This window comes from Streptomyces sp. WMMB 714 (genome assembly GCF_900090125.1).
Taxonomy (GTDB): domain Bacteria; phylum Actinomycetota; class Actinomycetes; order Streptomycetales; family Streptomycetaceae; genus Streptomyces; species Streptomyces daqingensis.
In genome coordinates, this window is sequence record NZ_FMHJ01000003.1 from 400,377 (window position 1) to 515,719 (window position 115,343).

A 115,343-nucleotide genomic window follows, 5' to 3' on the forward strand; every position below is an offset into this window, starting at 1 on the left:
CCTCACGGCACACGAAGCCCGTCAGCGGCTGGAGCACGAACGCAACTCGCGGCTGACGCAGCTCAACGCGATCGAAGAAGCCGAGCACGGCACCTCGGACCATTTCGTGACGGCGCAGAAGGACTCCGTCCGGCGCGTCCTGGAAGAGATCGACGCTGCGTTCGCCCGTATCGCCGACGGCAGCTACGGCACCTGCACGGACTGCGCCAGGCCGATTCCGCCGGAACGTCTGGAGATCCTTCCGCACGCGCGCTGCTGCGTGGCCTGCCAGCGCCGCACCGCCTGACAGAAGGCACGTCCGCGTGTCCGTGTCCCGCTCCGCCGAGGGGTGAAGTACGTGAACGACCAGGTCGTCCGCAACGACGATGCCGGCCTGTCCGGAGGGGACCTCGCCGCGCTCCGCGAAAACCTGGAGGACCAGCGCCGCTTCCGCCGGGAGCAGCTCCAGCAGATCGCCGAGGCGGCCAAGTCCCGGCACGAAGGGGAGCACCGTCCCGGGCGGAACGAGCGCCAGCACCCGCGCGGCCGGCAGGACCGTCACGGGCAGCGGGACCACGAGGGCGGCGCCCGCGAGGACGGCGACCGTGAAGCGCATTCGGCGTCCGTGACCGAGGTCAGCGTCAAACTGGCCGCTTCCGCACGGATGGTGCTCGCCGACGTGGAGGCGGCGCTGGAACGGATGGCCCACGGCCAGTACGGCTCGTGCCACCGCTGCACCGGCCCCATATCCCTGGACCGTCTGACGATCGTGCCGCAGGCCCGCTACTGCGCCCGCTGCCACCGAGTCAGGGAGACCAGGCCATGACAGCGCTCCGCCCCTCACCCGGAAGCTCCGCACGCCACAGGAACTTCCCGTCCCGCCAACTCGCGGGCCTCGCCATCGACTTGGGCCATGCCCGTACGCGTGCCTGGGCACCCGGCCGGGGGCTGGTCCTCGACACGCGGACAGTGACCTTCCCCGGCCCCGGCTCGCGTGGCGGCCCCAGCGTGTCCTACCCGCTGCAGCGCGGCGCCTTCGTCGACCCCGAGGGCGCGGCCCGGATGCTGGACCGGCTGCTGGGGCGCCGCGTCCCCCTCCTCTCCGGCCTCGTGATCGCCCTGACGACGCCCGTCCTGGGCGGGATCGCCTACCGGGAGGCGGCGCGCACGGCGCTGCAAGTGCTGCGTCCCCGTACCGTCCTGACCATTCCGACGGCCAGGGCCATCGCACTCGGTGTGGACGCCGAGCCGTCCCGTCCCCTGCTCATCGTGGACGTCGGCGCCCGTCTCACCGAGGTGTTCCTGCTCGCGGACGGCGCGGTCGCCGACGCGCACCGCACCCCCCTGGGCACCGACGACCTCGGCCACGTTCCACACCGCGAGCTGACCGACTTCGTCGTGGCCGTGGTGGGCGACATGCTGCGGCGGGACCCCTCGTCGCAGACACTCGACGCGCTGCACGACGGTGTGCTGGTGGCGGGCGGAGGCGCCCTGCGCCCCGAGATCGTCCGCGACCTGTGCAGGCAGCTGCGCGTGCCCGTACGGCCCGCCCCCGCGCCGCACACCGCCGCGGTGCGCGGCGCGGCGAAGTATCTGCAGACGGTGCGCGCGCAGCCGCCGGAGGCAGAGGCACCGCCAGGCTGAGGCCGCTGGAGGCGGCCGCCGGGCCGCCTCCGGTGGAGCGTCCGGACCCCGGTGCCCGGCTCCGGACGCCCGAACCCCGCTGCTCGAACCCCGTCCGGTGCCCGCGAACCGGGCGGGTCCGCCGTGCTGCTCCCGCCGTATCACCGGCCCCCGGAGTTCGGTCCACTTCCCGAAGACCCGAAACGGAGAGACCTCATGAGGGACGAGATCCCGCTTGCCCAGCCACCGCCCGAACCGCGCCCCGACAAGCTGTGGCGCTGGCGCGTCAACCCCCTGCGCCGTCCCCTCGACGTGCTGCAGGCATGGATCGGCGTGATCGTCGCGGCGTCCGTGCTCGCCGCGGCCCCCGCCGCCATGACGCTGGTGGGCCACGCCGTGAACCGCTCACTGCGCACGGCCGCCGACGAGCAGGTGCACTCGCGCCACCGCGCCACGGCCGAGGTCCTGCACGACGTGCCGCAGCATCCCGAACCGGGTTCGGACGAGGCCGATCACGCCCGCTATCCGGCCGACGTCCGCTACACCGACGCGACCGGCCGGACGCGCACCGCCAGGACCGACGTACCGCCCGGCCTGCCCGCCGGAGGCACCGTCCAGGTCTGGGTCGACGGCAAGGGAGCCGTCACCGACCCGCCCATGTCCGCCGGTGAGATCCGCGGCCTGACCACCGGGTGGATCGCGGCCACGGGCGCGGCCGTGACGGTCACCGGGATCACCGTCTACGCCGCGGCCGGGTACGCCCTGGAACGGCGGAACCTCGCGGAATGGGAAAGGGAATGGGCCGAGACCGCGCCACGCTGGACCAGATCCACGTGACCGTCCCGGCCCCTGTCCCCAGCCGGCTTCACGCCCGGCCTCACACGCGACGCCAGCGGGCCAGCGCGAACGAGAACAGCCCGTAGAGGGCCACGCCCACGGCGACCGCCACGAGCAGCCACGGGCCCGCGGGGGTGTCCGCGAAGGACCTCAACGCGCCGTCCATTCCCTTGGCTTCGTCCGCGTCGGACGACCACGCCGCCTCCATCGCGAAGATCCCGAGGGCTACGAGGACGGCACCGCGCGACACACCGCCCGTCACGCCCAGCACGTCGATCCACTTGCGGCTGCGGCGCGGGACGGACGACATCCTCAACTGGTCGTGGAACTTCCGCCGCGACGCCTGCACGGCACCCCAGCCACCCGCCGCGACGACGGCCAGCCCGACGGCGCCCACGAGGAACTGCCCGGCGGGCACCGCAAGAGCGCGCGCGGTGATGTCCGCGGACTTCGCGTCGCTGGAGCCGCTGCCCTGCGCCCCGGTCGCGTAGGAGATCACCGAGTAGGCGAGCACCGCGTACAGCACGCAGAAGCCCGCGGCCAGCAGCCGCTTGCTCGTCTTGTGCCCGCCCTTCTCCGCCGCGCCGAACAGCGCCTCGGACAACCGCCACACCGCCAGCCCCGCCAGGCCGATCCCCACTGCCCACACGAGAAGCTGCCCGAAGGGCTGCGCCGCCAGCTGCCGCAGGGCGCCGCTCTGATCGGCCTGCTCACCGCCGTCGCTGCCACCGAAGGCGATACGGAGAGCCAGCAGCCCGACGAGGATGAACAGCACGCCCTGCGCGACCATGCCCACTCGCGCGACGGACTCGACGACCGTGCTGCGCGCTGCCCGGCGGGCGTTCCTCCGCCCTCTGCCTCTCCAGATGGCCAGTGATGCGTTCACGGATACCGCCTCCCCTTGATCGCGCCGAAGCCGCACCCCGGCGCACCTTGCAGGTCAGCGGTTGCCCCGGAACGGACGAGGGAAACGAAAGAGCCGGACTACCGGCCGGCGGTGGCACCCGGGACGAGACGCGCGAACGACGCGGCGGGGAAGGTCAGATGCGCCTGCCGGGGTCGTTCGGGTCCCGCACGGCCACGGCGCCCACAACGTCGCCGGCCGTCCTCGTCATCGCGCCTCGTGCTCACCCTCGTGGCTCACCCTCGTGCTCGTGCTCGAAATCGTCCAGGACGTTCGCCAGGCTCCGTCGAGCCCCCTCGGTGTGCGCCGAATCGGGAGCCGCCAGGGTGATCAGGGCTTTCCACAGCGTCCAGCCGCGTCCTCGTGCCCAGGTGGCTCCGTCGACGCCGAGCACGTCGCGGAACGCCCGGCGGCTCTCCCCGTGCAGCAGCGTCCAGGCGATGGTCGTGTCGCAGGACGGGTCTCCGACGCCCGAGCAGCCGAAGTCGAGGACGGCGGAGAGCCGCCCGTCCCGTACGAGGAGGTTCCCCACCGCGACGTCGCCGTGGAACCAGACGGGCCGGCCGAGCCATGTGGCCTCGAGTGCCTCCTCCCAGACGGCGGTTGCCGTCTCCACCGGGATACGGTCGCGCAGTGCGGCGAGCGCCCGCCGCGTCTCCTCGTCGTACGTCCTCAGGGACGCCCCCCGAAAGGCGCTGTGCTCCCCGGCCAGTGGTCCGTCCGCCGTGTCGGCACGCTGCAGGGAGGAGAGGAAGCGGGCCAGGTCGGTGGCGAACCCGGTGAGGTCTTCGATGTGTCCGTTCGCCGCGGTGTCGCCCTCCAGCCACCGCATCACCGACCAGTTGAAGGGGTACCCCGCGCCGGGCCGTCCCTGGGCCACCGGAACGGGTACGGGAAGCGGCAGTTGCGGCGCGAGCACCGGCAGCCACCGCTGCTCCTTCTCCACTTGGGCGGCATAGCCGACGGCGCTCGGCAGCCTGACCGCCAAGCTGTCGCCGAGATGGAACGTGCGGTTGTCGTGTCCGTCGAACTGGACTGCCCGGACCGGCAGTCGGGCCCACTGCGGGAACTGCTCCGCCACCAGGCGCCGTACGAGCCCGGCGTCGATCGCCGGAACGGCAGGTTCTCCGGGCGGAGCATCTTGGCCTGAGCGACGCACGTCGTTGTCCATCCCGAAAGAATCGCCGCCGTACAGGCCGCGGACAATCCGATTTCCGACGCGCGCTCACGGGAGCCCGGCGCGGCCCCGACCCGGCCTCGACGGCCCGCCTCGCATCAGCGTCAGATCCTCACCCCACGAGGCGAGCACCGGCTCGTGGCCGGCGGCGCGAGCACGGGGCTCCAGCTCGACGAACAACTGCCGTGCGCTGCACGCGACTTCACCGGAAAGCATCCCGCCGAGCAGCCCCAGGAGGTGATCGTGGCGTCCCTGCGGCCAGTCGAGCGGGTGACGGCGCAGCTCCCAGCCGAGGTACTTGTTGTACGGCCGCACTCGCCCCTCCAGCGCGAACACGTAGCCCAGGTAGAAGGGAACGCTCTCGGCAGCGTCCAGCCGTGCGGCGAGCGCGTCGCCGTCGCGGTCGTTCTTCAGGCAGCGGTAGAGACTGTTGAGGAAGGCGTCGAGGAGGACGGGGGCGCTTTCGGCCGCCTCCTCCTCCGTCAACCGGCCCTTCCGGCGCAGGAGTCGGCCGACCAGCCCGTCGCGGGAGTCCTTCAGCAGCTCGGCGTGGACGAACGCGTAGCGGTTCCATTCGGTACCGGAACCCGGCAGGGCATGTGTCCGGAACTCCCGCAGCGGCATCACCGTCACGTCCAGACGGGCGTCACGCCGCCGCAGTGGTGCGTACGCCTCCTCCGCTGCATCCTCGACGACCACCAGGACGTCGTAGTCCGAGAGTTCGGTGGCCATGCCCTCACGCGCCCGGGAACCGCTGAGCACGGCCCCGAGCACGCCGTCCTCCCGTTCCAGCCGGGCGCGCAGTTCCCCGAATTCGTCCTCCGGCGTCATCGTCGGCCCGCCTCCGTCAGAAGTAGCCCGTCCCGCCGTCGAGGAGTTCTCTGACGGCGTCCGCGTGACCGGCGTGCCGGGCGGTCTCCTCGATCATGTGCAGCAGCATCCAGCGCAGGTTCACCTGGGAGGCGTTGAACTCCGGGTGCCTGCCCGTCTCGTCGAGGGAGAGGCCGGAGACGATCTCGTCCGAGACCGCGCACTGCCGCTCGTACTCCCGCAGAAGCTGCGCGAGCGGTGTCCCGTCCACCATCATGTCGGCGTCCTCGGGCCCGTCGTCGAAGTGCGGTCCCTCGGCGGGCCGCCCGAGGAGCAGCACCTCGAACCAGCAGTGCTCGACCCAGCGCATGTGGGACACGAGCCCGGCCATCGTCATGTTCGGGGACGACGGCAGCACAGCGCGGTGAGCCGCGGCCTCCTCCAGCCCCTCGCACTTCCAGTGGATGACCGCACGCTGCATGTCGAGCCAGCCCAGCAGCTGCGTCCGCTCGTCTGCCGTACCTGGAGGCCGTACGCGGGGAGGGGTCATGGCCGGGACGCTAGCCCAGCCGTCTGCACCACTGCACCGCAATTTCCGTGCGTTCCCCGTGCGCCCCACGGCCCCGAGCCTCCGACCCGGCGGCCCGGCGGTCCGGCACGCCACATGGTGCATGCCGCTTGCTTGCCGCTCGCCGCAGCAGCACCCCCACTCGGACAGACGGTCACCGCCACGTTGACATGCAAGTATTTGCTTGCATTATTGAGGGGTGAGTACCGACAGCGGCGAGATGGACAAGGTCTTCAAAGCGCTGGCCGACCGGACCCGGCGACTCCTGCTGGACCGGTTGCACGAGAACAACGGCCGGACGCTGAACGAGTTGTGCGAGCACCAGGAGATGTCACGCCAGGCCACGACGCAGCATCTGGCGGTGCTCGAGGCAGCGAACCTGGTCAGCACGGTGAGGCGCGGCCGGGAGAAGCTCCACTACCTCAATCCCGTCCCCCTCCACCGCGTCCAGGAGCGGTGGATCGACAAGTTCGAGCATCCCCGCCTCCGTGCGCTCAGCCACCTGAAACAACGAGCGGAGAACGCCATGACCGACAAACCTTCCTTCGTGTACGTCATCTACATCGAGAGCACCCCGCAGAAGGTGTGGGACGCCCTCACCGACGCCGAGGCCACCGCCGCCTACTGGGGACACAGCAACGTCTCCGACTGGCGTCCCGGGTCCTCCTGGGAGCACCGCCGCACGGACGGGTCCTCGATCGCCGACGTCGTCGGCACCGTCGTGGAGAGCGACCCGCCGAACCGCCTGGTCACCACCTGGGCCGAACCCGGGGCCGGATCCACCGCGGAATCGTCCCGCGTCACCTTCGACATCCGGCCGTACGAGCAGATCGTCAGGCTCACCGTCACGCACGAGGACCTCCGGAACGACGCCGAGCGGGCCGAGGCCGCGCAGGGCTGGGCCGCGGTGCTGTCCAACCTGAAGACGTACCTGGAAACGGGCAGCCCCCTGTCACGCGAGCCGTGGAAGGTCCCGAGCCGGTGAGGACGGAGCCGTGCAGGGCGATCCCCTGCCCGCGGTCTTGCCTTGGAGCGGACTCCAGTTCCTAACGTGTGCCCTGTCCGGACCACCCGCCGCCCCGGGCCGACCGCCGGCGGGGCCCGGCCGACGGGAGAGGACTCCATGCGCTACACACTGTTCGGCAGGACCGGCCTCCGCGTGAGCGAACTGGGCCTGGGTGCCATGACGTTCGGGGACGGCTCGGGCGGCAACGCCGACAAGAGCACGAGCGGCCGGATGCTCGACGCCTACGCCGACGCCGGCGGCAACTTCGTCGACACCGCGAACAACTACGCGGGCGGCGTCTCCGAGACCGTCCTCGGAGAGCTGCTCGAAGGCCGGCGCGACGACTTCGTCCTCGCCACGAAGTACACGTGCGCGCCCCGTCCGGGTGACGTCAACAGGTACGGGAACCACCGCAAGAACCTCGTCCAGTCCGTCGAGGCGAGCCTCGCCCGGCTGCGCACCGACCGCGTGGACGTGCTGTGGGTGCACGCGCGGGACAACTTCACCCCGGTCGAGGAGGTCATGCGGGCTCTCGACGATCTGGTGCGCTCCGGAAAGGTCCTCTACACCGGGGTGTCCGACTGGCCGGCCTGGGAGATCGCGCAGGCCTCCACCCTCGCAGAGCTGCGGGGCTGGACGTCCTTCGCCGGCTCGCAGTTCCGGTACAGCCTCCTGGAACGCACACCGGAGCGTGAACTGCTGCCGCAGGCCCGCGCGTTCGACCAGGCCGTGCTGGCGTGGAGCCCGCTCGCCGGAGGCAGGCTCACAGGGAAGTACCGCCACGGCGGCACCGGCAGGCTGACGGACGAGCAGGCTGCCGACGGTGCCGGCTCACGCGAGGAGGAGATCGTCACCGCCGTCCTGGAGACCGCCGGGCAAGGGGGCTGGAGCCCTTCGCAGGTGGCGCTGGCGTGGCTGCGGCAGCGCCCGGGGAACGTCGTGCCCATCATCGGCGCCACCCGGGAGGAGCAGCTCGCCGACAACCTCGGTTGCCTCGACGTGACCCTCGACGCCGACGCCCTCGCGCGTCTCGACGAGGTCAGCGCGGTGCCGCTCGGCTTCCCGCACGACTTCCTGACGGATGACGGGGTCAAGGCCGTCGTCTACGGAGAGGAGTGGCGCTCCGTCGAGGACCGGCGCTCGGCCTCGCGGCGCACCACGGACGGACCCGGCTGAGGCGCAGCGCAGGCCCCCGTCCGCCTCAGCCCTCAGCAACCTCAGCCCTCGAAGGGATGGAAGTCCTCGTACTCCCCCAGCGCCTCGTCGCGCTCCGCCTCGCGGTCGCGGCGGCGCTGGGCGGCAGGCCGCGGCGCCTCCATGCGGTGGTCCTCACCGCGGCGGCCCAGCATCTCCGCCCCCGCGGCCATGGTGGGCTCCCAGTCGAAGACGACCGCGTCGTCCTCGCCGCCGATGGCGACCCCGTCGCCCTCACGCGCCCCGGCCTTCATCAACTCGTCCTCGACGCCCAGGCGGTTGAGCCTGTCGGCCAGGTAACCCACTGCCTCGTCGTTGTTGAAGTCGGTCTGCCGCACCCAGCGTTCGGGCTTCTCGCCCCGTACGCGGTAGAGGCCGTCGGCCTCCCGTGTGACGGTGAAGCCTGCGTCGTCCACGGCCCTGGGACGGATCACGACACGCGTCGACTCCGTCTCGGGACGGGCCGCACGCGCCTCGCTCACCGACTTGGCGAGGGCGTAGGACAGCTCCTTGAGACCCTGCCGTGAGACGGCCGAGACCTCGAAGACCGGGAATCCGCGGGCCTCCAGATCCGGCCGGATGATGTCGGCGAGGTCCTGGCCGTCGGGGATGTCGACCTTGTTGAGGACGACGACGCGGGGACGGTCGTCCAGACCGCCGTACTGCGTCAGCTCCGACTCGATCGTGTCCAGGTCGCTCACCGGGTCGCGCTGCGACTCGAGCGTCGCGCAGTCCAGCACGTGCACGAGGACGGAGCAGCGCTCCACGTGCCGCAAGAAATCCAGCCCCAGGCCCTTGCCCTGGCTCGCGCCGGGGATCAGCCCCGGGACGTCCGCGATGGTGTAGACGGTCGAACCGGCCGTCACCACACCCAGGTTGGGGACGAGCGTGGTGAACGGATAGTCGGCGATCTTCGGCTTCGCGGCGGAGAGCACCGAGATGAGCGACGACTTCCCCGCCGAGGGGTAGCCGACGAGGGCGACGTCCGCGACGGTCTTCAGCTCCAGCACGATGTCGCGCGCCTCACCCGGCTCGCCCAGCAGCGCGAACCCGGGGGCCTTGCGCCGCGGAGAGGCGAGCGCCGCGTTGCCCAGGCCGCCGCGACCGCCCTGCCCGGCCACGAAGACGGTGCCCTTGCCGACCATGTCGGCCAGCACCTCGCCGTCGCGGCCGAGGACGACCGTTCCGTCCGGCACGGGCAGGACGAGGTCCTTGCCGTCGGCTCCGGACCGGTGCCCGCCCTCGCCGGGCCTGCCGTTGGTGGCCTTGCGGTGCGGGCTGTGGTGGTAGTCGAGCAGCGTCGTCACGTCCGGGTCGACGACGAGGACGACGTCTCCGCCGCGTCCACCGTTCCCCCCGTCGGGGCCGCCCAGCGGCTTGAACTTCTCCCGGTGCACGGAGGCACAGCCGTGGCCCCCGTTACCCGCGGCGACGTACAGCTCGACGCGGTCCACGAAGGTGGTCATGCGAGGTGCCTCCAGGCGGCGTGACGATGGAAATGCTTCTGCTTCGCTGCGTGCGCCCGCAGGGGGCGCCTACGCAGCGAGGGCGGACCCGTCCCGTACGTACGCCCGATGCGTACGCGAGGGAGCGGCGGTCCGCCCTCGATGACTATGCGCGATGTGACGCGGTGGACGGCGCCCTGCCGGGCCGATCACTCAACCGTGTTCAGCGACCCGGCGCAGCGCCTCCCGGCGGTGGTTACTCGCCCGCCGGGACGATGTTCACGACGCGACGGCCGCGGCGGGTGCCGAACTGCACCGCACCGGCGTCGAGAGCGAACAGCGTGTCGTCGCCGCCACGGCCGACGCCCGCGCCCGGGTGGAAGTGGGTGCCGCGCTGACGGACCAGGATCTCACCGGCGTTGACGAGCTGACCGCCGAAGCGCTTCACGCCGAGGTACTGGGCATTGGAGTCGCGACCGTTCCGGGTGGACGATGCGCCCTTCTTGTGTGCCATCTCTGCTCAGTCCTTACTTCTTCTTCGCCGGGGTCGGAATGTCGGTGATCTTCAGCGCGGTGTGCAGCTGACGGTGGCCGATCCGCTTCTTGTAGCCGGTCTTGTTCTTGTACTTCTGGATGCGGATCTTGTCGCCCTTGTGGTGGTCGACGACCTCGGCCGCGACCTTCACGCCGTCCAGCACCCACGGGTCGCTCGTGACCGTGTCGCCGTCCACAACGAGCAGGGTCGAGAGCTCGACGCTGTCGCCGGCCTTGCTCTCGCTGATGCGGTCTACCTCGATGACGTCGCCCACAGCCACACGCTGCTGACGGCCGCCGGTGCGCACGATTGCGTACACGCGGAACTCTCTCTCGCTCGCTACGGGACTCCTGACGCCAGCCGCCCGGCGCGGTACGGACACGGGCACAGGCCCGGCATCCGAACCCACGATCTGATCCGAATGGATTGAGCGGCCTCTCCCGGGCGCCAGCCGCGGGAGGGAGTTGCTCAGGAGCGCGGCGCATCCCGATGACACGCCGGCGGTCAAGATTACGGGGCGCCGCACACGCTGGTCAAACCAGGTCCGGGGGCGGCCGGGCCCGTGACGACCGGCCGGTGCACCCGGGGGGCCGGCCTCCGCCACAGGACGGACGGCGAAGTCCCCGGCCCTTCGAAGGGCCGGGGACTCCCCGGTACTACTCCGCTCCGCGGCCGCGCCGGTCTGCCGGGTCAGCCTTCGGACGCGGCTTCGCCCTGCCCCTGCGTGGCGGACGGCCCCTGTGCGGCGGACTGCCCCTCCGTGCCGGACGGCTCCCCGGCGGACGCCGAGACGGAGGAGGGCGCGTCCTGCTCGGCAGCGGCCGTCCTCTTCGCAGCGGACGACTTCCGCGTCGAAGCGGCCTTCTTCGCCGTCTTCTTCGCGGCCGTCTTCTTCGCCGGGGCCTTCTTCGCGGCCGCCTTCTTCACCGGCGCGTCCGCGCCGTCGGGAGTCTGCGTGCCGCCGGAAGCGCCCTCGTCCTCCGCGGACTCCGGGGAACCCGCCGGGGCCGACACGCTCCGCGTGGCACGGCGCCGCGGACGCACCGGGGCGGGCTCCGAGACGACCTTCGCCACCGACTCGTCCACAGGCTGCGTGCCGGACGCGGCCTCCGACGCGCGGAGCACGATGGCTCCCGCCTCGTCGGACACCGGCGGTGAACCCGCCGGGGCCGAGGCCTTGCGGCTGGCCCTGCGGCGCGAACGGACCGGAGCGGGCTCCGAGACGACCTTCGCCGTCTGCTCAGTCTCGGCAGACGCGGCAGTCGCGGATGCGTCCGCCACAGCTGCGGCCTGCGCACCGGAATCCGGCTGCGCGGACTGCTCATCGGCCTTCGCGGCGACGACGGTCACGGTGCCCTCGTCCGAGGCAGGCGGCGAACCCGCCGGAGCGGACGCCTTGCGGCTCGCCCGGCGACGCGTACGCGCGGCGGGGGCTGCGGTCCCGGAAGCGGCTTCGCCGGTGGACGCCGGCGAAGCCTCCGCGTCGGAGCGGGCCGTGGTCTTCAGGCCGCCCGCGCCGGTCCCCTCAGCGGCGGCGTCCCCGCCACCAGCTCCGGAACCGGTCCGCGAGCGGCCTCGGCCGTTTCCCGGGTCGGCGGCCCCCTTCGGGGTGCTCTCGTCCGACGACGGTGACTGCTCCGCCGCGTCTCCCGCGCGACTGCCCTCGGGCTGCTTCCGGTCGGGCTCTCTCTTGTCGGCGGCCGCCGCCTCGCCGGCCTTCGCCTGCGCGGCCTCCTGCTTGGCGGCGCTGTCCTGCGGTGCTCCCTGCGGGGCACTCGCCTTGCGGCTGCCCCGGCGCCGGGACCGTCCGCCCCGGCCTCCGGCGGACGCCTCGGCCTCGCTGACGGAGCTGTACAGATCGTCGTCGGGCGTGAACTCCACCGGCGCCGACGCCGCTGCCTTCTGCTCCTTCGCCGCCGCACGGCCGCCGCCCTGCGACGTGTCGCCGCCCTGCTCGGGCTCGTTCAGCGGTACGGGGTGCGGCTGCGCCGGAGCCTGGGACTGCTGGCCGCCGTTCCCCTTTCCGCCCTTCTTCTTGCCCTTCTTGCCGCCCTGCGCGGAAGGCTGCTCCATGTGCACGAGCACGCCGCGCCCGTTGCAGTGCACGCACTGCTCGGAGAAGGACTCCAGCAGCCCCTGCCCGACCCGCTTGCGCGTCATCTGCACCAGACCGAGCGACGTCACCTCGGCGACCTGATGCTTCGTACGGTCTCTCCCGAGGCACTCCAGCAGGCGCCGCAGCACCAGGTCCCGGTTGGACTCCAGCACCATGTCGATGAAGTCGATCACGATGATGCCGCCGAGGTCCCTCAGCCGGAGCTGGCGCACGATCTCCTCGGCCGCCTCCAGGTTGTTCCTGGTGACCGTCTCCTCCAGGTTGCCGCCCTGGCCGGTGAACTTGCCGGTGTTGACGTCGACGACGATCATCGCCTCGGTCCGGTCGATGACGAGCGAACCGCCGCTCGGCAGCCACACCTTGCGGTCCAGCGCCTTCATCAGCTGCTCGTCGATGCGGTACGTGGCGAAGACGTCGACGTCCGAGGACCACTTCTTCAGCCGCTCCGACAGGTCCGGCGCGACATGCGAGACGTAGCCGTGGATCGTCTCCCACGCCTCGTCGCCGCTGACGATGACCTTCGAGAAGTCCTCGTTGAAGATGTCGCGCACGACCCGCACGGTCATGTCCGGCTCGCCGTACAGCAGCGTCGGGGCGTTGCCCTTCTGCGCCTTGCGCTGGATGTCCTCCCACTGCGCCTGCAGGCGCTCGACGTCGCGGCGCAGCTCGTCCTCGCTGGCGCCCTCGGCGGCCGTGCGCACGATGACGCCGGCGTCCTCCGGGACGACCTTCTTCAGGATCTGCTTCAGCCGCGACCGCTCGGTGTCGGGCAGCTTGCGGCTGATACCCGTCATCGACCCCTCGGGGACGTACACCAGGTAGCGGCCGGGCAGCGAGACCTGGCTGGTCAGGCGGGCGCCCTTGTGGCCCATCGGGTCCTTGGTGACCTGCACCAGCACCGACTGGCCGGACTTGAGGGCGGTCTCGATCCGGCGCGGGCCGTTGGCCATGCCCAGCGCCTCGAAGTTGACCTCACCGGCGTAGAGGACGGCGTTGCGGCCCTTGCCGATGTCGACGAAGGCGGCCTCCATGGACGGCAGGACGTTCTGCACCTTGCCCAGGTAGACGTTGCCGACGTACGACGTCGCCTGCTCCTTGTTCACGAAGTGCTCGACCAGCACGTCGTCCTCGAGGACGGCGATCTGCGTACGCTCGCCGCTCTGCCGGACGATCATCTCCCGCTTGACGGCCTCACGCCGCGCCAGGAACTCGGCCTCGGTGATGATCGGCACCCGGCGACGGCCCTGCTCGCGGCCCTCCCGGCGGCGCTGCTTCTTGGCCTCGAGGCGCGTCGATCCCTTGATCGCCTGCACCTCGTCGACGGGCTCGTCCTTCTTGCGGCGGGGCTCGCGGATCTTGACGACCGTGCGCTCCGGGTCGTCTCCGCCGGCGTCGCTCGCGGACTCGCCCGAGTCGCCACCGCGGCGGCGGCGACGGCGGCGACGGCGGGAGCTGCTGGTGGAACCCGCGCCGGAACCGCCCTCGTCCTCGTCGCCGTCCTCGGCGGAGCCGGCCGAGCCCTCGGCCTCGTCTCCCTCGCCGTCGGTGCCGTCGTCGGCGGAGCGCCCGCCGCGGGAGCGGCCCTGGCCGCCCCGGCCCTCCTCGCCCTCCTCGGGCGATTCGTCCTGGCCGGCGTCGCCGCTGTCACCGCGGCGACGGCGGCGGCCGCCCCTGCGGCGACGGCGCGCGGGACGCTCGTCCTGCCCCTCGGCGAGCTCGTCGTCTCCGTCCTGGGACTCCTCGCCGGCCTCGGCGGAGTCCTCTTCCTGCTCGGCCCTGTCGCGACGGCCGTCGCCCTTGCCCTCCTGGCCGCTGCCGGAGGAGTCCCCACGGCGGCGGCGGGACCGGCGGCGCGGACCCTCGGCCTGCGGGGTCTCCTCCTCTTCCGCGGTCTCGTCGAACTCGTCCTCGTCCTCGTCCTCGGCGGCGCCCGCCGCGGCCTCCGCGGCCGCGGTCTGCGGGGTCTGGAACGCGGGCTCGGTGAAGACCGGCGCCTGGAAGACGGCGACCGGCGCCACGGCCGGCTTGCCGGCCCGCGCGGGCTCGTCGGCGTTCCCGTACCGGGAGTCGTCGTGGACGGCGGGCGGCGCGGTGAAGGAGGCGCTCTTGCGAGTCGCGCGGCGCCGGGTACGGCCGCCGTTCTCCTCTCCGGCGCTCTCGCCCCCGGACTTCTCCGCGGAGGCGGCGCCGCCCTCGGGGGACGCCGCACCTCCCACGGGTGCGGCGGCCGTCGCGTCGTCCGTGGCCTTCGAGGACGCGCGCGTCCTGCGGGCCCGCCGGGGTGCTTCGCCGGAGTCCGCGGACTTCCCGGCCGCGCTGTCGCTCCCCTGCTCGCCGGACGCGCTTCCGCCGTCCGTGCTCGCGCCGTCCGTGCTCGCGCCGTCCGTGCTCTCGGGCTCGCTCGCGGACGGCGAGCTCGTCTTCCTGGTGGTCCGCCGCCTCGTACGGGAAGCAGATCCGGCGCCCGCCTCGGTGGCGGTGCTCTCGTCCGTCTCGCCCTCGGCGCGGGCCGGCTCCGCGGCTGCCGTTTCGTCCGCCGCGGCGGTCTCCGCCGCCACGGGCGCGCCCGCGGGCGCGCTGGCCCGGCGGGTGCGGCGGCGCGGAGCGGCCGGTGCCGCAGGCTCCGCGGCGGTCCCCGATCCGGCGTCCGCGGCAGCGTCCGCCTCGGCCGGCCGCGCCGCCTGAGGTGCGACGACCTGCTCCGCGGCTGCCGTTTCGTCCACGCTCGGTGTTCCCGCGGGGGCGCTGGCCCTGCGGGTGGCACGGCGCCTGCGCGGGGCGGGCGGCGCGCTCTCCACGCGGCTCTCGTTGCCGGCGGCGGCGCTCGCCGCGGCCGGGGCGTCGGCCACGGCGTCCGCGGCACCTGCCGGGGCCGTCGTCCCTGCCGTGGTGGTCACCTCGGGAGCGGCCGACGGCTCAGGGGGGCCCGCGGGGCGGGTCGCCGCGCGGCGGCGCCGCGGCGGAAGGGTGTCGCTGGGCGATGCGGAGCCCTGCCCGGGAGTCTGCGCTGCGGCGTCTCCCGTCCCAGGAGTCCGAAGCGGTTCCGCCGGCTGCGGGGACTGCCCCGCGTTCTCCTCGGCTGCGCTTTCGTTGTTCGGTTCGAGCATGCGGGCGGTTCTCCCGTCACGCTCCCGGGCGCCGCGCCTCTTCTTGTCCGGTCACGGCCCACACCACCGGGCGGGGCCGCGCTCCGGGGCGCGGGCGCCACACGGGAGCTGTTGTCTCAACGCCGGTCCCGGGCCCTGCCTGCGGCCCGGCTCCGGCGAAAGTCTGCTGGTCGGTGCGCCTGCCTGCCGTCACGCGGACCCGGGTGGCTCCCTGGTGCCTGCGTCAGCGGTGGCGCTTTCAACGGTGATCCTCCAGGCCCCTGGCCTACGCGCTGCCGCCCGGCGCCGTCGCAACGAGGGGTGCGTCGCGGTCGGGCGCCAACGGGTCGGTCACCGTGCCGGTCTCCTCATCGAGCGGCCCCTGCGCCAGCCTGGTCACCGCTGCCGGGACCGGCGGCGCCAGGTCGGCCGTAGCTCGGAGGCCGGACAGGACGTCGTCGGGTCGTACAGCAGGTGTCAGGTGCCGTACCACCAAGCGCAGTATCGCACAGGGTTCGCCGCGCGGACCATCGGCCCCTTCGCCGACCGGTGCTTCCGCTGAGGTCAGCGAGGTGACGGCGGCCCGGGCGTCGAAGGTGCGGATGCCCTTCTTCGTACGCCGCTCGACCTCGACCGACTCCGCCGCGAGGAACTTCCCGACGGCGTCGGACGCCTCTCCGGGCTCCACTCCGGGGAGCCGGAGCTCCCATTCGGAAGCCTCCAGGCGGTCGGTGAAGTCGGAGGTGCGCACCTCCACGGCGTCGACGATGTCGAGACCGGTCGGCATGCACGTGTCCAGCATGGAGCGCAGCTCCTGCGGCTCACGGCGCTCGGTGAGGGCGATCTCCAGATATTCGGCCTCGCTGCCCGTGCCGGTGGGTGCGGCATTGGCGTAGGAGACCTTCGGGTGCGGTGTGAACCCGGCGGAGTACGCCATGGGCACGTCCGCTCGGCGCAGCGCACGCTCGAACGCGCGCTGGAAGTCTCTATGGCTGGTGAACCGGAGGCGGCCGCGCTTGGTGTAACGCAGGCGCACGCGCTGCACGGCGAGTGCGGGCGGCGGGCCTTCGGGCTGTCGCTTGCCCAGTGGTTCTCTCCTCGGTACCTGGTGCGGGGCGGCAGCGCGTGGGAGACGGCCGCCCTTCGCATGTACGGATGTCAAGCGTCTTCAAAGGGTGCGGAAGTCCGCATCGTCACGCTGTCGGGCCGGTGTCTTCGGCGCCGACGCACGCCCGTGCGGTGATCCTGCGCCCCAGGGTACGCGCCCGTTGCCGGGCAGGGGCTGCCGCTCCGGCCCGGACGGCGCACCGAACAGGGCCCTGCGCAGTTCGGCCCGGGTCTGCCGTACGGAGTCCCGCGCGGCGGCGAACGCCGCCCGCACACTGCGGCCGGCTTCGCGCAAGGTCCGCGCGACCGGCCGCCACACGTGGTCGCGGAGGCCGCGCCCGAGGGGGCGGACGGCGTTCCGCCACACCCACACGACCGGGTCCACGACGAGGAAGCGGAGCACCGCGCCGATGAACCGGAACACCGCCCGCGAGATCCGTCCTGCCACGCGCCACGCATGGCCGAGGGCGTCCGCGACCTCTCTCGCGGCGACGGCGGCCGCCCGGCCCACCGGCGCGAGGATCCAGCGGTACACGAAGCCGCAGGGCGCGAGGACCGCGTACCGCCAGAGCCACGCCAGCGCGGCCCCCACCGCGCGGACGGCCGCGACCACGCCGTGCCCCAACGGGGTCAGCACCCAGCGGTACAGGAAGACCGCCGGGACGACGACGAGCAGCCCCACCAGCCATACGGCCGCCGCCCAGAGCGCCTTGCCGGGTACGAGCAGCGCGTACCGGCCCAGCCACGCGAGCCCCCAGCCCGCGCCCCGCAGAGCGGCGAGCATCCCGTGCCCGACGGGTGTCAGCACCTGCCGGTAGAGCCAGGTGGCCGGGATGACGAGAAGCGTCCGTCCGAGCCAGGCCAGCGCGGCGCCGATCGCCCGCGCCGCGGCCGCGATCCCGCTGCCCGCGAGCGCCGCGAGCCACGCGGCGCCGCGGCCGACGGGGGCGAGGACGTAGTGCCACAGCGCTGTCCACGGCCAGACGAAGACCGCGTGGAGCACCGGCGCGAGGACGGCGTCCCACACCCGGCCCGTCGCGCGGGCGAACGGCACCCACAGGGTGCGCTTCAACGCCCGCCCGCACACCGCCAGGGCGTCCCACAGCATCCGTACGGGGAGGACGAGCAGCAGCGTCACGATCCGCACCGGGACGCGGACGACGACCGCCACGCAGCCCTCCGGCGACGGGGGGCCGGAAGCGGCGGGACCGGCGGCAGGAGCGCCGCCGGAGGCGGGGCCGAGAGCGGGGCCCCCGGCGGCAGGGTCCTTGGCCAGGGAGACCGGCAGGCGTTCCGGGGCGTCGCTCATGCCTGGCAGGACGCGCGGCCGCCTCCCGCCGGTTCGCCGGGTTGAGCCCGAACTCTCCTCCGTGGCCCTTTCGTTGCCTACTTGACCGTCAGCGGCAGCAGCTTCTTGCCCGTCGGCCCGATCTGGATCTCGGTGTCCATCTGCGGGCACACGCCGCAGTCGAAGCACGGCGTCCAGCGGCAGTCCTCGACCTCGGTCTCGTCGAGGGCGTCCTGCCAGTCCTCCCAGAGCCAGTCCTTGTCGAGGCCGGAGTCGAGGTGGTCCCAGGGCAGGACCTCCTCGTACGTGCGCTCCCGCGTCGTGTACCAGTCGACGTCCACGCCGTACGCCGGGAGGGCGTGTGCGGCGCTGTCCATCCACAGCTGGTAGCTGAAGTACTCGCGCCAGCCGTCGAACCGTCCGCCCCGCTCGAAGACCTCACGGATGACGGCACCGACGCGGCGGTCTCCGCGGGAGAGCAGGCCCTCGACGATGCCGGGCTTGCCGTCGTGGTACCGGAAGCCGATGGAGCGGCCGTACTTCTTGTCGCCGCGGATCTTCTCGCGCAGCTTGCCGAGCCGTTCGTCCGTCTCCTCAGCGGAGAGCTGCGGAGCCCACTGGAAGGGCGTGTGCGGCTTGGGGACGAAGCCGCCGATGGAGACGGTGCAGCGGATGTCGTTGGACTTCGCGACCTCGCGGCCCTTGGCGATGACGTTGACGGCCATGTCGCCGATCTGCAGCACGTCCTCGTCGGTTTCGGTGGGGAGCCCGCACATGAAGTACAGCTTCACCTGCCGCCAGCCGTTGCCGTAGGCCGTGGCGACGGTCCGGATCAGGTCCTCCTCCGAGACCATCTTGTTGATGACCTTGCGGATGCGTTCGCTGCCGCCCTCGGGGGCGAAGGTGAGGCCGGAGCGGCGGCCGTTGCGGGTCAGCTCGTTGGCCAGGTCGATGTTGAAGGCGTCCACACGGGTCGAGGGCAGGGAGAGGCCGATCTTGTCCTCTTCGTACCGGTCCGCGAGGCCCTTGGCCACGTCGCCGATCTCGCTGTGGTCGGCCGAGGAGAGCGAGAGCAGGCCGACTTCTTCGAAGCCGGTGCTCTTCAGGCCCTTCTCCACCATGTCGCCGATCCCGGTGATGGAGCGCTCACGGACCGGACGGGTGATCATCCCCGCCTGGCAGAACCGGCAGCCGCGCGTGCAGCCGCGGAAGATCTCCACGGACATGCGCTCGTGGACCGTCTCGGCCAGGGGCACCAACGGCTGCTTCGGGTACGGCCATTCGTCCAGGTCCATCACGGTGCGCTTGGCGACGCGCCACGGGACGCCCGTCCGGTTCGGGACGACGCGGGCGATGCGCCCGTCGGGCAGGTACTCCACGTCGTAGAACTTGGGGACGTAGACCTCTCCGGTCTTCGCAAGCCGCAGCAGCAGTTCGTCCCGCCCTCCGGGGCGGCCCTCCTGCTTCCAGGCGCGGATGATGTCGCTGACCTCCAGCACGGCCTGCTCGCCGTCGCCCACGACCGCGCAGTCGATGAAGTCCGCGATGGGCTCGGGGTTGAAGGCCGCGTGACCGCCCGCCATGACGATCGGGTGCTCGTCACCGCGGTCCGCGGTCTCCAGCGGGATGCCGGACAGTTCCAGGGCCGTCAGCAGGTTGGTGTACCCGAGCTCGGTGGCGAAGGACACGCCCAGCACGTCGAACTCGCCGACCGGGCGGTGCGCGTCGACCGTGAACTGCGGGACCTCGTGCTCCCGCATCAGCTTCTCCAGGTCGGGCCACACGCTGTAGGTGCGCTCCGCCAGTACGCCCTCGCGCTCGTTGAGCACCTCGTAGAGGATCATGACGCCCTGGTTGGGCAGCCCCACCTCGTAGGCGTCGGGGTACATCAGCGCCCAGCGGACGTCGCAGCTGTCCCAGTCCTTGACGGTGGAGTTCAGCTCACCGCCGACGTACTGGATGGGCTTCTGGACATGGGGAAGGAGGGCCTCCAGGCGCGGGAAGACCGACTCGACTGGCATGGGGGTTCCTCGACTCAGGGCGCGTTCGCGGTGCAGGTGACCATTCAGCGTAACGCGGACGGGGAAGCGGGACCGCGCCCGTCTCAGGCCCGCCCCTTCGGACGGGCCGTCTGCTCCTCCTGGACGCGGCGGGCCCTCTCCAGGAATTCGCTGATGAGCGCGAGTTGGTCCCGGCCGATCACGGACGTCGTCGCGGCGGGGCTGAGCCGTGCCGCGACGGTCAGCTCCCCGGCGGACACCGGCTCCCCGGCGGCAGCGCCACGTCGACACCACCGGGAAGGACCGCGGGAAGGACCGCGGGAGCGACCGCGGGAACTGCGGTCGCCGCTACGCCGAGACGGGACGCTGCACTCTGATCGACTGCAGCAGCCCCAGCGCGATCCACACCGCGAACATCGACGTACCGCCGTAGGAGACGAACGGCAGCGGCAGCCCCGCGACCGGCATGATGCCCAGCGTCATCCCGATGTTCTCGAACGACTGGAACGCGAACCAGGCGATCACGCCCGCGGCGACGATCGTGCTGTACAGCTCCGTCGACTCCCGCGCGATGCGGCAGGCCCGCCAGATCAGCACGCCCAGCAGGAAGATGATCAACGCGCCGCCCAGGAAGCCCAGTTCCTCCCCCGCGACGGTGAAGACGAAGTCGGTCTGCTGCTCGGGGACGAACTGGCCGGTGGTCTGCGAGCCCTTGAAGAGGCCCTTGCCGGTGAGTCCGCCGGAACCGACGGCGATACGCGCCTGGTTGGTGTTGTACCCGACGCCCGCCGGGTCGAGCGCGGGGTTGGCGAAGGCGGCGAAGCGGTTGATCTGGTACTGGTCGAGCAGCCCGAGCGCCCACACCAGTACGGCCCCGCCCGCGCCCGCCACGCACAGTCCGACGATCCAGCGGTTGGACGCCCCGGACGCGAGCAGCACGCCGAGCACGATCATCACCAGCACCATCACCGAACCGAGGTCCGGCATCAGCACGATGATCAGGATCGGTGCGGCCGCCAGACCCAGCGCCTGGAGCACGGTGCGGTGGTCGGGATGCTCCCTGTCCCCCGCGTCCACCTTCGCGGCCAGGAGCATCGCCATGCCCAGGACCATCGTGATCTTGATGAACTCCGCGGGCTGCAGCGAGAACCCGCCGCCCAGGTGGAGCCACGCGCGCTGTCCGTTGATCGTCGCGCCCAGCGGGGTGAGCACCAGCAGGGCCAGCAGGACCGAGGCCCCGTAGAGGAACGGCACGGCCCCTCGCAGGCGCCGGTGCCCGACCCACACCGTCAGCGCCATCAGCAGCACACCGACGACAAGGCTGAGGACGTGCCGGGTCAGGAAGTAGTACGGGTCCCCGTGGTTGAGGTCGGTGCGGTTGCGGGTGGCGGACCACACCAGCAGCGAACCCACGACGGACAGCGCCACCCCGGACAGCACCATCACCCAGTCCAGCCGCCAGACCGCGGAGTCGCGGGCAGTCAGCTTGACCCATGCCGAACGCTTCTGCGGGCCGTATCCCCCGAGGGAGTACGAGTGCGTGCTCATCCAGCGGCTCCCGCGTCCGGTGCGCCGGCGACGGCCCGCTTCGCACGCTCCTTGAACTCGTCGTCGTGCCGGGCCTCGATGTTGCCGTGCTCGTCGACCTTCGGAAGGTCCTTCTCCGGGTGGGGCAGCAGCGCGCTGTCCTCGTCGATCTCACCCTTCGAGTCGACGCCGTAGATCGCGTTGTAGATATTGCGCACAGCCGGGCCGGAGGCCCCGGAGCCCGTACCACCCTGGGAGATCGTCATCACGATCGTGTAGTCCTTGGTGTACGTCGAGAACCAGGACGTCGTCTGCTTGCCGGCGACCTCGGCCGTACCCGTCTTGGCGTGCATCTTGATCTTGTCCTGGGGCCATCCGGCGTCCCCGAACCGCCAGGCCGCCGTGCCGCGTTCGGCGACGCCGGCGAGTGCCGCGTCCATCTTCTTCAGCGTCTTCTTGCTGACCGGCAGCTTGCCGTGCGACTTCGGCTCGATCTCCTTTATGGCCTTGCCGTCCGGGCTCATCGTGGCCTTGCCGAGCGTCGGGTCGAGCAGCGTGCCGCCGTTGGCGATCGCGGCGTAGATGGTCGCCATCTGGATCGGTGTGACGAGGGTGTCGCCCTGCCCGATCGAGTAGTTGACGCTGTCACCGGCGCGCATCTTCATGCCGGAGACGCAGTTCTCCTTGGCGATCTTGTCGGCGTAGGACTTGGGGTTCTTGGCCTGCTTGCACCAGGCGTCCTTGTTCGCCTCCCAGTAGTCCTTCTTCCACTGCCGGTCGGGAACACGGCCGGTGACCTCGTTGGGGAGGTCGACGCCGGTCTCCTTGCCGAGGCCGAACTCGTGCGCGATCTTGTAGAACCAGTCCTTGGTGTCCTTCTTCGGCTTGTTCCCGCCGTCCTTCAGCCACTGCTTGTAGGCCAGGTCGTAGAAGACGGTGTCGCAGGAGACCTCGAGCGCCCGCCCCAGGTTGATCGTGCCGTGGCTCTCGGACTCGTAGTTCTTGAAGACCTGGCCGCCGACGCTGTACGAGGACGAGCAGTCGTAGTTGCCGTCGAACTTGTTGCCCGCCTTCACCGCGGCGGCCGTGGAGATCACCTTGAAGACCGAACCGGGAGCCGACAGGCCCTGGATGGAGCGGTTCAGCAGCGGATAGTTGGACTTCTTCCCGGTGAGCTTCTTGTACTGGCCGCCGGAGATCCCGCCGACCCACGCGTTGGGGTCGTAGTCGGGGTTGGACGCCATCGCGACCACGCGGCCGGTCTTGTTCTCCATGACGACGGCAGCGCCCGCGTCGGCCTTGTAGTTCTTGTTGGTGTTGTCGTCGTGCTGCTTGCGGGCGTTCTTCATCGCCGTCAGCAGCTCCTGCTCGGTGACCGCCTGCACCCGGGAGTCGATGCTCGTCACCAGGCTCGAACCGGGCTTCGCCTTGTCGCTCTTGGCACGCCCCATGACGCGTCCGAGGTTGTCCACCTCGTAGCGCGTCACACCGGAACTGCCGCGCAGCATGCTGTCGTAGGTGCGCTCCAGGCCGGAGCGGCCGATCTCGTCGGAGGAGAGGAAAGGCGAGTCGGTGTCCTTCGCCTTCTCGATCTCCTCGTCGGTGACCGGCGAGAGGTAGCCGAGCACCTGCGACGTGCCGGCCCCGTAAGGAGCGGGATACCGGCGGACGGCGGTGGGTTCGGCGGTGATGCCCGGGAAGTCCTCCGCACGCTCGCGGATCTGGAGGGCCTGCTGCGTGGTCGCTTCGTCCGTGACCGGGATGGGCTGGTAGGGCGAACCGTTCCAGCACGGCTGCGGCGTCTTCGCGTCACACAGCCGCACCTTCTCCTGCACCGTCTTCGGGTTCATGTCGAGGACGCCGGCGAGCCGGGTGAGCACGGCCTTGCCGCCGTCGTCCATCTTCATCAGCTCGGTGCGGGACGCGGAGACCACCAGACGCGTCTCGTTGTCGGCGATGGGCACGCCCCTGGCGTCCAGGATCGAACCGCGTGTGGCGGGCTGCACGACCTGCTGGACGTGGTTGCCCGCCGCCTCCTTCTGGTACTCCTCACCGTTGCGGACCTGGAGGTACCACAGGCGTCCGCCGAGAGTGAGCAGCAGCGACATGACGAGGATCTGGATGGCGACGAGCCGGATGTTCACGCGGTGAGTGCGCCCGGTCTCCGGAAGGTTGCTCACAGCCGTTTGACCCCCTTGATCTTTCCGCCCTTGCCCTTCCGCCCCGGCCGGTCCAGCAGACTGCCCCGCTGGATCCCCATCCGGACCGCCTTGCCGTTGCGCGCGTTGCGTACCGTGCCGCCGTTGCGGCCCTTGCCGAAGAGGCTGCTGCTGCCGCCGATCTGCAGTCCGGTGCCCGAACTGAGCCAGCCGTAGGCCGCCTTGTCCCCTCTGCCCATGCTTCCCACGCCCGACGCGTCGGACGTGATCGGTGCCCGCTCGGTGCGCCTGGCCAGCCACATGAGGGCCGGGACGACGAACGGCGCGAGCAGCAGGTCGTAGAGAGTGGCGGTCAGCAGCAGCGGGAGGAGCCCGACCCGGCCGGCCGCGGTGTCACCGACGAGCGTGCCGACGCCCGCGTACAGCAGCGTGGAACTGACCGCGGCGCTGGCGACGACGAGCATCGGCACCGTCGCCGAGCGGTGCTGCCCGTTGTCGGGCTTGGTCAGGCCCGCGGCGTAGCCGATGACGCACAGCACCAGCGCGTAGCGCCCCACGGCGTGCTCGGCGGGAGGCGCGAGGTCGGCGAGGAGCCCGCCCGCGAAGCCCGTGAGCGCACCCGCCGTGTGGCCGTAGACCATCGCGAGCCCCAGCACGACCAGCAGCAGCAGATCCGGTACGGCGCCGGGCAGTTGCAGCCTCGCGAGCACACTCACCTGGACGATCAGTGCGCCGACGACGAGGACGGCCGAGAGCAGAATCCGGTTGAGGTGCATCGGTCAGCTCCTGGATGCCGAGGCGCTGGGGCTCGGGGTCTTGGTGACGGTCACCGTGGGGGCGGGCTTGGGCTTGGCGGGCTTGTTGGCGTCCAGCACCTCGTCACGCGGGTCCTCGCGCGGAGGCTTGACGACCACACCGACGATGTCGAGCTTGCTGAAGCCGACGAACGGACGGACGCTGACGCTCCGGGTGAGGTCACCGCCGGTCCGGTCCACCTTGGTGACCTTGCCCACCGGCACGCCGGGGACGAACGGCTTGTTGTTGCGGGAGCCGAAAGTCACTATCCGGTCGCCCTTCTTCACCTCCGACTTGCCGTTGAGGAGCTGCACGGTCATCTGGTCGCCCCCGCGGCCGGTCGCGAAGCCCAGCTCGCTGCTCTTCTCCATCCGCGTACCGACGGAGAAATCCGGGTCGTTGGCGAGAAGCACGGTCGCCGTGGACGGGCCCACCGTGGTCACGCGCCCCACGAGGCCGTCGCCGTTGATGACCGTCATGTCGCGGACGAGCCCGTCGGCGCGGCCGGCGTCGATCGTGACGGTCCACGAGAAGCCCTGCGCGGCGCCGATGCCGATGACCTGGGCGCCCTTGATGCCGTAGCCGCCGGCGCCGGCCGTCTTCAGCAGCCTGTCGAGCTCCTTGGAACGCGCACGGTGCCGGTCGTCCGAACCCAGCTCCTGCTTCAGCCGCGCGTTCTCCGCCTCGAGACGGCTTATACGGTCGTGCCGCACACCCGAGTCGCGGACCGCGGCGATGGAGTTGCCCACGGGGTCGACGGCCGCCGACACCCCGTTCTCCACAGGCCCGAACGCTGAGGCGGCGACTCGCCGCGCGCTGTCCATCGGAGACTGCTCGCCCTTCCTGATGTCCACCGTGATCAGCGCGAACGCGATGGCGATCAGAAGGACGAGCAGCAGCCGGCTCTCTCGGGTGTCCCTCACGTGCGGCGGCCGTGCCTTTCCCTCAGTCAGTCGGACCGGTTCTCGTACCGGAGCCGTCGAACCCCGGCCCCGGTACGTTCAACGATCCGCTGTGCGGACTGGTGGTGCTTCATGCGGAGGACCGCACGGCAGACCGTTGTGTTCAGCTCATCGCCGCGGCTGGGAGTCGAGCACCTGCTGCAGCGCCTCGAACTCCTCGACGCACTTGCCGGACCCCAGAGCGACGGAGTCCAGCGGGTCCTCGGCGATGTGGATCGGCATGCCCGTCTCGCTGCGGAGCCGTTCGTCCAGACCGCGCAGCAGCGCACCGCCGCCGGTGAGCACGATCCCGCGGTCCATGACGTCTCCGGACAGCTCCGGCGGGCACTTGTCGAGCGTGGTCTTCACCGCGTCGACGATGGCGTTGACCGGCTCCTCCATGGCCTTGCGCACCTCCGCGGCCGAGATGACGACCGTCTTGGGGAGGCCGCTGACCAGGTCGCGCCCGCGGATCTCGGTGTGCTCGTCCTTCTCCAGCGAGTGCGCGGAACCGATGGTGATCTTGATGCTCTCGGCGGTGCGCTCGCCGAGCAGGAGGCTGTACTCCTTCTTGATGTGCTGGATGATCGCGTTGTCCAGCTCGTCGCCCGCGACGCGGATCGACTGGGCCGTGACGATGCCCCCGAGCGAGATCACGGCCACCTCGGTGGTGCCGCCACCGATGTCGACGACCATGTTGCCGGTGGCCTCGTGCACGGGGAGCCCGGAGCCGATCGCCGCGGCCATCGGCTCCTCGATGATGTGCACCTGCCGGGCGCCCGCCTGCGTGGACGCCTCGATCACGGCACGGCGCTCGACCCCGGTGATACCGGAGGGCACGCAGATGACCACGCGCGGGCGCGCGAGATAACGCCGCTTGTGGATCTTGAGAATGAAGTAGCGGAGCATCCGCTCCGTGATCTCGAAGTCGGCGATGACGCCGTCCTTCAGAGGACGCACAGCCACGATGTTGCCGGGGGTGCGGCCGATCATCTTCTTCGCCTCGGCGCCGACCGCCAGGATGCCCCCGGTGTTGGTGTTGATGGCGACGACCGACGGCTCGTTGAGGACGATCCCGCGACCCCTGACGTACACCAGCGTGTTGGCGGTCCCGAGGTCGACAGCCATATCACGGCCGATGAACGACATGTTGTTCGCCATAGGATGCGTCTGGCCTTCCAACTGGAGCGATGTATGTGGGAGGACGGCAGGAGAGGGTGTCCGCGCTAACGCTGTGGAGACGCGAGGTTCCATCGTAGACGCGGTCACTCGAACACGTAGCAAGGGTGTCCCGCCATTGTCGGCGCAACAGCCGTCGTCCCTGTAATCAGTGACGTCGTGTCGGGGTGATGCGTTCCCAGCAACACCGTCGCATATGCCGAAGGGCGACCGGAAATTGTCGGTCGCCCCAGGTCATCAGGGCATTGACGACTGATGATGCGTCAGCAGAGGTTAGCTAAAGTCCGGGAAAAAAATCTTCAACTCGCGCTCGGCGGACTCTTCGGAGTCGGAGGCGTGAATCAGATTTTCCCGCACGATCGTGCCGAAGTCGCCCCGAATGGAGCCCGGTGCTGCGGCAATCGGGTCCGTCGGCCCCGCCAGCGCCCTCACGCCCTCGATGACTCGCTCCCCCTCGACCACGAGGACGACCGAGGGACCGGACTGCATGAACTCCACGAGCGGCTCGTAGAAGGGCTTGCCGACGTGCTCCGCGTAGTGCTGCTCCAGGGTCTCCTTCTCCAGAGTGCGCAGTTCCAGCGCCGCGACCTTCCAGCCGGACTTGCTCTCGATACGGCCGAGAAGTTCACCGATGAGGCCACGGCGTACGGCGTCGGGCTTGAAAAGGACGAGTGTGCGCTGGCTCATGGCGGGGGCTCCTTGAGAAAGCGGTACTGCGGAGATGCGGTACAGCGGTTTGCGGGTGAGCAGAGGTTACACGGACGGCGACGGCGCCCGTCACGCAGTGTCAGGTTCGGTGCCGAGACCGGCGCGGGCGGCCTTCGCCTCGTCCACCTTTCTTCCGAAATGCACGGACGCCCACCACAGTCCGGCGAAGCAGGCGCCGAGGAAGAACATCGTCGGAACGACGAATCCCGAGATCACGAGAGCCAGTTGCAGCGCCCAGCCGAGCTGGACACCACCCTTTCGGGTCAGCATTCCGCACAGCAGCAGGCACAGCAGCATCGCTGCGCCCGAAACCGACCAGACAGTCGCAGCGGACAGATCGCTCGTACGCATCGCGACGAGACCGGCGAAGCCGATCACGAAGAACTCGCCCAGCAGCGTGCTCGCGCAGAGTGTGCGCACTAGCGGTCCCTCCCCAGCAGGAGCCGGGCCTCGCCGGCGGTGATGACCGACCCCGTGACCAGCACGCCCGCCCCGGCGTACTCGCCCTCGCCCTCCGCGAGGGTGATCGCCTCCTCCAGCGCGCTGTCGAGGCGCGGCTCGACCTGCACGCGGTCCTCGCCGAAGACCTCGACGGCGACGGCTGCCAGCGCGTCGACGTCCATGGCCCGATGGGTGGAGTTGCGGGTCACGACGACCTCGGCGAAGACCGGCTCGAAGGCCTCCAGCACGCCCTTCACGTCCTTGTCGTTGCTCGGCCCCACGACACCCACGAGGTGGCTGAAACTGAACGCCTCACCGACGGCCTCGGCGGCTGCCCGCGCCCCGGCCGGGTTGTGGGCGGCGTCGAGGACGATGGTGGGGCTCGTCCGTACGACCTCGAGGCGGCCGGGCGAGGAGACGGAGGCGAACGCCTGGCGGACGATGTCCGCGTCGAGCGTGCGGCCCCCGCCCTCCTTGGCGCCGACGCCGAAGAACGCCTCCACCGCGGCCAGCGCGACGGCCGCGTTGTGCGCCATGTGCGCGCCGTGCATCGGCAGGAAGAGCTCCGGATACTCGCCGCCCAGACCGCGCAGCGTGATCAGCTGCCCGCCGACGGCCACCTCACGCGAGACCACGCCGAACTCGAGACCCTCGCGGGCCACCGTGGCATCCACCTCGACGGCGCGCTTCAGCACCACCGACGCCGCCTCGACGGGCTGCTGGGCCAGCACCACCGTCGCGCCCTGCTTGACGATCCCGGACTTCTCCCCCGCGATCTTCTCCGGGGTGTCGCCGAGACGGGCCACGTGGTCGAGGGAGATGGGCGTGATGACGGAGACGCCGGCGTCGATGACGTTCGTGGCGTCCCAGGTGCCGCCCATGCCCACCTCGACGACCGCGACGTCCACAGGGGCGTCGGCGAAGGCCGCGTAGGCCATGCCGGTCAGGACCTCGAAGAAGGACAGGCGGTACGACTGCTGCGTGTCGACCATGTCGACGAACGGCTTGACGTCCTGGTACGTCTCGACGAAGCGCTCGGCGGGGAGGGGCGCCCCGTCCACGCTGATGCGCTCGGTGATCGACTGGACGTGCGGCGAGGTGTAGCGGCCCGTACGCAGGTCGAAGGCGCTCAGCAGGGCCTCGATCATCCGCGCGGTGCTGGTCTTGCCGTTGGTGCCGGTGATGTGGATGGACGGATAGGTGCGCTGCGGCTCGCCCAGGACGTCCATCAGCGCCGCGATGCGCTCCACCGACGGATCGAGCTTGGTCTCCGGCCAGCGAGTGGCCAGTTCGGCCTCGACCTCGCGCAGCGCCCGGTCCGTCTCGGGGTCCTCGGGGCGCCCGGGAACGACGTCGGCCTGCGGCGGGCCCGCCTGCGCGCGGAGGGTGCGGCTGCCCGCCTCGATGACGGCGAGATCCGGGTCCCGGTCCGTTTCCGCGCCGACGATCTCTTCGAACTCGGAGGGCTCGGACGGGTCGGCCGGCTCGGACGGGTCGGAGGGATCGGACGGCTCGGTCCCCGGGAGTCCGGGGAAGCCGGGGAAGCCGGGGATGCCGGGAGCCTCCCGGTCGTGGTCGTCGCCGGGGCCGTTCTCGGGGGGCTGGGGCTGGTCACTCACGCGGCCAGTCTACGTAGGGGCCGCGGGCGCCCCGAACCGCGGCCGGTGCCGTCCCGCCGCCCGGAGCGGAGGGGACGGCACCGTGGCTGCGCCGGAGAAGACGGCCGGGGAGCGAGTGCGCCCGCCGCGCCCCCGACCGCGGGCGTCAGGACGCCGGGAGCTGCTCCAGCTGCCGCTGGAGGCGGGCGATGTCGGACTCGGCCGTGCTGCGGCGCTCGCGGATCTTGGCGACCACCTGCTCCGGAGCCTTCGCGAGGAAGCCCTCGTTCTCCAGCTTGGCCGTCGTCTGACGCAGCTCCTTCTCGGCGGCGCCGAGGTCCTTCGTCAGCCGCTTGCGTTCCGCTTCGACGTCGATGACGCCCGAGAGGTCCAGCTCCACCGTGGCGCCCGCGACCGGCAGCGAAGCGGTGGCGTGGAAGCCCTCGCCGGGCGGCTGCAGCCGCAGCAGCTGCCGGATCGCGGCCTCGTGCGGCCCCAGGGCCGTGCCGTCCAGCGACAGCCGGGCCGGGACCCGCTGACCCGGCTGGAGGCCCTGGTCGGCGCGGAAGCGCCGGACCTCCGTGACCGTCTGCTGGAGCGTGGCGATCTCGCGCTCGGCCTCCGCGTCGCGGAAGCCCGAGTCGGACGGCCAGGACGCGACGACGACGGACTCCCCGCCCGTCAGCGTCGTCCACAGCGACTCGGTGACGAACGGGACCACCGGGTGCAGCAGGCGCAGCATGACGTCCAGGACCTCGCCCAGGACGCGGCGCGAGACCTCTGCGGGACGCCCGCCGGCGGCGAAGGTCGTCTTGGACAGCTCGACGTACCAGTCGAAGACCTCGTCCCACGCGAAGTGGTAGAGGGTGTCGGAGAGTTTGGCGAACTGGTAGTCGTCGTAGTATCCGTCGGCCTCGGTGACGACCGAGTTGAGGCGGGAGAGGATCCAGCGGTCGGTGGCCGACATCTCCGAGGCGTCCGGCAGCGGACCCTCCACCGTGGCGCCGTTCATCAGCGCGAAGCGGGTGGCGTTCCAGATCTTGTTGGCGAAGTTGCGGGACGCCTTGACCCAGTCCTCGCCGATCGGCACGTCCGTACCGGGGTTGGCGCCGTTGGCGAGGGTGAAGCGGAGGGCGTCCGAGCCGTACTCCTCCATCCAGTCCAGCGGGTCCACGACGTTGCCGAAGGACTTCGACATCTTCTTGCCGTGGGCGTCGCGCACCAGACCGGTGAGCGCGATGGTGTGGAACGGGGCGACCCCGTCCATCGCGTAGAGGCCGAACATCATCATCCGGGCGACCCAGAAGAAGATGATGTCGTGGCCCGTCAGCAGCACGTCCGTCGGGTAGAACTTCGCCAGGTCCTGGGTCTGTTCGGGCCAGCCGAGCGTGGAGAAGGGCCACAGGCCCGAGGAGAACCACGTGTCCAGGACGTCCGGGTCCTGCGTCCAGCCCTCCCCCGCCGGGGGCTGCTCGTCGGGGCCGAGGCAGCGGACCTCGCCGTCCGGGCCGTACCAGACCGGGATGCGGTGGCCCCACCACAGCTGCCGGGAGATGCACCAGTCGTGCATGTTGTCGACCCAGTCGAAGTAGCGGGCCGACATCTCCGCGGGGTGGATCTTGACGCGTCCGTCCCGGACCGCGTCGCCGGCGGCCTGCGCCAGCGGACCGACCTTGACCCACCACTGCATGGACAGGCGCGGCTCGACGGTGGTGCTGCACCGGGAGCAGTGGCCGACGCTGTGCGTGTACGGGCGCTTCTCCGCCGTGATGCGGCCCTGCTCCCGGAGGGCGGCGACGATCGACGAGCGCGCCTCGAAGCGGTCCAGGCCCTGGAAGGGGCCGTGGGCGGTGATCACTCCGCGCTCGTCCATGACGGTCAGCGAGGGAAGGTCGTGCCGCTGCCCGATCGCGAAGTCGTTCGGGTCGTGCGCCGGGGTGACCTTGACGGCGCCGGAGCCGAACTCCGGGTCGACGTGCTCGTCGGCGACGACGGGGATGGCGCGGTCCGTGAGCGGGAGCTTGACCGTCCTGCCGAGCAGGTGTGCGTACCGCTCGTCGTCCGGGTGCACGGCGACGGCGGTGTCGCCGAGCATCGTCTCGGCGCGGGTGGTCGCCACGACCACGGAGTCCTCGCCCTCGCCGTACCGGATCGAGACCAACTCGCCGTCGTCGTCCTGGTGTTCCACCTCGATGTCGGAGATGGCCGTGAGGCACCGGGGACACCAGTTGATGATGCGCTCGGCGCGGTAGATCAGCCCGTCCTCGTACATCTGCTTGAAGACGGTCTGGACCGCGCGGGAGAGGCCCTCGTCCATCGTGAAGCGCTCGCGCGTCCAGTCGACGCCGTCGCCGAGGCGGCGCATCTGGCCGAGGATCTTGCCGCCGTACTCCTCTTTCCACTGCCAGACGCGCTCGACGAACGCCTCACGCCCCAAGTCCTGCCGGGACTTGCCCTCTTCGCCGAGCTGCTGCTCGACCTTGTTCTGCGTGGCGATGCCCGCGTGGTCCATGCCGGGCAGCCACAGCGACTCGTAGCCCTGCATGCGCTTCCTGCGCGTGAGGGCGTCCATCAGCGTGTGCTGGAAGGCGTGGCCGAGGTGGAGGGAGCCCGTGACGTTCGGAGGCGGGATGACGATCGTGTAGGGCTGCTTGTCGCTCTTCGGGTCCGCCTCGAAGTAACCGCGCGCTACCCAGCGCTCGTACAGCTCCCCTTCCACCTCGGCCGGTGCGTACTGCGTCGGCAGGTCTGCTGGGGCTGCTGCGTTGGGCCCGCGGGAGTCCGGGCGCTGCTGAGGGTTCTCGGTCACGACGGCAGTCTACGGGCGCCAATGTCCCAGTCTCGAATCGGTTTGGGGACCGGTGGGAGCACTGTCGGCGGCGTCCGCGAGGATGTAGTCAGCGCCGCGTAAGTGCGTCCACGGCAAAGAACATCGGTGCGACGCACATCACAACGGAGGGGATGCGCCGCATGAGTTTCAACCAGCCCGGCCCTTACGGGCAGCAGCCGCCACCGCCCGGCCCGTACGGCCAGCCGCCGCAGGGCCCGAACCCGTACGCCCAGGGCGGTCCGGCCGCGCCGGGGCAGCCCGGTCCCGGCTACCCGCAGCAACCGCCGGGACAGCAGGGGCCCTACGGTCAGCCCGGGCCCTACGGCCAGCCCGGCGCTTACGGCCAGCAGGGCATCCCGGGGATGCCCATGCCCCCGGAGGGCGGCAGCAAGACGGGCAGGACGGTGGCCATCGTGGTCGGCTCCCTCGTCGTCGTGGGCGCGATCGTCGGAGGTTTCCTGCTGTTCGGGACGGGCGGCAGCTCGGTCGGCGGCGACGGGAAGAAGTACAAGCTGACGTCGCCGGAGACGGTGGCCTCCGAGTACCAGAAGCACACGCTGGCGAGCGGCACGAACGACCTCAGCGCCTCGGACCTCTCCGAGTTCGAGAAGGCCGGCGTGGACAAGCCGCAGAGCGCCTACGGCTCGTACAAGGCCGGCAGCGGCACGGCGGTGAAGCAGCTCAACTTCCGCGGCGTGTGGGGCGATGTAGAGGATCCCGAGGCGACCGTCGACACGGCCTTCGCGATGATGGCCGAGGAGACCGAGAGGAACACGGAGACCTCCGGCAACAAGGCCGAACTGGAGGGCGAGCCCGAGACGCTGGAGCCCGCCGGCCTCGAAGACGCCGTCATGAAGTGCCAGATGGTGAAGGTCTCGCTCGGCTCCGGCGCCTCCAGCCCGAGTGGCGCGTCCGACCTCGAGGCCCCGCTGTGCATGTGGGGCGACCACAGCACGGTGGCGATGGTGTCCGCACAGGACTCGTCGGCGGTGCTGACGGGCAGGGGCATGACGTTGGAAGAGGCCGCGGAGCTGGCCACGAAGCTGCGCGACGACGCGCGAGTCGAGATCAAGTAGCCCGCAGGTCAGGTGGAACGGGGCGCCCGGCAAGACTCCGCCGGGCGCCCTTCGCAGGAACGATGGAGGCCCCCCACGATGAGTGACAGCCGGACCGGCGCGAACGGCGAGCCGGTCGACCCCGCACAGCCGGACCAGCCCGCGGCCCGACCGGCGGAGCCCCAAGGGCAGCCGGGCGCACCGGATCCAGCTGAGAAGCGCGGCAACGGCCGGATCATGGCCATCGCCGCGGGTGCCCTGGTACTGGTGGGCGCCGCGATCGGCGGTGTCGTCCTGTTCGGCCCCGGCGCCGACACCAAGTACGAGCTGACGACGCCCGAGACGCTCGCCGGGGAGTACGAGCGCGACGGCGAGGGCCAGAAGGGCGACGGCCGGGCCTTCGGCGAGAAGAAGGTCCCGGGGATGGAGAGCAGCGCGGACGTCAGCGCCGAGTACAAGGCGGGCACGACGAAGAAGCTCCAGCTCGGCGGAGCGTACGGCTCGGTCCGGAACCCGGAGAAGGCCGTCGACTGGGTCTTCGAGCAGTCCGGCAAGTCACTGAAGACCGAGACCGGCGCCAAGACCAAGGGCAAGCTCGAGACGTTCAGCCCCGCCGGTTTCGACGGTGACGTGCTCAAGTGCCGCGAGTACAGGATCTCCAGCATGAGCCTGGCCATGTGCGGCTGGGCCGACGCGAGCACCGTGGGCACGGTGACGTCGATGAACCTGACGAGCGACGGCACTTCGACCCTCCCGGTGAACCTGGAGAAGTCCGCGGAGCTGGTCGCGAAGGTGCGCAAGGAGGCGCTCGTCGAGAAGAAGTGAGCGGCTGTCGCGACCGGGCGGGGCCCGTGATCGCGCCGATACGGAAGCGAGGAGGGGTGACCGGCAGTCTGCCGGTCACCCCTCCTCGCTGTAGCGGACGCGCCGCAGACGGATCAGGCGCTCTTCTCGTGCCGCTCCTGGTCGTTGTTGCGGGCACGCGGCACCAGAGTCGGGTTCACGTTCGAGTGGACGACCTCTTCGGTGATCACCACGCGCTCCACGTCCTTGCGCGAGGGCACCTCGTACATCACCGACATCAGCACCTCTTCCATGATGGCGCGGAGACCGCGCGCACCCGTGCCCCGCAGGATCGCCTGGTCGGCGATGGCTTCCAGAGCGGGACGGTCGAACTCGAGCTCTACGCCGTCGAGTTCGAAGAGGCGCTGGTACTGCTTGACGAGCGCGTTGCGCGGCTCCATCAGGATCTGGAGGAGCGCCTCGCGGTCGAGGTTGTGGACGCTCGTCATCACCGGGAGCCGGCCGATGAACTCCGGGATCATCCCGAACTTCACCAGGTCCTCCGGCATGACGTCCTCGAACTGGTTGCTGTTCTCGAGCTCGCGCTTGGAGCGGATCGTGGCGCCGAAGCCGATGCCCTTCGCTCCCGCGCGGGACTCGATGATCTTCTCCAGGCCGGCGAAGGCGCCGCCGACGATGAACAGCACGTTCGTCGTGTCGATCTGGATGAACTCCTGGTGGGGGTGCTTCCGTCCGCCCTGCGGCGGGACCGAGGCGGTGGTGCCCTCCAGGATCTTCAGCAGGGCCTGCTGGACGCCCTCACCGGAGACGTCACGGGTGATCGACGGGTTCTCGCTCTTGCGGGCGACCTTGTCGATCTCGTCGATGTAGATGATCCCGGTCTCGGCCTTCTTGACGTCGTAGTCCGCCGCCTGGATCAGTTTGAGCAGGATGTTCTCGACGTCCTCACCGACGTACCCCGCCTCCGTCAGCGCCGTCGCGTCCGCGATGGCGAAGGGGACGTTGAGCATGCGGGCGAGCGTCTGCGCGAGCAGCGTCTTCCCGGAGCCGGTCGGGCCGAGGAGCAGGATGTTGGACTTCGCCAGCTCGATGCCGTCGTCCCGGCCCTGGGGGCCGCCGTTCTCGCCCGCCTGGACGCGCTTGTAGTGGTTGTACACCGCCACCGAGAGGGCCTTCTTGGCGGCCTCCTGGCCGACCACGTACCCCTCGAGGAACTCCGAGATCTCACGCGGCTTGGGAAGCTCGTCCCAGCGCACCTCGGAGGACTCGGCGAGCTCCTCCTCGATGATCTCGTTGCACAGGTCGATGCACTCGTCGCAGATGTACACGCCTGGGCCTGCGATCAGCTTCTTGACTTGCTTCTGGCTCTTTCCGCAGAACGAGCACTTGAGCAGATCGCCGCCATCACCGATGCGTGCCACGAGGTGCTTCCCCTTCGCCTGGGACCGGACCGTCAGCTATGACGGCCCGTGGTACGTGCTCTACGACGGTACCTTGCCGGGCCGCCGAATTGGGCCCCCCTCGGACCGACGGGTGGACGCGGCCCGAGGGGGTGGGTGACGCGGGGACGGGTCAGACGCCCATCCCGACCGAGGACTTGCGGGTGGAGACGATCTGGTCGATCAGGCCGTACTCCAGCGACTCCTCAGCGGTGAGGATCTTGTCCCGCTCGATGTCGTCGCGGATCTTCTCGATCTCCTTGGTGGAGTGCTTCGCCAGCATCTCCTCCAGCTGCACGCGCATCCGCTGGATCTCGTTCGCCGCGATCTCCAGGTCGGAGACCTGGCCCCGGCCCGTCTCGCTGTAGGGCTGGTGGATCAGGATGCGGGCGTTGGGCAGCGCCATCCGCTTGCCGGGCGTACCGGCGGCGAGCAGCACGGCGGCGGCGGAGGCCGCCTGGCCCATGCAGACCGTCTGGATGTCGGGCTTCACGAACTGCATCGTGTCGTAGATCGCGGTCAGCGCCGTGAAGGAGCCGCCCGGGGAGTTGATGTAGAGCGAGATGTCCCGGTCGGGGTCCATCGACTCCAGGCACAGCAGCTGCGCCATGATGTCGTTCGCCGAGGCGTCGTCGATCTGGACGCCCAGGAAGATGACCCGCTCCTCGAAGAGCTTCGCGTACGGGTCGTACTCGCGCACGCCCTGCGACGTGCGCTCCACGAAGCGGGGGACGATGTAGCGGGAATCGGGGGCGGGGCCCGTGTAGCGGCCTTCGGAGGCGTACGCGCTCTCCGCGCCCGTGCGGCCGCTGCGTCCGGGCAGCAGGGGCCGTCCGTGAAGATTGGTCATCGAAGCCTCCTGGTGATGGGCTGACTGCGGTAGTGCTGTTGAGCCTGCGGTCGTGCGGCGCGGCTCACGCGCCCGTACCGCCGCCGCCCGGAAGCTGGGCCGCCCTGCCGTACACCTCGTCGATCAGGCCGTACTCCTTGGCCTCCTCGGCGGAGAACCAGCGGTCGCGGTCGGCGTCCCTGGTCCACTGCTCGATCGTCTGGCCGGTGTGCTGTGCTGACAGCTCCGCCATCTTCTTCTTCGTACGCAGAAGCTGCTCGGCGTGGATCTTGATGTCCGACGCGGAACCGGCCAGCCCGGCAGAGGGCTGGTGGATGAGGATGTCCGCGTTCGGCAGCGCGAAACGCTTGCCCGGGGTGCCGGCGCTCAGCAGGAACTGGCCCATCGAGGCGGCGAGGCCCATGGCGATGGTGACCACGTCGTTCTTGATGTACTGCATGGTGTCGTAGATCGCCATGCCCGCCTGGATCGATCCGCCGGGGCTGTTGATGTAGAGGAAGATGTCCTTGTCCGGGTCGGCGGCAAGGAGCAGCAACTGAGCGGTGATCTGGTTGGCGATCTCGTCGTCCACGGGCTGCCCGAGGAAGATGATCCGCTCGTTGAGCAGCCGGTTGTAGACCTGGTCGCCGAGGCCACCACCAAGGTGCTCAGCGGCGGCGGAAGGCATCGGAAGCGTCACGTGTCCACCTGCTCGTGTCCGGACGGCCGCACGGGGCGTGCCGTCACTGGTCTTCGTGTACTTGGGACCCTAACGCGCACCACCGGCAGCGCCATCCCGCAGCTGGAGCTGTTCGCTGTGAGCGCAGGTCCGTGGGGCTGCGGAGCGCGGGTGAAGCGCGGTTGAGGCACTTCTGAGGGGCCGCCCCCGTTGCCGTGGGACGGCCCCTCAGATGTGCTGTGCGGCAGGATCAGCCCTCGGACTTCTCCGGCTTCTCCGAGCTCTCCCCGGAGGCCTCGGCGGCCTCGTCCGACGCACCTTCCGACGCCTCGGCGGGGGCGTCCGCGGAGCCCTCGGCGTCCACCGTCTCGGCCGTCTCGTCCTCGTCGTCGAGGTCGACGGTCTCGCCGTTGGTGTCCTTGACCGTGACGGCCTCGACCACGTGGGCCAGCGCCTTGCCCCGGGCGACCTCGCCGACGAGCATCGGCACCTGACCGCCCTCGACGACCGCCTGGGCGAACTGGTCGGGGCTCATGCCGGAGGACTGGGCACGGCGCATCAGATGCTCCGTCAGCTCCTCCTGGCTGACGTTGAGCTTCTCGGTGCTGACGAGCTCGTCGAGGACGAACTGCGTGCGGATGCCCTTCTCCGCCTGCTCCTTGAGCTCGGCGTCGAAGTCCTCCTCCGTCTTGTCCTGCATCTGCAGGTACGTCGCCAGGTCGAGGCCCATCTGACCGAGCTGGTGGTTGATCAGGTTGTGCTTGCGGGTGCTGACTTCCTCCTCGAGGAGCTTGTCCGGCACCGGCACGTCGCAGAGGGCGAGGAGAGCGTCGAGCACCTTCTCCTGCGCCTCGGTGGCCTGCTCGTACTTCTTCTGCTGGCCGAGGCGCTTGCGGCTGTCCTCGCGCAGCTCGCCGATGGTGTCGAACTCGCTGGCCATCTGGGCGAAGTCGTCGTCCAGCTCGGGGAGTTCGCGGGCGGAGACGCTCTCGACCTTCACCGAGACCTCGGCCTCGCGGCCGGCGGCGGAGCCGCCCTTGAGCTCGGAGGTGAAGGTGGCGGTGCCGCCGGCCTCCAGGCCCGTGACGGCGTCGTCGATGCCCTCGAGCAGCTCGCCGGAGCCGATCGTGTAGTCGACGCCCTGTGCCACGCCGTCCTCGAGGACCTCGCCGTCGACCTTGGCCTCCAGGTCGACCTTGACGACGTCGCCCTCGGCGGCGGCACGCTCGACGACGGTGGTGGAGGCGAAGCGCTCACGGAGCTGCTCGACGGCCTTGTCCACCTCCTCGTCGGTGACCTCGACCGCGTCGACCTCGACCTCGATGCCCGAGTAGTCCGGGATCTCGATCTCGGGACGGATGTCGACCTCGGCCGTGAAGGCCAGCAGTTCGTTGTCCTTCAGGTCGGTGATGTCGACCTCGGGCTGGCCGAGCGGGTTCAGCTCCCCCTCTTCGACAGCCGACTGGTAGAGCTTCGGAAGCGCGTCGTTGACGGCCTCCTCCAGCACAGCGCCGCGGCCGAAGCGCTGGTCGATCACCCGGGCCGGGATCTTGCCCTTGCGGAAACCGGGCACGGTCACCTGCTGGTTGATCTTCTTGTACGCCGCGTCGAGGCTGTCCTTGAGCTCCTCGAAGGGCACCTCGACTGTGAGCCGAACCCGGGTGGGGTTCAGGGTCTCCACGGCGCTCTTCACGGTCGGTCTCCTTGGGGCTGACTGCTGGGATTGACGATCTACTGGGGCGCCCCGTATACGACTCGGGATCCGGACAGGACACAGGCACGCGCGGGATTCATAGTACGTGGTCGGGGTGGCCGGATTCGAACCGACGACCTTCCGCTCCCAAAGCGGACGCGCTACCAAGCTGCGCCACACCCCGCCGGTGCGACACGTAGGGTACATCGACTTCTCCGCCGCCCCGGCCAGTTCTCGTGCGGGGCGACCGTCACCGGAGCGCCGGAGCCGTCGGTGACGGTCGGGTGCGCCCCGTTCCCCTCTCCGGCAGGCCAGGGGTGCTCCGTGCCGTCAGCTGCCTGTCGTCTCCTCGTCTTCAGCCCGTTCCGCGACGTCCGGCTTCTTACGCGTGAGCCAGGTGTAGAGGACGGCGGCCGAGAGCATGAGCACGGCAGCCTGAACGGGGCCCCAGACGCCGAACACCAGGAACCCGAGCGGGAACGAGCAGAGGAGCACCAGCCGGGCCGCCAGGGGCTCCGGAGGTTCCGGCGACCGCTTCGCGCGGTCTCTCGCGCCGGACGCACGCGCATGCGTCCCACCGGGCGGTGCGGGAGGCCCGCCGAAGGCGCGCCGCAGCGCGGGGGCGAGGACGAGCTTCAGGGCCCGGTACCGCGGATCCCGCCAGAATGCCTTTCTCGGGGATTCGAGGAGCGCCGAATCCAGCCGGGAGAAGACAGGCTCTCCCCAATCGCCGTCCGGCATGGCACGGGGGTAGTGGACAACGGCTTTGAACCCCGATCTGGCACCGTCGTTCTTGACGAAACGCATCGCGGACATCCATGCCTCGGCAGCGGTCTCCATCAGGCTGTCGTCCTGCGTCTTGCGGAGCGCCGCCCGGTACCCCTCCACCATGTCGCTGCGGCGCAGACGCGGGTCCGTCCGGTACGGCGGGAGGGTGGGAGGGGTCCAGTCCTCTCCGGCGGCGCGCAGCGTTCCCGCCCGGTCCTGCAATCTTCTGTGCGCCTCCAGGCGAAGGGCCTCGTACTCCTCTTCGTGCATGGGGACCAGCAGAATCAGCCGTTCCGGCGCCACCACGGATGCGGCCTCCACCAGTTCCCACAGCGTTCCCTCTCCCGTACCGAGGGAGAGCACGACCAGCCTCGCCTTCGACATGAGCTCCCGAACCGTGTCCTGCCAGCCCTCGAGGGGCAGGTAGAAGCGCTCGGCGCCCACGCGGGGGAGGCTCACCGTCGGATCGCCCACGGCGATGAGCCGCCCGTACGGTTTCAGCACCTCGGCCAGCCGCTCCTCCTCACTGGCCCCGGATATCGCGAAGTGAAGAAGCAGCGGCGATCCGATGCGCGGATATGCGCGGTCGAGCAGGGAGTCGTCCTTGAACCAGCGCAGATAGAGGATGAAGGAATCCCTCTCCAGCTCTCCGTGATCGGTGACGATCCGGACGAGATGACGACGCCCCCTTCTCACCACGTTGAGACCGAAGGCGTAGACCGGGCCGGACGCACCCACCGCCAGCGGGACCAGCTCGACGTACGGGGGCGGGTCCGTGAAGAAGACCCGCACCGTCAGGAAGGCGGACACCGTGACGCTCGCGACGCACACGAGAGTTCCGGCAGCGATGAGAAGGAGCCCTTTCCCACGGGATTGAGCGACCTCTGAACCCGCCGCCGGCTCTTGAAGCGCCCATTCACGCGCCCCCCGGTGCGGAAGGTGCTGCTCTCTCTGCGTATGGATCGAGAAGTACAGCGCACCGAACGCCGAAGCCGAGACGAACAGGCCGAGGACCTCGAGGCCGGGACTGGAGGATTTCCCGGCGACGGAGATCGTCTCGCCCCATAAGTGCCAGTCCCGCGAGGCGAGCACGGCCATGAGACCGAGCATGACCGCCCCCGTGAGCACCTTGAAGCCTCCGGAGAGCACTCCGGCGTCACCGACCTCGGTGCGCTCCTTCTCCGTCGCCGGCAGCGGGGTCATGAAGGAGGGGGCAGGGCCTCCGCGCCGCATCCGCCTTCCGGCGCCGATCCTGAAGCCGCCACCGATCAGAAGGTCCAGCGCCGCCAGGTTCCACAGGCCGGCGCCGATTCCGATCATGATGAAGCCGACGATGTCCATGCTGGCCGTCCCCCTCAGTCGCATCCGCCGCACATCAGCCGTGACCAGGAGCGGGCGGCCCCGGCTTCCCCACAGCGCCCCGACGATGCCCGCGAACTCACCGCCCTCAGAAGGGCCGTGCTCCGCGTCTCGGCCGCCGAGCATCCCGGGGCTCCCCGCGCGGCTTCCCTCTCGGCCACTGTCGCGCCCAGCGTAACGAGCCGATCACCTACCGTCTTCGGGTTCGTCCGACGAAGGTGCTCCGCAGCGGCCGCCGCCGGTCGATGTCCTGTCGATGCCCCGGCGAGCAGACGGACGGGACTGCGATGATCCCGGCATGAATGACATGAGCGAGTCACTGTGGAACGACGCCGTCTCCCCTGCCTCGTACGCCGACACGTCCGGTGCTTACCAGACCGCTGTTTTCGAGCAGTACAAGCTCTGCGTCGAGATGGCGGACCGGGTGAGCGCCCGCCGGAACCTGGCGAACACCTTCTTCCTGTCGCTGAACAGCGCGGTCGTCGCCGTCGTGGCAGCCGTTCTCCAAGAACCTCGTGGACAGGTGTCGATCTGGCTGCTGCTGCCGGGACTGGTGATCCTCGTGTCCATGTGCGGGGCCTGGTACGTGCTGGTCCGCTCGTACCGCCAGCTGAACGGCGCCAAGTTCGCCGTGATCGGCGCCATGGAAGAGCGGCTGCCGGCCTTCGCCTACTCCCGCGCCGAGTGGAAAGCGCTCGGGGAGGGCAAGGACTGGAAGCGCTATCTGCCTCTCACCCACGCCGAGCAGTGGGTTCCCGTGGTGTTCGCGCTCGCCTACTTCGCGGGCTTCATCGCGCTGGTGTCCTGACGCCGCACGCACGGGAGTCCGCGGGCCCCGAGCGCACCCGGCGGCCCCCGGACGGCTCGGAGCCCGTGCACGCTCCGGACGCCCTCCGCTCCCCTTCGGGCAGGTCACAGCGCGCCTCAACTGCGTGAGCAGCAGGTCAGAATAGTGCGCTGGATGAACATGCATTACGATGCAGTCCGTGCCGCTCCGACGGATGCCCCGGGTTCGCCCGGGCCGCCCCGGCTCGCCCCTTCCAGGGCGTATGATCACCGGGCCTCCGCGAAGAGAGGCGCTCGCGGGCGTAGCTCAATGGTAGAGCCCTGGTCTTCCAAACCAGCTACGCGGGTTCGATTCCCGTCGCCCGCTCCACACATGCCGAACGGCCCGGTCCCCGAGTGGGGCCGGGCCGTTCGGCGTCTTCGGGAATGCCGCGCACGGAGCCGCACGCGGCACGGGCGACCGCTAGAAGTTGATCTGGTTGATCATGTCCGCCACCGAGTTCATGAACCGGTTGATGGACGGGGCCATGCCGGTAGAAGCCAGGAAGAAGCCGAAGAGCACCGCGACGACGGCGGGCCCCGCCTTCATCGAGCCACCCCTGATCATCACCACCAGGATGACTGCCAACAGCAGCACCACAGACAGTGAAATGGCCACAACTGATCACACCCTTGCGGTCGGAAAGCTTCACCGGCCAAGGGGCACATCGCCACCACCGCCCCCGCCGCTCACCATCGTGCCACCAAGTCACCAGCGGGTGGAGCCGAGTGACGAATCATCGGCCAACGCCCTTGCCGGGTCACTGCGTTCCTCCCCCGTGCACACATCGCCTACACGCGGACGGAACGCCCACGCTCACAGCGCCCGGCGCGGCGGTCCGCATTACGCACGGTAATTCCGGACGCCACGGGCTGATCAATGCGGTGCGCAGGGAAAATGCAACATGTGCAAGGGAAGTGGGCTTCGGCGGTACGTCGGGGGATGAATTCGGCGAGCGCGTACGACGTTGTGGAGTCGATCACAGAACAGCCTTCACAGGGGTTCCACATGCGTGGTGAACAAGCCCCGCACGGCACCAGAACAAGCCCCCGAGAGGTCCCGCAGAGCCTCCTCAGAGGGGGTACATATCGGGCATAGCGCCTCAAAAGAGCACCCCTGAGCGGGGGTTGGCGATGATCGTCCCTGCTCGGCGGCGTGTGTCGAAAACGCTTCCGGGTAGGCGTGTTGGAAACCCGACAAGAATTTACGGCTCATAGGTTTGAGCACTAAGGTGCGGCAGATGTTGCACGCTGGTTATGAGCGGGCACCGCTCCCCCCGGTCCGCCAGGAGTCCCCCTCCGCGGCGCGTGATGCGTCCGCGGAGCCGCCGGCCAAGGTCAGGAAACAACCCGCCGAGCAGCGGGACCCGTTTCTCGACAATGCCAAGTACCTCACGATCGTGCTCGTCGCCATCGGGCACGTCTGGGACCCGCTGCGCGACGACAGCCGTGCCGCCAGCGCGCTCTACTTCGTCCTCTACGCCTTCCACATGCCGGCGTTCATCATCATCTCCGGCTATCTCTCGCGGAGCTTCGAGGGCAAGCCGCGCCAGATCAAGCGGCTCATCACGGGTGTGCTGGTGCCGTACGTGGTCTTCCAGACCGTCTACACGTTCTTCATGCGGTGGGCGAGCGACAATCCCGACCGCGAATTCCACTACCAGGAACCGGGCTTCGCGCTGTGGTTCCTGGTCGCGCTGTTCCTGTGGCGGCTGACGACGCCGCTGTGGAAGAGCATGCGGTGGCCCGTGCCGGTGGCGCTGGCGATCGCTGTCGCGGCGGGCGTGACACCGAGCATCAGCAACGACCTCAACCTCATGCGGGTCGCGGCCTTCCTCCCGTTCTTCGTCCTCGGCCTGCAACTGAAGCCCGAGCACTTCCAGATCGTCACGCGCCGCAGGTTCCGGATGCTGGCGCTGCCGGTCTTCGCCGCAGCGGTGCTGTTCGCGTACTGGGCGGTGCCGAGGATGTCCAAGGGCTGGTTCCTGCACGACAAGGCCTCCCAGGACCTGGGCGCGCCCGCGTGGGTCGGCGGTGTGATGACCCTGGCGACGTTCGGCTGCGGACTGGTGCTCACCGCCGCCTTCCTCGCCCTGGTCCCCCGCCGCCACATGTGGTTCACCGCGCTGGGCGCCGGGACGCTCTACGCCTACTTGCTGCACGTCTACCCGATCAAGATCTCGCGAGAGTTCGAGTGGTACGACATGGAGTGGGTCGACCATCCGCTCAGCCGGGTGGGCATCACGCTGCTGGCGGCGGTCATGATGACCGTCCTGTGCACGTCGCCGTTCCGGCGGGTCTTCCGCTTCGTGATGGAACCGAAGATGGAGTGGTTCTTCAAGCAGGACGCCGGTGCGCAGGCGCGTGCGCGCGAGAACGGGAACGGGAAGTCGACGGGTGCGGCGCCGCAACACGCCACGCCCGCTGCCCCGGACCCGGGCCGCAGCACCAACGGTGAGGGGACAAGGGGAGCGGGCGGCCTGCCCTCCGAGGAGTACGCCGCTTCCTCGTCGTACTCCTACTCGGGCTACTCCTCGTCCGGTGCCTCCTCGTCCGGACCGGCGTACCGCTCGTCCGGCAGGGACGACCGGGGCAGGCACTCCCGGTAGGCCGGACCTCGCGGCCGGAGGCCGCGCAGTGCGCAACAGCTCCATGGGAACGGGGCGGCCGGACAGGTCGCCCCGTTCCCATGTGCGTCCGCGGCCCGGCGCGGCGGGGTCCTCTCCGCTGGCGGCCGCCTCCGTACGCAGAGCGCCCGCGAGCGCCGTCGCCGTACGGCAGAGGCGGCGGCGCCGCGGAGAGGCGCGGGAACGGCGCTGTGAGGACGTCACAGGGCACGCGGTGAGGCGCATGGCCCCGGGGCGCCCGAGGGTGGCCGGCGGTGCGCTCAGTCGCGGCAGAGGAGGAGCAGGGCGCGGTCGTCGTTGACGTCGCGGGCCACGGTGTCTATCAGGTGCCACGCGGCCCCGTGGAAGCCGGAGGCGACGTGCCGGTCGGCCTCGCCGGTGAGCCGGTCCAGTCCGTCGGCGAGGTCGCGTTCCGCGGTCTCGACCAGCCCGTCGGTGAAGAGCATCAGCACGTCGCCGTGCTGCAGGGTCCCCTTGACCGGGTCGAACTGGGCACCCGCGTAGACGCCGAGCAGCGGGCCCTCGCCCGACTTCTGCTCCCACTTCCCCGTGCCCGCGCCGCGTTGCAGGACGGGGACGTGCCCCGCGGAGAAGAGTTCGTAGTCGCCGCTGTCCAGGTCGAGGACGAGATGGACGGAGGTGGCGAAGCCCTCGTCCCAGTCCTGCCGGAGGAGGTAGCCGTTGGCGGCGGGCAGGAAGGCGTGCGGCGGCAGGGAGCCCAGCAGCCCGCCGAAGGCCCCGGAGAGCAGCAGCGCGCGTGACCCGGCGTCCATGCCCTTGCCGGAGACGTCGGTGAGGACGACTTCGAGGACGCGCTCGTCGGGGCCGGTGCGGGCAGCGACGACGAAGTCGCCCGAGAAGGACTGCCCGCCCGCGGGACGCAGCGCCATCTCGCGGTGCCAGCCGCGCGGAAGCCGCGGCAACTTGCTCTGTACGCGGATCCGTTCACGGAGATCGAAGAGCATGGTGCCGCCGCGGCGCCACGGCACCCCGACGCGGCTGCGGAACTGCGCGATGAGCAGACCGGAGAGCCCGGCCGCGGCGACGACCAGGATGGTGCCGGGTGTCACGCGTCCCGCGCCGTCCTGGTACGGGCCGAGCAGGGCCGACTCCACGATCAGCGCGACGGCGGCGCAGGCGTACAGCGTGAGGAGGCTCGCGGGGCGGAGCAGCAGTCCCCCCGCGATCAGAGGCAGCACCAGCGCCTCGGGAGCCGCCCAGAGCGGCATCAGCACGGTCAGACCCGTCAGCACGGGGATCGTCAGCAGCAGCGCTCCGAGCGCCAGCCAGTCGGAGACGCCGCCCCGGAAGTAGTCGACCGCCGAGCGGCGCAGCGATGTCCGGGCCCGGTGCAGCGCCTTGCGCGCCTGGAGCAACCGGGCCTTGGGAGGTGCCAGGCTCGGACGACGTACCGCCATGCCGATGGACCTTATCCATGCTTCTACCAGTGCGTCGATTCCGCGCGCGACGTGCACGGACAACGGAACGTGCATACGCACGTGCATCTGCTCGGCAAGGAAGTGGAAGGGACTCGCCGATTTGCGAAAGCCCTGCTAGAGATGCCGCATGAGCACAGAGCTACGGGTGTTGCGCGCGTCCGAATGGGACAAGTGGTACGAGGGAATTTCTCGGGCTTTCGGAGGCTTCGACACCGAAGAACGCGAGATCTACCGGGAGTTGACCGAAATCGATCGGTCCCTCGCCGCATGGGACCGTGACGAGGTCGTGGGCTCCGCCGGCCTGTTCTCCTTCCGGATGACAGTGCCCGGGGGCGCGGTGGTTCCCACCGCGGGGGTCACCATGGTGAGCGTGGCGCCCACGCACCGCAGGCGCGGCGTCCTGCGGGCGCTCATGCGGCGGCAGTTGGAGGACGTCCGGGAAGCGGGCACGGAGCCTCTGGCGGTGCTCACCGCCTCCGAACCGACCATCTACGGACGCTTCGGGTACGGCCTCGCGGCCCGCCACCTCGACGCCGACATCGACACCTCCAGGGTGCGGCTCACGGTGCCGCCCGAGTCGGACGCCCTGCGCCTGAGGATCGCCGACGACGCGGCGTCGGCCGTCGCCGCCTGCGAGGCCGTCTACGAGCAGCGGGTTCCGTCACGGCCCGGGATGCTCCGCCACGGCCCGGGCTGGGACCGCTACCCCCTCCTGGATCCGCCCGCCGGACGGCAGGGCGCCACTCCCCTCGCCTGCGTGCTGGCCGAGGACGAGCACGGCGGGGTGCGGGGGTACGCGCGCTACGCGCTCAAGAGCGAGTGGGACGAGCACGGAGTGCCGAGCGGCAGCGTGCTGCTGCGTGATCTGGAGGCGCTGGACGCGGCCGCGTACGGGGCGCTGTGGCGCTTCCTCTTCGGCATCGACCTGAAGCCGGTGCTGCGCGTCCGCAACCGCCCTGTGGACGACGCGTGGCTGCACATGATCGATGACGACGTGCGGCTGTGCAGGCCGCGCTGGCACGACGCGCTGTTCGCACGTCCGGTGGAGGTGGGCGCGGCCCTCGCCGCCCGTACGTACAGCCGCCCCGTGGACGTGGTCCTGGAGGTGGCGGACGAGTTCTGCCCCTGGAACGCGGGCCGCTGGCATCTGGCGGGGGACGAGACGGGCGCGACGTGCGAGCGCACCTCGGAGCCGGCCGATCTCACGCTGTCCGTACGGGAGTTGAGCGCCGCCTATCTCGGCTGCACGGCGCTGCGCACGCTCGGTTCCGCCGGACTGGTGCGCGAGTCGCGCGCGGGGGCGCTCGGCGCGGCCTCGGGCGCCTTCGCCACGGACGTCGCGCCGTGGCTGCCGCACGGGTTCTGAGGGACGGCGGGACGGCCGGCGGGCACGGGACGGCGGGACGGCCGGCGGGCACGGGACGGCGGTGCGGGCGTGCGAGTGGTCCGGGGTGTACGGGTGGTCCGGGGCGGTACGGGTGCCGTTCAGGCCGGCTGGCAGCGCGGGCACCAGAAGAGGTTGCGCGCCGCCAGACCGGCGGTGCGGACCTCCTCACCGCAGATGTGGCAGGGCCGTCCCGCCCGCCGGTACACGTAGACCTCGCCGCCGTGGTCGTCGACGCGCGGGGCGCGTCCCATGGCCTCGGGAGTGTGCTGGGGGCGCACGGTGTCGATGCGGTTGTTCCGCACTCCCTCGCGCATCAACTCGACGAGATCGGCCCACAGTCCGTCCCATTCGTCGCGGCTGAGGCCGCTGCCGGGGCGGTACGGGTCGATGCCCTGCCGGAAGAGCACCTCGGCGCGGTAGACGTTGCCGGCCCCCGCGACGACCTTCTGGTCCATCAGCAGGGCGGCGACGGTGTTCCGGCTGCGCGAGACGCGCGACCAGGCGGCACCGGGATCGGCGTCCTTCCGCAGGGGGTCCGGTCCCAGGCGGCCTTCGACGGCCTGCTTCTCGTCCTCGGTGATCAGTTCGCATCGTGCGGGGCCGCGCAGGTCGGCGTAGACCGCGCCCGTCACGGCGCTGCCCACAGGGCCCGCACCGTCTCGTCCCGAGGCACCGGCCGGGGCTTCTCCGGCGGAGTCGGACGGGACTTCCCCGGCGGCGAGCCGGAGCCGCACCTGCCCGACCGGAGCGGGCGGCGGGCCCGCGCCGAAGGTGAACTTGCCGTACAGGCCCAGGTGTACGTGCACCCAGCCCGCTCCCCCGAAGCCGAGGAAGAGGTGCTTGCCGTGCGCGTCGGTGTCCGTCAGGACCCTGCCGTCGACGAGTGCCGCGCCGCCGGCGAACTTGCCCTGCGGGCTGGCGGCCCGGACGGCCCGTCCGCCGAACCGCTCCAGCACGTCTTCGGCGAGCCGGTGGATCGTGTGCCCCTCGGGCATCCGCGTCAGGACTCCGGGTGGTGGGCCGGAACCGGAGGCAGCTCGCCCGTGGTCTCGTACGCGGAGAGCATGTCGATGCGGCGCTCGTGCCGCTCGTCCTGCGAGAAGGGCGTGTCGAGGAACTTCTGGACGAACGTCACCGCCTCGTCGGTCGTGTGCATCCGCGCGCCGATGCTCACGACGTTGGCGTTGTTGTGCTCGCGGGCCAGCGAGGCGGTCTCCTCGCTCCAGGCGAGCGCGCAGCGCACGCCGCTGACCTTGTTGGCGGCCATCTGCTCGCCGTTGCCGGAGCCGCCGACCACGATGCCCAGCGCTTCGCTCTCCTGGGCGGTGCGTTCGGCTGCGCGCAGGCAGAAGGGAGGGTAGTCGTCGGCGGCGTCGTAGATGTGGGGGCCGCAGTCGACGGGGTCGTGCCCGTTGGCCTTCAGCCACTCGACGAGGTGGTTCTTCAGTTCGTAGCCCGCATGATCGGAGCCGAGGTACACGCGCATGCGGCGAGTCTATGCGGCGCGTTTCCGGCACGGCGGACCGGGCGCGGCCCCGGCGCCCACGGGCGGCGGGGCCACGGTGCTCCGGCCGGAGGGTGTACGCAAGCCGCCGGTACGTCAGCCGCGCCGGCCGACCAGCTTCCACGCGCCCGGCAGCGCCCCCATGGCGAGGAGCGCCTTCAGCATGTCGCCCACGAGGAACGGCACGAGTCCCGCCGCGACGGCTTCGGACAGCGACATCCCTGTGGCCACGGCGAGGTAGGGCACGCCCACCGCGTAGGTCACCGCCATGCCGGCGGCCATCGTGCCGGCCGTCCGCAGCACGTCCCGGTCGCCGCCGCGCCGGGCCAGCGCGCCGACGACGGTCGCCGCGAGCAGCATCCCCAGCACGTAGCCGAAGGACGGCATCGCTGCCCCGGAGGAGGCCTCGGCGAACCAGGGCATGCCGGCGACGCCGGCGAGCGTGTAGAGCGCCATGGACAGGAAGCCCCGCCGTGCGCCCAGTCCGGCGCCGACGAGCAGGGCGGCGAAGGTCTGCCCGGTGACGGGGACGGGTGATCCCGGTACGGGGACGGCGAGTTGGGCGGCGATGCCCGTGAGGGCGGCGCCGCCGGCGACCAGGGCCGCGTCCCGGACGTACGCCCGGGCGCCGGAGGCCCCGGCCCGGGTGGAGGTGAGCACGTCGGCGAGCACGTGGCCGGGGCGCGGGTCGGCGGCGGGGGTGAGGGCACTCATCGGGCTGCTCCGGGTTTCTGAAGGTCTTGTCCGAGGTGCGCCGCACGGCTGGGCGTGCGGCGCGCACGGCCGGCGTGCACGAACTGTCCGACGCCGGCCGACAGACGTTCCTACCCCTGTGGAGGCGGGCCGCAAAACAGCGGCAGCCCGCCTGAGGGGCAACTCACATCCCGCGGTGATCACCGCGCGTGCACGTCCGGTCGGCGTTCCGGAAGCGCCCGGGGGCCGTTGAAGCGCGTCCGGAGCCCGCTGCCACACTGAGTTCGCGCTACAACGAACCATTGCAGTCTCTCCAAGAACGGCCTGTTCCATGACGCGTACCGAGCTGTCCGACGCGCCGCCCCCGAGCCCGGGGGGCTCCGGAGGAGACCGGGGGGAGCACGCGCTCTCCCACGGACTCAAGCAGCGGCACCTTTCCATGATCGCTCTGGGGGGTGTGATCGGCGCCGGCCTGTTCGTGGGGTCGGGTGCGGGGATCGCCGCCGCCGGCCCGTCCATCGTCCTCGCCTACGCGGCGTCCGGTCTGCTTGTCATGCTCGTGATGCGCATGCTCGGTGAGATGTCGGCGGCGAACCCGGCCTCCGGCTCCTTCTCGGTGCACGCGGAGCGCGCCCTCGGCCCCTGGGCGGGGTTCACGGCGGGGTGGATCTACTGGACGCTGCTGTGCGTCGCCATCGCGACGGAGGCGACCGCCGCGGCGGACATCATGGTCGGCTGGCTGCCCGGCAGCGAGCCGTGGATGTGGGTGGCGCTGTTCATGGCGCTCTTCTGCCTGTCCAACCTCGTCGCCGTACGGAACTTCGGTGAGACCGAGTTCTGGTTCGCCGCCCTGAAGGTGTTCGCGATCACGGCGTTCCTGCTGCTGGGCTTGTTCGCCGTCGTCGGCCTCGTCCCCGGCGTCGACGCTCCGGGCACGTCCAACCTCACCGGCTCCGGCGGCTTCCTGCCCGAGGGAGCCAACGGGCTGGTCATCGGGCTGCTCGCCTCCGTCTTCGCGTACGGCGGGCTGGAGACGGTGACGATCGCCGCCGCCGAGTCGGAGGACCCCGTGCGCGGCGTCGCCAAGGCGGTGCGTACCGCGATGTGGCGCATCGCGGTCTTCTACGTCGGCTCGATGCTGGTGATCGTGACGCTGATCCCGTGGGACGACAAGTCGGTCGTCTCCGGCCCGTACGCCGCCGTACTCGACCACCTGGGCATTCCCGCCGCCGCGCAGGTGATGAACACCGTCGTCCTCGTCGCGCTGCTGTCGGCCATGAACGCGAACATCTACGGCGCCTCCCGCATGGCCTTCTCCCTCATCGCCCGCGGTCAGGGGCCGCGCTTCCTGGGCAGGGTCAGCGCGAGCGGGGTGCCGCGCCCGGCGGTGATCGCGTCCTCCGTCTTCGGGTTCGTCGCCGTGCTGCTGAACTTCTGGTGGCCCCAGACGGTGTTCCAGTGGCTGCTGAACATGGTCGGCGCCGCGACCCTCGTGGTGTGGGGCTTCATCTCGGTCTCGCAGCTCGTCAGCAGGCGCCGGCTGGAGCGCGAGGCGCCGGAGAAGCTCGTCGTGCGGATGTGGGCCTTCCCCGTGCTGACCTGGGTGGCGATTCTCGGCATCCTCACGGTGCTGGGCCTGATGCTGCGCGAGGGCGACACCCGCACCCAGCTCGCCTTCACCGCCTGCCTGACGATGGTCCTGATCGTCATCGGCCTGTTCCGGCAGAAGTACCTGCCGCGCGAAGGCCGAGCCGCCGGTACCGACCGGGACGGCGGCTCGGTCCGCCGCGGCGACTGACCGGCGAACCCTCCGACGCGCGCTGAGCGGAGCGCCCCCGCATGCCGGGGGCGCTCCGCTTTCTCTCGTGCTGTTGCTGCTAGCGTCTTCTTGCAAGTAATGTGCAATAAGAAGCTGCAGAGGAGACGTCCGCCCATGGCCCTGTATTCGCTTCCAGAGCTCCCTTACGACTACGCCTCGCTGGAACCGGTCATCAGCGGAGAGATCATCGAGCTGCACCACGACAAGCACCACGCCGGATACGTGAAGGGCGCCAACGACACCCTGGAGCAGCTGGCCGAGGCGCGCGAGAAGGACCAGTGGGCGACGGTCAACGGCCTGGAGAAGAACCTCGCCTTCCACCTGTCCGGCCACATCCTGCACAGCATCTACTGGCAGAACATGACCGGCGACGGCGGCGGCGAACCGCTGGAGAAGGACGGGACGGGCGAGCTGGCGGACGCCATCGCCGAGTCCTTCGGCTCCTTCGCGAAGTTCAAGGCCCACCTGTCGAAGGCGGCGGCCACGACGCAGGGCTCGGGCTGGGGCGTGCTCGCCTACGAGCCGCTCACCGGGCGTCTCATCGTGGAGCAGGTCTACGACCACCAGGGCAACGTCGGACAGGGCAGCGTGCCGATCCTCGTCTTCGACGCCTGGGAGCACGCCTTCTACCTGCAGTACCGCAACCAGAAGGTCGACTTCGTCGAAGCCATGTGGCGCGTCGTGAACTGGCAGGACGTCAGCAGGCGCTACGCGGCGGCGAAGGCCCGCGAGAACGATCTGCTGCTGGCGCCCTAGCGGCGCCGGACAGGCCACCTGCCCCTCGTGATCGTCTTCTCACCTTTCACAGGGCAGGCGGGAAAAGAGGGAGGGCCCCGTACGGACGTGACGTACGGGGCCCTCCTGCTTGCGCCGCCGAGCCGCGTGCCGCGGCGGCGACCCCGGATCGTACGGGACCCGGGTGCGGCTCAGTCGTCGAAGACCGGGTCCTTGTCGCGGGTGCGCTTGATCTCGAAGAAGCCGGGCGTGGAGGCCACCATCAGCGTGCCGTCCCACAGCCGGGCCGCGGCCTCCCCCTTGGGCGCCGGTGTGACGACCGGACCGAAGAAGGCGATCCGCTCCCCGTCCGAGCCGGGAACGGCGATGACCGGGGTGCCCACGTCCTGCCCGACCAGGTCGATGCCCTCCTTGTGCGAGGCGCGCAGGGCCTCGTCGTACTCCGCGGAGTCCGCGGCGTCGACGAGGGACGCCGGCAGGCCCGCCTCCTCGACGGACTCGGCGAGCAGCTCGCGCGACAGCTCGCGGCCGCGGTTGTGCAGGCGGGTGCCCATGGCCGTGTAGAGCGCGGCGAGGACCTCCGGGCCGTGCTGCTGCTCGGCGGCGATGCACACGCGCACCGGGCCCCAGGCGGCGGCCAGCATCTCCCGGTACCCCTCGGGCAGTTCGTCCAGCTTGTTCTCGTTGAGGACGGCCAGGCTCATCACGTGCCAGCGCACCTCCACCGGCCGCACCTTCTCCACCTCCAGCATCCAGCGGGAGGTCAGCCAGGCCCACGGGCACCTGGGGTCGAACCAGAAGTCGGCAACGGTCTTCTCGGGCATGGCCACGTCTCCTCGGGAACGGTGAAAGCTCTGCGCTGGAGCAACGCGGGCCCCGGCGCCGCAATTCCCGCGGCGGACGGCCCCGTGAAATGCTGAGCCGCGCCGTCCCGGATCCGGGGAGCCGGCCGAGAACCGCGATGAACAGGAGCGATGCCCGTGTCCGGAGAGAACCTGACCCGTGACGAAGCTCGGCGACGGGCCCGGCTGCTGTCCGTGGACGGATACGAGGTGGCGCTCGACCTGCGCTCGGCGGTGGCTCCCCCGCCCGCGGACGGAGCACGCACATTCCGGTCGACGACGACGATCCGCTTCGCCTGCTCCGAACCGGGCGCCTCCAGCTTCGCCGACCTCATCGCGCCCAAGGTGCACTCGGTGACCCTCAACGGCCGCTCGCTGCCCGTCGACACGGTGTACGACGGCTCGCGCATCATCCTCGACGGGCTCGCGGCGGAGAACGAACTCGTCGTCGACGCCGCCTGCGCGTACAGCCGGACGGGCGAAGGGCTCCACCACTTCCTGGACCCCGAGGACGGCGAGGTCTACCTCTACACCCAGTACGAACCGGCCGACGCCCGCCGGGTGTTCGCGAACTTCGAACAGCCCGACCTCAAGGCGCCCTTCGGCTTCACCGTCACCGCGCCCGCGGAATGGACCGTACTGAGCAACGGCGTCCAGGAGGGCGAGCCGCAGATCCTCGACGAGGGCGCGGCGTCCACACGGCGCTTCGCACGCACCCAGCCGATCTCGACGTACATCACCGCCGTCGTCGCCGGTCCCTACCACTACGTCACCGACACCTACCGGCGCACTCTGGGATCGGGCGCGGAGCGCACGGAACTCGAGATCCCGCTCGGGGCGCTGTGCCGCAAGGGGCTGGCCAGGCACTTCGACCCGGAGGACGTCTTCACCGTCACGAAGCAGGGCCTGGACTTCTTCCACGACCACTTCGCCTTCCCCTACCCCTTCGGGAAGTACGACCAGGCGTTCGTGCCGGAGTACAACCTCGGCGCGATGGAGAACCCCGGAATGGTCACGTTCCGCGAGGAGTTCGTCTTCCGCGGCAAGGTCACCGAGGCCTCCTACGAGGGCAGGGCGAACGTGATCCTGCACGAGATGGCGCACATGTGGTTCGGCGACCTCGTCACCATGGAGTGGTGGGACGACCTGTGGCTGAAGGAGTCATTCGCCGACTTCATGGGGGCGCTCGCTCTCGTGGAGGCCACCCGCTTCGAGGACGGCTGGATCACCTTCGCCAACCGCCGCAAGTCCTGGGCGTACCGCGCGGACCAGCTCCCCTCGACGCACCCCGTCACGGCCGACATCCGCGACCTGGAGGACGCCAAGCTCAACTTCGACGGGATCACCTACGCCAAGGGCGCCTCCGTGCTCAAGCAGCTGGTCGCGTACGTGGGCCGGGACACCTTCCTCGAGGGCGCCCGGCGGTACTTCCAGCGGCACGCCTGGGGGAACACCACGCTGGGAGACCTGCTGTCGGTGCTGAGCGAGACCTCGGGCCGGGACATGGAGGCGTGGTCGCGCGACTGGCTCCAGACCCAGGGCGTCAACTCCCTGACTCCGCAGGTCACTTGCGGGTCCGACGGACGCGTCACCGAGCTCGCCGTCCTGCAGGAGGCGCAGGGGGACGAACCCGTGCTGCGCCCGCACCGCGTCGCCGTCGGGCTCTACCGCCACGACGTCGCCCAGAGCCGCCTGGTCCGCTACGCGCGGGCGGAGACGGACGTCACCGGCGCCCGTACGGTCGTGGCCGGCCTCGCGGGCCAGGAGCGGCCCGACCTCGTGCTCGTCAACGACGACGACCTGACGTACTGCAAGACGCGGCTCGACGAGGTCTCGCTGGCCACGCTCCGCGCGCACCTCGGCGACCTCACCCCTCCGCGCGCCGGCGGGCGCCCGGCCGCCGCCGAGGAGGGCCACAACGCGGCGCTGTCCAGGGCTCTGTGCTGGTCGGCCATGTGGAACCTCACGCGGGACGGGCTGATGCCCGCCCGGGACTTCATCGGTCTCGTGGCCGACTTCGCCGGGGACGAGTCCGAGATCGGCGTGCTGCAGATGCTGCATGTGTGGAGCCGCACCGCCGTCACCCACTACGCGGCTCCGGAGTGGCGCGAGCAGGGGCGGCGGGCGCTGGCCGAACGCGCCCTGAGCCGTCTGCGGCTGGCGGAGCCCGGCAGCGGGCACCAGCTGGCGTGGGCGCGGCACTTCGCCGCGCTGGCGACGGACGAGAAGGACCTGCGGCTGCTGCAGGGGCTGCTGGCGGGCACGGCCCGCATCGACGGGCTGGACGTCGACCAGGAGCTGCGCTGGACGTTCCTGGAGACGCTGGCCGCGCGGGGCGAGGCCGACGCCGCCGCGGTGGACGCCGAACTCGGGCGGGACGACACCGCCTCCGGCAAGCGGCACCACGTGCGGTGCCTGGCCGCCCGTCCCTCCGCGGAGGTGAAGGCGGAGGCGTGGAAGGCCGTCATCGAGTCGGACAGGCTCTCCAACGCCCTCGTCGACGCGACCATCGCGGGGTTCGCGCAGCCCGGCCAGGAAGAGCTGACCGCCCCGTACGCCGGGCCGTACTTCGAGGCGCTGGAGGAGATCTGGCGCACCCGCTCCATCGAGATCGCCATGGCCGTCGTACGCGGCCTCTACCCCGATCTCCAGACCGACCAGGCCACGCTGGACGCGACCGACGCCTGGCTGACCGCCCACGAGGACGCGGCGCCGGCCCTGCGCCGCCTCGTCCTGGAGGCCCGTGACGACCTGGGACGGGCGCTGCGGGCCCAGCGCTGCGACGCGGCTTCGGCGGGCGGGCCCACGGGCTGAGCCGCGCGGACGGACGTCCGCGGGAGGTCGGGCGCGGGAGGGCGGGCGCGGGGCGGAGGCAGCGGCTTCGCGTGCTCTTGCCCGCGCTCGGCCGGCTACGCCACCACCGAGAACGGCAGCGAGGCGGCGTCGTCGTGGCGCAGGAGCCAGTGCCTGTAGGGCTCGCTCGCCCACGCCACCTCGCGGTACGCCGACTCCAGATCGCCGAGCAGCGTCTCGGGCTCGATCACCGGCTTGTTTCCGGGCCTCGGCTCGGGGGTGGCCAGCAGCAGCCGCACGGCGAGCGGGTCGCCCAGCAGCGGCCGCACGACCCAGCCGGGGCGGGCCGGCGACGTGGGCTGGCAGGGGGCGACGACCTCGCCCGCGGCGACCAGGTCGGCGGCGGCCATGTTGTCGCCGTGGACCACGCGGGGGCTGATGCCCGCGTCGGCGAAGACCCGCCGCAGGCCCGTCCATTCGCCGTCGGCCGTGGGGTCGACCATCCAGCGTTCGTGGGCCAGCTCCTGGAGGCTCAGCACGGGACGCTCGGCGGCCGGGTGCGTCGCGGAGATGGCCACGAACTGCGGTTCACGCTCGACGAGTACGTGCAGGTCCACGCCGTCCGGCACGTGCAGCGGGGTGCCTTCGACCTCGTGCACGAAGACGGCGTCGAGCTGATGGGAGGCGACCATCCGCAGCAGCTCGTGCGCCCGTACGTCCATGTGGAACGTCGTGTCGGCCTCCGGCAGCCGGCTGCGCAGCCGGCGGAGCCAGCCGGGGACGGCCGGGCTGCCGGTGCTGCCGATGCGCAGGGACTCGCCCCCGGAGCGGCCGGCGGCGGCCCGCGTCTCGCTGACCAGGGCGCTCATCTCGGCGACGAGGGGGCGGGCCCGGCAGAGGAGGAACCGGCCGAGCGGCGTGGGTCTGCTGCCGGTACGCTCCCGCGTGAAGAGCTGTCCTCCGACGGCCTGCTCGATGCGGCGGAGCTGCGTGGTCAAGGAGGGCTGGGTCATGCCGAGTTGACGGGCGGCCTTGTGCACGCTGCCCGTGTCGGCGATGGCGCACAGCGCACGAAGATGCCTCACTTCGAGCTCCACACCCGGAGCATATCCATGCGTGCGCATGACACACCAGATGCCGAGGTGCCCGCTGAAGCCTCCGTATATCGGGTGATGCCTCGAAGCTATCGCCACCTGCCATCATCCCCTGGGCGCGAGACTCCAACAGACTCTGCGTCGGCAGGAGTTCTTTCCGGCAGTGCGGCCGCACCCCACCTTGAAGCGGCCGGCACTACGGACCAGGAGGAGACCCCCCATGAAGCGACGCACCACGGCACTCTCCGCGACACTCGGCCTCGGTCTGGCCCTGGGTCTGGGTGCGATGCCAGCCTCGGCAGCGACGCCGGACGACGGCGCCGCCAAGAGCAGCGTCACCAGGACCGGCTTCGTCGGTGAGTCCAACAAGGCGAACGAGGCGTTCTTCAACGCCGTCGTCAAGGACGCGCTGAAGAAGCAGGCCGCGAAGCCCGGCATCCAGGCCGTCACCGTCAACTACGACGCCAGCGGCGCCCCCACGTTCGCCAGCGAGATCGCGCAGTCCACGGCGACCTGGAACGCGGCCGTCTCCAACGTGCAGCTGGCCGAGGGAGGCAGCGCCAGCTTCGACTACCGCGAAGGCGACGACCCGCGTGGTTCGTACGCTTCGACGGACGGTCACGGCAACGGCTACATCTTCCTCGACTACGCCCAGAACCAGGAGTACGACAGCAACCGCGTCGTCGCTCACGAGACCGGTCACGTCCTCGGTCTGCCGGACCACTACGAGGGTCCGTGCAGCGAGCTCATGTCCGGTGGCGGCCCCGGCCCCTCCTGCACCAACGCCAAGCCGGACGCCAACGAGGCCGCCCAGGTCCAGTCCCTGTGGGCCAACGGTGTGGCGAACGCCGCATTCGACCAGGCTGCCTTCGCCAAGTAACGCCGCAAGGCTGCGAGTTGCAGAACCCGCACAGCCGGCAAGACCAGCACAGCCAGCACCACGCCTGAAGCACCAAACGCACCACGCCTGAGGTGGAACCCGCATTCCCCCCACACGGAGGCCCCCGGTATCACCGGGGGCCTTCGAGGTGTCGGAGGGGGTTCCGGGCGGGCTCCGGAGGGCGGGCCGAAGACCACGCGAGCGGGGGCGCCGCAGTCCGACGCGGCGCCCCCGCTCGTCCACGGCCGACCGACAGGCCGGCCCTCGCGGTCAGCTCCCGGCGCCCGCCTCCGCGTCGGCGCGCTGCGCACGCAGCGCGCGCTCCACGCCCGCGCGCGACTCGGTGACCAGCCTGCGCAGGGCCGCGCCCGGCTGCGCCCGCTCCAGCCAGGCGTCCGTGGCGTCGAGGGTCTGCTGCGAGACCTGCAGCGTCGGATAGAGACCGACCGCGATCTGCTGGGCCATCTCGTGGCTGCGCGTCTCCCAGATGTCCTTGACGGCCTCGAAGTACCGCTCGCTGTACGGGGCGAGCAGTTCCCGCTGGTCGGTCTGGAGGAAGCCGCCGATGACGGCCTCCTGCACCGCGTTGGGCAGGCCCGTCTCCGCGTCCCCCGCCCCGCTGCCGACCACCGAGGCCCAGGCCTCGGCCTTGGCCTCCTCGGTCGGGCGCGCGGCCCGCGCCATCGCGGCGTGCCGCTCGCCCGCCGAGGTCGCGTCACGCTCCAGTTCGGCGGCGATCTCCTTCTCCCCCGCACGCCCGGTCGCGGCCAGCCGTTGCAGCAGCGCCCATCGCAGCTCCGTGTCGACGCTCAGCCCTTCGACGGTCTCCGTACCGTCCAGCAGGCCCGCCAGAAGGTTCAGCTGCGTCTCGGTACGTGCCGTGGAGGCGAACGCGCGCGCCCAGGCGAGCTGGTGGTCGCTGCCCGGGGCCGCCGCGCGGAGCTGCTCCAGCGTCGCGTCGGACCAGCGGGTGAGACCCGTCTCGCGCCACTCCGGATCGGCGTACAGGTCGAGGGCGAGCTTGACCTGCCGCTGCAGCGACTGCACGACGCCGATGTCCGACTCCTTGGTGATTCCGGAGAGGACGAGGCCGAGGTAGTCGCGTGCGGCCAGTTCGCCGTCGCGCGTCATGTCCCAGGCCGAGGCCCAGCACAGGGCGCGCGGCAGGGACTCGGTGAAGTCGCCGAGGTGCCGGGTGACGGCCGCCAGGGACTCGGCGTCGAGCCTCACCTTGGCGTAGGACAGGTCGTCGTCGTTGAGCAGGACGACGGCGGGACGGGGACGGCCGGCAAGCTCGGGAACCTCCGTCAGGTCGCCGTCCACGTCCAGCTCGACGCGGTCGGTGCGGACGAGCTTGCCGTCCCGCAGTTCGTACAGGCCGACGGCGATGCGGTGCGGCCGCAGCGTCGGCTCGCCCGTGGCGCCCGCCGGGAGCGCCGGTGCCTCCTGGCGGACGGCGAAGGACGTGATGTTGCCGTCGGCGTCCACGGCCAGTTCGGGACGGAGGATGTTGATGCCCGCCGTCTCCAGCCACGCCTTCGACCAGGCGGCCAGGTCCCGTCCGGAGGTCTCCTCCAGGGCGGTGAGCAGGTCGCTGAGGCGGGTGTTGCCCCACTCGTGCCGCTTGAAGTACGTCTGCACGCCGCGGAAGAACTCGTCCATGCCGACGTAGGCGACGAGCTGCTTCAGTACGGACGCGCCCTTGGCGTAGGTGATGCCGTCGAAGTTGACGAGGACGTCGTCCAGGTCCCGGATCTCCGCCATGATCGGGTGCGTGGACGGCAGTTGGTCCTGCCGGTACGCCCAGGTCTTCATCTGGTTGGCGAAGCTGGTCCAGGCGTGCGGCCAGCGCGAACCGGGGGCGTGGGCCTGGCACGCGATGGAGGTGTACGTGGCGAACGACTCGTTCAGCCACAGGTCGTTCCACCACTCCATGGTGACGAGGTCGCCGAACCACATGTGCGCGAGCTCGTGCAGCACCGTCTCGGCACGCGTCTCGTAGGCGGCGTCGGTGACCTTGGAGCGGAAGACGTACTGGTCGCGGATGGTGACGGCGCCCGCGTTCTCCATCGCGCCCGCGTTGAACTCCGGGACGAACAGCTGGTCGTACTTGGCGAACGGGTAGGGGTAGTCGAACTTCTCCTGGAACCAGTCGAACCCCTGCCGGGTCACCTCGAACAGCGCCTCGGCGTCGAGGTGTTCGGCCAGCGAAGGACGGCAGTAGATGCCCAGTGGCACCGTGCGCCCGCCGCCCTCCCATGTGCTGTGCACCGAGTGGTACGGGCCCACGATGAGCGCCGTGATGTACGAGGAGATGCGCGGGGTCGCCTCGAACCGCCAGGTGTCGCCGTCGGGTTCGGGCGTGGGCGAGTTGGAGATCACCGTCCAGCCCTCGGGGGCCCTCACGGTGAACTGGAACGTGGCCTTGAGGTCCGGCTGTTCGAAGCTGGCGAAGACGCGGCGCGCGTCCGGCACCTCGAACTGCGTGTAGAGGTACGCCTGCTGGTCGACGGGGTCGACGAAGCGGTGCAGCCCCTCGCCCGTGTTGGTGTAGGCGCAGTCGGCGACGACCAGCAGCTCGTTCCGGCCCTCGGCCAGGCCGGGCAGGGCGATGCGTGAGTCCGCGAAGACCTCGTCCGGGTCCAGCGGCACGCCGTTCAGGGTGATCTCGTGCACTGCCGGGGCGACCAGGTCGATGAAGCCGGCCCCCGCCTCCGCGGCATCGAAGCGAACGAGCGTACGGGAGCTGTACGTACCCCCTTCCTGCGCTCCCCTGAGATCCAGCTCGATCTCGTAGGAGTCCACGGTGAGCAGTCGTGCTCGCTCGCGAGCCTCCCCGCGTGTCAGATTCGTGCCAGGCACCTGGTGCTCTCCCCTGCTCTAGCGGTCTCACGATGTCGTCGTTCGGCCATCCTTCCACGCGTGCGGTACGAGCGGGCGCGCCCAGTCCGCTCGGCATGATCCGGCCACGGTCCGCCCGTGGAGCAGAAGGCCGGCGGAACGGAGCAAGGAGCTGCTGCCGACTCGTGAACGAGCGTCGCCCGGACGCCCGTTGCCCGCCCGTCCCCCGGCCTTCACGGCCCCGGCGGCCGCCCGTCGCTTCCCCTCACGCGTCCCCTCGCGAGGCGCCCGGGCTGCTCCACTCCACCCGGCTCAGCGCGTCCACGCACGCCCGTACGGCGGGACTCGCTGTCTGCCGGGGGAGACAGCGGGCCCCGCCGTCACGGGCCGCCGGAAGCGGCGGGGGCCTGCGCCCGGCGAGGCCCGGCGCCCGCCACGCCGCGAGCACCTCCCGCCGCATGCGGGGGCGCACGGGCACGAAGCGCACGCCTGGCGGTGCGGGGCTCTGCCCCATCTCGGGGAACAGCGCGACCGCCAGGTTCCGCGCCACGAGGGCGAGTTGCGTCGCGAACTCGGTGACCGTGTAGCGGATCTCGGGTTCGCGGCCCACCGCCCTGAGAGCCTGCACCAGAGCCTCGTACGGTTCCGTCCCGGCAGGGCACGTCGCCCACACCTGCCCGTCCAGGTCGCCGAGGTCCACGCACTCCCGGTCCGCCAGCGGGTGCCCCTCCCCGAGCGCCAGATGTACGTCCTCGACGGCGAGCGTCCGCGTCGCCAGCCCCGCGGGCAGCGCCAGCGGCCGGTTCGCCCAGCTCTCCACCAGGAGGAGGTCGAGGTCGCCGCGGGCCAGCAGCGGCACCATCCCGACCGCCTCCCCGTCCACCAGCGTGGGCACCAGCCGGGGGTGGGCGCGGGTCAGCTCGGCGAGGACGTCCGGGAGCAGGGCGCGCAGCGAACTGCCGACGCCGCCGAGCCGGAGAGGTCCGATGATGTCCGCGCTCAGGTCGGCCAGGTCGGACTCGGCCGCCGCCGCCTCGGCGACGACCCGTGCCGCGTACCCGGCGAGCGTCCGGCCCGCATGCGTGAGCCGCACGGTGCGGCCGTGCGGCTCCAGCAGCCGGTGGCCCGACTCGCGCTCCAGCTTCGCCAGTTGCTGGGAGACGCCGGAGGGCGTGACGTGCAGCGCCGCCGCGGCCCCGGCGACGGAGCCGTGTACGGCGACGGCGTGCAGGACACGTAGCCGCTCCAGGTTCAGCACGGTCGGGACGCTACACCAGGGCAGCGTGGACCGTGAAGCGGAGCTACCGGGTACAGGGGAGGAATGCTCGCTGTTGCTTCAGCGTCCGGCAAGGCAGAGTGATGCGCATGGGGATCAGGACGACGAGCGGCGGAGAACCGCCCGCGCCCCGGCCGCAGGGGCCCGGGGCCGGCAACGGCGAACACACACACGGCGGTGAGCCGGAGCGGTCGCAAGGACCGGAGCAGGCCGGCCGGGACGGCCGTGCGCGTGCACGGTACGGGAGGCCGGGCCCGGCGTCGATGATCGTCATGGGCTCGGCGTGCACGTCGTCCTCGGGCATGTTCATCAAGCTGTCCGCCGTGAACGCGGGCACCGCCGCGTTCCTCCGGTGCGCGCTCGCGATGGCCGTCCTGGCGCCCCTGGCGTTCGCCGAGTGCCGGCGCCTGGGACCGCGCCCGTGGCGCCTGCTCCGGCTCGACCTGGCCGCGGGCGCCCTGCTCGGCGTCGACTACGTGTGCTGGGTGCACAGCATCCACGACCTCGGCGCCTCCATCGCGACCGTGCTGCTCAACGTGCAGCTGGTGGTCTTCCCCCTGCTGGCGAGGGTGCTGACCGGCATACGCCTGGAGCGCCGGTTCTGGCTCACCGCGCCCGTCATGCTGGCCGGGGTGGCGCTCGCGGGCGGCGCCCTCGGCAGGCCCGAGCCCGGCAGCGACCCGCTCTCCGGCGTCCTGTTCGGCTCGGCGGCGGGCGTCGCCTTCGCCGGCTACCTCTTCCTCATCCGGCTCGGCGGGGACGGCGGCCGCACCGCCGGCCGCGCGAGCCGGGAACCGCACACCGTCACGCCCGTGGCCGCAGCGACGCTGTCGGCAGCCGCCTCCTCCGGTCTGCTGGGCGCGGCGTGGACGGGCGTCGACATCGACCCCGGCTGGCCGGCGTGGGGCTGGCTGATCCCCATGGCGCTGCTCGGCCAGGTCCTCGCATGGCTGCTGATCAATCCGGCGCTGCCGCGCCTGGCGCCCGCGCGGGGTGCCGCGCTGCTGCTTCTGCAGCCGGTACTCGCCGTCGCCTTCGGGGTGTGCTTCCTGGCGGAACGCCCCACCCCCACCCAGTACGCGGGGTGCGCCCTCGTCGTCTTCGCGGTGTGGCGCTCGAATCGCACCGGTCATTAGAGTCGGCGCATGTCCGTCCGCTCCACCGTCGTCGCCGTGGTGGTCGGGGCTGTGACGGCCTTCGCCGTCAGCTCCTCGGCGGCAGCCGACCAGGGGCACAGCGCGACGCAGCAGGCGATGGATGAGCAGGTCGCGAAGGGGGCCGCCCCGGGCGTGCTCGCGCAGGCGGAGGACGGCGGCGGCGTGTGGAACGGCGCCTCCGGGACTGCCGAACGCACCACGTTGCGCCCGCCGTTGGCCGGGGACAGGTTCCGCATCGGCAGTCTGACCAAGCCCTTCGTGGCGGCCGTGGTGCTCCAGCTCGCGGCGGAGGGGAAGATCGGCCTGGACGACCCCGTCGAACGCTGGCTGCCCGGCACGCTGGAGGGCCACGGGCACGACGGCCGCCGCGTCACCGTCCGTCAACTGCTGGGCCACACCAGCGGGGTGTACGACTTCACCGCCGATCCCGCCGTGCGGCGCGACTACTTCGGCCCCGGCTTCCTGCGCAGCCGCTACGAAACCCGCGAGCCGGCCACTCAGGTGCGGACGGCCGTGCGGCACGCCCCGTCCTTCGCTCCCGGGGCGGGCTGGGAGTACTCGAACACCAACTACGTCCTCGCCGGAATGGTCGTCGAGAGGGTCACCGGCCGCTCCTACGCGGAGGAGGTCGAGCGCAGGATCACGCGTCCTCTCGGGCTGGACGACACGTCGCTGCCGGGCGTCTCCCCGCGCATCGCGGGCCCGCACGGACGCTCCTACTCCACGCTCTCCCGCTCCGGCCCGCACGCACCCGTCTACGACGTCACCGGGCTCGATCCGTCCCTCGCCGGCGCCGCCGGAGAGATGATCTCCTCGACGGACGACCTGATCCGCTTCATGCGCGCGCTGCTGGGCGGGGACGTACTGCCGCCGCGCCAGCTGCGGGAGATGAAGTCCACGGTGCCGACCGGGGACGGCAGTCGCTACGGACTCGGCCTGACCGTGCGGCGGCTGTCCTGCGGCACGGAGGTATGGGGCCACGAAGGGACGATCCAGGGTTCGCGTTCGACTGCCGTGACCACCGCGGACGGTGCGCACAGCGCGGCGTTCAACATCAACGGCGACTGGTCGGACGGCACGGACGACCTGCTCGAAGCGGAATACTGCGACTGACCGCTTCGCGCGGGAAGCCGGCTGCGCGCCTTCTCAACGGGGCAGCACCGTCACGTACTCGGCCGGTTCGCGTTCGACCGCGGTCATCAGCGCCGTACGCACGATCGCCGCCTGCTGCTCCAGCGAGACCCGGAGCTTCGCCGGGGTGACGTGCACGACCGTGATGCCGAGCCCCTCCAGCGCCTCGCGCTTGCGGGCGTACTCGCACCACCTGGCGTCCTCCCCCTGTCGCGGCACGCGGGTGTCCAGCTCCACTGCGACGGCCTGTTCGGGCCAGTAGGCGTCGACGCCGCCGAGGTGCGTCCCGCCGGGAAGACGCAGGTCGACGTTCCAGCACGGTTCGGGGAGCCGGTGCCGGAAGACCATGTCGTACAGCAGCCCCTCGGCGAGTGCGCGGCCCTCCGCAAGCAGGGTGTCGACGGCGTCGACCACGTGCGGCCGCCCGAGCAGCCTGGCCTGCGTCAGTTCGCGCACGACCGCGGTCGCCTCGCAGTGGCCTCCGCGTACCGCTTCGACGAGCAGCCGCCGCACGACACCCGCGTCGGTCATCTGCGCGACGGCGTCGGCGAGGGCTCGCGTCGCCGGCGCCACGGGCAGGCCGGTGACCTCGACGGGTTCGGGCAACTGCTGTGCGCGCACGACGTGTACGCACCCGGTGGAGCGCAGGCGTCTGCCGCGTGGGACGAGTACGTCGATGCGGTCCAGCGCCCGGAGTGACGGAGCGCCGGTGAAGCCGTGCAGCGTCAGAGCGGCGAGTCCTGTGATCATCGCCTCCTCTGCCGGCGCGGCGGGAGCACAGTGGCCGGTGGCGGGGACGGGCACGACGACGGCCGGACCGGTGGCGGCGGATGCCCCCGAGCGGACAGCGGAGAGGGGCGACGGTGACGGCGACGGTACGTGCTGGGCGGGGACCCGCGGGGAGTCCGCTCCCGCGTACAGCAGCACCGCGTGCAGGCGTTCGTCGCTGGTGGGCGGGCCGGCGTGGAGCAGGCAGACGCCGGGGAGCAGCAGTTGCCAGGGGCCGCCGGGGCGGCAGCGCTCGCTGACGGCGGCGGCGGAGACACCGTGTTCGCGCAGTTCGCGAAGGCTCATCACCCGCCGCTGCGGGGCTTCGCTGAGGTGGCTGAGAGGACGAGGGGAGAGAGGGGTGTTGTGCGTCATGCCGCTGCGATTCCCCTCCCGGCACCGCCATCCAACCTCTGTTACGAGGCCGTCGACAAAGCCGGACAACTCTGCCCTAAAGCATGCATGTTCGAGAGTCGAGCAGGATGACCGGCCTGGCGCCGGACCGTACAGGAAGCGTCAACTTCCGCCGGGAAAAGACAAATCCCGCGCCCACGCGCCGCCACACAGGTGGAGGCACGGACGCAGGGATGCGGGACGGCGGCGGATACGGAGAGGCCGCGGAGCGGTCCCGTCACGCTCCGCGGGCGCCGCCTCAGCTGTGCTTCTTGCTTCCCCGGGAGCCGACCATCACCAGTCCCGCGATCAGCAGGTAGAGGACGACGGGGGCGGCGACGAACAGTCCGAGGGTCTCCACGACGCTCAGTCCGGGCCCCGGCTGTTCGCCGTCGTCAAGGCCGCCCGCCGCGAAGGCGGGGGACGACAGCAGCAGCATCAGCGTCGCACCGGCGGCGACTGTGCCGGCGCGCAGTGTGTTCTTCTTGACCTCGCTCACCCCGTCAACATAGCCGACGGCCCACAGCACCGTTCCTCCGGGTCCGCCGGGGCACGGCGCTGCCGGCGCGGCGAGGGGCCTCGGGGTCAGATGTCGGAGTTGTCCGTGCCGAATCCGGTGCCGGTGGGCTCGCTCGTCAGCGGCAGTTCGGCGAGGGGCGGTTCACTGGTGAGGGGGGCGACGTCCGCCAGGGGCGGTTCGGAGGTGAGCGGCGCCTCGAAGCAGCCGCATGAGCACGAGCCGTCCAGTCCGGAATCGGGGTCGGACACTCCGGACAGGTCTACCGGCTCGTGCCCCTGTTTGGAGAGCGCCTGCTGCTTCGAAAGCACCTGTTTCGTGAGCACCTGTTTCGGCAGCGGGGTCAGTACGGCGAGAAGTTCAGCGGACGCGGCCACGGCGGGCCTCCGTTCGTTGACGTCGGATGGTCAGAAATTGGCCCTACCCAGTCGAGCCGTGCGCAGACGTCTCGGGGGCCGGAACGTGGCGGAGGTCACTCTCCAGCGACAGGCGATTTGCCCGTGCGGACCGCCACTGGAAGAAGGGAAGCCTGGTCATCGGCGGTTACGGCACAAAATTTTACAGGTCCCCCGCTGACGTTCACCACTCGACGGCTTGCGAAGTGGGCCTTGTCTCGTTCCACCGCAAGGGCGCGATCACGCCAGCTCACTGTGCGTGCGGGGCTTGTGACCGGTGCCACGTCACGGAGCAACTGAACGGTCACTGTGCGCGCGTCCAGCGATGCACCGGACGAACGTCCAGCGATGCACCGGATGAAGGGGCGAAACAACTGCACTCCCGCGCCGCACCCGCTCTCCGTACGACTGCGGGCCGTGCAGCGGACGACTCCCGTACGGCTGCGGGGGAACCGGCCGGACAGTGGAACGCGTCCAGCGGGGGTGTGGCACCAACAAGGCGCGACACGGCCTCACTTCGGGCACTTCGCGTTGACACGCCGAGCGCGTCGGTGATGGGCTCTCCTTCCGAAGTGTGCCCCGCGGACCGCTTGTTCAGCTCCGGTGAGCGATGTGACGGCGACGGGCCGGACGGGCGGCAGCAGCGCGGCGGGCTCTCGGATGCGGCGGACGGACGTACGGACCTGAGGCGCGCGGCTGCGAACGGCGGCGTCGGGGGAGGAAGCGGTGGGCGCAGCGGCGCACGGAGACAGAGCACGGCGGCGCATGGGCGCGACAGCGCTCACCGCGGCAGTCGTGGGCGGACTTCTCGGCCTGCCCTCGGCGCAGGCCGCCCCGCCGCCCGGCGCTGACGGAGCCCCTTCACAGAGCGCCGGCGACACAGAGGAAGCGCAGGGCGGCGCACCGTCCGTGTGGCCGCGTCCGCAATCGCTGAAAAAGCAGGGTTCGTTCGTGCCGGTCGGGCGCGACGTGACGATCGTCTCGGACGACGAGACCGACGACGCGGCTCTCGACGTCCTGCGCAGCGTTCTCCAGGAGGCGGGCGCACGGACGGTCAACGAGGTACGTCCGGGTCAGCCGCTGCCCGAACGCGGACTGGTCGTGCGTGCGGACGGCGCGTCGGCCGCTGCCGCGCTGCGCGAGATGAAGGCGCCGCCGCGGGGCGACCTGCCGCGCGGCGGGTACCGGCTCTCCGTCGGGAGGGCAGGCGACCGGGACACGGTGGCGCTCGAGGGAGCAGACGGCGCCGGCCTCTTCCACGCTGTGCAGACGCTGCGGCAGTTGACGGTCCGCGGCGAGCGCGAAGACCGGGACGGAGCGCCCGACCGGAAGGGGTCCGGGGAGGGAACCCTCGGGTTCGCGGGCGTGACCGTGCGGGACTGGCCGGCAGCCGCCGTCCGTGGCGTGACCGAGGGCTTCTACGGCAAGTCGTGGTCTCATCAGGAGCGCCTGGGGCAGCTGGACTTCCTCGGCCGCACCAAGCAGAACCGCTACCTCTACGCCTCGACCGAGGACCCGTACCGCCAGGCCGCGCACTGGCGCGACCCCTACCCGGCGGCGCAGCGCGAGGACTTCCGCGAGCTCGCCGAGCGCGCCCAGCGCAACCACGTGACGCTGGGCTGGGCGGTCTCGCCGGGGCAGGGACTGTGCTTCTCCTCGGACGAGGACCGCAGGAAGCTGCTGCGGAAGCTGGACTCGATGCGGGCGCTGGGTTTCGGGGCGTTCCAGCTGAGCTTCGAGGACGTGAGCTACAGCGAGTGGCACTGCGACGAAGACGCCCGCAAATACGGCTCGGGCCCGGAGGCGGCGGCCAGGGCGCAGGCCGAACTGGCCAACGAGGTCGCCCGCCACCTCGCCGACCGGCACCCCGGCCTCGCCCCGCTGTCCGTCATGCCGACGGAGTTCTACCAGGACGGTGACACGGCGTACCGCACGGCGCTGTCCCGGAAGCTCTCCCCCGGCGTCGAGGTGGCGTGGACGGGTGTCGGCGTGGTGCCCCGCACGATCACCGGCCGCGAACTGACCACGGCGCGCTCCGCGTTCGGCCACCATCCGCTCGTCACCATGGACAACTACCCCGTCAACGACTACGCGAAGGACCGCCTCTTCCTCGGCCCCTACCGCGGCAGGGAGCCCGCGGTGGCCTCCGGTTCGGCGGCGCTTCTGACGACGGCGATGAAGCAGCCGACCGCTTCCCGCATCCCGCTGTTCACCGCGGCGGACTACGCGTGGAACGCGAAGGGCTACGAGGCGCAGGAGTCCTGGCGGGCGGCCGTGGACGACGTGGCCGGCGGCGGGTCCACTCCGGACGGCCGCGACGAGGCGGCCCGCGAAGCCGTGCACGCCCTCGCCGGCAACGACGCGTCGTCGGTGCTCGGAGGCGAGGAGTCGGCGTACCTGCGGCCGCTGCTGGCGGAGTTCTGGGACGCCTACGCATCGGACACCCGCAAGAGCAAGAAGGACGACGAGCGGCTGCAGCGCGCGGCGGACAAACTGCGCGGCCACTTCCGCACGATGCGCACCGCCCGCGAGCGGGTCCCCGGTGCGCTGGCGCGTGAGGTGCCGGCCTGGCTGGAGGAGCTGGCCCGGCACGGGGAGGCGGGCGAGCAGGCCGTCGCGATGCTGACGGCGCTGGCGCGTGGCGACGGCGGGGCCGCCTGGGACGCGCGGCTGGCCCTGAAGAAGCTCGTGGCCGAGGGCGGGAAGGCCTCGGCCGTCGTCGGCAAGGGTGTGCTGGAGGAGTTCGAGAAGCGGGCCCTGAAGACCTCGGACAGCTGGGCGGGCGTACGGCGGAAGGCCTTCGGCGACCACACGGCGCTGGGCGGCCCCAAGGCCCGCCCCGGCTCCCCGGCGGACGCCGCCGTCGACGGCGACCCGGACACCGCGTACCGCGCCGAAGCGGCCCCCGCCACGGGGTACTTCGCTCCGGGCTCGGCGGCCCCGGGAGCGTCGCTGCCGGGCGGCCTCCGTCAGCACCCTCCCGCCGGCACGCCCGGCGGCTCCGGCGCGGGCGACGGAACGGGCAGCGGCGGCGCCGGCCGGCAGGGCACTCCGGCTCTGACCGTGCAACTGCCCGAGAGCCGCCCGCTGGAGGCCGTCACCGTGCAGACGGGCCCGGGCTCCGGCACCCGTGCCCGCGTGGAGGTCCACGTGCCGGGCAAGGGCTGGCACCGGCTCGGGACGCTCTCCGGCAGCGGCTGGACGCAGCAGGACGCGGGCGGGCTGCGGGCGGACGCGCTGCGGCTGGCCTGGTCCGAGGGCTCCGACGAGCCCGTCGTGCACGAGATCACCCCCTGGTACGCCGACAGTCCGGACGCGTCGCTCTCGCTGTCCAAGGACGAGATCTACGCGCCGATCGGCGGCGGCAAGGGCGAGGCCACGGTCGAACTGCGCGCGCAGAGTCCGTCCGACGTGCGCGGCCGCGTCACCGCCAAGGCCCCGGAGGGTTTCACCGTCCGCGCCCCGGACCGCACAGTCGTACCGCGCGGCGGCACTGTCGAGGTTCCCCTGGAGATCGAGGCCGACGACTCGGTGAAGTCCGGCACCTACGAGATCCCGGTCGCCTTCGGGGACGAGCGGCGCACCCTCACGGTGCGGGCCTTCCCGAGGACGGGAGGCCCTGACCTGGCGCGCGGCGCCGAGGCCGAGTCGTCCGGGGACGAGACGTCCGACTTCCCGGCCTCCGCCGCCAACGACGGGCGGAAGGACACCCGTTGGTCCTCGCGGGCAGAGGACGGCGAGTGGCTGCAGCTGAAGCTGCGGGAGCCCACCCGGATCGGCGAGGTGGTGCTGCACTGGCAGGACGCCCACGCGGAGCGCTACCGCGTGCAGGTCTCCCCGGACGGCAAGCGGTGGCGTACCGCGGCGACCGTCCGGGACGGGAGAGGGGGCCGCGAGACGGTCCGCATGGACGCTCCCGGCGACACCCGGTACGTGCGCGTGCAGGGAGACAAGCGGGCGACCCGCTTCGGGTACTCGCTGTGGAGCATCGAGGCGTACGCGGTGCGGGACGAGGACCGGCGCGGCGAGTGAGACGGCTGGCCGGCCGCGAGCGGGGCGGAACGGCGACGCCGGGCCGCCGCGCGGCAGCACGGCGGGACCCCGTCCCGGACGAGCGGTGCGGGATCCCGTCCCGGACGAGCGGTGCGGGATCCCGTCCCGGACGAGCGGTGCGGGATCCCGCCGGAGCGGCCGGATCGTTCCGGGACGGCCGGCCCGGAACGCCCGGAAACAACAGAACCCGGTCTCAGGCAGTCGCTCTGCCTTCGATCCGGGCCAGGGCGTCGTCCGCGCCGTATGGCTGTAGGTACGGCATCCAGCGCGGATCACGATGACCCGTGCCGATGATCCGCCAGGCCAGTCCGGAGGGCGGCGCGGGCTGATGCCGCAGTCTCCAGCCGATCTCGGCCACATGACGGTCTGCTTTGACGTGGTTGCAGCGGCGGCAGGCCGCCACGACGTTCTCCCAGGTGTGCTGTCCGCCGCGGCTTCGCGGGATGACGTGGTCGACGCTGGTTGCGACTCCACCGCAGTACGCGCACCGGCCGCCGTCCCGGGCGAAGAGCGCCCGGCGGGTGAGCGGGACCGCACCGCGAAAGGGGACCCGTACGAAGCGCTTCAGCCTCACGACGCTCGGTGCGGGTATCACGCGGGTTGCGCTGTGCATCAGGGCGCCGGACTCCTCGATACTGACGGCTTTGTCGTTCAGCACGAGGATGAGCGCGCGACGTAGCGGTACGACGCCCAGCGGCTCGTACGACGCGTTGAGGACCAGGACATGCGGCACGGTGCCTCCTTGTACGTCTGCGGCGCGTGGCTCGCGCCGGGACGATCTGTTCTCAGTGTGTCCCGTGCCCTGGCCGATCCGCCACCACGACCAGGTAACGCACTGAGCGTGTTTTCAACCACACCTCTCACCTCTCCAGGAATTCCCCGCCCCTTCCGCGAACAGTCACGATGGTGCGGGACGCGTCATCGCGGGGCCGGGCGCGCGGCTGGAAAACACCCATGCCCCACCGGGCCGCGAGTTGTGAACGTCCTGCGCCGTTAGTGTGGTTGGCGCGCCCGCGAGTCTGTGGCGGCGAGCGAAAACGACCCTGTACGGAAGGTTCTGCTGTGTACCGGCTGATCGGCTCCGCCCCGTCGTTCTCACTCCGCTCGGCCCCCTCGGACGGGAGAGACGGAGGCGCACCGGACGCACCCGCCTCACTGGAAGACGCCCAGGACTCGGCCCTCGGCTTCGCCGGGTGGATCGGCGAGAACTGGACGTCGTGGCTGGCCGCGGGGTTGCGCATCCTGCTCATCGCGGTCATCGCGATCACCCTCCGTTACGTCATACGGCGCTCCATCACACGGCTCATCAAGCGCGTCAACCGCAGGGCCGAGGCCGCGGACAGCGCCAACGCCCTGCGCGGCCTGCTCGTCAGCGGGGAGCGGCGCCGGCAGCGTTCCCAGGCGATCGGGTCCGTGCTGCGCAGCATCGCCTCCTTCGTGATCATCGGCACGGCGCTGCTGATGGTCCTCTCCGACCTCGGCATCAACCTGGCGCCGCTGCTGGCCAGCGCCGGCGTGGCGGGCGTGGCCCTAGGGTTCGGCGCGCGGGACATCGTCACGGACCTGCTGGCCGGGATCTTCATGCTGCTGGAGGACCAGTACGGCGTGGGCGACCGCGTCGACGTCGGCGAGGTCTCCGGAGTCGTCCTGGAGATCGGGCTGCGGGTGACGCAGCTGCGCGGCGACGGGGGCGAGATCTGGTACATCCGGAACGGCGAGATCAAGCGGGTCGGCAACCTCAGCCAGGGCTGGGCCACCGCCGCGGTGGACGTACAGGTGCGGGCCGGGGAGGACCTCGACGAGGTGCGCTCGGCGATCGTCTCCGCGGGCCAGGAGCTGGGGAAGAGCGAGCCCTGGGACGAACTGCTGTGGGAGCCCGTCGAGGTGCTGGGTCTTGACTCGGTGACGCTCGACTCGATGGTCATCCGGGTCTCCGCCAAGACCATGCCGGGCAAGGCGCTCGGGGTGGAACGCGAGCTGCGCTGGCGCATCAAGCGGGCACTGGACAGCAGGGGTATCGAGAGCGTCGACGAGGAGTCGCTGGCCCTGGAGGCGGCGCGGGCGGACACGGACGCCGCGTTCACCGGGGAGAGCGGCAGGAACGGCGGACAGGTGCCGCTGCAGAAGGCCACCAAGTAGGCCGCGGCCCTCGTCCTCGCTCGACCATCGGCTGCGGGCGACTGCCGCAGAGGACTCCTCACGCGTGACCGGCCCGTGCGGCGCTCCGCTGTGCCCGGGCCCTGCCCCCGCGTCTCCCTCTCCCTCCCCCATGTCCCCCGTCTCCCCGTCTCTCCGCGACCACTGTTCATTGACGCGGCCGAATGGTGGGGCCTACTGTCCGGGAATTGGAAAGACTCCTAACAGTGCCCTGTCCCGGTGCCTGCGTACCCGGTGCGTGCCAGGGCGGAGGCGGCACAGATGGCCGGAATGACACCCGGGACCCCGCGCGTACTGCGCGCGATGAACGACCGCGCGGCACTCGACCTGCTGCTGTCCGAGGGCCCGCTCTCGCGGGGACGCATCGGCAAGCTGACCGGACTGTCCAAGCCGACGGCCTCCCAGTTGCTGGCGCGTCTCGAAGCCGCGGGCCTCGTCGTCGTCACCGGCAGGAGCGAGGGCCGGCCCGGCCCCAACGCGCAGCTGTACGCCGTCGATCCGCGTGCCGCGTACGTCGCCGGTGTGGACGTCACCACCGCCCGCGTCCTCGCCGGGGTGGCGGACATCACCGGACGCGTCGCGGGCGTCTTCGAAGTGCCCACACCCCCGCGCCGGACGCAGCAGAAAGGGGAGGGAGGCGGGCGGCCCAGGCGCAGCGCGGCGGACTCCGTCGTGCAGGCCGTGGAGGGCGCCGCCAAGGCAGCCGGTGTGCACAAGTCCGAGCTGCACCGGCTCGTCGTCGGAACGCCGGGTGCGTTCGACCCGAGCACCGGCAGGCTGCGCTACGCCTCGCACCTTCCCGGCTGGCACTCCCCCACCCTGCTGGAGGAGCTGGCCGCCGCGCTGCCCATGCCGCTCGACTACGACAACGACGTCAACCTCGTCGCGGTCGCCGAGCAGCAGAGCGGAGCCGCGCGAGGCCACGAGGACTTCGTCCTGCTCTGGAACGAGCAGGGCATCGGTGCCGCGCTCGTCATCGGCGGACGGCTGCACCGCGGACGCACGGGCGGCGCCGGGGAGGTGGGCTTCCTTCCCGTCCCGGGCACGCCTCTCGTACGGGACCCCGGGCACGTCAACAGCGGCGGGTTCCAGGCGCTGGCCGGCGCCGGAGCGGTGCTGCGCTGGGCGCACGAACTCGGCCTGCCCTGCGACCCGGACGCCTCGTCGCACGACCGTGCGGCAGACCTCGTCTCCCGCGCCGCCGTGGCTGCGGAGGGCGAACCCGGCGTCCCCCGCCAGGGAACCGGCGACGACCGCCCCGGCCCCCACAGTGAACTGCTGCGCCGTTTCGCGAGCGGGACCGCTGTCGGACTCGCGGCCATGGTCTCCGTCCTCGATCCGCAGTTGATCGTGCTGTCCGGGGGCCTCCTCAACGCCGGGGGCGAGCCGCTGCGCGCGCTGATCCAGGCGGAGCTGGACGAACTCACCGTGCCGAGACCGCCGTTGCTGCTGGGCACCGTCACGGAACATCCCGTCCTGCACGGAGCGCTGCAGAGCGCGCTCCTCACCACGCGCGACGAGGTGTTCGACACCACGGCCGCCCGCGCGCCCTGAGGCCCGGCACGCTGCACGGCCCCGACCGGTTCACCGCCGCGTACGCCGCTTCACCGCCGCGACCGCCGGACGGTCTCCCGGTCCGGCCGCCCTCGCTCCCACCCCGGAAAGGAATTCGCAGACGCATGAAGATCGCAGTGGTCGGTGGCGGCTCCACCTACACGCCCGAACTCGTCGACGGTTTCGCACGGTTGCGCGACACGCTTCCGGTCGGCGAGCTGGTCCTGATCGACCCCGCCGCGGAGCGGCTCGACGTGATCGGCGGACTCGCGCGAAGAATCTTCCGCAGTGCCGGACACGACGCGGCTGTCACGACCACGGCGGACCTGGACGCGGGGATCGAGGGCGCGGACGCCGTACTGCTGCAGCTTCGCGTCGGCGGCCAGGCCGCACGTCTTCAGGACGAGACGTGGCCGCTGGAGTGCGGCTGCGTCGGCCAGGAGACGACAGGCGCCGGCGGGCTCGCGAAGGCCCTTCGCACTGTCCCCGTGGTGCTCGACATAGCCGAACGCGTGCGCCGGACGAACCCCGGCGCCTGGATCATCGACTTCACCAACCCGGTCGGCATCGTGACCCGCGCGCTGCTGCAGGCAGGGCACAAGGCGATCGGGCTGTGCAACGCGGCGATCCACATGCAGCGCAAGGTCGCGGGGCTTCTGGAGGTTCCGCCGGAAGAGATCCACCTCGACCACTACGGGCTCAACCACCTCACCTGGGAGCTCGGCGTCCGGCTGGGCGGCCCCGACGGCGAGGACGTACTGCCGCGGCTGCTCGGCGAACACGGTGCGGCGATCGCGGAGTTCCTGCAGATGCCGCTCACCCTCCTGGAGAGGCTCGGCGCGGTCCCCTCGTCCTACCTGCGGTACTACTACCGGCACGACGAAGTGGTCGGCGAACTCGGCTCGAAGCCGTCACGGGCAGCGGAAGTCGCCGCTATCGAGCGGGAGTTGCTGGAGATGTACCGCGACCCCTCGCTGGACGCGAAACCCGAGCTGCTGAGCCGCAGGGGCGGTGCGTTCTACTCGGAGGCCGCCGTCGCCCTGGCCGCTTCGCTGCTGGGCACGGGGTCCGCGGAGGGCCGGTCGGCCGACGTGCAGGTCGTGAACGTCCGCAACAGCGGCACCCTTCCCTTCCTCCCCGACGACGCCGTGGTCGAGGTGCCGGCCGCCGTCAGCGGCGCGGGCGCCGAACCGCTCCCCGCGCCGCCGGTCGGGCCGCTCATGGCGGGCCTGATCGCCCACGTCACCGCCTACGAGGACCTGGCGCTGGACGCGGCCCTGCGCGGAGGGCGCGACAGGGTCTTCGACGCGCTGCTGGCGCACCCCCTCATCGGCCAGTACCGCGAGGCCGAGGCACTGACCGACCGTCTGCTCGCACACAACAGGGAGCATCTGGCGTGGCTCTGACCTCCGCCTGCCTGGCCATCGACGCGGGCAACAGCAAGACGGACGTGGCGGTCGTATCGGCCGGCGGAGAGGTGCTGGGCAGCGCACGCGGCGGCGGGTTCCAGCCACCGGCCGTGGGCGTCCGCGCGGCTGTCGGCGCGCTGTCGGCGACGGTCGGCGAGGCGCTCGCCGAGGCGGGAGCGCCGCCCGCAGCAGCCACAGGGGAGCCCGCCGGGGACGAGCCGGACTCCGCGGCGCCGCCTGTCGCGCACGTCTCGGCCTGCCTCGCCAACGCCGACCTGCCGCGCGAGGAGAAGGAACTGGCGGCGGCCCTCGCGGCACGGCGCTGGGGACGCACCACCCACGTCGCGAACGACACCTTCGCCATCCTCCGCGCCGGACTCCCCGACGACGCGTCGGTGGAGCACGGGGTGGCCGTCGTCTGCGGCGCGGGCATCAACTGCGTCGGCCAGGACGGCAGCGGCAACACCCACCGCTTCCCCGCACTCGGCCGCCTCTCCGGCGACTTCGGCGGCGGAGGCGGCCTGTCGGACGAGGCGATCTGGTACGCGGCCCGGTCGGAGGACGGCCGCGGCGAACCCACTCAGCTCGCCGGAGCCCTGCCGGGGCACTTCGGTCTCCCCTCCATGTACGCCCTCATCGAGGCGTTCCACATGGGCGACCTGCCGCGTACGCGCATGCACGAGATCACGCCGCTCCTGTTCACCGTGGCCTCCGCGGGCGATCCGGTGGCCCGCGCCCTCGTGCACCGGCAGGCCGAGGAGATCGTCTCCATGGTCTCCGTGACGCTGTCCCGGCTGGACCTGCTGGCGACCGAGACCCCCGTCTTCCTCGGCGGCAGCGTCGCCGCCGCACGCCATCCGCTGCTGCACGACCACCTCACGCGCGAACTCGCCGCCGCCGCCCCGCTGGCCGCACCCCGTGTGGTCGCCGCCCCGCCCGTACTGGGCTCCGCCCTGCTGGCCCTGGACCGTGCCGGGGCACCGCCCGGGGCCCACGCGAAGCTACGGGCGCACTACACCTGATACTCGAAGTCGCTCGCTCACCCCGGCGATCGGAGACGGACATGGACGACGGCCCCGGAACGGCAGGCGCGTCGCTCAGCACACGGCGCACGGACGAACTGTGCGCCGCCGCGCTCGAAGAGCACGACTGCCCCTCCGCCTCGGTCGCTGTCGCCGAACACGGCGAGATCACCTTCGCGCGGGCCTACGGGTGGGCCGACGTCGAATCCCGTGTCGCCGCGACCCCCGGCACCGCGTACGCCCTCGCCTCGGTGACCAAGCCGTTCACCGCGACCGCCGTACTCCTGGCCGCCGACGAGCGGCTGCTCCAGCTCGACGCGCCGGTCCCCCTGCCCGCCGTGGCCCGCCGGGACGGGCATGCCGCGCCCACTGTGCGGCAGCTTCTGCAGCACCGGGGCGGCCTGGCCCCCCACTACGACTTCCACTACGGCACGACCGGCAGCCACCGCATCGACGCCGACCGGTACACGCGCACACACCGCCGGCCGGGCGGCGCGTTCGAGTACGCGAACCTCGGCTACCGGCTCCTGGGGCAGGCGCTGGAGTCGGCCACCGGGCAGTCGCTGGAGCGGTTCCTGGAGGAACGCGTCTGCGGGCCCCTCGGTCTCACGAGCTTCCACCTGGGCCCCTTCCACCGATCCGGCCGGGCGGGGACGTCCCGCCCGTCGGCCGGTACGCCGCGGGCCGCGGTACGGTACACGGCCGACGGCCGCGCCTACCCGGAGCGGTGCGACTCCAGCCACCCCGGGGCGTCCATGGGGTGGGCGACGGCGCCCGAAGTGGCCCTGTTCGCGCAGTCCTTCGGAAGCCTGCTGCGACCGGCGACAGCCGAGGCGGCGTCCGAGCCACACCCGGTCCACTCGCGGCTGGGCTACGGCCTCGGCTGGTGCGTCTCCCGAGGCGGTGGCCCCGTCGTCCGCAGCCACGGCGGAAGCATGGGCGGTACGGCCGTGATGACGGCCGCGGTCCCGGCGCGGGGTCTCTCCGTCGCCGTGCTCACCAACTCCACGCGCAAGGCGGCGCGCGACCAGATCGTGGAGTACGTACTGCGCACGCTCGTCCCCGGATTCGAGCCCGCGCAGATCACTCCGGCCCTCCCACCGTCCAGCCGTACGACGGCACTGCCGCACGGCTCGTGGACGGGCACGATCCGCACCCCCGACGCGGACCTTCCGGCAGTCGTGCGCGTACTGCCGGACAGCCGCGCCGAGTTGGAGGTGGCAGGCGAACGCGCCGCATGCCGGACGACCGCCTCCGACCACTCCGACCTGCAGGGCGTCTTCCCCCTGCAGCTCCCCACCGCCGACGCACGGCTGAACAGCCCCCTGCTGGCGCTGGACCTGCGCGGCGGGAACGGGCCGCTGACCGGAACCGCCCGCTCCTTCAAGGACGGCGACAGCACCGGATGGCTGGGCAACCTGCTCAGCCACCGCTGCGAACTGTCACCGGCATGAGACCGCCCGGCCCGCACGCGGCGGGCCGGGCGGTGACCCGCACGTCACAGCTGCGGTCAGGTGCGGTGCACGGTGATGGTCGTCCAGGCGCCGACGTGGACGCGGTCGCCGCTCTTGAGCGGAACGGGCACGAACGGCTGGATCGGATCCTCGGCTCCGTTGATCGTGGTGCCGTTCGTGGAGTCCTGGTCGACGACCGACCAGCTGCCGTCCGGCTGCTGCACCAGCACGGCGTGCTGGTGGGAGACGCCCGGGTCCTCGGGCGTACGCGCCAGATCGATGTCCGGCGACTCGCCTGTCGAATGGCGGCGGCGGCCGATGGTGATCTGGTTGCCGGCCATGGGGAGCTGCTGCTCGGGCGAGTACGCGGGCAGGTTGAGACTCGACGCCTCCGGCCCGCTGCGGTCCATCATCGCCGCGAAGTACTCGCGGTCGGGCGCGATGACCGCCACCCACGAGGCGTTGCCGGGCTGCTGCATCGGCTGACCCGGACCAGGCTGCCCCGGACCGGGCTGACCCTGCCCCGGCTGGCCCGGCTGCGGCTGCCCCGGACCCGGCTGACCCTGCTGCTGGTGCTGGCCCTGCTGCTGAGGCGGGCCCGGCGGCTGGTGCTGGAACTGCTGCGGCGGGCCGGGCTGCTGGCCCTGCTCCCCCGGGCCTCCGGGAGGCGGCGGAATCGTCCAGTCGCCGCTCGGAGCACCCGGCTGCTGCGGCCCGCCGGGCGCGGGCGGTGCCATCGGCTGGCCGCCCAGGGAGTGCACCGGTGCCGCCTGCGGGAACCCCGGTCCGGGCTGCCCCGGGCCCTGCGGGTAACCGCCGGGGCCCTGCTGGGAGTCCGGTGCCGGCTGCTCACCGGTGCGGTTCGTCTGGTGCGGGGGCTGCGCGTTGTCGAAGTCGAACGACCGGTCCTGACCGCCCTGCGACGGCCCGGCACCGGGGAACGGCGGTGACGGCGGCCCCTGCTGTCCGCCCTGCGTGCCGGGAGCGCCCTGCGGCGGCGCCTGCTGGCCGAACGGGCCGCCGGGCTGACCCGGCTGCCCCGGACCCGGCTGACCCGGACCCGGCTGGCCCTGCGGCCCTGGACCGGGCTGACCGGGCTGGCCGGGTGGCGGGAAGCCTCCCGGCTGCTGCTGGTTCGAGGGAGCGAACGCCGTCGGGGAGTGCGTCAGGAAGTTGTAGCTGCACCCGTTGCAGAAGGGCGCCTGTCCGTCGCGGGGCCTGCCGCACTGCGGACAGGTCTCACCCGGACCGCCCTGGCCGGGGCCGCCCGGGACGCCGGGACCGGGACCCCCTTGCGACGGCGGGCCGCCGGGACCGCCCGGCCCGGGGTATCCGTAGCCCTGCGGCGGCTGTTGCTGCTGCGGCGGTCCGGGAGGCGCCGTCCCACCAGGGGGCACGGGTGCACCGGGAGGAACGGGAGCGCCGGGAGGCACCGGTGCGCCGGGGGGCACGGGAGCGCCGGGCGCGGACTGCGGGCCGGGGTAGCCGTATCCGCCTCCGGGTGCCGACGGAACGGACGGCCCGGGCGGAGAGGGCGGCTGCGGGGCACCGGTGGGTGCGCCGGTCGCGTCGGCCATGCGGTGACCGCATACCTCGCACCAGTCGTCGGCCGCCGACTGGTGTCCGTTCGGGCAAGTCGGCATGGTGAGTGCCTCCCCCTTGTGCTCCTGGACTTCCGTACCCGAGGTACGTCCCTCGCGGGTCTGCTAAATCTTCACGCGGACCGTCTTCGTGGACCGCGCCTCCAGCGTCATCTCGTCGGCGTCTGCAACCTTCGCCTTCAGCCGAACAGTACCGGTCGGGGCGTCGACCACGTCCACCACCTTCGAAAGCAACTTCGAAGTATCCCCATTTCCGGAATCGTGCGCCAACTGGACCGCACGGCCGAGTTTCGCCGTCGCGCCCTTTTCGTCCCCTGCTTTGCGCAGGTCCAGCCCGTCCTGGATCGCCCGGGCGAGCTCGACCTGGCCCGTGTAGTGCGCGACCTGGGCGTTGATGGAGGTCGCGGCGGCCATGTCGTCCGTCCACACCGCGCGCAGGAGGCCCTGGGCGAGGGTCTGCGGAGTGCCGCCGCCGGCCTCCGGGACGATCAGCGCGGCCCTGCCGGCCAGCATCTCCTGCCCGATCTCGGCCGCCGGGACCTCGATGCGGACGTGGTAGTCGCGGGACTCGTCCCCCCAGGAACCGGTGGGGTAGTCGCCGGAGCGCGGTCCCGCCCCGGTGCGGCGGTCCGTCAGATCCTCCACCGTGGGCGCGACCTGCTTGACGAGCTTCACCGAGGAGCCCTGCGGGGTCCACAGGCGGAGCGCCACATCGGCGACCTCCTTGCCCATGGCGTTCCGCATCATCTCCTCGAAGTCGGCGGTGAGGCCCTCGGGATCGGCCACGATGTCGGCGGAGCCGAGGAGGGCCGAGGCGATGCCGGTGACCTCCTTGACGTCCCAGTCGGTCCCCACCCCCCGGGCGTCGCACGTGAAGCGGCCGGCACAGGCGTCGAGCGCCTCCCGCAGGCGTTCCGGTTCCTCGTGCTCGTTGCGTCCGTCGGTCAGCAGCACGGCGTGCCGGACGGTGGCGTCCGACCCGGAGAGCAGCTTGTCCGCCAGCCGCAGCCAGGTGCCGATCGCCGTGCCCCCGCCCGCGCGGAGCTTGCGCAGCGCCTTGCCCGCCTGCTCACGGGTCTCCGGGCCTGCGACGGCCATGGTGCCGCCCCCGGGGTAGATCTCCTCGGCCTGGTGCGTCCCGGCGACGACCGCGAAGGAGACGCCGTCGCGCAGTGTGGCGATCGCCGCCGCTGTGGCGTCGCGGGCGTTGCGCATCTTGCTGGGCGGGTAGTCCATCGAACCGGACGCATCGATCATGATCACGACCGCGGCGTCCGTGCGGCCCGGTGCCCCTCCAGCGGAGGACGGCGCCCCTGTGCCCGCGCCGGCCGCCGGGAAGCCGCGTGCGGTGCCTCCCGGCCGCGACGTGACGGTGACGATCGCGTCGACCTCCCGGGCGCCCTCCGGCAGGTACTCGTTCTGGTAGACGTCCACGGAGAACCGCGGTGCGCCGAACTCGGCGAAACTGGCCATCTGGTGGACTCCTGCTCCGTAGCCGGGGTGGGCGGGGTGAAGGTGCCGGGGCGCACGGTTCCCTCTTGCGCACCCCGCATGCGAGGACCCTCTCCCCCGTCGCTCCGGTTTCGTTCCGGCCCCAGTCGTGACGGTTTCGTTCCGGCGCCTTCCTCAGGTCGTTGTCACTGCTCCGCGCTCACGCCACTGACGCGCCGCTTCGGGCCGCCGCTGCGGCGGCCCGAAGCGGCGGCTCGCGCGCCTCGCTGACGCCACAGCTCAGGTACCTCGCTGAAGTCACATCGCTCGGGTCACTCCGCGGCCGTTCAGGAGGCGTCCTGTCCGCCGGCCGTCACCCGGAAGGGGACGACGGCCACCGTCACGTTGTCGTGGCCGCCCCCGTCCAGGGCGTAACCGACGAGGCGTTGGGCGCTCTGCAGGGGACGCCGGCCGGCGTCGGCCGGCAGCACCGCCGCCATCTGCTCGGCGGACTCCGCGTAGTTCCACAGCCCGTCCGTGCAGACGATCACGACGCCGGGGCCGTCCGGCTTGAACGACGCGGTGTGCGGGTCGATCTCGTACGCGTCCGCCCCGAGCCAGCCGGTGATCGCGTGCGCACGGGCGTCCGCGTACGCCTCGTCCTCGCTCATCAGACCGGCGGCGACCATCTGCGCCGCCCAGGAGTCGTCCTCGGTCAGCCGCGCGGGCGGTGCCGCACGGTCTTCGGGCACCCAGTAGGCGCGGCTGTCGCCGATCCAGCCGATGGTGAGGATGCCGTCCGCTGTGAGCGAGCTGACGATCGTGCACGCCGGGGCGTTCTTCGAGGGTTCGTTCGGGCCTTCCGCGGCAAGGGAGTTGACGGCCTCCGCCGCCGCCAGAAGCGCACTGTGCATCGCCTGCTGCGACGCTGTGCCCTTGAGGAGGGCCTCGCGCAGGGAGGCGCTCGCCGCACGCGCGGCGGCGGCCGACGCGTCGTCGGGCCTGGTGGCCGAGGAGACGCCGTCGCACACCACGGCGATGGTCGCGGGCGAGCCCTTCGACGTCGCCGCCTCGTGCAGCTCGAAGAAGTCCTCGTTGCGGTGGTGACGGAGCCCGCGGTCGCTGGCTGCCGCCGCGGACGGCAACTCGCGCTCCATGTGGTCCCGTTCGCGCGGCTGCTTGTGGCCGCAGTGCTCGCAGTAGCCGTCCGCGTCGACGGCCCCCGTGCCGCAGGCGACGCAGCGGGGCATGGCCGCCGAGAGGGTGTCGCCCTCGCCGGACGGATCCGGGAGCGGCGCCCCCTCACCGTCCGCGGAGCCTCCGGCGGCCGGGTGCGGTGAGTCGTCGAGCATGGCGCGGGGGTCGGCGGAGCGCTCGTCGGCCCCGTCCGGAGACAGCGTCTCCGGCCCTGCGCCCGGCTCGCCCGTCGCGGACGGACCGGGCTGTTCGGGATGCGGCTGACCGGACGGGTGCTGCTGACCGGACGGGTGCTGCTCGGGGTGCTGCTGCGCGTACGGCGGCCGCCCCTGCGGCTGCTCGTAGCCCCGTTCGGGCTGCGGCCCGCCGTGAGGAGGCTGGTCGAACGCCGCACCGGCAGCCGGCGAGCCGCCCGGCCGGACGCCCGCGGGCGGCAGCGTGAAGTCCTCCTCGCCCGGAGCGGCCGGGGGCACCGCCGGCGGCCCCGGGGGCATACCGGCGGACGGTCCATGAGGCGGCTGCGGAGCCGCCGCAGGGGACGGCGGAACGGGCTGCGCGGCCGGCGGACCCGCCGGAGCTGGCTGGGCCACCGCGGGCGGTGCGGGCGGTGCGGGCGGTGCGCCCGGAGCGTTGGCGGGCGGCGTCGCCGGATCGCGGAACTCCGGCAGCGGCGGAACGGGAGGCGCGGGAGGCGGCGGCGGAACGGGCCCCGTGAACGAGGTGGTCGCGGGCACGGGTTGCGGGGCATGGCCGCTCCCGGACGGAGGCCGCTGGGCCCCGGTGCCGGGAACCGCACGCCCCGCCGCCGTCAGGTCGGCACCGCATGCGCCACAGAAGCGGTCGCCTTCCTCCAGCGGCTCTGCGCAGCTGGGGCATGCGGACAGTTGATCAAGCATCGTCACACCCACGTCCTGGGGTGGAACGGGTTTCCCGTTTCCACCGGTTCGATCCTCTCGGTGCCGGACTGCACGAGCATTGGCGAGCAGGCGGTACGAGCCTCATAGCCGGGGACGCAGACCTGCCCCGTCCCGGTTGCCGCCCGGAAGCCGTTCCGTGCGCCGGCGGCGCTCAGCGCCCTCCGCCCCGCTCCCCGTGACCGCGCCCGGCGCCCTGCCCCGCGGGGCAGCGCCACCGCGGGCCGGGCGGGCCGCGGTGACGGTCCACCGGCTGCCGCCCGCGGTCCCGCCTCTTCCCGCGCCGCGCTCACGACTCCGCCACCCCCTCGGCGGGTGCCGGGTCGCCCCGCCGCGGCGCCAGGACCTCCTGGGCCGCGTGCTGGTAGCGCAGTACGGCGTCCTCCGCGGCGCGCAGATCGCACGGCGCGCTCCACAGCATCCGGCGGGCCGCGTCGTACCGCTCCATCAGCATCCGGTCCTCGGACATGCCGTGCTGGGCAACCTTCGCCTTGTACGCGTCCAGACGCCCGCGCAGCTCCGCCCGTACGGCGAGCGGGGCGGTCACGGCCGAGAGCTGGGCCCGCGCCCGCTCCAGCTCGTCCTCCGCCCGCTGTTCGAGACCCTCCAGCAGCGGCGAGAGACGGTGCCACTGGGAGTGGCGCCGGTACTCGGCCGCGGCCGAGAGCTGCTCCTGCAGCGCTGTCGGGGGGCCGCTGACGGCGGGGACCTCGGAGGCCGCGATCTTCGCCAGTACCTCGCCGCGCGCCGCGCGCGCTTCGGCGAGCGTGCGGTCCGCCCGGGACAGGACGTCGCGCAGCCGCATGAGCCGCTGCTCGGAGTCCTGCCGGACGTTCAGGACGGCGTCGATCTCCCGGCGGATGTCCTCCAGAGCGCGGGCCGCGCGGTCGTACCGGTCGGTGTCTGGCCTTCCGCCGCCCGGCGCGCTGCTGCCGCCGGCCGGGATCCAGAAGGCGAGCGGATCGGCGACGACCTCCGCCCTCAGCGCGGTCAGTTCCTCGGTCGTCTGTTCCAGGTCGTCGCCTGACGGATGCTCACCGGGGCGTACGCCCACGGAGTGCGCCAGCGACTGCACCCGCCGCAGCTCGGCGGCGAGCAGGTCTATCCGGGCGGGCAGGGCCGACCAGACCGAGTCGGCCGCCGCCACCACGTCGAGAGCCCGCGCGTACCAGGTGTTCATCCACTCGACGAGACCGCTCAGCGTCACGTCCTCCGTGAGCCTCGCGCCCTCCACGGAGTCCGGCCCCGCTCCCGAGCCGCCCGCGTTGAGGGCGCTCCCCGGCACGGTGTGCGTGCCGCGCAGCAGCCGGGTGAGCTCGACGAGGTCCTCCCGGCTGGGCCAGCGGCGCCGCTCGCGGACCTCCTGCGCCTTGCCGAGGGCCGCGCTGTAGGTCTCGAAGACGTTCCAGAGCTGGGTGATGGCGGCCTCGGCCTGCGCCCACCGGTGAGCGGTCGTACCGGTGAGACGCGCGCCCTCCAGGAGGCGGCGCCCCGCGTGGTCCTGCAGCGCGAGCAGCGACGACTCGACCGCCTCGTGTTCGGCGGTCAGCCGTTCCAGAGCACGGTCGACCTCCTCCCGGCTCATCACCGGGCCGGTGGGTCCAGCGGGCCCCATCGATCACCTCACCGCTTCCGTCGTGGTCTGCTGCCGGTCGCCGTCGGACGCCGGCCGGTCCCGGCCGCCGTCCCCGTCGGTCCAGGTGCCGTGGTTTCGGCGGCGAGGGTTACTTCCCTGATGCCGCCCGGTTGATGTCGCCGGCAGACGACTCGCTGTCCGGCGTGCCCCGCCGTCCGCCCGGCCGGGAGCGCCGGACGGCCGTCGCGTCGCCCGTCCCTCCGGCTGTCGCGCCGGCTCGGGAGAGCCGCCCCCCGCGGGCCGGACGGGCGTGAACAGCGGTCGTCCGGCCGTACGTTCGCAGGCACGTGCCGCGCCGGTGTGCCCCGGGCGGCCGGCGGCGCGGGACACGGAGCCGGACAGCCGTGCCGGCTGCGTGAGCGGCTGTGTCACGGCTCGTCACCCTCCCCCTGTTCGCTGCCGGTCCTCCCCCACGCCCACTTCGTGCGACGTGGCTGTCGCTGCGGGTCCGGAACCACCCGCCAGAGTATGGCCGCGAGGATCGCGGGCCACACCGTTTCGGCAGGGATCTTGTTCGGATCGGGATCTGCCCGTGGCCGGTGCGCCGTCATCCCGTCATCACGCGCGCGGAGGGGTGCCGGTTCCCCCGCGGGGAGCGCGGCCGGAGTGCGGAGCGGCGGCGGGGAGCGAGCGGGAGTTCGCACGCGGGGCGGCCGCGGTCCGCGCCCGGTTCGGGGAGGGCGCCGGAGCATCACGCCGCCAGCTGCCAGAGTCCCTTCGCGAGGGTGGCCACGCCACCCGCCAGCGCCAGTCCCAGGATGAGACGCCTGGCCCCGTTCTCCGGCGTACGTGCGGCGAGCGCACTGCCCAGCAGGATGCCGGCACCCATGGTGAGGGCGACCAGCAGCCAGGCGGGACGGGCGAGGTGGGGAACCCCCTTGGCGAGAGCGGAGAGAAGGTTGACGCACAGTCCGTAGAACTGCGCGTTGGGCACGAACTCCCGGGCGGACCATCCCGCGTTGACGGCGTACAGGGAGAGCGCCGGCCCGCCGGTGCCCGCCGCGGAGTTCATGAATCCGCTCGCGGCACCGGCCGCCACCGCGCCGCCCGTCCCGTGCAGCGCCCGTACCCGTGCGCCCAGGACCACCAGCAGCACCGCTCCCGTGATGAGACCGCCGAGCACGGTCAGCAGCACCGGCTCCGGCAGCCGCAGTGCGAACCACGCCCCGAGGGGCACCGTGACCGCCGCCGCGGCGACCAGGGGCACCATGGTGCGCAGCCGCACCTGCCGCCATGTCGTGGCGAGCCCGGCGACTCCGATGACGACGCCCGCGCAGTTGACGAGCGCGACGCCGTCCACCGGCCCCATGAGCAGTACGAGCGCGGGCGAGGCCAGGAGCCCGAAGCCGATGCCGCTCATCCGCTGCACCGACGAGCCGAGCAGCACGACCCCGCCGAGCAGGGCGAGGAAGGGCAGTCCGCTGATCATCCTCCCGAAGCTAGCCCCGCCACCGCTCCGCTGGGGAGGGGCCGGGGCTGTCCGGATGTTCGGCAGAGCGCTGTCCCGATGTACGGCGGCGCGCTGTCCGGACGCGCAGCCGGACGCTGCGCCCCCAGGCTGAGCGGGAACGTTCAGCTGCCCGCCAGCGGCCAGGTGCAGGGGCCGTCCGGACTGTCCAGCCACACCCACTGCTCGCCCTTGCGCAGCGTCACCCCGTAGCGCTCCCGGCCGGGGCGTCCCGCCGTGCGCCACAGCTCGTAGACCTCGTGCGGTTCCATCGAGCCCGCCGTCAGGCCGAACAGGAACTGGAAGGAGTCGTGCCGCTGTGCGTGCCGTGGGATGTCCCGCCCCGCCTGCGTTCTCCGCTCCCCCGGCCCGGCGCCGCGCAGCGGGACGAAGAAGACGGGGAGGTCGTGGAAGCGTCCGCTGGCGTGCTGCCCGTCGGTCACGCGGAGGCTGACAAGCCCCGTGCCGAGCGGTGCCAGGACCAGCGCCCCGGTCGTGCACTGGCTCAGCCAGACGCTGGGCACGGAGGACAGCTCGCACGTGGCGATGATCCGGTCGTACGGGCCGTGGGCGGGAGCGCCCCGTGTGCCGTCGCCGGTGACGACGCGCGGACGGTGGCCCGCGGCGGCGAGGTGCTCGCGGGCGGCGCTGGTGATGGCGGGGTCGACGTCGATGGTGGTCACGAGGCCGTCGCCCAGGCGGTGCGCGAGGAGCGCCGCGTTGTAGCCGGAGCCGGCGCCGATCTCCAGCACGTTCATGCCGTCGTGCACCTGCAGCGCCTCCAGCATGCGTGCCATCAGCGACGGCTGGCTGCTGGAGGAGACCAGTTCACCGTCGCGGACCCGCGTGGCCAGTGGGACGTCGTCGTACACACCTGCCAGCCAGCGTGAACGGAGCTCGGGGTCGGGATCGTCGCGCCACAGCCGCTGCGGGGCGCCGTCCGGCCCGGTCACGTAGTAGTACGGCACGAACAGCTCGCGCAGCACTGCGGCGAAGGCGGCCTTCCACGCCGGGTCGGTCAGGGCGCCGCTCGCCTCGATCTGCCTCAGAAGCTCCGGAGCACCAGGCATGTCTCCACTGTGCTGCGCTGTCGCGTCGCACGCGAGGCCGGAAGGTGATGTTCAGCGCCTAGCCTCCGCGCATGACAGGAAACGCGATCACCGCGGAAGGGCTGCGCAAGCGCTACGGCGAGACTCAAGCCGTCGACGGCGCGACCTTCGAGGTGAGGCACGGGGAGTTCTACGGGATCCTCGGGCCCAACGGGGCAGGAAAGACGACGACTCTCGAGATCGTCGAAGGACTGCGCGAGCCCGACGAGGGCACGGCGACGCTGCTGGGCGAGCCGTCCTGGCCGCGCAACAAGACGCTGCTGCGGCGAATAGGCGTGCAACTGCAGGCGTCCGCCTTCTTCGAACGGCTCAGCGCACGCGAGCAGATACACACCTTCGCCTCCATCTACGGCGTCCCCTCCGCCCGGGCGGACGAGATGCTCGAGACGGTGGGCCTGGCGGAGAAGAGCCGCACGCGGGAGAACAAGCTCTCAGGGGGCCAGGCACAGCGGCTCTCCATCGCCTGCGCTCTCGTGCACGACCCCGAGCTCGTCTTCCTCGACGAGCCCACGACCGGCCTCGACCCGCAGGCGCGGCGGAACCTGTGGGACCTGCTGCGCACGATCAACTCCGAGGGCCGCACGGTCGTGCTGACCACGCACTACATGGACGAGGCCGAGGTGCTGTGCGACCGCGTCGCGATCATGGACGAGGGCCGGGTCCTGCGCGTGGGCGCTCCCGCGCAGCTGATCGAGGAGTTGGGGGTGCGGTCGCTGGAGGACGTCTTCCTCCAGCTGACGGGGAGGGAGTACCGCGAATGAAGAGTTTCCTGAGCCTCTCCCGGGCGATGGCGCTGGGGCTGCTGCGCGACCGTGCGGCGGTCTTCTTCATGCTCGTCTTCCCGCTGATGTTCCTGGCCATGTTCGGGGCGCTGTTCGGCAGCGACTCGACGCCCCGGGCGGAGGTGGTCCAGGTCGGGAACGTCAAGGTGTTCGACGCCATGCCGGACAGCCAGCGCTCCGCCCTCCACGGCGTGCTGAAGATCGAGAAGACCGGCGGCTCCGCGGCTGCCCGCCGGGACGCCCTGGCACAGGTGCGGAAGGGAGACGTCGACGCCGCCGTCTTCCAGGGCGACGGGAAAGCAGTCGAGCTGCGCTACTCCGCCGCGGACTCGGCCCGCGCCGGCAACGTGCGCGCCGTGGTGAACTCGGTGCTGCAGCAGGCGAACCAGGCAGCCACGGGGCAGCCTCCCGCCTACCGGCTGGCCACGAAGCAGGTCGAGGACGAATCAGTCAAACCCATCCAGTTCCTCACGCCGGGGCTGCTGAGCTGGGCGGTCGCCATGGGCGGCGTCTTCGGTTCGGCCCTGAACCTGGTGAGCTGGCGGAAGAAGCGCATCCTGAGGCGGCTGTGGCTCTCACCCGTGACCGCGGGTTCGGTCGTCGGGGCGAGAGTCGGGGTGAACCTCGCTCTGGCGTTCGCACAGACAGCGATCTTCATCGGACTGGCGACGCTGCCCATGTACGGGCTGCGGCTGACGGGCCACTGGTGGCTCAGCCTGCCGCTGGTCGCCTGCGGGACGCTGGCGTTCATGTCGATAGGGCTGCTCATCGGCTCCTGGGCGAAGACCGAGGAGGCGGCGAACGGGCTGGCGCAGCTGATCGTCCTACCCATGGCCTTCCTCTCCGGCTCGTTCTTCCCGCTGGAGATCGCGCCGGCATGGGTGCGCACCGTCTCCGACTTCCTCCCGCTGACGCACCTCGCGGAGGCCATGCAGTCCGTGATGACCAGGGGGGAGAGCTGGGGCGCGGCGCTGCCGGTGATGGGCGGACTGCTGCTGTTCGCGGCGGTGGTCACGCTGATCGCCTCCCGGTTCTTCCGCTGGGACGACGCTTGAGCGGACCGGGAACGTGAGCGCGTGAGGCCGCGCGGCGGCATGGGGAACCCTGCCGCCGCGCGGCGCCGCACACGGGCACCGTGCCTTCGCGCTTCCGCCGGCCGGGGCTGCCGGGACCTAGGACCGGCGGCCTCGGCCGGAGCATCTGACACCATGGAGGCGTGATGGAGATTCGGCGCGGCAGCTTGCAGACGGAGACCTTTTTCGAGCAGGTCGGCGGCGAGGAGACGTTCCGGCGCCTCGTGCACCGCTTCTACGAGGGTGTCGCCGAGGACCCGGTGCTTCGCCCGATGTACCCGGAGGAGGACCTCGGCCCGGCCGAGGAGAGGCTCACGCTCTTCCTGATCCAGTACTGGGGCGGACCCCGCACGTACAGCGATTCGCGCGGCCATCCGCGGCTGCGCATGCGCCACATGCCCTTCAAGGTCGACAGGGCGGCCCACGACGCGTGGCTGAAGCACATGCGGGACGCCGTCGACAGCCTGGAACTCGCTCCCGAGCACGAGCGCCAGCTCTGGGACTACCTCGTGTACGCCGCCAACTCCATGATCAACACAGCGGAGTAGGGCGGAGAGCGGCCCTGCCCGACGCGGCGGAGAAGCGCGCAGCACGGCTGCGGAAGAGCCGCTGCCGTGTGGCGTCAGACGGGCGTGACGCTCAGCCCCTGCCCCTTCTCCCCTCCCTGGCGCACCACGACCGAACCGGCCGGTGTGCGCAGGCGCAGCCAGGAACCGGTCCTCAGCAGGCCCAGAGGCTCCTCGCCCGCGAGGAAGCCGAGTGCGTAGGCGGCGTGCACGGCGCGCAGAGGAAGAGGGGTACGGCCCAGCGGCCGGGACCAGATCTCCTCGGCGAGCGCGTCCAGCTTCGCGCGGGTACGGTCCCGCTGCTGCAACTGCTCGGCCCGCTCCCGGAATTCGGCCACAGCGGCGCCGGCCACCGCACGCACGGCGTCCGCCGGCACCTCGCCGAAGGCCTCCCAGCCGCCACGCGGTGGCAGGACGCCCGTCCACGGCGGGCCGGTGACCGGAGCGGGGACGGTGAAGGCCTCCGCTGGTTCGTCCAGCCCTTCGAGGAGCTCACCGGCGGAGACGGTGGCGTCCGTCTCCGCGGACTCCAGCAACCGGGCCGTACGCACGGCCACCACCTCGAACCGGGCGGGTTTCGCGAAGATCCCGACGACGCCGCCGCCCGCCTGGATACGGACGGCGGCGTTCTTCTCCCAGCGCAGCAGACGCCCGAGAAACGCTTCGAGCCCCGCTGCCTCACCGGGGTCAGCGAAGACGAGACGCTGACGCACTGTCATCCAAGTAGCCTTCCAGGAACGCCCGTTCGCCGGCGGTCATCCGCCGCGGACGCTCCTCCTTCAGGTCGTAGGGGACGATGACGGTCGTCGCCCGTGCGTGCACCCTGCCCGCGTCGCTTATCTCGTAGGCGAGAGTGGCGGAGGCCGCGTTGAGCTTCGTCACCCAGGTCTCGACCGTCACCGGCTCGTGCCGGTGGAAGAGCGGACGCAGGTAGTCGATCTCGTGCCTGGCCACCACGCAGCCGCCGCGGAACGGCACTTCCGCTCCCGTCTCCGCGTCGCGCACCGACTCCTCCGCCACCCGGAACATGAAGTCGATCCGCGCCTCCTCCAGGTAGCGGAGGTAGACGACGTTGTTGACGTGCCCGTAGGCGTCCATGTCCGACCAGCGCAGAGGGCACTGGTATGTATGCCGCACGTGTCAGACCGCCTGCCTCAGCCCCTGGTGAGCTTCTTGTAGGTCGCGCGGTGCGGACGAGCCGCGTCCGGACCCAGCCTCTCGATCTTGTTCTTCTCGTACGACTCGAAGTTGCCCTCGAACCAGAACCACTTGGACTCGCCCTCGTAGGCAAGGATGTGCGTGGCCACGCGGTCGAGGAACCAGCGGTCGTGGGAGACGACCACGGCGCAGCCCGGGAAGTCCAGCAGCGCGTTCTCCAGCGACGAGAGCGTCTCGACGTCGAGGTCGTTGGTCGGTTCGTCGAGCAGCAGCAGGTTGCCGCCCTGCTTCAGGGTGAGGGCCAGGTTGAGCCTGTTGCGCTCACCGCCGGAGAGCACGCCGGCCGGCTTCTGCTGGTCCGGTCCCTTGAAACCGAACGCGGACACGTAGGCCCGGGAGGGCATCTCGACCTGGCCGACGTTGATGTAGTCGAGCTCGTCGGAGACGACGGCCCACAGGGTCTTCTTGGAGTCGATGTTCTCGCGGCTCTGGTCGACGTAGGAGATCTTGACCGTGTCGCCGACCTTGATGCTGCCCGCGTCGGGCTCCTCGATCCCCTGGATCATCTTGAACAGCGTGGTCTTGCCCGCGCCGTTGGGGCCGATCACGCCGACGATGCCGTTGCGCGGCAGGGAGAAGGAGAGGTCGTCGATGAGGACCTTGTCGCCGAACGCCTTGCTGAGGTTCTCCACCTCCACGACGATGTTGCCCAGTCGCGGGCCCGGCGGGATCTGGATCTCCTCGAAGTCCAGCTTCCGGGTCTTCTCCGCCTCGGCGGCCATCTCCTCGTAACGCGTCAGCCGCGCCCGGGACTTGGCCTGACGGCCCTTGGCGTTGGAGCGGACCCACTCCAGTTCGTCCTTGAGCCGCTTCTGACGCTTGGCGTCCTTCTGACCCTCGACCTTCAGACGCGACTGCTTCTTCTCCAGGTACGTGGAGTAGTTGCCCTCGTAGCCGATGGCACGGCCGCGGTCCAGCTCCATGATCCAGCCGGCGACGTTGTCCAGGAAGTACCTGTCGTGAGTGATCGCGACGACGGTGCCGGGGTACTGCGCCAGGTGCTGCTCCAGCCACTGGACGGACTCGGCGTCCAGGTGGTTGGTCGGCTCGTCGAGGAGGAGCAGGTCGGGCTGCTCCAGCAGCAGCTTGCAGAGGGCGACGCGGCGCTTCTCACCGCCGGACAGGTTCGTGACCGGCCAGTCCCCGGGCGGGCAGCCCAGCGCGTCCATGGCCTGCTCGAGCTGCGACTCCAGGTCCCAGGCGTTGGAGTGGTCCAGCTGCTCCTGCAGCTTGCCCATCTCCTCCATCAGCTCGTCGGTGTACTCGGTCGCCATCTGCTCGGCGATCTCGTTGAACCGGTCCAGCTTGCCCTTGGTCTCCGCGACGCCGGCCTCGACGTTCTCCAGGACCGTCTTCGACTCGTCCAGCGGCGGCTCCTGCAGCAGGATGCCGACGCTGTAGCCCGGGGAGAGCTGGGCGTCTCCGTTGGAGGGCTGGTCGAGCCCGGCCATGATGCGCAGCACCGTGGACTTACCGGCGCCGTTCGGCCCCACGACACCGATCTTCGCGCCCGGCAGGAAGCTCAAGGTGACGTCGTCGAGGATCACCTTGTCGCCATGCGCCTTGCGCGCCTTGCGAAGGGTGTAGATGTACTCAGCCAAGAGGAACCGTCCGGCAATCAGTAGGTGTCGAAGTGCGGCCGCGCCGCATGGGCAGACAGCACCCATCTTGCCGCACGTCACCGCTCAGCCCGAAACGGGGCGGTCGCGGCCCCCACGCCGCGGTGTGAACTGCTCGCTACGAAGTGTGCTGTCCGGCTTCCCCCGGCTCTCCGGCCTCTTCCGGCCCGCGGCGGCGCACCGCGAGGACCGCGACGGCACCCACGACGACGAGTCCCACCGCGACGCCGACGAGCACCGGGGTGTTGCTCGCACCCGTCTCCGCCAGGTCCCCGCCGTCCTGGGCGGAGCCGCCCGAGCCGCCCCCGCCGACAGTGGCCGGCTGGGACTGCGTCGTCATCCCGCTCATGTCCGGCCTGGCGGCCTCGCTCCTCGTGACGCAGTCCAGTACGCCAGTGAAGGCCTTCCGCACGCCCGGTGCGCTGACGGGGATGCGGTACGCCTGGTCCTCGCCCACGGGCACCGTGATCTTCTTGCTGCGCTTCGCCGGCACAGTGTGGGCCTCGCCCGCGGCGCGGAAGCGGAACGGCCGGTCACCGGAGTTGGTCACGGTGAGGCGCACGCCGCTCTCCCGGCAGTCCTTCACCGCGCCGACGGCGGGTATCACGCCGTGCTCGTCCCAGCTGACGTCGGCCGTCGCCGAGACCGTGGACCGGCTGGAGCCCGCGAGTATCTGCGTCTGGCTGCCGGCCTGCCCTCCCACTCCTGCGAAGGCCCGGCCGACCGGGACCTTCGTAGCGGCCTGCACGGTCAGCGAGGCCGTCCCCGTCCGGCGCTCCGACGGCACGTCGAGGTACAGCCGCCCGCCGTCCCGGACGGAGGCCGCGCTCCTGCCGCCGTCACCCACGACCCGAACGTCGCGGAGGGCGGAGCGGGACGCCGGGGCGATCGCCGCGCTCGGTGCGCCGGTACGCACCTTCAGCGGACCGAACCGGCCCTTCGCCTTCTCGGCGACCCCGGCGGAGTCGAGGGAGAGTGAGGCCCTGGGCTCGGCCAGCGTGCGGGCCTTGCGGTGCAGGTGGTCGGCGAGCTTCTCCGCGGCGGGGTCGACGGCCTCGACCTCGACGTCTCCCCCGGCGTCCGAGTACCTCCAGATGGCCACCTGGGTGCCCGCCGCCGCCGTCTCCGGGGTGAGCTTGCCCGCCCCGGACGATTTCGCCAGCGCCTGCAGATCGTTGACCTGCGGGTACGAGTGCCGGAGTATCCAGAGGATCTTCCCCGCGTTCCGGTTGCCGTGCAGCGAGGTCTGGTCCCAGTCCGTCTCGCCGTACCGAGCCTGGTCCTGCGTGGCGCTGTCGACGTCCGTGCCGTACGTCTGCAGGGTTCCGCCGCCGTCGACGGCCATCTCGAACAGGCCGGCGCTCGTGGTCAGTTCCTCGCCGTCCTCGCGGACGACCGCCTCACCGTGCGTCTCCAGCCCTTGCAGCGTGGCCAGGGCACCGCCCCGCCAGGTGGGCTGCTCCCCGGGTGCCGCCTGTCCTGCGGCTGCGGGGGTGGCTGCAGCCGTCAGGCCGCCCGCCAGCAGCGCCGGCACGAACAGCGCCGCGGCCAGCAGCCGCCGCCTCCGCGCGGTCGCGCATCCGCCCACGACAGTCACAGCGGTGCGGACAAAGCTCATGGATTTCCCCTCCGGGCGAGACGGACACGACATCGGCGGTCACTCGGTGACCGGTGGTCGGGGACGGTCTTGTCTCGCCGCACAGCACTGAACCCCCGTCAGCCATGCGGAGGATCGTAAGGAGCGGGCGCGACCCGCTTCCCCTCGAACGGGTCGAGCAAGCGTTCTGATCCACAATCGTTATCAGCGAATCCGGCGGACCGGGACGATCACGGCGCGGCACCCTGACGCGGAATGACCGCCTCCACGTCGCCGCCGGTCACAGCTCCGGAACTCCCTCCGGGCGCCTCCGCGTTGCGGCCCGGACCAGCACGCGGGCCGCTCCGCGACGGGGTGCGGACGAACGCCGACGTGCCCCGGGAGAGATCGTGGCCCACCGCCGTGGCCGTCAGATCCGCCGAGGCGAACTGCCGTCCGTCCCGCTCCGTCTGACGGATCCGCAACTGCCCTGTGACGACGAGTGGTTCCCCCACCGTCACCGACGAAGCGAGGTTGGCGGCCAGCGATCTCCAGGCCCAGACGGTGTAGAAGTTCGTGAACGCGTCCGCCCAGCCTCCCGACCTCTGGTCGTAGCGCCGCACGGTACTGGCCAGGCGGAACCGGGCTGTCGGCAGCCCCGCGGCCGACCTCCGGAACTCGACCGGCGTCGCGACGTTGCCCACGACAGTCACCTGCGACTCGTTCACACGCACCCCCTGATCCCGGCAGCGCCACCCGCGCCGCTCACGGACCTCAGAGTGCACCGATTTCCGAAATCCCGCTCAGAGCTGGGGATTACCGAATAGTTGTGGACAACCCGCTCACACCTGAGGGGGCCGGAGCGCGCCTCGACGCCGCTCCGGCCCCCTCAGGACGGACGGTTACAGCCGGCCCGCCTCGCCCGACACGATCACGTACTGCTCGCGCACCTCCCGGTAGCGCAGCAGCTCCGCGGCCACCGGCTCCAGCACCCTGACCTGCCCGCACGACGCCACGAGCCGGCGCAGCCGCCACTCCTCACGCTGCCCGTACGCTGCCGCCGGCCCCCGCGCCGCGAAGCGGCAGCCCCAGGAGAGCAGCGAACCGCCGAGCACGCCCCCGAGCAGCAGGGCGACCCCCATCCACTCCTCGCCGACACCGGCGCCCAGCGCTGTCGCGGCCACCCATCCGGCACCGACGAGCTGGAGAAGCAGCAGCACCAGCTGCCCCAGGAAGGCCAGCGCCCACCAGGCCGGACGGCGCAGCGCTGCCGCCCGGGCGCGTCCGCCCCGCGCGGTCCCGCCGTCGCCCTGCCCGTCCCTCTCCGAGCCGTCCGCGGCACCCTCGGGGGCGTCGTCCTCCCGCAGCGCCCTGTCCAGGGCCTCCGGCAGCCCCGCCGCTCCGCGCCACGCGGCGTCCCGCACGGAGCGGTGCCACGCCTCGGGCAGCCCGGCGCCCGCCTGCTCGACCACTGTGCGAACGGCGTGGGCGACAGCAGGCCGCGAGACCCTGGGCAGTCTGTCGCCGGCCGGAGGTGCCGCCGCGGAGGCGGCGGGCGCGCCGGGCAGCTCGCCTCCGGCACCTTCCCTGCCGGCCTGCTCGCCCGCCTCGGAGAAGGCGTACGCCTCGGCCTCGGCCGACTCGGCTCCCGCGTCGCCGAGTTCCGCGGCGACGGGCTCCTCCTTGGCGGAGCGGCGGTCGTCGTACCAGTGCTGGAGGCGGGCCCACGGCGTCCCGCACGCGCGGTCGGCCAGCCGCAGCCAGGCGCGCTCGGCCGCCTGCCCCGCGGTGACCGCGCCCGCCGCGCGGGCCAGCCTGTCGGCGAAGTCGTCGCGGACCTCCTCCGTCAGCCCGGACAGCGCGTCCGCTGAGGCCGCCGCCGGGACGTGGCCGGGAGGCACGTACACCGCACGCAGCCGTCCCACGACACCGTCCAGGTCGGCGTTGAGCCGGAGTCCCGCAGCGCGGCGCCGGGCGACGAACTGCGCGAGGTCCGTGCGGAGTTCGTCGACGCCCTCGCCCCCGAGCGCGGAGGTGGCCAGCACCCGCGCGCCGGGCTCCCCGTGGTCGCCCAGCGCCATGCCGTCCTCGTCGAGCAGCCGCCGCAGGTCGTTGAGCACCGCGTCCTTCGCCTCGCCGGGGAGGCGGTCGGTCTGGTTGAGGACGATGAAGGTCACCTCGGCGTACCCGGCGAGCGGGCGCAGGTACCGCTCGTGCAGCACGGCGTCGGCGTACTTCTCGGGGTCGACGACCCACACCACCGCGTCGACGAGCCGCAGCAGCCGGTCCACCTGTGCGCGGTGGCCGTCCGCGGCGGAGTCGTGGTCCGGGAGGTCGATGAGGACGAGCCCCTCCAGTTCGTGGCGGGCCGAGTCGTCGATGCGTCCCCGCCAGTCCGACTCGGGACGCATGAGCCTGCGCGTCGACTGCGGGATCGCGAGCCGGTCGAGGAGGCCGTCGGCCGGGCCCGCACCCGGCACCTCCCACGAGCAGGCGACGGGTGTGGCGGTGGTGGGGCGGCGCATGCCTGCCTGCGAAAGCCGCGTTCCGGCAAGGGCGTTGAAGAGGGACGACTTGCCGCTGCCCGTGGCTCCGGCGATCGCCACGGTCGTGTACGCGCTCGGGAGCTGCTTGCGGGCGCCCGCGGCGTCCAGGACGCGCTGGGCCTCCGCGAGGACGCCCGAGGGGATCCGGGAGCGGGAGAGGTCGAGGAGCCTGCTCAGCGCGGCGAGCCGCTGGGACAGCGAGGTCTCCGCTCCGCGGGGGCCGGCCCCGTGCGCACGCTGCGCGTACTCCTCGTGGCCCTCGAAGTCCTCGTACGGCTGTACCGGTGACGCCTCGTCGGACGACCAGCCGGGGATCTGCCGTCCGGGCGCCGCCGTGACGCCGTGGCCCCCGGAGTCCGGGGGCTCCGGGTCGGGGTCCGTGCCCCAGAGTGCGGCGGCCCTCGACCAGGCAGGACGCTCACCCGGCGCCGACGCGGCGTGCGCGCGCCTCGCGATCAGCCCGTCGTCCCACGCTCCCGCTTCGCCGTCCGCGGCGGTCCCTTCACCCGGCTCGGCGGCGGCATCGCCTTCCGCTGCGGCCGCCTGCCGCTCCCGGTTCTCGCCGCTCGCGGTGGGACCGTCGCTGCCCGCGGCGGCGTCCGGCGCGGCCTGCTTCTCTTCGGACGAGCCGTCGATACGAACATCCGTTGTGGACACTGCCGTCACCTCTCCGTCTGGGACTGCGACTCCGTCAACTTCCGGGCTCCCGGCCCCGGGAGAACCGCCGCCTCCGCCTTGCGCAGCACCGACAGCGCCGCGATCAGGTCGACCTGCGGGCCGGGCGCCGTCTCCAGGGCCTCCAGCGGTGCCAGGCGGCGGTCCCGCTCCCCGTACAGCGCTCTCTCCACGTACGTCGCGAGCAACCGCACACCGCACTCCCTCAGCTTCCGCGCGCTCACCTCGCCGAACGCCGCCGCCAGCGACCGGTAGGCGCCCGCCGCGTGGCCGCCGCCCACGAGTGCGGTCGCCAGCAGCGCCGCCGCCTCCTCGGCGTCCCGGCCGAAACCGTGGTCGACCGCGCGCGCCTCCTCGTCGGCGAGCTCCTCCATGCAGCGCCGCCAGCGGCGCACGAGCAGGTTCATGCGCCCCCGCCCGTCGGACCCGCGGAGACCTTCCGGCAGACCGCGGCCGCGGTCTGCCGGAAGGTCTCCGGTCGCTTCCGCCGACTCCCCGCCGGGCACGGCCGGTTCGCGGCGCCAGGACTCCGCGATGCGCTCGTCGGCGGCGGCGACGGCGGAGGCCAGCAGCGTGGTCAGCCCCTCCTCGAAGGCGTCCAGCACCTCCTCGCCCCGGCTGTCGACGGGGAAGCCGCGCCACAGCGCGTCGGCGTCGCCCGCGAGGAGTTCACCGACGGCGATGTGCCGCCGTACGCGTACACGGGCCTCCTCGAAGGCGTCCTCGACGTGGCCCGTCAGCCGCGTCGCCGCGGCGTGCTGTGCGGCGGAGGCGTTGGCGAGCGAGGCGACGCGAGGGCGGAGCGACGCGAGGGCCCCGACGGCGGTACGGCGGCCGGCGACCGCCCGCGCGGCGGGGTCCAGGGCCCGCTGCGCGAGCCAATTGCGCAGGCCCGCGACGGCTGTTGCGGGGAGCAGCCCCGATCCCCCGGCGGACTCCGGCAGTTCGGGGACGGTGAAGCGCGGCACGTCGGCCAGCCCCTCACGGATCATGAGGGCGCCGTACTGCCTCGCCACGTCCGGGGCGATCTGGTGCGGCACCCTGTCGAGGACGGTGACGAGCGTGACGTCGTACTCCTTGGCGGTGCGCAGCAGATTCCACGGCACGGCGTCCGCGTAGCGCGCGGCAGTCGTGACGAGCACCCAGATGTCCGCAGCGCACAGGAGTTCCGCGGCGAGGTCGCGGTTGCGGGCGACCAGGGAGTCGATGTCGGGTGCGTCGAGCAGGGCCAGACCGGGGGGCAGCGCGGAGTCGGTCTCGATCCGCAGAGGACGTCTGCCGTCGTCCTCGGCGTCCGTCTCCTCGACACCGAGCAGCTCGTCGTCGGCCGAGTCCCCGCGTGCGCCGACTCCGAACTGGCCCTGGGCGGCGTCTTGGCGGGGCACCCGGACCCGCTCCAGCCGCGGCAGGATGCGCCGTCCGGAGAACCACTCGCGGTCGTCGGGATGGCACACGAGCACCGGCGTACGCGTCGTCGGACGGAGCACCCCCGCTTCACTGACCCTGCGCCCCACGAGCGAGTTGACGAGTGTCGACTTGCCCGCTCCCGTCGATCCCCCGACCACGGCGAGCAGCGGCGCGTCCGGAACGCGCAGCCGCGGCATGAGGTAGTCGTCGAGCTGGGCGAGCAGTTCGTCGCGCGAACGCCGGGCGCGCTCGGCGCCCGGAAGGGGCAGCGGAAAGCGTGCAGCGGCGACGCCTTCGCGCAGCGCGGTAAGTGCATCGAGCAGTTCTGGCCGTACGTTCAAGATCGCCACATGCGCAGAATGCCCAAATTTGCTGCCTTTTTGAAGCCTATCCACGGCACTGCGCAGCGAAAACAATCGGTTTCGGATGCGAATGGGCCATTCGCCCCATGTGACCCGCCACTCGTCACCACCGCTGCCGACGCACCCATAACGACTGCGCAACACCCGTACGGCACACGGCGAAAACCGCTGCACGAATCGCACCGGCCTGCGATTATCGGGAGCGCTTCACTGAACCTCCACATGGTGTCGCGGACGTGAAGCAAACAGCGCCAGCCACGGGGCCCCCTATCCTTGACCACGCCACGGTCACCCGGAGGCACGCCCGCACTCCGCGACCGAGACCGGCCCCCGTAGCTCAGTGGATAGAGCAGGCGCCTTCTAAGCGCTTGGCCGCAGGTTCGAGTCCTGCCGGGGGCGCACACGAACGCCGCGTTCTACATGCGTAGAGCGCGGCGTTTCACGGTTCCGGAAGTACGAGCACGCGGCGCGCGGACGGGGACGGGGCGGCCCGCGGGCGGGCCGAGAGGAAAGCCCCGGCCAGCAGGGGGGTTGCTGACCGGGGCGGCAGGGTGGAGCGGGGTCGGGGTGCGGCCCCCTGGCGGCGCCCGCGGCCGGCGTCAGGAAGCCGCGTCGAGGATCGCCAGGAGGTCGGTGGCGGCCGCGCGGGGGCCCGCGACGTTGCCGACGCCGGTGGCGTTCAGCACGACCTCGTCGACGCCGATCTTCCGGTACTCGTCCAGCCGCTCGTGGATCTCCTCGGCCGTGCCGTACAGGAAGACACCGCCGTCGACGAGCTTCATGGCGTCCCCGGAGCTTCCGTCGCCGGTGATCTCGACACCGGCCTTGCGCAGGGCGTCCTTGTAGTGCGGGGCCTGGATGTGCTGACCGCAGGCCGCAGCGGCCAGATCGGCCACCTTGCGGTCGGGCCCGGAGAGGGCGACGGGCACGATGGCCGTCACCTTGGCCGGGTCGCCGGAGCGGCGCTCCCGCGCGCCGTCCTCCATCGCCGGCATCAGCGTCTCGTGGAGGTAGTGCGCGGAGCCGAGCCAGGTGATGGCCACATCGGCGATCTCACCGGCCAGGGCGGCCATCTTCTCCCGCAGGACGCCCAGGCCCACGGAGACGGGCGCCGGCTTGAACTCCACCAGGCGCGAGACGGACGAGTAGTGGTCCCCGTGGACCTCCGTGACCTCGCCGGACAGCAAGCCTCGCACCGTGCTGACGTACTCGCGGCTCGCCGCGAGCGGGCTGGCGTACGGCTTGCCCATGAAACTGCGCTGGGCCGCGACCCCTCCGGGGCCGAACCCGGCCACGACGGAATGCCCCGTGTTGAGGGCCACGGAACGTGCTTCCAGTGCGGCCTGGTACGGAGAGCGGAGCGGCATCAGGGAGACACCGAACCCGGAAGGGACCCTGATGCCGATTCCAGCGAGCCAATTGATCAGATGATGGCTGTCCAGGAGCATTCCGTGGCCCTGCCACAACCTGTGCGCACACGTCCAGTGCACCAGGTTCGCGAAAGGGACGACCTGCTCCGGACGGACAGGACCGAAGGGGAGGAGAATCGAGAGCCGCACCCCGGGAATTCCTTTCTACGGGCTTTTCCGCATCGAGGTGTGCGCGCTGCGCTCCCCTGGCCCCGATTCGTCAGGACTGCTTGCGGTCGAATTTCATGAACGTGGCCGCTGCGACGACGACGGTCAGCACACCGACCACTCCGGCGAGCACGGTGTTTCCGCTGTATGCGCTCGTGATCGCGATGGCGCCGCCGATAGCGACGACGACACCCCAAGTGCCGCGGCTCTTCTTCACTGTGAACCTCCTGCTGCTGTCCGTCGGTCGAGAACACCACTGGAAAGCGCGACCGGAAGGTGAGAATCGCCGACGCTTTTTCCAGGGCTCGTTCCGGAGGACTGGAGAATGACGTCGGTGTCACCGATACCGGACCACCCGAACATGTATCCCAAGAGGGATGTCCGGCCTCCAGCCCCTGTATAAAATCCGGTCCTCCGGATTCTGTCAAGAACGAGTTCCTGATACTCATGGGCTCTGGTAAAGAGGGATTTCTCTCCGAGAAGGCGGCCGGCGGCGACGAGCGACTGGACGACACCGCTGCTGCCGTGGCAGACGGAGAGATCGAACGCCCGGCCCTCCGGAAGGGCCGTCGCCTTGTCGACCAGGCTTTGCAGCCGCGCACCCTTGAGCCAGTCCGTACGGCCTGCCGCGCCGAGGATCTCCGCCGAGGTCAGAAGCTGGCCGGCGGCGCCGTTGCACCAGCCCGCGTACGGGGTCTGCTCGCCCGAGGAGGACCGTGAGACGAGCCAGTCGGCCGACTGCTCCACCAGAGCCGGATCGTCGAGCACTCTTCCCAGCCGCGAACAAGCCCAGCGCAGCCCCAGCTCGCCGTGGGCGACGTCGAACCACTTCGCCGTTCTGTCCGCGGAGAGGTGCTCGAGAGTGAGGTCGCGCAGCTTCCCGAGCTGTTTCTCGTCGCAGAGAACGCTCTCCCCGCCCACTCCGCTTTCCCCGATGCGCGACAGCAGAACCATCAGGAGACCGGCCGGGCCATTCGCCAGGTCGTTTTCGAGTTCGTTCGAGATCGCCCGCTCCTCGATTCTCTCGAAAACCTTCGCCAACCATTCACGGTCGACGTCCGCGGGTCTCGTGAGCAGCATCGAGGCGGCGCCCGTGAAGACGGATTCCGGTGTCTGCATCAGCAGGTCGCCGTACTTCGCGAGCAGACTTCTCAGACCCCGGTCGGCTCCGGCGTGAACGGAACGCAGTTCGCTGTCGTGGCGCGACGCCCTCTCCAGAAAGGTGACTATCCCGCCGGAGTCGTGGAACGAGACGAAGTTGCCCGGCGTGATGGTCGAGACGTTCCGCTCCGGGCCTATGCCGCAGACCCAGCCGGTTTCGGTTCCCTCCGGCCCCTCGAACCGCACGCCGATTTCGTCGATCCGGCGTGCGATCTCCGGCCACCAGGCGCCGGGGCGTGCGCTGTCGAGGACCGGTCTCCCGAACAGGCTCTCCGACGAGAGTCCTTCCGGTCTGTCCTCGCCCACGACCTCGCTGAAACACTCTTCCAGCAGGAAATGGTGGTAGAGGTCGCTGCGTTCGGAGTTCATGGCGATCCCGCGGCGCGCCATGTCGAGCGGAGAGGTCTTGTACACCCCCGGAAAGCCGGTCCTCAGCGTGGACAGTTCCTTCGAGTCCGCCCGCGTCATGAAGTACGGGACGTTCCCCGTCGAGAGCGACGCGCGTTCCTCCTCCGCCACGTAGTCGGCCGCCTCGGGCGAGAGGTAGTCCGGCATGCGGGCGAGCAGCCCGAACAGCCGTGCGGCCTCGGCGGGCTCGCGCAGGTAGTCGGGGTGCGTGGAGGCGTCCAGGAACCGGCCGTAGACCATCGTCGAACGCATCAGGCTGCGGACCGGCATGCCGGGATAGGCGTCGACGACCTTCGAGATCCCGCCGTCACGCACGAAGGCGAGGCCGTCGGAGTACCCGGCGAGGATGTCGCTGAAGTAGTCGGGGGCCGACAGCCGTTCGTCTCCGAGGCGGGGCACGTTTCCGTGGTGCTTGTACGTGACGGGTTCCCAGGTGACGGAGATCCTGTCCGTGGTCCCGTCACGGACCGCCGCGCGCTTGAGCTTCGACTTCTGGTCGCCGGCGACTCCCACGCCCGCCATGACGACGTCGATGGGCGACGTCGGGTTCACCACGGGGACGAGCATCGTGGAGACCACCGAGAGCTTCATGTGGTTCACGAGCACGTGCGGAAGGGAGTCGTTGTCGACGCCGGCGTCGGCACGGAGCATCGTCTCGGTGTCGATGACGCTCGGGGTCTCGCCGCACGCCAGCAGGTTCTCGTCGTGCATGTCCGAGGCGCCGAGGGTGCCGAAGACCGCGCAGAGCGCCCCGAACCGGTAGAAGTAGCGCGCCGGCTGGTCCGGGGAGTCCATCGGTGCGGACGCGACGTGCTGCTGCCACCCGTGCGTGTCCGTGGAGACGGAGATCGGTATGCAGTCGCGCAGCGAGTGCTCGAGGTAGGGGTCTGCCGCGTCGTAGAGGTCCTTCACGAAGCGGTCGGAGACCAGGGCGCGCGGCTTGAAGACCAGCCGTGTCCCGCCCGTCAGCCGAAGCTGGATCACCTGCCGGTTGTCGTTGTGGGGGTCGGAGCCGGTGAGGAAGATCTTCTCGATCAGCGCTTCGGAGTCCCCCGCCGGGAGCAGTCCGGCCGCCTTCAGCTCCGCGCGGTCCGCTGCGCAGGCAGCGAACAGGTCGGTGTACGCGTCGAGCAGGTTCCGCCGGATCGTGGCGAGGCGCTGCCGGAGTACCGGGTATCTGCCGGTCAGCTCGCGGCAGTTGGCGTCGCTGCCCAGGTGGGCGCGGAACGCCTGGAGCGCCTTGTCGCCCTCGGCGTCCATGGGGAGTCCGTGGTCCTCGCGGAAGGCGTGGAACTCCCCGATCAGCGTCCGGAAGGACTGGCCTTCGACGGCGGTGAGCATTCCGCTCCACACCTGGTCCAGCACCTCTTCGAGGTGTTCGGGCGCGGTGACCGGTGCGGCGAGGTCGCGCAGTGCGTCCTCGACCGCGCTTCTGGGGGCCAGGTGCGCGTAGAAGGGGAGGAACGCCGGTATGGAGACGTCCGGTTCAGCCACGTTCACTCGCCTCCGACGACGACATCGAGGTCCGGTGACCTGTCCGCGTACAGGTCCGTGTAGACCGCTCCGCCGTGCAGCAGCTGCGTGTGGCTGCCCTGTTCGACCACGCGGCCGTTGTCGAGCACGTAGATGTGGTCGGCGGATTTGATGGTCGCCAGACGGTGGGCGATGATCACCTGGGTGGCGCCGATGTGCTCGATGATCTCGCCGACCCGGCGCTCGTTGACGGTGTCCAGGGCCGACGTCGCCTCGTCGAGCACGAGGATGGGCGGGTTCTGGAGCAGCGCCCGCACGATGGCGAGGCGCTGGCGCTGACCGCCGGAGAAGTTCGCTCCCATCTCCGAGACGAGGGTCTTGAGGCCCATGGGCAGATCTTCGAGGAAGTCGAGGATGCCGACGCCGGCGCAGTACTCGCGCACCTTGTCCGCGGGGATGTCCTGGCCGAGCGTCAGGTTCTCCAGGATCGTGCGGTTGTGGAGATGGATCTCCTGTGGGATGTAGCCGATCTGCCGCCGCAGCGCGTTCTTGTCGTAGTGCCGCGTGTCGACGTCGCCGAACCTGACGTTGCCCCTGGTCGGCTCGTACAGCCCGCAGATGATGCGGCCCAGGGTGCTCTTGCCCGAACCCGAGGCGCCCACGAGGGCAACACGGGAGCCGGCCGGGATGTCCAGCGAGACGTTCCGGATCACCAGGTCGCTGTGTTTCGTGTACTGGAAGCTGACGTCCTCCAGCTGGATGGACGTCGAGAGCAGACCGGTGAGGGTGCCGCCCGGGTCCTCCGGCTCCGACTTGACGATGTCGCTCAGCCTGGCCATGTAGCGGGACGCCTCGGTGAACTCGGTGTAGGTCGAGAACACCGACGTCGACAGGGAGAAGTAGGTCGCCGAGACCGCCTGCACGGCGATGGCCGCGCCCAGCGATATGTAGCCGTGGCTGACGAAGTAGAGGCTGGAGAGCAGCAGGATCATCGGACCGAACATCTGGGTCGTCGTCGTGACACCCGAGATGCGGCCCTGCTGCATGCGCATCCGGTCCTTCATCGCCTCCAGCGAGGAGCCGTAGACCTTGCCCCAGCTCTCCAGGAACTCGTCCGCGTAGCCGCCCATCTTGATCGTGGGGATCGACACGATCGCGTCCAGCTGTGTGGACTGGCTCTTGCTCAGCTGGCTGATCTCCGAGTCGACGAACTCCATCAGCTTCGGCCGCGTACGGGCCAGGTAGAACGCGTTGAGCAGGAACAGCACAACGGCCATCAGTCCGAGGCGCCACTCGACGTAGAACAGGTAGCCGGTGACGCACAGCAGCGTCCCCACGTCGAGGATTCCCTGCGCCACTCTCGACGACAGCAGGTCCCTGATCATGTTGACGCTGTTCAGCCGGAACAGCAGCTCACCGGGTTGCCGGACCGTGAAGAACCTGTACGGCAGCGACAGCATCTTGCTGAACGTATGGGTCATCAGATGCTTGCCCAGCATCGCCACGACGGACGAGAGGACCATGACTCTGACCACGTGCAGGGCCAGGTAGGCGGCCGCCACGCCCAGGACGACGGCGATGACCGTGCCCAGGTCGTCGAGCCCCTTCCACCTCGCCTGCTGGTCGACCGCCCATTCCGTCAGCATGGGAATGCCCAGCACCGCGCCGTAGCCGCTGAAGGAGAGCAGGCCGACGAGGGCGATCCGCTTGCGCGAACCCTCCGCGAAGAGCGGGATGTCGCGCCACTCCGTCATCGGCTTCTGACGCGTCTTCTCGAAGTCCGGGCCGACGTCCGCGGAGACGACGATGCCGCTGAAGCCCTCCTCCAGCTCCTCGCGGCTCAGCCGCCGGCGCCCGACGGCCGGGTCCATGACGGTCGCCTTCTGACCGTCGAACTTCTCGAGGACGACGAAGTGGTACTCCTCCCAGTAGAGGATCACCGGCGAGGTGAACTTCTCCAGCGCGGAGACGCTCTTGGCGCGGAAGAGCTTCGCGTCCATCCCGCGCGTGCGCAGGTAGCGGGCGAGCTGACCGGCGCTCAGACCGTCGCGGCCGGCGTCCATCACGGCGCGAGCGCTGGAGAGGTCCTCCGCACGCCCGTAGTAGCGCAGCAGTGCGACGGAGCAGCACAGCCCGCACTCTGTCTGCGTCACCTGCGTGAGCGTGGGCACGCGGCGGGCGTGCTTGCGGCTGCGGAGTGTGAGGCTCATGTCATCGGCTCTCAAAGGTAAGGGTGACCGGTGAGATGTGAACGCTCGGATCGAGACGGTTGACGAGGTGCAGGACGATGCCGGCGGTGCCGACCATGAGGCTGTTCGTGTGCGCGTACCGGCTCTGGTTGTCGTTGGTCTTCCGTATGAGGACGTCCGGCTGGAGCCACCGCTGCTCGATCTTGGCGACCTCCTCGCGCAGGCCCTCGTCGTCCGCCGCGAGCTTGGCGAGCACGTCGTGGTTGCCCAGGTCGCCGTGGCACCACGTCAGGTTCCGCCCGAAGCCGTGGCGTACGAGGTTGCCGATCGCGACGTCGCGCATGCAGTTCACGACGTCGTCCTTCGCGACCTGACCGTACGAGGACAGTGCGAGGGCGATGCCGGTCGCGCCGTGGCACCAGCCGGTCGAGAACGACCAGGGCGTGGCCGCGTTGGAGAACCAGTTGCCCTGCTCCCTGTCGTAGAACTCCTGCAGCCGGCCGACGAGGTCCTTCAGGGTGGCCCGCACGACGTCCTGCTGCCCGGCCGGCACGCGCGGCAGAGCGCCGCTCAGCGCGTGCAGGAGCCCGCTGACGCCGTGCGCGAAGCCGGACTGGGCGAAGACGGCGCCGTGCCCGTCCCGGACGGCGTCGGTCAGCATCCCCGTCAGGGCCGCCAGGGACCCGTCGGCGTGCGGGCCGCCGATCGCGGTGACGCAGCCCATGACACCGGCGACGCCGTTGACCACGTCGATGGGGAGCGCCCGCGGATCGATGTCGCGCATCTGGTCGAGGACCAGCGGCAGGGCGCCCTGGGCGGCTTCGACCCACTCGTCGTTCTCCAGCAGCCGGCCCGTGGTGGCCAGTGCGAATAGGATGCCGGCCATGCCGGTGTAGCCGCCGAAGCCGGCCTGCTGGATGCTGCGCCTCTCGTACCGGTGCCCGGCGAGGATGTCCGCCATCGTGGAGAAGATCTGCCCGGCCAGATCCCGGTACTCGCCGCGGTCCAGGAACCGGCCGGCGGCGGCCAGGGCCAGCGCGGGGCCGACCCTGCCGGTGTACAGGTCGTATCCGAGCACTCCCGGCGGCCAGGGCCTGTTGGCCGCGGCCGAGGCGAGGGGTCCGATCCAGGTGCGCGGCAGGTGCGCGAACTTGTCGGGCAGCGATGTCTCGACGAGGTTGCCGGCGAGGCGCTCGACGAGTTCGACGAGCTCGCCGTGGGAGTCACCCGCCGTCCCGCGGTCCGACGGCGCGTGGAAGGCTCCGCCGTCCGAAGTGCCGGAGGCGGCGAGGTGGTTGTCGGGGAAGCGGGAGGAGAAGGCCGAGTAGACGAGCCGGAGCTGCTCGCGCAGGTCGGTCTCCGTCATGTGCGCCGTCTTCGCGAGGGCGCGGTCGACCGGGCTCTCGTCGAAGAAGGCTCCGACCTCGCGGCCGTCCCCGTCCTCCAGGGCGACGCCTGTCGCGGAGACGGTGAAGTAGGGGATGTCGCGCTCGGCCAGCTGACGGATCTCGGAGCGGACGATCTGCCGGGACGAGGTCTTGCTGGCGATCGCGATGCGCTTGAGCAGCGCGATGTAGGGCGAGACGTCGTCGAGGGCGCCGGCGCTGGACGTCATCCGCAGCGTCTGCGCGTACAGCGCCGTCGGGTTGTGGACGTAGCGCACACGCATGCCCGACGCCGCTTTCCGCAGCAGCTCCGCCCAGCTGTCCTGGGAGGCCATCATCGTGCGGAAGACGCGGGAGAACCCCTCGGCCATCCGGTCGCCCAGGACGCGGACCTCGTCCTCGCCCAGGGAGTTGACGACCGTGCGGCGGCCCTGCGCCTCCTGGGCGCGGATCACCAGGCTGATGCGGTCCGTGTACGGGTTCTCGAAGAAGATCGACTTGAACGGCGAGGAGCCCCGCCCCTGGTCGCCGAGGAACCCGAGGTCGACGTGGCCGGCGTCCTCGCCCTTTCCGACCATCACGAGCGGCAGGATGCCGATGCCGTAGATGGACTGCCCGATCGTCTCGTAGGCGTTCCCCACGGCCTCCGGCGTGGGGCCTTCGTGGACGCGCGCCGGGTGCAGGATCGTCTCGAGGTCGATGGGCACGGGGCCACGGCGGGTGGGCAGGATGTTCTCGAAGTGCATGTCGCGCGCGTTGAGGAGGTAGAGCACCGCGGCGAGTTCGCCGCTGGCGCGCATGAACTCCCCGGACATGTCCGAGACGTCCTCGGTCTCGATGAACTCGACGTATCCGTAATGGTTCCGCTCGAGGACCTGGGCCGCGGCCAGTGAGGTCCCGATCTCCTTGTTGAGTTCCGTGGCGATGTGCTCGTACGCGGCTTCGCAGGAGACGTCGCGGGGCTTGTAGACGAGCTTCTTGCCGGACTCGAACTCGAGCACGGAGACGCTGCGTCCGTGATTGTGGGCGTCTCCCTCGGAGAAGCCGCAGGAGACGATCCGGTCCGGGACCTCGATGCCGAAGGTCCCGGCGATCGCCTCGCGGTCCGCGACGAGCCGGCGGCAGAGTTCGGCGACGCTCTCCGCGCCGTTGGCGAGCAGGATCCGGGTGATGTCGCGCAGCACGGGGAAGGACAGTCCGCTCACCTCCTCGAAGGACGTGAGCCTCGCCTGGTCGACGAAGTACCGGTAGCGCTCCTCGGAGGTCTCCCCGACGAGCCGTCCCTCCTCGCGCGCGTGGTTGATCGCGGCGACCAGCGGACGGCTGTAGACCTCGCGCACCCTGCTCTCGGTACGTTCGAGCAGCTGCACCAGCATGGCGTCCGGGTCGCTGAAGAGCTTCCCGAACGGGGCGACGGGGTCGGTTCCGGCGACGCCGGCGGCGACACCCCTGATGATGCTCTGGAACGGGTACTGCTCCGGCCGGCCGAGCCACTCCCGTACCGTCGCGCGCGTCCCCTCGCCCGGCGAGGGGCGCTCGTCCGCGCTCTCACCGCCGGCCCGGAGCACACCGGTGAACTGGTCGTCGAACTGCGACAGCGGGACGATTGTTTCTTCGACTTCGGCGCTGTCGAACTCCGGGTAGTACTTGGCTGGAGAAATCACGGTGTTGCTGCTCCCGTTTTCGCGAGATGTCGTCAGACGGCCGAAGTCGAGGCCGCGGAATGGAGGCCCGAAAGGGGCCTCCATTCCGCTTCGTACTGCTACATGACCACCGAGAGAGGTGAAGTCACATTCAGCACTGGCTGGTGCACTTCGTGGTGGGGCAGATGGCCGCGGTGGCCAGCGTGACCGTGGCGCAGACCCACGCCGTGCCGCCGTAGGCGTCGGCGTCGCTCAGCTCGACGAGCTCAGCCTCGTCGTAACCACCCAGAATGTCGTCGCTCATGATCTACCTCTTCCCTTTTCTGTTTTTCTGGTCAGTTGCAGTTCGGCTGGCACTCGACGGTCAGGGTGCACCAGCCGCCGGTGTTGCCCAGCACGTCGGAGAGGGAGAAGGTGTTGGTGGTGCAAGCACCGTAGGCAACACCGTCGAAGTCCTGCTCCGCGATTTCTTCAACCAGCGAAACGTCGCCCTTGTACACGATGGAACTCCATTCTGCGAGTACAGACATGAATTGCTCTTGCGCACCGGTGGCGCTCCGACCGCGTACTTCTGAATTTCTTTGCGATCCGCGCCCCCCAGCGGTGCGGGCTAGACAGTATTTGCTCCATGGTTTCGCCACAACAATTTTCCACACGTGATCCACATCACATGACATCTGTCAGTTGACTGGCGTGGACAAGGGGCGGAACAAAGAATTCCGGATGTTACGCCCCGCTCCCGGAAGCTCCGCCCCGCATTCGAGACGTCGCACGAAACGGCAGCTCAAGAACCATGAAAAGGCTTTCCTGGCGCCGTCGGACCGGGGCCGAAATCACGGATCAAGTGATTCCGGATGTTATGGAAGAGGACCTCGGCCGCGAACTCCGCACGACCCGCGGGACCCCCTCCCCGGACACGATCGGAATCCCCCGCTCCGAATGTGCTCGGAATTCCCGGACTTTCACCCGCCCCCTGTGGGGATTCATTGCGGTCCGGGGCTTACTCCACCTGGAAGGCGTTATGTCCGAAATCACGGGTGGCCGCCGGTCGAGCCTCCGGAAAGACAGGAGAAGCCCGCCCGGCGGCCGCGCCGGAATGTCGCGATTCTCCGCCGAAAAGGGCGCCCTGACGGCTGGTCAGGCGTCCCGGCGGCGCATCGCGTAGTACCCCGCGGCAACGGCCAGCACGGCCCAGGCCGCCAGTACGGCCATGCCCGTCCAGGCCGTCAGCACCCCGTCGCCGTGCGGCTCCTTGCTGCGCAGGATGAGGCCGCCGGCCAGGTCGGGCAGGAACTGCGCGACCTTCTGAACTCCGGGAATGCTGTTGAGGATCGTCGAGATCATGAAGAAGAGCGGCACGAGGATGCCCATGGTCAGCGCCGAACTGCGCAGCACGCTCGCGAGGCCCATGGAGAAGGCGCAGATCAGCGTCATGTAGAGCACTCCCCCGATGAGGGCGCGCAGCACGCCGTCGTCGGAGAGGGAGACGCTCGCGGGAGAGCCCAGCATCATCTGCGTGGCGAAGAAGCTGAGGGTCACCACGACGGCCGAGACGACCAGCGCCGTCGCCGTGCCGGTGAGCAGCTTCGCCGCGTAGAGGACGCCCCGGCGCGGTACGGCCGCCAGTGAGCTGCGGATGGAGCCCGTCGAGTACTCGCTGCTCACGGTCAGCACGCCGAAGACGACCAGTGCGATCATCCCGAGTTTCATCCCGCTGAAGCCGGAGGCGACCGGGTCGAAGCGGGCCTGCGCCTGCGCGTCCAGGTCTGCGTAGGTACCGCGCATGACGTAACCGAAGAGAAGGGCCACGGCCACGCTGGCGGCGGAGAAGAGAGCGAGGCTCCAGACCGTGGACCGCAGTGTGCGGATCTTCGTCCATTCGAACGCGACTGCCGCGCCGGTGTCCGACATCGTCACCGCACCTCCAGGTCCGCGCGGAAGTCCACCGCGTCCGCGGTGAGCTGCATGAACGCCTCTTCGAGCGAGGCCGTACGGGGGCTGATCTCGTAGACCGTCACCTGGTGCTTCGAGGCCAGCTTGCCCACCGTCTCCAAGGTGGTGCCGAGTGCTTCGAGCACGCCTTCGGGCCCGTTGTCCGTCCGGATGCCCTCGCCGGCCAGGACATCGCGCATGCGCTCGGGTTCGGGCGTCCGGATGTGGATGTACGAGCGCGAGTTGCGGGCGATGAAGTCCTCGACCGTGGTGTCCGCCAGGAGACGCCCCTGCCCGATGACGATCAGGTGCTCGGCGGTCAGGGCCATCTCGCTCATCAGGTGGCTGGAGACGAAGACCGTACGGCCCTCGCCGGCCAGCTTCTTCATCAACTCCCGGATCCACAGGATGCCTTCGGGATCGAGACCGTTGACGGGCTCGTCGAACAGCAGCACCTCCGGATCGCCGAGCAGCGCGGCCGCGACGCCGAGCCGCTGCGCCATGCCCAGGGAGAACCCGCCGGCGCGCTTCTTCGCGGTGGCGGACAGCCCGACCGTCTCCAGCACCTCGCCCACCCGCGCTTCGGGGATGCGGTTGCTGCGGGCGAGACCGAGCAGGTGCCCGTACGCGGTACGTCCGCCGTGCAGGGCCTTGGCCTCCAGCAGCGCGCCCACCTTCCGCAGGGGCTGAGCGATCTGCTCGTAGCGCCTGCCGTCGATGAGCACCTGGCCGGACGTCGGCCGGTCCAGGCCGATCATCGCCCGCATCGTCGTGGACTTGCCTGCGCCGTTGGGCCCGAGGAAGCCCGTGACGCGGCCGGGTCTCACCTGGAAGGAGAGCCCGTCGACGGCGAGCGTCTCCCCGTAGCGTTTGGTCAGTTTCTGAACCTCGATCATTCGACCCCGTTCCCCCTTGCGTAGACCGGCAACTGAGCGCACTTGGCCCGGGAGCGACCTCCCCGAGGCCGACGCCGCTGCGGTGGGATGAGTGAAGGCGGCGGAGAGGATCTCTGAATCCGCCGCGTGTTGGCGCCGGACATCTTCGCACGGCCTTCACGTTCGCGGGACGGTTTCACGGGACGTGCCGATCTTGACGATTCCAGGCGATTTGTACGACTGATCGCGGGACGACCGGTTCCGTGGGAGAGCCGGTCCGGCCCTGCCCGTCCGCACAGAGCCCTGCCCTCTCCCCCGGGGGCCGGGCACCGTCCGCGCCTGGCGCCCGTACCCGTACGGCGGAGCAGATGACGCGGACCGCCCGGCGCCGTGCCCAGGATGGAGCCATGTCGTCTCACGAACCTGTCCGTCCGCCCTGGCCGGCACCGCCGTGCGTCGGGCGCCGGACACCGCGTGGTGGACCGCGAGGCGTCCCGCGATCAGCAGACGGCCGGGCCGGCGGTGCGGACGCCGCCGGATCGAGGAGAAGGATGGGGATGCGCGCATGAGTGACAGCCCGAAGGCCGCGCTTGCGGCGAGTGTCGCCGCCGGATACCTCCTCGGACGGAGCCGCAAGGCGAAACTCGCCATCGCCGTCGCCACCTTCATGGTCAGCGGACGGCTCCAGTCCAAACCGCAGGAGCTGCTGGCCTCGGGCCTGGGCCGGCTCGGCGACTCCCCCCAGTTCGCCCAGCTCGCCGACCAGGTGCGCGACGAGTTGCTGACGGTGGGACGCGAGGCGCTGAAGACAGCCGTCGACCGCCGCCTCGGCACGTTCGCGGACTCGCTGGCCGAGCGCACGTCGTCGCTCAACGGCCTCGGCGGCGTGCTCGGCGGCGTTCAGGGCGGTGACGAAGACAACGGGGGCGACGACGGGGACGACGGGGAACGGGACGAGGCTGCGGACGAGCGTGAGGAACCCGGCGGCGAGCCGGAGGAGGAAGAGGAGTCGAGCGGGCGCGGCGGGGAGGGCCGCCGGAGGCCCCCGCGCGAGCGCCGGGACGAACAGGCCGCGGCACCGCGGAAGCGCGCGAAGAAGACCGCCGGCAAGCCCGCCGCGAAGAAGGCCCCCGCCAAGAAGGCGCCGCCGAAGAAGGCCGCCAAGAAGACAGGCGGACGGAAGACCGCCAGCAATTCGCCCGCCGAGCAGCGCCGCCGGAGGTAGGAGCCATGCCGCAGAAGGACTCGGGCAAGGACGCCGCGAACGACGGCGGTTCGGGCCTGGACCGGGTACGCGAGGAACTCTCCAACTACCTGACCGCGAAGACGAGCAATCTCGTCAGCTCGGCGGGCGGCAAGGTCTCGGGGCTGGCGCAGAAGGTCGCCGAGGGCGGCGCTCCGGGCGGCGGCGACCTGCCGAAGATGGGGGCGAAGCTGCTGAAGGGCGAGTCGCCGGCGAAGGCCGTCGGCGGTCAAATGGTCAAGAAGGTCAAGGACAAGACCGTCGGCAAGGTCCAGGAACTCTTCGGCGGCGGGGGCGAGGCCGGCGACAAGAAGACGACCAACATCGTCGAGGTGCTCGACATCGGTCTCCCGCTGCGCAGGGTCTACGACCACTGGACCGAGTTCGAGGAGTTCAGCAGCTTCATGAAGGGCGTGGTCGAGGCGTCACGCGGCGACGACGAGACCACGTCCGAATGGACGGGCAAGGTCGGCCCCTCGAAGCGCAGTTGGAAGGCCGAGGTCCTCGAGCAGGTGCCCGACAACCGGATCGTGTGGAAGTCCTCGGGGGAGGCGACGACCCACGGCAGCATCTCCTTCCACGAGTTGGCGCCGAACCTGACGCGGATCGTGGTGGTCGTCGAGTACACGCCCGGCGGCTTCCTGGAGAAGACGGCCAACCTCTGGCGCGCGCAGGGGCGCCGGCTCCGCCTCGACCTCAAGCATTTCCTCCGCTACGTCTCGCTCGGCGTCCAGGAGGTCCCGGAGGGCTGGCGGGGTGAGATCCGGGAGGGCGAGGTCGTGCGCAGCCACGAGGACGTGCTCGCCGAGGACGAGGAGGACCGAGGCGACGGCGGGGGCGAGGAGCGGGACGAGGGCGATGCGGAGGAAGAGGGGAACGGCGAGGACTTCGAGGACGAAGACGATGAAGTAGACGAAGACGAAGAGGACCGGAACGGCGAGGACTTCGAAGACGAGGAAGACGAGTACGAGGACGAGGACGAGCGCGAGTACGAGACCCGGTGACGCGCGGGACGCCGGGCCTCTTCCTGCGGCGGGCCCGGCCGAGCACCGGGAACGCCCTGGGTCCTCTCCGCTCTGACGAGGAAGCGGAGAGGACCGGCTGCCGGGTCGGGTGACCGTCTCCACGCGTGCCGCGGCGCGGTGGCGGGCGTGCGCGGCGGCGGAGCGTGGATCAGGAGGTGACGGTCACGTCCGCGCCGGGGTCTGTGGTGTCGGTGATCTCGTAGGTCGCGCTGAAGGCGGAGCTGGTGGCGCTCGTCGGGCAGCCGAATCCGCCTTCGACCGTCACGGGGACGGCGGCTTCGTCGAAGGTCAGAGTCGACGGTGAACCGTTGGCCCATGTGCCGGTCGCCGTCGCCGCCTCGGTGGGAGCGGCGGTCACGGTGCACTCGGCGAGCCCGCTGGTCTTGAGCACGAACCCCGCGGTCGGCATGGTGAGTCCGGCGGTCGCGGGCGCGCCGTTCTGCATGGAGACCGTCCAGTCGCCGGTGGTCTCCACGGTGGCGTCGACGCCCGGCAGGCTCGCCGTGCAGGAGTCGTAGGTGGGCGGGTTGATGCCCGACTCGACAGGTCCCGCGTCGTTGTGGTTGCCGGGCGCGGCCGGGATCCGGCCGGTGGCCTCCGAGACGGTGCAGCTCACGGTCACCGATCCGGCGGTGAACGTCGCTTCGCCGGTGAGCTTCGCGGCGTACTCGTCTCCGGCCGGTGTGACGGTGGTGGATTCGGCGGCGGCCGTGCCGGCGGCGCCGCTGAGCGGGGTGGCGCTCGCGGCGCCGGCCGCCAGGAGTGCGGCGGCGGCGACGATGCCGGTCACGACGACCCGTAACGACCGGGCGGGCTGGTGGCGCGTGCTCATCATGCGGCTCCTTGTAGTTCGGCTCGCGGAAACAGAAGGGGCGATGGCACTCGTTCGCTCAGTCTTACTCGGGGCTCCGGCTCGTTTTGCTGTTCCCCGACGGGGTGCCGGGGGATTCGGGGGGCGGTGGCTGCTGCGGGACGGAGAAGGCCGAGGCCAGCGAGGAGAGCGTGTCCTCCTTGGAGGCGTCCGCGGCCGTGCCGGCCGAAGCGCCGCGCGCCGTGCCGGCGAGGGTGCCCCCGGCGCGGCCGCCGTCCGCGGCCGCTCCTGACGGCGTGCCGGCGTGGGCCGCCGTGCCGTCGGCCGGCTCCGCCTCCGTCTGCCCGTCCGGCGGCGGCCCGGCCGGAACCGGCCGCCACGCGAAGATCAGGGCACCGCCGACCACGCCCAGCAGCGTGCCGATCACGAAACCGCCCAGGTTGGACAGTACGAGCGCGGCCGTCGCGAGCAGCACGGTCAGCACGCCCGCGAGTCCCCTGTACTGGGGGCCGAACCAGGCGCTGAACCCGAGGACCACCATGACCAGCCCCAGTACGACGGTCGGCAGCCCGGCCGTCCCCTGGTGCAGCATCACCTTCAGCGGAGCCAGTGGGATGACCGCGATCTCCGTACCGGCGAGGACGGTCAGCAGACCGCCCCAGAAAGGCCGGCCGCGGCGCCACCCGCGCCACCGGCGCCAGATCAGAAGCATTCCTTCGTGCCCTTGTTCACCTTCATGCTCAGGCCCGACAGCTTGAACTTGCCCGCGTTCGTGGCCCAAGCGGTCTGCTTGAGGCTGGAGATGTGGACGTCGTCCGCCTGCTGGCCGAAGAGGTCCTGGAGGCCCTGGCCGCCCTTGGGGCCCTTGTCGAGGGTCGAGGCGTCCCGGCCGATCTCGATCTTGTTGAAGCCGGCGTCGCCGGAGAGCTGCGTCGCGTCGACGAAGAGGTCGGTGGCCTCCACCGGCTTGCTGCCGGTGCCCGCGGTCAGGTTCAGCGAAATGCTGCCGATCACGGGAAGTTTGGTGACGACGGACTGGCAGAGGTCCCGCATCTCGGCGGTCTTGATCCCGGTGACCGCCACGGGGATCAACTCGCCCCTGGCGTTCTTGTCGATGCTGCCGTACTGGACGAAGCCGTCGCCGTCCAGGCTCTTCGCGGACACCTTGAACTGCTGTCCCGACACGGCGAACGACGCGGCGAGCGCTCCGTTGGCCAG

92 protein-coding genes and 3 tRNA genes (2 of these 95 cut by a window edge) are annotated in these 115,343 nt (G+C 71.2%); 30 read left to right on the forward strand and 65 right to left on the reverse strand.

The features are described from left to right. The 4 genes from H181DRAFT_RS07125 to H181DRAFT_RS07140 all read left to right on the forward strand — a co-directional run. A protein-coding gene (locus H181DRAFT_RS07125) for a TraR/DksA C4-type zinc finger protein (RefSeq protein WP_045863353.1) crosses the window boundary here: on the forward strand, window positions 1–286 show its 3' portion. Its footprint begins 41 nt before the window's first position; only the last 286 of its 327 coding nucleotides appear in the window; its start codon lies beyond the left edge, outside the window; the stop codon is at window positions 284–286. Between the two features lie 51 nt (window positions 287–337). Further along, entirely contained in the window at window positions 338–805 is a 468-nt protein-coding gene (locus H181DRAFT_RS29815) for a TraR/DksA family transcriptional regulator (RefSeq protein WP_045863544.1), read from the forward strand. Further along, window positions 802–1,623 carry a rod shape-determining protein gene (locus H181DRAFT_RS07135; protein ID WP_045863354.1) on the forward strand — a complete coding sequence of 274 codons (822 nt, stop codon included), beginning with the start codon at window positions 802–804 and terminating at the stop codon, window positions 1,621–1,623. The genes H181DRAFT_RS29815 and H181DRAFT_RS07135 overlap by 4 nt, the downstream gene beginning before the upstream one ends. A gap of 195 nt (window positions 1,624–1,818) precedes the next feature. Further along, window positions 1,819–2,439 (forward strand): Rv1733c family protein, encoded by a 621-nt coding sequence (locus tag H181DRAFT_RS07140; protein ID WP_045863355.1) that lies wholly within the window; start codon window positions 1,819–1,821, stop codon window positions 2,437–2,439. Window positions 2,440–2,479: 40 nt separating this feature from the next. Here the strand turns inward: H181DRAFT_RS07140 and H181DRAFT_RS07145 are convergent, their stop codons facing one another. The 4 genes from H181DRAFT_RS07145 to H181DRAFT_RS07160 form a co-directional block, all read right to left on the reverse strand. Next, window positions 2,480–3,325 carry a DUF1206 domain-containing protein gene (locus H181DRAFT_RS07145; RefSeq protein ID WP_074467750.1) on the reverse strand — a complete coding sequence of 282 codons (846 nt, stop codon included), beginning with the start codon at window positions 3,323–3,325 and terminating at the stop codon, window positions 2,480–2,482. 241 nt (window positions 3,326–3,566) lie between these two features. Beyond that, complete coding sequence (locus tag H181DRAFT_RS07150) at window positions 3,567–4,514, reverse strand: aminoglycoside phosphotransferase family protein (RefSeq protein ID WP_078895549.1); 948 nt, start codon at window positions 4,512–4,514, stop codon at window positions 3,567–3,569. Window positions 4,515–4,568: 54 nt separating this feature from the next. After that, window positions 4,569–5,351 carry a nucleotidyltransferase domain-containing protein gene (locus H181DRAFT_RS07155; protein ID WP_045863356.1) on the reverse strand — a complete coding sequence of 261 codons (783 nt, stop codon included), beginning with the start codon at window positions 5,349–5,351 and terminating at the stop codon, window positions 4,569–4,571. Window positions 5,352–5,367: 16 nt separating this feature from the next. After that, window positions 5,368–5,880 carry a DinB family protein gene (locus tag H181DRAFT_RS07160; RefSeq protein ID WP_045863357.1) on the reverse strand — a complete coding sequence of 171 codons (513 nt, stop codon included), beginning with the start codon at window positions 5,878–5,880 and terminating at the stop codon, window positions 5,368–5,370. Between the two features lie 238 nt (window positions 5,881–6,118). On the opposite strand from H181DRAFT_RS07160, the gene H181DRAFT_RS07165 reads away from it, so the two are divergent. Together H181DRAFT_RS07165 and H181DRAFT_RS07170 are read left to right on the forward strand one after the other, a co-directional pair. Then, complete coding sequence (locus H181DRAFT_RS07165) at window positions 6,119–6,883, forward strand: ArsR/SmtB family transcription factor (protein WP_045863547.1); 765 nt, start codon at window positions 6,119–6,121, stop codon at window positions 6,881–6,883. Window positions 6,884–7,021: 138 nt separating this feature from the next. Further along, the gene (locus tag H181DRAFT_RS07170) at window positions 7,022–8,080 is read left to right on the forward strand and encodes an aldo/keto reductase (protein WP_045863358.1); all 1,059 of its coding nucleotides are present in this window, start codon (window positions 7,022–7,024) and stop codon (window positions 8,078–8,080) included. Window positions 8,081–8,121: 41 nt separating this feature from the next. Here H181DRAFT_RS07170 and obgE read toward each other — a convergent pair whose 3' ends face one another. From obgE to H181DRAFT_RS07250, 17 genes are all read right to left on the reverse strand, one after another. Then, window positions 8,122–9,564: a GTPase ObgE gene (obgE, locus tag H181DRAFT_RS07175; RefSeq protein WP_045863359.1), complete on the reverse strand. Its 1,443-nt coding sequence runs from the start codon at window positions 9,562–9,564 to the stop codon at window positions 8,122–8,124. A 235-nt stretch (window positions 9,565–9,799) separates the two neighbouring features. Then, on the reverse strand, window positions 9,800–10,057 hold the full coding sequence (rpmA, locus tag H181DRAFT_RS07180) for a 50S ribosomal protein L27 (RefSeq protein ID WP_045863360.1): 258 nt from the start codon (window positions 10,055–10,057) through the stop codon (window positions 9,800–9,802). Between the two features lie 13 nt (window positions 10,058–10,070). Next, window positions 10,071–10,397 carry a 50S ribosomal protein L21 gene (rplU, locus tag H181DRAFT_RS07185; RefSeq protein WP_045863361.1) on the reverse strand — a complete coding sequence of 109 codons (327 nt, stop codon included), beginning with the start codon at window positions 10,395–10,397 and terminating at the stop codon, window positions 10,071–10,073. Between the two features lie 371 nt (window positions 10,398–10,768). Then, complete coding sequence (locus H181DRAFT_RS07190; RefSeq protein WP_074467751.1) at window positions 10,769–15,091, reverse strand: ribonuclease E/G; 4,323 nt, start codon at window positions 15,089–15,091, stop codon at window positions 10,769–10,771. Window positions 15,092–15,566: 475 nt separating this feature from the next. Then, window positions 15,567–16,325, reverse strand: coding sequence for a TIGR03936 family radical SAM-associated protein (locus tag H181DRAFT_RS07195; protein ID WP_045863362.1), 759 nt, complete (start codon window positions 16,323–16,325; stop codon window positions 15,567–15,569). Window positions 16,326–16,448: 123 nt separating this feature from the next. After that, window positions 16,449–17,696: a hypothetical protein gene (locus tag H181DRAFT_RS07200; protein ID WP_052708484.1), complete on the reverse strand. Its 1,248-nt coding sequence runs from the start codon at window positions 17,694–17,696 to the stop codon at window positions 16,449–16,451. 77 nt (window positions 17,697–17,773) lie between these two features. Beyond that, on the reverse strand, window positions 17,774–19,696 hold the full coding sequence (locus H181DRAFT_RS07205) for a TIGR03960 family B12-binding radical SAM protein (protein ID WP_045863363.1): 1,923 nt from the start codon (window positions 19,694–19,696) through the stop codon (window positions 17,774–17,776). Between the two features lie 83 nt (window positions 19,697–19,779). Next, window positions 19,780–19,935 carry a hypothetical protein gene (locus tag H181DRAFT_RS29340; RefSeq protein WP_158715419.1) on the reverse strand — a complete coding sequence of 52 codons (156 nt, stop codon included), beginning with the start codon at window positions 19,933–19,935 and terminating at the stop codon, window positions 19,780–19,782. Between the two features lie 88 nt (window positions 19,936–20,023). Next, window positions 20,024–21,223, reverse strand: a complete 1,200-nt coding sequence (gene rodA / locus H181DRAFT_RS07210; RefSeq protein WP_045863364.1) for a rod shape-determining protein RodA — start codon at window positions 21,221–21,223, stop codon at window positions 20,024–20,026. After that, complete coding sequence (gene mrdA / locus H181DRAFT_RS07215; protein WP_045863365.1) at window positions 21,220–23,382, reverse strand: penicillin-binding protein 2; 2,163 nt, start codon at window positions 23,380–23,382, stop codon at window positions 21,220–21,222. Before mrdA ends, rodA begins: the two co-directional genes overlap by 4 nt. Further along, window positions 23,379–24,137: a rod shape-determining protein MreD gene (mreD, locus tag H181DRAFT_RS07220; protein ID WP_045863366.1), complete on the reverse strand. Its 759-nt coding sequence runs from the start codon at window positions 24,135–24,137 to the stop codon at window positions 23,379–23,381. The genes mrdA and mreD overlap by 4 nt, the downstream gene beginning before the upstream one ends. Window positions 24,138–24,140: 3 nt before the next feature. Next, a complete protein-coding gene (mreC, locus tag H181DRAFT_RS07225) occupies window positions 24,141–25,079 on the reverse strand; it encodes a rod shape-determining protein MreC (RefSeq protein ID WP_045863367.1) in 939 nt (312 codons plus the stop codon). A 147-nt stretch (window positions 25,080–25,226) separates the two neighbouring features. Next, window positions 25,227–26,246: a rod shape-determining protein gene (locus H181DRAFT_RS07230; RefSeq protein ID WP_045863550.1), complete on the reverse strand. Its 1,020-nt coding sequence runs from the start codon at window positions 26,244–26,246 to the stop codon at window positions 25,227–25,229. 303 nt (window positions 26,247–26,549) lie between these two features. Next, window positions 26,550–26,963, reverse strand: coding sequence for a nucleoside-diphosphate kinase (gene ndk, locus H181DRAFT_RS07235; RefSeq protein ID WP_045863368.1), 414 nt, complete (start codon window positions 26,961–26,963; stop codon window positions 26,550–26,552). Between the two features lie 90 nt (window positions 26,964–27,053). Continuing rightward, window positions 27,054–27,404 carry a DUF4233 domain-containing protein gene (locus H181DRAFT_RS07240; protein WP_045863369.1) on the reverse strand — a complete coding sequence of 117 codons (351 nt, stop codon included), beginning with the start codon at window positions 27,402–27,404 and terminating at the stop codon, window positions 27,054–27,056. Continuing rightward, entirely contained in the window at window positions 27,404–28,873 is a 1,470-nt protein-coding gene (locus tag H181DRAFT_RS07245; RefSeq protein ID WP_254666753.1) for a bifunctional tetrahydrofolate synthase/dihydrofolate synthase, read from the reverse strand. Before H181DRAFT_RS07245 ends, H181DRAFT_RS07240 begins: the two co-directional genes overlap by 1 nt. A 316-nt stretch (window positions 28,874–29,189) precedes the next feature. Beyond that, window positions 29,190–31,832: a valine--tRNA ligase gene (locus H181DRAFT_RS07250; protein ID WP_045863370.1), complete on the reverse strand. Its 2,643-nt coding sequence runs from the start codon at window positions 31,830–31,832 to the stop codon at window positions 29,190–29,192. 161 nt (window positions 31,833–31,993) lie between these two features. On the opposite strand from H181DRAFT_RS07250, the gene H181DRAFT_RS07255 reads away from it, so the two are divergent. Both H181DRAFT_RS07255 and H181DRAFT_RS07260 read left to right on the forward strand, forming a co-directional pair. Further along, window positions 31,994–32,929, forward strand: a complete 936-nt coding sequence (locus tag H181DRAFT_RS07255; protein WP_045863552.1) for a hypothetical protein — start codon at window positions 31,994–31,996, stop codon at window positions 32,927–32,929. 78 nt (window positions 32,930–33,007) lie between these two features. Beyond that, complete coding sequence (locus tag H181DRAFT_RS07260) at window positions 33,008–33,733, forward strand: hypothetical protein (RefSeq protein ID WP_052708485.1); 726 nt, start codon at window positions 33,008–33,010, stop codon at window positions 33,731–33,733. Window positions 33,734–33,846: 113 nt separating this feature from the next. Here H181DRAFT_RS07260 and clpX read toward each other — a convergent pair whose 3' ends face one another. From clpX to H181DRAFT_RS07290, 6 genes are all read right to left on the reverse strand, one after another. Further along, a complete protein-coding gene (gene clpX / locus H181DRAFT_RS07265; protein ID WP_045863371.1) occupies window positions 33,847–35,133 on the reverse strand; it encodes an ATP-dependent Clp protease ATP-binding subunit ClpX in 1,287 nt (428 codons plus the stop codon). Window positions 35,134–35,284: 151 nt separating this feature from the next. Beyond that, a complete protein-coding gene (locus H181DRAFT_RS07270) occupies window positions 35,285–36,001 on the reverse strand; it encodes an ATP-dependent Clp protease proteolytic subunit (protein WP_045863372.1) in 717 nt (238 codons plus the stop codon). A 64-nt stretch (window positions 36,002–36,065) separates the two neighbouring features. Further along, complete coding sequence (locus H181DRAFT_RS07275) at window positions 36,066–36,668, reverse strand: ATP-dependent Clp protease proteolytic subunit (protein ID WP_107068703.1); 603 nt, start codon at window positions 36,666–36,668, stop codon at window positions 36,066–36,068. 241 nt (window positions 36,669–36,909) lie between these two features. Next, the gene (gene tig / locus H181DRAFT_RS07280; RefSeq protein WP_045863374.1) at window positions 36,910–38,352 is read right to left on the reverse strand and encodes a trigger factor; all 1,443 of its coding nucleotides are present in this window, start codon (window positions 38,350–38,352) and stop codon (window positions 36,910–36,912) included. A gap of 107 nt (window positions 38,353–38,459) precedes the next feature. Next, window positions 38,460–38,536: transfer RNA gene (locus tag H181DRAFT_RS07285), tRNA-Pro, on the reverse strand. Window positions 38,537–38,682: 146 nt separating this feature from the next. Beyond that, window positions 38,683–40,605, reverse strand: a complete 1,923-nt coding sequence (locus H181DRAFT_RS07290; RefSeq protein WP_052708486.1) for a hypothetical protein — start codon at window positions 40,603–40,605, stop codon at window positions 38,683–38,685. Between the two features lie 172 nt (window positions 40,606–40,777). Here H181DRAFT_RS07290 and H181DRAFT_RS07295 point away from each other — a divergent pair, with 172 nt between their 5' ends. After that, on the forward strand, window positions 40,778–41,287 hold the full coding sequence (locus H181DRAFT_RS07295; protein WP_175439722.1) for a RipA family octameric membrane protein: 510 nt from the start codon (window positions 40,778–40,780) through the stop codon (window positions 41,285–41,287). Between the two features lie 274 nt (window positions 41,288–41,561). Further along, window positions 41,562–41,635: transfer RNA gene (locus H181DRAFT_RS07300), tRNA-Gly, on the forward strand. Between the two features lie 93 nt (window positions 41,636–41,728). Here the strand turns inward: H181DRAFT_RS07300 and H181DRAFT_RS07305 are convergent. Beyond that, the gene (locus tag H181DRAFT_RS07305; RefSeq protein ID WP_074467752.1) at window positions 41,729–41,923 is read right to left on the reverse strand and encodes a hypothetical protein; all 195 of its coding nucleotides are present in this window, start codon (window positions 41,921–41,923) and stop codon (window positions 41,729–41,731) included. A 622-nt stretch (window positions 41,924–42,545) separates the two neighbouring features. On the opposite strand from H181DRAFT_RS07305, the gene H181DRAFT_RS07310 reads away from it, so the two are divergent. Then, window positions 42,546–43,913, forward strand: coding sequence for an acyltransferase family protein (locus H181DRAFT_RS07310; protein WP_078895552.1), 1,368 nt, complete (start codon window positions 42,546–42,548; stop codon window positions 43,911–43,913). 278 nt (window positions 43,914–44,191) lie between these two features. On the opposite strand, the gene H181DRAFT_RS07315 is transcribed toward H181DRAFT_RS07310, so the two are convergent. Further along, window positions 44,192–45,349 (reverse strand): PP2C family protein-serine/threonine phosphatase, encoded by a 1,158-nt coding sequence (locus tag H181DRAFT_RS07315; protein ID WP_045863377.1) that lies wholly within the window; start codon window positions 45,347–45,349, stop codon window positions 44,192–44,194. Window positions 45,350–45,497: 148 nt separating this feature from the next. On the opposite strand from H181DRAFT_RS07315, the gene H181DRAFT_RS07320 reads away from it, so the two are divergent. Further along, window positions 45,498–46,736: a GNAT family N-acetyltransferase gene (locus H181DRAFT_RS07320; RefSeq protein WP_045863378.1), complete on the forward strand. Its 1,239-nt coding sequence runs from the start codon at window positions 45,498–45,500 to the stop codon at window positions 46,734–46,736. A 119-nt stretch (window positions 46,737–46,855) separates the two neighbouring features. On the opposite strand, the gene H181DRAFT_RS07325 is transcribed toward H181DRAFT_RS07320, so the two are convergent. The 3 genes from H181DRAFT_RS07325 to H181DRAFT_RS07335 form a co-directional block, all read right to left on the reverse strand. After that, window positions 46,856–47,752: an Fpg/Nei family DNA glycosylase gene (locus H181DRAFT_RS07325; RefSeq protein ID WP_045863379.1), complete on the reverse strand. Its 897-nt coding sequence runs from the start codon at window positions 47,750–47,752 to the stop codon at window positions 46,856–46,858. Between the two features lie 5 nt (window positions 47,753–47,757). After that, on the reverse strand, window positions 47,758–48,243 hold the full coding sequence (locus H181DRAFT_RS07330) for a ribose-5-phosphate isomerase (RefSeq protein ID WP_045863380.1): 486 nt from the start codon (window positions 48,241–48,243) through the stop codon (window positions 47,758–47,760). Between the two features lie 114 nt (window positions 48,244–48,357). After that, window positions 48,358–48,975, reverse strand: coding sequence for a biotin transporter BioY (locus H181DRAFT_RS07335; RefSeq protein WP_045863381.1), 618 nt, complete (start codon window positions 48,973–48,975; stop codon window positions 48,358–48,360). Window positions 48,976–49,285: 310 nt separating this feature from the next. Here H181DRAFT_RS07335 and H181DRAFT_RS07340 point away from each other — a divergent pair, with 310 nt between their 5' ends. Then, entirely contained in the window at window positions 49,286–50,752 is a 1,467-nt protein-coding gene (locus tag H181DRAFT_RS07340) for an amino acid permease (RefSeq protein WP_045863382.1), read from the forward strand. Window positions 50,753–50,887: 135 nt separating this feature from the next. After that, window positions 50,888–51,529 (forward strand): superoxide dismutase, encoded by a 642-nt coding sequence (locus H181DRAFT_RS07345; RefSeq protein ID WP_045863383.1) that lies wholly within the window; start codon window positions 50,888–50,890, stop codon window positions 51,527–51,529. A gap of 170 nt (window positions 51,530–51,699) precedes the next feature. Here the strand turns inward: H181DRAFT_RS07345 and H181DRAFT_RS07350 are convergent, their stop codons facing one another. Next, window positions 51,700–52,332: a mycothiol-dependent nitroreductase Rv2466c family protein gene (locus H181DRAFT_RS07350; protein WP_045863384.1), complete on the reverse strand. Its 633-nt coding sequence runs from the start codon at window positions 52,330–52,332 to the stop codon at window positions 51,700–51,702. A gap of 156 nt (window positions 52,333–52,488) precedes the next feature. Here H181DRAFT_RS07350 and pepN (H181DRAFT_RS07355) point away from each other — a divergent pair, with 156 nt between their 5' ends. Beyond that, a complete protein-coding gene (gene pepN / locus H181DRAFT_RS07355; RefSeq protein ID WP_045863556.1) occupies window positions 52,489–55,164 on the forward strand; it encodes an aminopeptidase N in 2,676 nt (891 codons plus the stop codon). A 95-nt stretch (window positions 55,165–55,259) separates the two neighbouring features. On the opposite strand, the gene H181DRAFT_RS07360 is transcribed toward pepN (H181DRAFT_RS07355), so the two are convergent. Then, window positions 55,260–56,267, reverse strand: coding sequence for a LysR family transcriptional regulator (locus H181DRAFT_RS07360; RefSeq protein ID WP_045863385.1), 1,008 nt, complete (start codon window positions 56,265–56,267; stop codon window positions 55,260–55,262). 190 nt (window positions 56,268–56,457) lie between these two features. Between H181DRAFT_RS07360 and snpA the strand changes: the two genes are divergently transcribed. After that, window positions 56,458–57,117 (forward strand): snapalysin, encoded by a 660-nt coding sequence (gene snpA / locus H181DRAFT_RS07365; protein WP_045863386.1) that lies wholly within the window; start codon window positions 56,458–56,460, stop codon window positions 57,115–57,117. A gap of 270 nt (window positions 57,118–57,387) precedes the next feature. Here the strand turns inward: snpA and pepN (H181DRAFT_RS07370) are convergent, their stop codons facing one another. Together pepN (H181DRAFT_RS07370) and H181DRAFT_RS07375 are read right to left on the reverse strand one after the other, a co-directional pair. Continuing rightward, window positions 57,388–59,979: an aminopeptidase N gene (gene pepN, locus H181DRAFT_RS07370; RefSeq protein ID WP_045863387.1), complete on the reverse strand. Its 2,592-nt coding sequence runs from the start codon at window positions 59,977–59,979 to the stop codon at window positions 57,388–57,390. 244 nt (window positions 59,980–60,223) lie between these two features. After that, window positions 60,224–61,216 (reverse strand): LysR family transcriptional regulator, encoded by a 993-nt coding sequence (locus H181DRAFT_RS07375; protein ID WP_045863388.1) that lies wholly within the window; start codon window positions 61,214–61,216, stop codon window positions 60,224–60,226. 107 nt (window positions 61,217–61,323) lie between these two features. Between H181DRAFT_RS07375 and H181DRAFT_RS07380 the strand changes: the two genes are divergently transcribed. Together H181DRAFT_RS07380 and H181DRAFT_RS07385 are read left to right on the forward strand one after the other, a co-directional pair. Next, complete coding sequence (locus tag H181DRAFT_RS07380; RefSeq protein WP_368073257.1) at window positions 61,324–62,370, forward strand: DMT family transporter; 1,047 nt, start codon at window positions 61,324–61,326, stop codon at window positions 62,368–62,370. 9 nt (window positions 62,371–62,379) lie between these two features. After that, window positions 62,380–63,504 (forward strand): serine hydrolase domain-containing protein, encoded by a 1,125-nt coding sequence (locus H181DRAFT_RS07385; protein ID WP_052708487.1) that lies wholly within the window; start codon window positions 62,380–62,382, stop codon window positions 63,502–63,504. 33 nt (window positions 63,505–63,537) lie between these two features. On the opposite strand, the gene H181DRAFT_RS07390 is transcribed toward H181DRAFT_RS07385, so the two are convergent. From H181DRAFT_RS07390 to H181DRAFT_RS07400, 3 genes are all read right to left on the reverse strand, one after another. Then, the gene (locus tag H181DRAFT_RS07390; RefSeq protein ID WP_045863389.1) at window positions 63,538–64,665 is read right to left on the reverse strand and encodes a hypothetical protein; all 1,128 of its coding nucleotides are present in this window, start codon (window positions 64,663–64,665) and stop codon (window positions 63,538–63,540) included. A gap of 277 nt (window positions 64,666–64,942) precedes the next feature. Further along, window positions 64,943–65,122 (reverse strand): hypothetical protein, encoded by a 180-nt coding sequence (locus tag H181DRAFT_RS07395; RefSeq protein ID WP_045863559.1) that lies wholly within the window; start codon window positions 65,120–65,122, stop codon window positions 64,943–64,945. 146 nt (window positions 65,123–65,268) lie between these two features. Then, complete coding sequence (locus H181DRAFT_RS07400; RefSeq protein WP_045863390.1) at window positions 65,269–65,577, reverse strand: hypothetical protein; 309 nt, start codon at window positions 65,575–65,577, stop codon at window positions 65,269–65,271. A gap of 783 nt (window positions 65,578–66,360) precedes the next feature. Between H181DRAFT_RS07400 and H181DRAFT_RS07405 the strand changes: the two genes are divergently transcribed. Continuing rightward, window positions 66,361–69,627, forward strand: a complete 3,267-nt coding sequence (locus H181DRAFT_RS07405) for a glycoside hydrolase family 84 protein (protein ID WP_045863391.1) — start codon at window positions 66,361–66,363, stop codon at window positions 69,625–69,627. Window positions 69,628–69,841: 214 nt separating this feature from the next. Here H181DRAFT_RS07405 and H181DRAFT_RS07410 read toward each other — a convergent pair whose 3' ends face one another. Continuing rightward, window positions 69,842–70,381, reverse strand: coding sequence for an HNH endonuclease (locus H181DRAFT_RS07410; RefSeq protein ID WP_045863392.1), 540 nt, complete (start codon window positions 70,379–70,381; stop codon window positions 69,842–69,844). A gap of 422 nt (window positions 70,382–70,803) precedes the next feature. Here H181DRAFT_RS07410 and H181DRAFT_RS07415 point away from each other — a divergent pair, with 422 nt between their 5' ends. From H181DRAFT_RS07415 to H181DRAFT_RS07435, 5 genes are all read left to right on the forward strand, one after another. Then, window positions 70,804–71,787 (forward strand): mechanosensitive ion channel family protein, encoded by a 984-nt coding sequence (locus H181DRAFT_RS07415; protein ID WP_254666754.1) that lies wholly within the window; start codon window positions 70,804–70,806, stop codon window positions 71,785–71,787. Between the two features lie 279 nt (window positions 71,788–72,066). Further along, window positions 72,067–73,359: an ROK family transcriptional regulator gene (locus H181DRAFT_RS07420; RefSeq protein ID WP_045863393.1), complete on the forward strand. Its 1,293-nt coding sequence runs from the start codon at window positions 72,067–72,069 to the stop codon at window positions 73,357–73,359. Between the two features lie 125 nt (window positions 73,360–73,484). Next, window positions 73,485–74,765: a 6-phospho-beta-glucosidase gene (locus H181DRAFT_RS07425; RefSeq protein ID WP_045863394.1), complete on the forward strand. Its 1,281-nt coding sequence runs from the start codon at window positions 73,485–73,487 to the stop codon at window positions 74,763–74,765. Beyond that, a complete protein-coding gene (locus H181DRAFT_RS07430; protein ID WP_045863395.1) occupies window positions 74,756–75,790 on the forward strand; it encodes an N-acetylglucosamine kinase in 1,035 nt (344 codons plus the stop codon). The genes H181DRAFT_RS07425 and H181DRAFT_RS07430 overlap by 10 nt, the downstream gene beginning before the upstream one ends. Window positions 75,791–75,831: 41 nt before the next feature. Then, a complete protein-coding gene (locus H181DRAFT_RS07435) occupies window positions 75,832–77,244 on the forward strand; it encodes a serine hydrolase domain-containing protein (protein ID WP_045863396.1) in 1,413 nt (470 codons plus the stop codon). A 56-nt stretch (window positions 77,245–77,300) separates the two neighbouring features. Here H181DRAFT_RS07435 and H181DRAFT_RS07440 read toward each other — a convergent pair whose 3' ends face one another. From H181DRAFT_RS07440 to H181DRAFT_RS07465, 6 genes are all read right to left on the reverse strand, one after another. After that, window positions 77,301–78,887, reverse strand: a complete 1,587-nt coding sequence (locus H181DRAFT_RS07440) for an FHA domain-containing protein (RefSeq protein WP_074467753.1) — start codon at window positions 78,885–78,887, stop codon at window positions 77,301–77,303. A 63-nt stretch (window positions 78,888–78,950) separates the two neighbouring features. Next, window positions 78,951–80,318 (reverse strand): vWA domain-containing protein, encoded by a 1,368-nt coding sequence (locus H181DRAFT_RS07445; protein ID WP_045863398.1) that lies wholly within the window; start codon window positions 80,316–80,318, stop codon window positions 78,951–78,953. 305 nt (window positions 80,319–80,623) lie between these two features. Further along, complete coding sequence (locus H181DRAFT_RS07450) at window positions 80,624–82,375, reverse strand: PP2C family protein-serine/threonine phosphatase (protein WP_052708488.1); 1,752 nt, start codon at window positions 82,373–82,375, stop codon at window positions 80,624–80,626. Window positions 82,376–82,676: 301 nt separating this feature from the next. After that, window positions 82,677–84,002: a coiled-coil domain-containing protein gene (locus H181DRAFT_RS07455; protein ID WP_074467754.1), complete on the reverse strand. Its 1,326-nt coding sequence runs from the start codon at window positions 84,000–84,002 to the stop codon at window positions 82,677–82,679. A gap of 712 nt (window positions 84,003–84,714) precedes the next feature. Next, window positions 84,715–85,452 carry a sulfite exporter TauE/SafE family protein gene (locus H181DRAFT_RS07460; protein WP_045863400.1) on the reverse strand — a complete coding sequence of 246 codons (738 nt, stop codon included), beginning with the start codon at window positions 85,450–85,452 and terminating at the stop codon, window positions 84,715–84,717. Between the two features lie 143 nt (window positions 85,453–85,595). Continuing rightward, window positions 85,596–86,540, reverse strand: coding sequence for a methyltransferase domain-containing protein (locus tag H181DRAFT_RS07465; protein ID WP_045863401.1), 945 nt, complete (start codon window positions 86,538–86,540; stop codon window positions 85,596–85,598). Window positions 86,541–86,611: 71 nt separating this feature from the next. On the opposite strand from H181DRAFT_RS07465, the gene H181DRAFT_RS07470 reads away from it, so the two are divergent. The 3 genes from H181DRAFT_RS07470 to H181DRAFT_RS07480 all read left to right on the forward strand — a co-directional run bounded on the left by H181DRAFT_RS07470 (window position 86,612) and on the right by H181DRAFT_RS07480 (window position 88,982). Next, a complete protein-coding gene (locus H181DRAFT_RS07470; protein WP_045863402.1) occupies window positions 86,612–87,340 on the forward strand; it encodes an ABC transporter ATP-binding protein in 729 nt (242 codons plus the stop codon). After that, entirely contained in the window at window positions 87,337–88,416 is a 1,080-nt protein-coding gene (locus H181DRAFT_RS07475) for an ABC transporter permease (protein ID WP_045863403.1), read from the forward strand. The genes H181DRAFT_RS07470 and H181DRAFT_RS07475 overlap by 4 nt, the downstream gene beginning before the upstream one ends. Window positions 88,417–88,580: 164 nt before the next feature. Beyond that, window positions 88,581–88,982 (forward strand): globin, encoded by a 402-nt coding sequence (locus H181DRAFT_RS07480; protein WP_045863404.1) that lies wholly within the window; start codon window positions 88,581–88,583, stop codon window positions 88,980–88,982. Between the two features lie 74 nt (window positions 88,983–89,056). Here H181DRAFT_RS07480 and H181DRAFT_RS07485 read toward each other — a convergent pair whose 3' ends face one another. From H181DRAFT_RS07485 to H181DRAFT_RS07515, 7 genes are all read right to left on the reverse strand, one after another. Beyond that, window positions 89,057–89,719, reverse strand: a complete 663-nt coding sequence (locus H181DRAFT_RS07485; protein WP_045863405.1) for a DUF8185 domain-containing protein — start codon at window positions 89,717–89,719, stop codon at window positions 89,057–89,059. Next, window positions 89,688–90,137: an acyl-CoA thioesterase gene (locus H181DRAFT_RS07490; RefSeq protein ID WP_074467755.1), complete on the reverse strand. Its 450-nt coding sequence runs from the start codon at window positions 90,135–90,137 to the stop codon at window positions 89,688–89,690. The genes H181DRAFT_RS07485 and H181DRAFT_RS07490 overlap by 32 nt, the downstream gene beginning before the upstream one ends. Before the next feature lie 17 nt (window positions 90,138–90,154). Then, window positions 90,155–91,819: an energy-dependent translational throttle protein EttA gene (ettA, locus tag H181DRAFT_RS07495; protein WP_045863407.1), complete on the reverse strand. Its 1,665-nt coding sequence runs from the start codon at window positions 91,817–91,819 to the stop codon at window positions 90,155–90,157. Between the two features lie 136 nt (window positions 91,820–91,955). Continuing rightward, window positions 91,956–93,455, reverse strand: coding sequence for a thioester domain-containing protein (locus H181DRAFT_RS07500; protein WP_078895554.1), 1,500 nt, complete (start codon window positions 93,453–93,455; stop codon window positions 91,956–91,958). A 209-nt stretch (window positions 93,456–93,664) separates the two neighbouring features. After that, window positions 93,665–94,141: a single-stranded DNA-binding protein gene (locus H181DRAFT_RS07505; RefSeq protein WP_045863564.1), complete on the reverse strand. Its 477-nt coding sequence runs from the start codon at window positions 94,139–94,141 to the stop codon at window positions 93,665–93,667. A 174-nt stretch (window positions 94,142–94,315) separates the two neighbouring features. Continuing rightward, a complete protein-coding gene (locus tag H181DRAFT_RS07510; RefSeq protein ID WP_052708489.1) occupies window positions 94,316–96,616 on the reverse strand; it encodes a GTPase in 2,301 nt (766 codons plus the stop codon). A 5-nt stretch (window positions 96,617–96,621) separates the two neighbouring features. Further along, window positions 96,622–98,391 carry a dynamin family protein gene (locus H181DRAFT_RS07515; RefSeq protein WP_074467756.1) on the reverse strand — a complete coding sequence of 590 codons (1,770 nt, stop codon included), beginning with the start codon at window positions 98,389–98,391 and terminating at the stop codon, window positions 96,622–96,624. A 338-nt stretch (window positions 98,392–98,729) separates the two neighbouring features. On the opposite strand from H181DRAFT_RS07515, the gene H181DRAFT_RS07520 reads away from it, so the two are divergent. After that, window positions 98,730–98,802: transfer RNA gene (locus H181DRAFT_RS07520), tRNA-Arg, on the forward strand. 200 nt (window positions 98,803–99,002) lie between these two features. Here H181DRAFT_RS07520 and H181DRAFT_RS07525 read toward each other — a convergent pair. The 9 genes from H181DRAFT_RS07525 to H181DRAFT_RS07555 all read right to left on the reverse strand — a co-directional run bounded on the left by H181DRAFT_RS07525 (window position 99,003) and on the right by H181DRAFT_RS07555 (window position 111,067). Then, entirely contained in the window at window positions 99,003–99,962 is a 960-nt protein-coding gene (locus H181DRAFT_RS07525) for an LLM class flavin-dependent oxidoreductase (protein WP_175439724.1), read from the reverse strand. A 70-nt stretch (window positions 99,963–100,032) separates the two neighbouring features. Continuing rightward, a complete protein-coding gene (locus tag H181DRAFT_RS29130; protein ID WP_139131674.1) occupies window positions 100,033–100,197 on the reverse strand; it encodes a DUF945 domain-containing protein in 165 nt (54 codons plus the stop codon). Beyond that, window positions 100,194–103,043, reverse strand: coding sequence for a type 2 lanthipeptide synthetase LanM (gene lanM / locus H181DRAFT_RS07530; protein WP_158715420.1), 2,850 nt, complete (start codon window positions 103,041–103,043; stop codon window positions 100,194–100,196). Before lanM (H181DRAFT_RS07530) ends, H181DRAFT_RS29130 begins: the two co-directional genes overlap by 4 nt. A gap of 2 nt (window positions 103,044–103,045) precedes the next feature. Next, complete coding sequence (locus H181DRAFT_RS07535; protein WP_045863410.1) at window positions 103,046–105,232, reverse strand: peptidase domain-containing ABC transporter; 2,187 nt, start codon at window positions 105,230–105,232, stop codon at window positions 103,046–103,048. 1 nt (window position 105,233) lies between these two features. Next, a complete protein-coding gene (lanM, locus tag H181DRAFT_RS07540; protein ID WP_045863411.1) occupies window positions 105,234–108,260 on the reverse strand; it encodes a type 2 lanthipeptide synthetase LanM in 3,027 nt (1,008 codons plus the stop codon). A 130-nt stretch (window positions 108,261–108,390) separates the two neighbouring features. Further along, window positions 108,391–108,543: a class II lanthipeptide, LchA2/BrtA2 family gene (locus tag H181DRAFT_RS29345; protein ID WP_175439725.1), complete on the reverse strand. Its 153-nt coding sequence runs from the start codon at window positions 108,541–108,543 to the stop codon at window positions 108,391–108,393. A 31-nt stretch (window positions 108,544–108,574) separates the two neighbouring features. Beyond that, window positions 108,575–108,739: a plantaricin C family lantibiotic gene (locus H181DRAFT_RS07545; protein WP_229711746.1), complete on the reverse strand. Its 165-nt coding sequence runs from the start codon at window positions 108,737–108,739 to the stop codon at window positions 108,575–108,577. 637 nt (window positions 108,740–109,376) lie between these two features. After that, window positions 109,377–110,150 (reverse strand): ABC transporter permease subunit, encoded by a 774-nt coding sequence (locus H181DRAFT_RS07550; protein ID WP_045863413.1) that lies wholly within the window; start codon window positions 110,148–110,150, stop codon window positions 109,377–109,379. Between the two features lie 2 nt (window positions 110,151–110,152). After that, window positions 110,153–111,067, reverse strand: coding sequence for an ATP-binding cassette domain-containing protein (locus tag H181DRAFT_RS07555; RefSeq protein WP_045863414.1), 915 nt, complete (start codon window positions 111,065–111,067; stop codon window positions 110,153–110,155). Window positions 111,068–111,611: 544 nt separating this feature from the next. Between H181DRAFT_RS07555 and H181DRAFT_RS07560 the strand changes: the two genes are divergently transcribed. Together H181DRAFT_RS07560 and H181DRAFT_RS07565 are read left to right on the forward strand one after the other, a co-directional pair. Beyond that, complete coding sequence (locus H181DRAFT_RS07560) at window positions 111,612–112,271, forward strand: hypothetical protein (protein WP_045863415.1); 660 nt, start codon at window positions 111,612–111,614, stop codon at window positions 112,269–112,271. Between the two features lie 5 nt (window positions 112,272–112,276). Then, window positions 112,277–113,293, forward strand: coding sequence for an SRPBCC family protein (locus H181DRAFT_RS07565; protein WP_045863416.1), 1,017 nt, complete (start codon window positions 112,277–112,279; stop codon window positions 113,291–113,293). A gap of 169 nt (window positions 113,294–113,462) precedes the next feature. Here the strand turns inward: H181DRAFT_RS07565 and H181DRAFT_RS07570 are convergent, their stop codons facing one another. The 3 genes from H181DRAFT_RS07570 to H181DRAFT_RS07580 all read right to left on the reverse strand — a co-directional run. After that, complete coding sequence (locus H181DRAFT_RS07570) at window positions 113,463–114,146, reverse strand: hypothetical protein (RefSeq protein WP_107068704.1); 684 nt, start codon at window positions 114,144–114,146, stop codon at window positions 113,463–113,465. Window positions 114,147–114,210: 64 nt separating this feature from the next. Continuing rightward, window positions 114,211–114,837, reverse strand: a complete 627-nt coding sequence (locus H181DRAFT_RS29820) for a DUF6114 domain-containing protein (RefSeq protein WP_254666739.1) — start codon at window positions 114,835–114,837, stop codon at window positions 114,211–114,213. Further along, on the reverse strand, window positions 114,828–115,343 hold the 3' portion of the coding sequence (locus H181DRAFT_RS07580; RefSeq protein ID WP_045863418.1) for a DUF6230 family protein. Its footprint extends 105 nt past the window's final position; 516 of the gene's 621 nt are visible here — the last part of the coding sequence; the start codon falls outside the window, past its right edge; the stop codon is at window positions 114,828–114,830. Before H181DRAFT_RS07580 ends, H181DRAFT_RS29820 begins: the two co-directional genes overlap by 10 nt.

What these genes read in the sequence shown, in the direction of transcription:
- ndk (WP_045863368.1), bottom strand. Translation starts at nt 26,963, where the DNA reads ATGAGCCAGCGCACACTCGTCCTTTTCAAGCCCGACGCCGTACGCCGT.
- H181DRAFT_RS07205 (WP_045863363.1), bottom strand. Translation starts at nt 19,696, where the DNA reads ATGCCAGTCGAGTCGGTCTTCCCGCGCCTGGAGGCCCTCCTTCCCCAT.
- H181DRAFT_RS07455 (WP_074467754.1), bottom strand. Translation starts at nt 84,002, where the DNA reads ATGGGGCCCGCTGGACCCACCGGCCCGGTGATGAGCCGGGAGGAGGTC.
- H181DRAFT_RS07445 (WP_045863398.1), bottom strand. Translation starts at nt 80,318, where the DNA reads ATGGCCAGTTTCGCCGAGTTCGGCGCACCGCGGTTCTCCGTGGACGTC.
- H181DRAFT_RS07420 (WP_045863393.1), top strand. Translation starts at nt 72,067, where the DNA reads ATGGCCGGAATGACACCCGGGACCCCGCGCGTACTGCGCGCGATGAAC.
- H181DRAFT_RS07535 (WP_045863410.1), bottom strand. Translation starts at nt 105,232, where the DNA reads ATGAGCCTCACACTCCGCAGCCGCAAGCACGCCCGCCGCGTGCCCACG.
- H181DRAFT_RS07360 (WP_045863385.1), bottom strand. Translation starts at nt 56,267, where the DNA reads ATGCGCACGCATGGATATGCTCCGGGTGTGGAGCTCGAAGTGAGGCAT.
- rpmA (WP_045863360.1), bottom strand. Translation starts at nt 10,057, where the DNA reads ATGGCACACAAGAAGGGCGCATCGTCCACCCGGAACGGTCGCGACTCC.
- H181DRAFT_RS07550 (WP_045863413.1), bottom strand. Translation starts at nt 110,150, where the DNA reads ATGTCGGACACCGGCGCGGCAGTCGCGTTCGAATGGACGAAGATCCGC.
- mreD (WP_045863366.1), bottom strand. Translation starts at nt 24,137, where the DNA reads ATGCACCTCAACCGGATTCTGCTCTCGGCCGTCCTCGTCGTCGGCGCA.
- H181DRAFT_RS07560 (WP_045863415.1), top strand. Translation starts at nt 111,612, where the DNA reads ATGAGTGACAGCCCGAAGGCCGCGCTTGCGGCGAGTGTCGCCGCCGGA.
- H181DRAFT_RS07500 (WP_078895554.1), bottom strand. Translation starts at nt 93,455, where the DNA reads ATGAGCTTTGTCCGCACCGCTGTGACTGTCGTGGGCGGATGCGCGACC.
- H181DRAFT_RS07385 (WP_052708487.1), top strand. Translation starts at nt 62,380, where the DNA reads ATGTCCGTCCGCTCCACCGTCGTCGCCGTGGTGGTCGGGGCTGTGACG.
- H181DRAFT_RS07155 (WP_045863356.1), bottom strand. Translation starts at nt 5,351, where the DNA reads ATGACGCCGGAGGACGAATTCGGGGAACTGCGCGCCCGGCTGGAACGG.
- H181DRAFT_RS07135 (WP_045863354.1), top strand. Translation starts at nt 802, where the DNA reads ATGACAGCGCTCCGCCCCTCACCCGGAAGCTCCGCACGCCACAGGAAC.
- H181DRAFT_RS07465 (WP_045863401.1), bottom strand. Translation starts at nt 86,540, where the DNA reads ATGCCTGGTGCTCCGGAGCTTCTGAGGCAGATCGAGGCGAGCGGCGCC.
- H181DRAFT_RS07390 (WP_045863389.1), bottom strand. Translation starts at nt 64,665, where the DNA reads ATGACGCACAACACCCCTCTCTCCCCTCGTCCTCTCAGCCACCTCAGC.
- H181DRAFT_RS07150 (WP_078895549.1), bottom strand. Translation starts at nt 4,514, where the DNA reads ATGGACAACGACGTGCGTCGCTCAGGCCAAGATGCTCCGCCCGGAGAA.
- H181DRAFT_RS07395 (WP_045863559.1), bottom strand. Translation starts at nt 65,122, where the DNA reads ATGCTGCTGCTGTCGTCCCCCGCCTTCGCGGCGGGCGGCCTTGACGAC.
- H181DRAFT_RS07440 (WP_074467753.1), bottom strand. Translation starts at nt 78,887, where the DNA reads ATGCCGACTTGCCCGAACGGACACCAGTCGGCGGCCGACGACTGGTGC.
- H181DRAFT_RS07290 (WP_052708486.1), bottom strand. Translation starts at nt 40,605, where the DNA reads ATGCTCGGCGGCCGAGACGCGGAGCACGGCCCTTCTGAGGGCGGTGAG.
- H181DRAFT_RS07270 (WP_045863372.1), bottom strand. Translation starts at nt 36,001, where the DNA reads ATGACCAATCTTCACGGACGGCCCCTGCTGCCCGGACGCAGCGGCCGC.
- rodA (WP_045863364.1), bottom strand. Translation starts at nt 21,223, where the DNA reads ATGAGCACGCACTCGTACTCCCTCGGGGGATACGGCCCGCAGAAGCGT.
- H181DRAFT_RS07470 (WP_045863402.1), top strand. Translation starts at nt 86,612, where the DNA reads ATGACAGGAAACGCGATCACCGCGGAAGGGCTGCGCAAGCGCTACGGC.
- H181DRAFT_RS07475 (WP_045863403.1), top strand. Translation starts at nt 87,337, where the DNA reads ATGAAGAGTTTCCTGAGCCTCTCCCGGGCGATGGCGCTGGGGCTGCTG.
- H181DRAFT_RS07325 (WP_045863379.1), bottom strand. Translation starts at nt 47,752, where the DNA reads ATGCCCGAGGGGCACACGATCCACCGGCTCGCCGAAGACGTGCTGGAG.
- H181DRAFT_RS07170 (WP_045863358.1), top strand. Translation starts at nt 7,022, where the DNA reads ATGCGCTACACACTGTTCGGCAGGACCGGCCTCCGCGTGAGCGAACTG.
- H181DRAFT_RS07165 (WP_045863547.1), top strand. Translation starts at nt 6,119, where the DNA reads ATGGACAAGGTCTTCAAAGCGCTGGCCGACCGGACCCGGCGACTCCTG.
- H181DRAFT_RS07335 (WP_045863381.1), bottom strand. Translation starts at nt 48,975, where the DNA reads ATGAGTGCCCTCACCCCCGCCGCCGACCCGCGCCCCGGCCACGTGCTC.
- H181DRAFT_RS07310 (WP_078895552.1), top strand. Translation starts at nt 42,546, where the DNA reads ATGTTGCACGCTGGTTATGAGCGGGCACCGCTCCCCCCGGTCCGCCAG.
- H181DRAFT_RS07425 (WP_045863394.1), top strand. Translation starts at nt 73,485, where the DNA reads ATGAAGATCGCAGTGGTCGGTGGCGGCTCCACCTACACGCCCGAACTC.
- H181DRAFT_RS07295 (WP_175439722.1), top strand. Translation starts at nt 40,778, where the DNA reads ATGAATGACATGAGCGAGTCACTGTGGAACGACGCCGTCTCCCCTGCC.
- H181DRAFT_RS07330 (WP_045863380.1), bottom strand. Translation starts at nt 48,243, where the DNA reads ATGCGCGTGTACCTCGGCTCCGATCATGCGGGCTACGAACTGAAGAAC.
- H181DRAFT_RS07260 (WP_052708485.1), top strand. Translation starts at nt 33,008, where the DNA reads ATGAGTGACAGCCGGACCGGCGCGAACGGCGAGCCGGTCGACCCCGCA.
- H181DRAFT_RS07255 (WP_045863552.1), top strand. Translation starts at nt 31,994, where the DNA reads ATGAGTTTCAACCAGCCCGGCCCTTACGGGCAGCAGCCGCCACCGCCC.
- H181DRAFT_RS07485 (WP_045863405.1), bottom strand. Translation starts at nt 89,719, where the DNA reads ATGACAGTGCGTCAGCGTCTCGTCTTCGCTGACCCCGGTGAGGCAGCG.
- H181DRAFT_RS07405 (WP_045863391.1), top strand. Translation starts at nt 66,361, where the DNA reads ATGGGCGCGACAGCGCTCACCGCGGCAGTCGTGGGCGGACTTCTCGGC.
- H181DRAFT_RS29820 (WP_254666739.1), bottom strand. Translation starts at nt 114,837, where the DNA reads ATGCTTCTGATCTGGCGCCGGTGGCGCGGGTGGCGCCGCGGCCGGCCT.
- H181DRAFT_RS07160 (WP_045863357.1), bottom strand. Translation starts at nt 5,880, where the DNA reads ATGACCCCTCCCCGCGTACGGCCTCCAGGTACGGCAGACGAGCGGACG.
- snpA (WP_045863386.1), top strand. Translation starts at nt 56,458, where the DNA reads ATGAAGCGACGCACCACGGCACTCTCCGCGACACTCGGCCTCGGTCTG.
- H181DRAFT_RS07230 (WP_045863550.1), bottom strand. Translation starts at nt 26,246, where the DNA reads ATGTCGTTCATCGGCCGTGATATGGCTGTCGACCTCGGGACCGCCAAC.
- H181DRAFT_RS07435 (WP_045863396.1), top strand. Translation starts at nt 75,832, where the DNA reads ATGGACGACGGCCCCGGAACGGCAGGCGCGTCGCTCAGCACACGGCGC.
- H181DRAFT_RS07480 (WP_045863404.1), top strand. Translation starts at nt 88,581, where the DNA reads ATGGAGATTCGGCGCGGCAGCTTGCAGACGGAGACCTTTTTCGAGCAG.
- obgE (WP_045863359.1), bottom strand. Translation starts at nt 9,564, where the DNA reads ATGACCACCTTCGTGGACCGCGTCGAGCTGTACGTCGCCGCGGGTAAC.
- H181DRAFT_RS07340 (WP_045863382.1), top strand. Translation starts at nt 49,286, where the DNA reads ATGACGCGTACCGAGCTGTCCGACGCGCCGCCCCCGAGCCCGGGGGGC.
- H181DRAFT_RS07275 (WP_107068703.1), bottom strand. Translation starts at nt 36,668, where the DNA reads ATGCCTTCCGCCGCCGCTGAGCACCTTGGTGGTGGCCTCGGCGACCAG.
- H181DRAFT_RS07320 (WP_045863378.1), top strand. Translation starts at nt 45,498, where the DNA reads ATGAGCACAGAGCTACGGGTGTTGCGCGCGTCCGAATGGGACAAGTGG.
- H181DRAFT_RS07570 (WP_107068704.1), bottom strand. Translation starts at nt 114,146, where the DNA reads ATGAGCACGCGCCACCAGCCCGCCCGGTCGTTACGGGTCGTCGTGACC.
- H181DRAFT_RS07555 (WP_045863414.1), bottom strand. Translation starts at nt 111,067, where the DNA reads ATGATCGAGGTTCAGAAACTGACCAAACGCTACGGGGAGACGCTCGCC.
- H181DRAFT_RS07380 (WP_368073257.1), top strand. Translation starts at nt 61,324, where the DNA reads ATGGGGATCAGGACGACGAGCGGCGGAGAACCGCCCGCGCCCCGGCCG.
- H181DRAFT_RS07350 (WP_045863384.1), bottom strand. Translation starts at nt 52,332, where the DNA reads ATGCCCGAGAAGACCGTTGCCGACTTCTGGTTCGACCCCAGGTGCCCG.
- H181DRAFT_RS07315 (WP_045863377.1), bottom strand. Translation starts at nt 45,349, where the DNA reads ATGGCGGTACGTCGTCCGAGCCTGGCACCTCCCAAGGCCCGGTTGCTC.
- H181DRAFT_RS07345 (WP_045863383.1), top strand. Translation starts at nt 50,888, where the DNA reads ATGGCCCTGTATTCGCTTCCAGAGCTCCCTTACGACTACGCCTCGCTG.
- H181DRAFT_RS29345 (WP_175439725.1), bottom strand. Translation starts at nt 108,543, where the DNA reads ATGAGCGACGACATTCTGGGTGGTTACGACGAGGCTGAGCTCGTCGAG.
- H181DRAFT_RS07565 (WP_045863416.1), top strand. Translation starts at nt 112,277, where the DNA reads ATGCCGCAGAAGGACTCGGGCAAGGACGCCGCGAACGACGGCGGTTCG.
- H181DRAFT_RS07200 (WP_052708484.1), bottom strand. Translation starts at nt 17,696, where the DNA reads ATGAGCGACGCCCCGGAACGCCTGCCGGTCTCCCTGGCCAAGGACCCT.
- H181DRAFT_RS07460 (WP_045863400.1), bottom strand. Translation starts at nt 85,452, where the DNA reads ATGATCAGCGGACTGCCCTTCCTCGCCCTGCTCGGCGGGGTCGTGCTG.
- H181DRAFT_RS07140 (WP_045863355.1), top strand. Translation starts at nt 1,819, where the DNA reads ATGAGGGACGAGATCCCGCTTGCCCAGCCACCGCCCGAACCGCGCCCC.